Source organism: uncultured Cedecea sp. (genome assembly GCF_947498825.1).
In the GTDB taxonomy this organism is placed as follows: Bacteria; Pseudomonadota; Gammaproteobacteria; order Enterobacterales; family Enterobacteriaceae; genus JGM124.
Genome location: NZ_CANMLV010000007.1, coordinates 115,344 through 221,450, shown reverse-complemented (window position 1 = coordinate 221,450; position 106,107 = coordinate 115,344). Strand labels below are relative to the sequence as shown.

The following is a 106,107-nucleotide window of genomic DNA, read 5'->3' as shown; positions in this document are numbered from 1 at the left end:
GCTGGCTCGCTAACCGCGGGTTCAGGTTCAGCCTGCTGCTGTTTACGCGCCTTGGCGCGGGCGATAGCCGCCTCAACCGCGGCCTTACGCGGGTCAATGGCTTCCTCAGCGGCTGGCTCGCTAACCGTGGGCTCAGGTTCAGCCTGCTGCTGTTTACGCGCCTTGGCGCGGGCGATAGCCGCCTCAACTGCGGCCTTACGCGGGTCGATGGCTTCAGCGGCTGGCTCGTTAACCGCGGGTTCAGATCCAGTCTGCTGCTGTTTACGCGCTTTGGCGCGAGCGATAGCGGCCTCAACCGCGGTCTTACGCGGATCGGAACCTTCTGCAGCAAGATTTGCGTCACTGGCGGTCGTTTCGGCAAGACGATTTTTCTCTGCCTGACGGGCTCGTGCCTGTGCCTTACGGGCTTCGCGACTGGCAATAACGTCACTGTTATCGGGAACTGCGCCTGGTTTGATAACAATGGCTGCGCTGTCCGAAGTTGACTTCGTGCTCTGTACCCGAGCCAGAGCGGCTTTAATCGCTGAGTTATCCTGACGGGTTGGCTGCACTGCGGCAGATTTATGTTTCTCTTGACGGGCGATTTTCTCACGTTCAAGACGAGCCTGACGCGCTTCAAAACGTGCTTTGGCCTCTGCTGTGCGTTTGGCTTCCAGCTCTATTTCGCGTATTTCTGCTTTTTCCTGGCGAAAGTATTGAATCAATGGAATATTGCTTGGACAAACCCAGGCGCAGGCGCCACATTCAATACAGTCAGACAGGTTATAGCTGGTTGCTTTATCATGCTGCTGACCTTTACTGAACCAGTATAACTGCTGTGGCAATAAGTCTGCCGGGCAGACATCGGCGCACGCACTGCACCGGATACAACCTTGTTCTTCTTGTGCAGGGGCCATTTCCTCAACGGAAGGCGCCAGTAAGCAGTTGGTAATCTTCACAACCGGAACGTCTAAAGCCGGTAGCGTGAAGCCCATCAAGGGCCCCCCCATAATGACTTTTTGTTCGCTGGTTGGCTGGAACTCAGCAAAGGCCATTAAATGTGCGACAGGTGTACCTAAACGCGCCCAGACGTTACCCGGTTTTTGAACCGACTGTCCGGTCAATGTCACGACACGTTCCGTTAAGGGTTCACCATCAACAATGGCCCGTTTAATGGCATAAGCTGTACCGACGTTTTGCATCAGGATACCGATATCCGAAGAGCGGCCGCCGTGGGGCACCTGCTTACCGGTCAGGATCTGTGTAAGCTGTTTTGCTCCACCAGAAGGGTACTTGGTCGGGATCACGCGCAGTTGTATATCCTCACTGCCCGCCAATACCGCACGTAGCATTGAAATTGCCTGCGGTTTATTATCCTCAATACCTATCAGCGTCTTTTGTGGCTGGAGAATGCAGGCCAGAATACGAATGCCTTCGACAATTTGTGCGGCACAATCCTGCATTAACCGGTCATCGGCAGTGATGTAGGGTTCGCATTCAGCGGCGTTAATGATCAGCGTATTAATATTATCGCCGCCGCCGTGGAGTTTGGTGGCAGTCGGAAAGCCTGCTCCACCAAGACCTGCCACACCAAACTGGTGAATACGCTCAATAAGCTCAGCGCGAGGGCGTTCTGCATAGTCACGCCAGCCATCTCGTTCAAACCAGCGATCTTCCCCGTCGGCTGTCAGTATGACGCTGGGTTCAGTCAGGCCTGATGGGTGGGCCGTAATATGCGACTTAATTGCGCTGATGGTGCCTGAAGTGGGTGCGTGCACGGGCAGCATACGTCCCCAGCCACGGGTCAGAGGCTGTCCGCGAAGAACATAATCGCCTGCTTTTACACACAGCTCGCCTTCATCACCGATATGCTGTTTCAACGGGATGATGAGCTGCGGAGGTAATGGAACCTGACGCAGTGGTGTACCGCTGGATTGTGTTTTCATCTCCGGGGGATGAATACCGCCGTCAAAATCCCAGATGCGGTTTTGAGTAAAACGTTTTAAAAAACTAAACATGAGGATCCACCGGAATATTTCGCACCGGAATACTGTTTAAATCCCATTTCCACGTGTCAGTAGTGGTAGCGACAGGGCGTAAATCGATACAGCGAGTCGGGCAGGGGTCAACACAAAGATTACAACCAGTACATAAATCGCTGATAACAGTATGCACAGCACGGGTCGAACCAATAATGGCATCAACCGGACAAGCCTGAATACATTTGGTACAACCGATACAGTTGGCCTCATCAATGATGGCCAGCATTCGCACCGGTTCGGCCTGGTTATCACCGTCTATCGGCTGAGGTTCAACATTGAGTAAGGTGGCAATTTTAAGCATCACGGCTTCGCCCCCCGGTGCACACAGATTAATCTTTGCCCCTTGATTACCGACCGCTTCAGCATAAGGGCGGCAGCCAGGATAGCCGCATTGCGCGCACTGGCTTTGCGGTAGGATCTCTTCAATGCGCTCAACGATAGGATCTTCGGTAACGGCAAATTTACGCGAGGCATAGCCCAGAATAAGGCCAAAGATTAACGCCAGGAAGGTAAGGGCGATAATCGCAATCCACAGGGTACTCATCAGAACTTCACCAACCCGCTGAAGCCAAGGAATGCCAGGGACATCAGACCTGCGGTAATCAATGCAATAGCATTACCTTTGAAAGGCGCAGGGATATCAGCCACCACCAGACGTTCACGAATAGCGGCAAACAGGACCATCACAAACGAAAAACCGACCGCTGCGGAGAATCCGTACAGCGCTGACTGCAGGAAGTTATGGTTCAGGTTAACATTCAGTAACGCTACGCCCAGCACCGCACAGTTAGTAGTAATTAAGGGTAAGAAGATCCCCAGCAGGCGATAAAGTGCCGGACTGGTTTTACGAACCACCATCTCAGTAAATTGCACAACAACGGCAATGACCAGAATAAATGACAGCGTACGTAAATAACCTACGTCCAGTGGGATAAGGATCAGCTCATTGATTATCCATGAAAAAATAGAAGCGATCGTCATCACAAAGGTGGTAGCAAGTCCCATTCCGATGGCACTTTCCAGCTTTTTGGATACACCCATGAAAGGACACAGACCAAGAAACTTCACCAGAACGAAGTTATTGACCAAAATTGTCCCCACAAAAAGCAGTAAGTAATCTGACATGATTCGACCTAAAACGAAAAAAAGCTGCCCATTATTGATTAATCAACTCGTGTCAGCAACAGAATGACTGTAGGGTTATTACGGATTGATAAAGGTTTCTTTAACCCGTTTTGACCGTTTTAAATAGGGCACTGCCAGTGCAGCGGCCAGTAACGGAAACATTAGCTGGCGCAAGGCAACGCTATCCGTTACCGGGGATAAGGCAAAAGCCTTAATTGCCAGAATCAGGGAAAACATTAACCACAGAATATAGTGACGAACGACATGATGGCGACGTTTAAAAAAAGCAATGGTTAACCACAAGGTATAACACCACATGACCAGCGCACATATAACGGAAAAATACCACATAAACAGCATATTAGAGCCTTGATTCGCCATCATTTGATGGGTATTTGGCGCGAGTAACATCATCACGTAAATCGCTACGGCGAGAGAGCTGCTGAGCAGTGACATCAAGAGCCAGGCTAGCGGAACAAGAAGCCAGCCTGCGATACGTGGAGGTTTTACTGTCATGAAAATTCCTGTGCCACCTGATATTATTCAAGCGGGTGATTATAAGTATTTTTGCTCTTAATGCTACTGTGCTGCCTGTCTGAAAGCTACCCTGACCGGACTACATGGATTTTAACGCACAAAAAAGCACAATCTGATCAATTCCTGTCGCCCTTTTACACTCTGTTCAGGGTAAGTAGCTGGTAAGTCGGTTGACCGCTACAACGTACATCAGACAATGTTGCGTAGCTTCTCTTTCATACAGTGGCCTTGTCGGATTAAAGAAACGGGGCGTCAGCGGGTTATCTATATGCTTACTAATGATATTAGTCTGGAACATTATCAGCTTGATGTAAAAAAATTGCAGGCCTATGGTTTTGAAAAAAAAGAACATAGTTATATCTGCCATCACATGCTTGCGGTACCCTCGTTCAGGTTACGACTCGAGATAACGCCGGAAAAGAGATTAAAAACTCAGATAATCGATCTCGATGTGAATGAAACCTACATGCTGCATTTGAATGCAGCGACCCAGGGGGAGTTTGTTGGAAAAATTCGCCGTGAATATGATGAAGTTATAAATGATATTCTGATGCACTGTTTCACCCGCGTTATCTTCACTTCACCACAGTCCATGAAGGTTATCCAATTTATTCAACAGCAATACGCTATTCAACTTGAGTATCTGTGGGCTAAATTTCCCCGCAATGCTATCGCCCGGCGTCAGGATAATAATAAATGGTTTGCAGCATTGCTCACGGTAGAAAAAGGTAAGCTGGGCCTGCAGGGAGAGGGAATAATAGAAGTGCTGGACTTAAAAATGCGTCCGGAAAATAAAGAACGTCTGATTGATAATAACCGTTATTTTCCGGGCTACCATATGAATAAAAATCACTGGTTCACTGTTTGTCTCGACGGACGCCTGAAAGATGAAGAGATAATGGAAAAAATAGCCGACAGCTATCTGCTGGCAAAATAGGATGTCAACGCAGAGATAGTCCGCGACGTTCTGGTAACAGGGTATCTTTATCCGGGATACCCTGTTCAGAGCAATTAACTGGCGCGAACGTTAGCGGCGATAGCCTGTTTCTCTGCCGGTGTTAAAAACGCAATTTCCAGACCATTTTGCTGCGCGGTACGAATCTGTTCCGAGCTAAGTCCGGCAGCAGGTGCAGCAAACTGATACTCATGCTGAATATCAATACCTTGAACGGCCGGATCATCGGTATTAATGGTGGCAAGAATACCGTGGTTTAAAAATGTCGCCAGCGGGTGCTTATCCAATGAAGCAACAGTGCTGGTTTGAATGTTCGAAGTCAGACAAGACTCAATACCAATGCGGTGCTTAGCCAGATAATCCATCAGCGCTAGGTCTTCGACGGCTTTCACTCCGTGTCCTATTCTCTCAGCCCCCAGTTCACGAATAGCCTGCCAGATACTCTCAGGTCCTGCAGCTTCGCCTGCATGAACAGTAATACGCCAACCCGCATCGCGAGCACGCGTGAAGTGTTCACGGAATAAATGCCCCGGAAAACCGAGCTCATCACCGGCCAGATCGAGGGCGGTAATACTATCCCGATGTGCCAGTAGGGCATTCAGTTCAGCCTCACAAGCGGCTTCACCAAATGTACGACTCATAATGCCGATAAGACGAGCCTGGATCCCAAAATCACGACATCCCTGACTCACTCCCTCAATAATCGCTTCTACGACACCGGCGACAGGCAACTGATGACTCATGGCCATATAGCCTGGGGAGAAGCGTAATTCGACATAATGAAGGCCATTACGCGCTGCATCTTCAATATTCTCCCACGCCACGCGGCGGCAGGCCTCCAGTGAACCAAGAACTTTCACTCCCCAATCGAGTTTTTGCAGGAAGCTGACCAAATCTGGCGCGGTTTCCACGACTTGTACGTGCGGACGCAAGTTTTCCAGAGTGCTGGCAGGTAAGGCAAGGTTAAATTCGCGACCGAGTTCAAGGATGGTTTGTGCCCGGATATTGCCATCAAGATGGCGATGAAGGTCGGTTAACGGCAGGCTGGTATCAAGCATAGTGCACTCATTTATTGAAGGAAGTGCGGCATAGTATAAAAACAAATGCGTATAAATAGCTATGAAACAAATGCTGTTGCGCAACAAAAAGGTGGGGGGCAAGAAATCAGCTTGAATTATGGGCTGTTTTTGCGCAAAAAAGCCATGAACTTAAGGCTCCACAGATACAAAACACCCCGGAAGCATGGCGCTTACAGGGTGTTTGATAAGCTCAGTAAACTAAAAATACTTGATTCTTAGTATCACTTATTGCTGTGGAGCATCTTCTGGTTCAGCCGGAACCATAATAGCTGGGGCAGTTGCTTCAGGATCTTGTTCTACTTGCATTTCTGCTTCTGCTTCTGTTTCCGCACTAGGCTCAGTCATGTCCGGTACGTCTTCCTCTTCTTCGCTGCTTAATCCGAGAGGCAGGGCACCAAGCAGGTCACCAAGAGGAACGGTCTCGCCGTTCAGTGCGGCTTTTTCATCTGTGAAAGTCAGCGTTGCAGTGATACTGTTATCTTCAACTTTAGTGATATGGAACATTTGTCCCATCGCAGCCAGACCTTTCACTTGCTCAGTAGCGGCTTTCTCTGCCTCTTCAGGCGTAGCGCCTTCCAGTTGTCCAACCTGGCTGACCAGCTGAATAGCCATATCCATAGGAATCACCAGACGAGTATCCAGTGAGGTTAAATATTGGCCTAACATCGCTTCGGCGGTCTCTGGAATGGCATCGGTCGGTTGTGGCTCTTTCAGCGCCAGCGCCAGATTAAAGGTCGCTTCGCCTTTGGTATTTTTCCAGCTTAACGGTGCAATACTCAGGGTTGGATTGCCCTTTAACAGTTGTGGGAAAGTGGCGACCAACGCGTCGACCATTTTCTGGCTATAGAGTTCAGGGTCTTGCATGGTTTCTGGATCTGCAAGCAGTCTCTGGGATTCTTGTGTGTAGACTTTGCTCACGGTGGCCAAGGCTTCTGCATCCAGATTATTGACTTTCATGGTCAGCTTGCCGCTACCGAAATCCTGTCCCTGTGCTTTCACTGAGTCAAGGGTATAATCGGCTTGCAGAGAAATGTTCTTTTTATCTGCCTGTAATTCGGTTAAGCCCGTCAGCATCAGCCCGTTTAATGCAGCCATCTCTTTACCGTCAACATTCAGTGTCAGATTCTGTATGCCTACTTTTTGTGTACCAACACGCAGATCCCCGATGGTGAGCTGTGAGTCACTTGCAAGGCTGATACCGTTAAAGGTGGCTTTAACAGGTTGTCCGATGTTACTGACAGTGTCGATGCTACCGTTGGCGGAATTCAGCTCGAATTTAACCTTATCGCCTTTCGCATCAACGTCAGCCGTTATGGTGCTACCGCTAAAGACAACGTGGTCCTTATCTTTGGTGTAGTCGACAGGGATCAGGTTGATAACAGAAGAGGTTGCCCCGTCAAAGGCTATCTGGGTAACGGCATTAATCGGTGACTGGTCTTTTGTGACATTAAACAGGGGTTGAGTGATGTTGTTTTTTGCTAACTCAGACTGAACAGAAGCCATGGCTGGCATCAAACTAATATGTCTCAGACCCGGCAGTGGACCATGAGTAATGGTCTCATTAAATACGATTGCTTCGCCTGCGGGTAGCAGTGAATTTTGGGTATCAGAGGCATTTTTTAAAACTAACTGCATCTGACTCTCAAAGACACCACGCTGGTAATTTTCGTAGCTAAGAACAATCCCTGCCTCCGGGAGAGATTTGGTTAACTCGCTATTGGCCTGTTGCACCAACTCGGCCATACGGCCTTCAAGTTGCTTACCGATATACCAGGATGACCCCGTCCATACCACGCCCAATGCGACAATAACACCTACCGCAACCAGAGATTTTTTCATTGTATTAAGTTCCATATTGAGAATACCGGTAATCACCTCTACCGGATGAGTAAATACGCCTGCTGACAGACGTTCAGACAACTTGTCAGGTAAGGAAAACCACGGTTTTCCTTACCTGACGACTAAAATTACTTCAGTTTCAGCACCGTGCTGTCCCCGATTTTCGGCCTTGCAGGTTGGCTTAAATAATAAGCCTGCGCTCAGTTTAGCAAACAAGCACGGAGCTGGCGGCTAAATTTTATTGTATACCCGTGCCAGACGACCATACCCGCTGGCACTGACGGTGGTGTCGTTAGCCGCAATAAACGCTGACTCGCCCGCTTTCAGAACTAACGTCTCTTGCGCGTCAGTCAGTATCGCTTCACCTTCAATACAAAAGACAATCGCAGCACTGTTTTGGTTTAACGGTGTTGCTTGCTCTTTTAAGGTATGAATAGAGAAGGCAAAATCGTCAACCGGAATCGGGAAGTCGAGTCTGTTATCTACCTGTTCAGGCTGCATAAGCAGCTGGTTTTCTGGTTTAGCGACAAACTTTACATTAGCAATAAGTTCAGGAATATCAATATATTTTGGCGTCAACCCTGCACGTAATACATTATCTGAGTTTGCCATAACCTCCAGCGCCACGCCATCCAGGTAAGCATGCGGTGTTTCTGCAAACAAGAACATGGCTTCACCGGGGGCCAGTTTGACGACGTTTAACAATAGCGGCGAGAACAGACCACTGTCATTAGGATAAAACCCACTAATAGCACGCAGAGTATCCCAAGGCTCACCGCGCTGGTGGTTGAGCGCTGATTTGAGGACCGCTAAAGCGCGAGATTTTTGGTCACCCTCCAATGCAAGCAGACTGGCGAACAGTTGCGAAAGCTGGGTTTCATCAGGCTGTTGTAAGAAACGATTAATCGAACTATGTGCCGCAGAAACAGGTTGTAACAACGCGACAATTTCCGAAAATTCACGGAAACCATTCATTGCCAGAAAGGGAGTCAGAGCATAGACCAGCTCAGGTTTATGATTCGGATCTTTATAGTTACGTTCAGCCGCATCCAGTGGAATACCAGCGGCATTCTCCTTGGCGAAACCATCCACAGCGGATTGTTTATTCGGGTGAACTTGAATAGAAAGAGGTTGTGCCGCACACAGTACTTTAAACAGGAAGGGCAACTCGCCAAAGCGTTCTGCCACTGATTTACCTAAAAGCGTTGTTTTGTTCTCATCAATGACATCACGCAGAGGTTTTGCGCCTCCCTGTGGATCGATCAAGGATGAACTACTCTTGGGATGCGCGCCCATCCACAGCTCTGCCATGGGCTTATTGTCAGGATTAGGGTAACTATACAGCGATGTTAAGGCAGTATGGCTTCCCCAGGCATAATATTGAATAGAATTACGCAGCTTTTGCATGATCGCTCCATGAATAATGTGTTGATATACCTGCCATACTTCAAAGACCTCGGAGGTGGAACTCTGTTTCTGGAAGCAAATTGAAATATTTAGATAAGATATCGCTATTAAAGCAATAAATCGCTGAGAAGTAACCCAGGCAATAAAAAGTCGTATTAGTCTCAGTTTTTGTTAAAAAAATGTGTAGCATATTACGACTTGTTTTGAACGCAGCGCTCTAGACTGTGCTGAACAATAATATTAACGTTACTGTTGTCGTAAGTGAGAGAACAATGTCGAATAAAGCCTTTCATTACCAAGAACCATTCCCGCTTCAGAAAGAGAAAACCGAGTACTATTTACTCACCAGTGATTATGTTTCGGTCGCTGATTTTGATGGCAACGAAGTCTTGAAAGTTGACCCTCAAGCCCTGACACTGCTGGCTAAGCATGCCTTCCATGATGCCTCTTTTATGTTACGCCCCGCACATCAGCAGCAAGTCGCCGATATTCTCAATGATCCACAAGCCAGCGAAAACGATAAGTATGTCGCTCTGCAATTCCTGCGTAACTCAGAAATTGCAGCCAAAGGTATTCTGCCCACCTGTCAGGATACCGGTACCGCCATCATTATGGGTAAAAAAGGGCAACATGTCTGGACCGGTGGGGGTGATGAAGCGGCTTTATCATTAGGGGTATATAACACCTTTGTCGAAGATAACCTGCGCTACTCCCAGAATGCGGCGCTGGATATGTACAGAGAAGTTAACACTGGCACGAACTTACCCGCACAAATAGACCTCTACAGTGTTGATGGTGACGAATATAAATTCCTCTGTATTGCCAAAGGGGGCGGTTCTGCCAATAAAACCTATTTGTATCAAGAAACTAAAGCTCTGCTTTCACCTGGCAAACTGAAGAACTACCTGGTGGATAAAATGCGTAGCCTGGGGACTGCGGCTTGCCCGCCATATCACGTGGCATTTGTGATTGGCGGCACGTCAGCAGAAGCAACGCTGAAGACCGTTAAGCTGGCTTCGACCAAGTATTACGACGAACTACCAACTTCCGGTAATGAGCACGGACAGGCATTCCGCGATATCGAACTTGAGCAAGAGCTGCTGGAGGAAGCGCAGAATCTGGGGTTAGGCGCGCAGTTTGGCGGGAAGTATTTTGCGCATGATATTCGAGTTATCCGCCTGCCGCGCCATGGGGCGTCTTGTCCGGTAGGAATGGGGGTTTCTTGTTCCGCAGACCGTAATATTAAAGCCAAAATCAACAAGCAGGGCGTATGGCTGGAAAAACTGGAAAATAATCCGGGGAAATATATTCCTGAGTCATTGCGCCAGAGTGGCGAAGGCGAAGCGATCAAAGTCGATTTAAACCGCCCGATGTCAGAGATCCTCGCTCAGCTCTCTTCTTATCCTGTTTCAACCCGTCTTTCATTGAGCGGTACGATTATCGTGGCGCGCGACATCGCTCATGCCAAGCTGAAAGAGCGCATCGATAACGGTGAAGGCTTGCCGCAGTATGTTAAAGATCATCCTATCTACTATGCCGGGCCTGCCAAAACCCCTGAAGGTTATGCCTCAGGCTCACTTGGCCCGACAACAGCCGGGCGCATGGACTCTTATGTAGATGCCTTACAGGCCGAGGGCGGAAGCAAAATTATGTTAGCCAAAGGCAATCGCAGCCAGCAAGTGACCGATGCCTGCCACAAGCATGGCGGTTTCTACCTCGGAAGCATTGGTGGTCCGGCAGCTGTACTGGCACAGAACAGCATTAAAAGTCTCGAATGTATTGAATATCCTGAATTAGGAATGGAAGCTATCTGGAAAATTGAAGTTGAGGATTTCCCGGCATTTATCCTTGTGGATGATAAAGGGAATGATTTCTTCCAGCAGATCCAGTCCTCTCAGTGTGCTAAATGCGTTAAGTAATCAACTAACCGCCCGGTTAATTTTTGGGCGGTTTTTTTTATCGCGTGAGGAGAAGACATGACATCCAGTCGCAGTGAAAAAGACTCAATGGGCCCTATCGATGTACCGGCGGATAAACTATGGGGGGCACAGACTCAACGCTCCCTTGAACATTTCCGTATTTCAACCGAAAAAATGCCGACTGCACTCATTCAGGCCCTTGCTCTGACAAAACGGGCAGCGGCTAAAGTGAATGCCGATTTAGGCTTGTTGCCGACAGATAAAGCCAGTGTGATTATTCAGGCGGCAGATGAAGTGCTGGCAGGACAGCATCCGGATGAGTTTCCATTGGCCGTCTGGCAGACCGGATCGGGCACACAAAGTAACATGAATATGAATGAAGTGCTGGCGAACCGGGCCAGCGAATTATTGGGAGGCGAGCGCGGCATGGCGCGTCTGATTCATCCCAATGATGATGTGAATAAAAGCCAGAGCTCGAATGATGTCTTTCCTACTGCGATGCATGTCGCCGCTGTGATTGCCATCAGAGAACAATTGCTGCCGCAACTGGGTGAGTTAACGGCAACTCTGGCCGGGAAAGCGCAGCAGTTCCAGGATATTGTCAAAATTGGCCGAACGCATCTCCAGGATGCGACGCCCCTGACGTTAGGGCAGGAAATTTCTGGCTGGGTGGCCATGCTGGAACATAATTTCCGTCATATCGAACACAGTTTACCGCATCTCAGTGAACTGGCACTCGGTGGAACGGCAGTGGGAACCGGGCTTAATACCCATCCTGAATACGCGGTGCGTGTTGCCCGCGAACTTGCTGATATTACTGAACAGTCTTTTATTACCGCACCGAATAAGTTTGAAGCGCTGGGGACCTGTGATGCGTTGGTGCATAGCCATGGTGCCCTGAAAGGGCTGGCTGCCTCCTTGATGAAAATAGCCAATGACGTGCGCTGGCTTGCCTCTGGCCCGCGTTGTGGGATCGGTGAAATCTCTATTCCTGAGAATGAGCCGGGCAGCTCAATCATGCCTGGAAAGGTGAATCCAACGCAATGTGAAGCCTTGACGATGCTCTGCTGCCAAGTGATGGGGAATGATGTCGCTGTCAATATGGGAGGGGCGTCCGGTAACTTTGAACTGAATGTGTACCGGCCAATGGTTATCCATAATGTTTTACAGTCGGTACGCTTGCTGGCTGACGGTATGGACAGCTTTAATCACCATTGCGCTATCGGTATTGAACCAAATCGGGAGCGTATTAGTCAGTTACTCAATGAGTCATTAATGCTGGTGACTGCCCTCAACACCCATATTGGTTACGATAAAGCGGCAGAAATTGCCAAGAAAGCCCATAAAGAAGGGCTGACTCTGAAAGAGGCTGCCCTGAAATTGGGTTATCTGACCGACAGTGAATTCGATGCCTGGGTCCGTCCGGAGCAAATGGTGGGTAGCCTGTCTTCGTAATGGATAAGAGTCCTCCTAAACCCCGTCATGCAAGACGGGGAAGACATTAAGGCTGATAGTACAGGTGCAGTCGCGGAATAATGAGCTCCAGCGGCTGCGCATCAGGTTTATAGCGATATTGAATATTGTCTGCATCATAATTTGTCAGTTCACCGGTTTGTGGGATGCTTTCCCCCAGTTCCCGCTGACAGAGAATTAACAGGGGGGAAGGGCAGGCATACTGCACTTGTTTCTGCGTTTTCTGATACCAGACTCGTGCGACGGGCTGCACTTTTACCGGCCGTTTAATTTTTAATACGGTTTTTTCTGGTAGTCGCGCAATATCGTTAATCTCTTGGGCTAAACGCTCGGCCCACTGCTCTTTGCTCCAGGGCGGTACGGCCCGACAGTTTTTTAAACTCTTATGCAAGTTCTCCAGCACCTGTTCTCGGGTCAGGTTTTTAATCACTTGTTTATTTGCCCAGCCAAAGCGCACTGTTTCAGGTGGGGCGAGCAGAGTAATGGTGCGGTAAGCGTTAAGCGTAATCAAACCCGGAATATAACGATGCACCCATTCAAAACGCTGGGCGGGGCCAAGCCCTGAATCAACGGTAATGATCTCTTCCAAGGTTTTTTTCAGAGTATTGATATTCGTAATTTGCTGGCTTAGCTGTTGATGTTGTTTTTTAGTGACATTGTAACAAATAACGCCGGGCAGACGAACCGCAACTTTACTACTGATATTCTCTGACTGTTGCTGGATAAACAAATGCGTAAAATGAGCCTGACTCATCTTGTGTGCCGCCTGACCAACATGCTGATTTACTGCAATCTGTGAAACAGGATCATGTTCCTTACCCTTGACTGTCTGAGGCAGTGAAAAAACCCGACCAGCCAGCAGCGGTAACTGCTCAAGTTCGTCGCGAAACTGCACCAGGGCATGCTCAAGCGTGCGGAAAGTGGAGGTCATTCGTTCAACCAAGTCATAGCTTGCCATTATTGCCTCTAAATAGTTACAACATCCTGTTAGATTTAACATAATGTGAGAATATTGGCAACAGCGTCTGATTGTTAATAGTTCAGGCAGGCGGGGCGGCGTCAGTACAGCGAATGCCTTAGCGATTCAGAATGCGTACATGTTTCACCACCGTTGCCAGGGCCTTTAAAAATGTTTCTGAATGCTCGTGGTTTTCATAGGCTTCGATGTTTGCCCATCCTCTGACAGATAAAATTCATCAGGATTATTGAGAACCTGAGAAAAGGCATAATGTAGATGGCGGATTAGCGCAAATTTAATGTACTGTCTGGCCGCTAAATTTTGAACGTTGTTGCTGGAAATATGAACACCTGCTTCTTCAGCAATAACGGTTCTTAATACGAGGATTTTTGAACTGACGTCAAGGCAGCCAACGCCTCTTCTGACGGTATAGTGTGACAAACGGGCCAGCAAAAGCGCAAACTTGCTCCACCCAAGGGACTACTGGTAATGATGACTTCCCCCTGCATGGCGACCGCCACAGAGTGAACAATCGCCAGCCCCAGGCCACAGCCTCCGGTAGCTCTGTCCCGGCTGGGATCCAGGCGAACAAAAGGTTCCAGTACTCGGGTACGATCTTTTTCAGGAATGCCAGGGCCGTCATCCTCCACCTGTAAGAAGGCCTTTTCTTCGTCACGCCATAAGCTGATGCGCAGCCGTTGCTGGCTATAACGCAGTGCATTATTCAGCAAATTATCAGTGACGCGCTCCATTAGCCGTAAATCCACCACGCCATAGTCGACCTCAGTCGTCGTATCGGTTTCCAGGCTGATGTCCTGCTGGGGGAAGAGCTTCCGAACATCCTCAATATGACTCACCAGCCACTGACTGAAATTTACAGCAGCAAGATTTAATTCGGTCTGTGGCCTGTCAAGGCGGGCATAAGTGAGCAGTTCATCGATTAATGACTCCAGCTGACTAATATCCCGGTTCAACGCTAACGACTCTTCTTCACTGAGATTATCACTCACCGCGAGACGGTAGCGTAGGCGAACCAGAGGAGTACGGAGTTCATGGGCAATACCGTCAATCAGGCGCTTTTTACTCGCGATTAAAGTATTAATGTTATCCGCCATCAGGTTAAAGGTGACGCCCAGACGAGTAAATCCCGATGTATTATCAAAATAGACGCGTTCTTCCAGGTGGCCTTCACCCAGGCGTTGAGCGGCATTTTCAAGTTTTAACATATCTTTCCAGTGTGGACGTATCCAGATAAACACCGGTAAGGCCAGAGAAAAGGCGATAAATGCAATAAGGGCAATATCCAATAGACGAATTTGATGCAGAAACAGCAGATAAGGCACCGGGCCTACCACAAGAACATAGTGGCTGCGCGGTATTCGTTGCATAAACGTATACTCTTCATCCAGGGCGATAATCTCGCCATTATGTAGCCGTTTCATGCTTTCGGCATCGAGAGTAAATTTATTCAGTGGCTGGATATTGAGCTTAAACGACAAATTAAGATCAAGTTCATGAATGGTTTTATTCCAGTCACGGGGTGGGATCTCCCGAAGCTCACTGCGCATCAGATAAAGCGAGCTTTTCATTAAATCATCCAGCGACTCTTTACCCGCCCGTTCTGCAGTAAATTTATAGACCAGGCCGACTAACAGCGTCATTACCAGGAAGCAAACAAACAGCAGTAGATAGAACTGGATAAAGAGTTTCTTCATCAGAGAGCCGTTTCCCAGGCATGGGGGGCAAATAAATAGCCTTTATTACGCACGGTTTTAATACGAAAAGGTTCAGTTGCGCTGTCGTTTAATTTCTTGCGTAATCTGGAAATTGCGACATCAACACTGCGATCCAGTCCGTCATAGCTTACGCCACGTAGATTTTTCAACAGGATATCACGGCCCATAACCAGGCCTGCATGAGTGGCGAGTGCCCAAAGTAAATCAAAATCGGCAGTAGATAAGATGATATTCTCATTAACAAGCGTCACCTGGCGGTTTACTGGGTCAATAAAGAGACTGCCAAAACGGAGTGCTTTGTGCGGGATCAAGGAGGCCGATTTGTCGTTATTCGCGGTGATAGCACTTGGGCTGTGCTGACGTAAATGTGAGCGCAAACGTGCCAGTAAAACGGCGGGTGGGGTGGTTTTTAGCAGATAATCATTGGCGCCCATTTCCAGCGCCAGAATATGATTCATATCGCTATCCAGCGCGGTTAATAGCACTATCGGACCTTCCCAGCGCGGACGCAGATCCCGGCATAGGGTCATCCCGTCTTTACCCGGTAACATGATATCCAGTAATACCAAGTCAGGTTGCTGTTGCTCAATAACTGCCTCAGCGAGATCCCCACGACTTTCAACAATAACGTCAATATCATGCTTTGCCAGGTAAGTCGTAATTAAGCTACCTATTTCCGGATCGTCTTCGACAAATACTATTTTATTCATTATGCATCATGCCGGTGTGTGTAAGAACTCTCACAGAGTAGCTGAGAGGAGTACAACCTTGAGTTAACGAAGTGGTCGTCCTCCATCAACGCCGTGCGTTCGTCCTGTGACATAGCGACTGGCAAGCAGGTATTCTACCAGATGGACAATTTCTTCGGCGCCAGGCTCTATCTTCATTAACGACTTATCCAGAGACTGCTGGCGATAGGCTGCATCATCATGCTCGTTAAACATTATCATGGCGGGGGCAATGGCATTGACTTTTATTTCGGGCGCCAGCTTGCGGGCAAAAGAGCGGGTCATATTATCAAGAGCGGCTTTACTGGCGGCATAAGCAATGTGTTTATCACTTCCACGTTCAGCAACATAATCCGTCAGGTGAATGATATCGCCGCTGGCTGGCGCTGAACCGCGCAGCAGAGGAGCAAACTCATGATTGAGCAAATAGGGCACTTTGACATGGATTTGCATCATTCTGTCCAGCGTACTGCTCAGCGGAATGGCTGGGTCCTCTGCCTGCCAGTCACTGGCATTGTGAATAATGGCACGTAGCGAAGGTGTGATAGTGCGAACCTGTTTAGCAAAGTCCAGGATCCCCTGATCGTTTGAGAAGTCAGCTTCAAGACAGATAACACCTGCCCGTTTTAGCTGCTCAATGACTGGGTAATGGGTACGATAACTGATAATCAGCGGTTGTTTTTGCGCGACAAAGTGTTGTGCCAGCGCTAGCCCAATGCGTTTTCCGCCACCGGTCAGGACGATCGGTTGATGTGTCATTATGTTCCCTAACCCTCGTTTGTAAAAATAGCGGAAGATAACCGGAAAATGACTTCCCGTATCTGTCCTGTAGAACGACAGTATATTATATAAATATCCCGCTCTGGAGAGGTAAGCGTCTCTTATCTGTCAGAAATACTTAAAAAATATAATGAAAGACAGAGACAGACTTTGCCGGCAGTTACCTTGGCATGATGGGAATAAAAAAGACAGCCGAAGCTGCCTTTGTCATCAATAATTGAGCGTTTATTTATATAAGTCAGCGCTTATGGTGATGTTTCCACCATTTTCCTGCCACTGACGCGTCAGGTGATAGTATTTAGCACCTTTCTTCGCTGCGCGTTTTGCAACCTGATAAGAGATTTCAGTGCTGCTACCGTAGTTACCGGTGAATTTAACGCTGTCAAATGGAACCATTTGAGCCGCGGTGACTTTATTCAGTTCTTCTATTTTTGTGCCATCAGGAAGTGTTACGGTGTAACGTCCGCCTTTAGACGACTGGGTTTCAAAGAAACGACCAACATCACTGCTTGGCGATTCAGAAGAGGCAACACCTGGAATTTCCACACGTTTAGCGGCTTCGCCACCCTCGGCCAGAGCCGCTTTGCCCGCTTCAGAGTCCGCAGGGATTGCGTCCGGGCTCTGCACTACGCGCTCTTTAGCATCAGCTTTATAGATAAAAGCGGTAATACGCTGATTCCCGCCTTGGTTAACGTCTACCTGACGAACGATAAAGAATGATGCAGCACCTTTCGCTTTTGCCGCTTTTGCAATGGCTTCATTAATATCAGGCTGGTTGCGGTAGAAACCTTGTACCGTAACGGTATCGAACGGCTGAAGTCTGTTGGCTTTATCTTTAGATAACTCAGTCAGACCATTGATAACACGGCCTTCTGGCTCGGGTGCAGCTGGGGCATCAGCTTTATAGACCGCGGCTACTACACGCCAGTTACCGCCGTTTCCGGTGTCGTTGGTATCCTGAACATAAAACGAAGCAGCGCCAATTTTATCAGCGCGGCGAGAAACGGCCGCAACCGCATCACTGATAGCGCTAAAGCGTCCGGTTATCACAATCGTGTCGTAAGGTTGTAGGGCGGCCGCTTGTGCCGGCGTCAGTTCCGTCGCTGCCTGCACTGACAGTGAGGTAAGTGAAATAACAGCTGACGCCAGAACGGTATTCTTGAGCTTCATAAAAATTCCTTCGCCTTGCGCAAAATGGGTACGGGGACTGCGTTTAATGACCTGTATCTGTTAGGCCCCGATTATGGCATTGAAACAATACTATTGTCTGCGCCATTTTTGCGCCAGATATTATCTGCTTATAAATATAGCGACATAATTCAAGTTACTTATCTGCTGTTTGCATTTCGCTCACTACGTTATATCTTCCGGTTATGCAGGTTGCGGCCACGCGTACCAAGCTTGGTCGCTATGCAGATAAAGAGATGTTGAACGTTTAACGGAGAGAATAATTGTAAAAAATACCCTGTTCACCACTAAAATAGATAAAGGTTATGACTATTTTAGTTAATGCGTTGTTAAATTGCATCGTAGTATGGCGAAGAATCATGTTTTTACTTAGCTGATGAGTTGATTATCAGGCCTCTATAACAGATGTCGGATGAAAATAACTAGCTGAATGCATTATGTGTGAAATTTTACTGTTTCTGAAATAAATACTGATAACCTGATGTAGATCACAGGCGTTATTTTCAGTAGGTTATAAAAGACTAAGACAGAAACTTTTTGTAACGGGTGATGTATCAGTGGTCTGCTTTGTAGCTTAAAAGCAGATAGCTAACGTTATTGTGGCAAGGTCTGACAAACCATCATAAAAACCGATGGAAGGGAATAGTATGCGTATTGGTGTACCAAAAGAGCGGCTGGCCAATGAATCCCGCGTAGCAGCAACACCGAAAACGGTGGAGCAACTGCTCAAACTGGGATTCACCGTAGCCATTGAAAGTGGTGCGGGTAAAGAGGCGAGTTTTGACGATGAAGCCTATCTGCGCGCGGGTGCTAGCGTGGCAGATACTGCAGATATCTGGCAATCAGATATCATCTTAAAGGTAAATGCCCCGCTGGATGGTGAAATTGAGCTGGCGCGGGAAGGGGCTACTCTGGTCAGCTTTATCTGGCCGGCACAGAACCCTGAATTACTTGAAAAACTGGCAGCGCGCAATATCACCGTGATGGCGATGGATTCTGTACCGCGTATTTCACGCGCACAGTCGCTTGATGCCTTGAGTTCAATGGCGAATATTGCCGGTTATCGTGCCATTGTTGAAGCAGCGCATGAATTTGGCCGTTTTTTCACCGGGCAAATTACTGCAGCAGGTAAAGTACCACCGGCAAAAGTCATGGTCATCGGTGCCGGTGTTGCCGGTCTGGCAGCGATTGGCGCAGCCAACAGTCTGGGGGCCATCGTACGCGCCTTCGATACCCGTCCGGAAGTGAAAGAGCAAGTCCAGAGTATGGGCGCTGAGTTTCTTGAACTGGACTTTAAAGAAGAAGCAGGTAGCGGTGACGGTTACGCAAAAGTCATGTCTGAGGCGTTTATTAAAGCCGAAATGGAACTGTTTGCTGCTCAGGCCAAAGAGGTCGACATTATTGTCACGACGGCTTTGATCCCGGGTAAACCAGCACCGACACTGATCACTCGCGAAATGGTTGATTCCATGCAGCCGGGGAGCGTGATTGTTGACCTTGCTGCACAGAACGGTGGCAACTGTGAATACACGGTTGCGGATACTATCACCGTGACGCCTAATGGTGTGAAGGTGATCGGTTATACCGATTTACCGGGTCGCTTACCTACCCAGTCCTCTCAGTTATACGGTACTAACCTGGTTAACTTACTGAAACTGCTATGTAAAGAAAAAGACGGTAATATCGTCGTTGATTTCGAAGACGTAGTCGTTCGTGGTGTAACGGTGATTCGTGAAGGTGAAGTTACCTGGCCTGCGCCACCGATTCAGGTTTCCGCTCAATCAAAACCGGCTGCGGCTAAAGTAGCCGCTCCGGTAGAAGAAAAGGCTCCGGCATCCCCTTGGCGTAAATATGCGCTGATGGCCTTGGCCATTATTCTGTTCGGCTGGTTGGCTAATGTCGCACCGAAAGAGTTCCTTGGTCACTTTACCGTATTTGCGCTGTCCTGTGTGGTCGGTTATTACGTGGTCTGGAACGTATCTCATGCATTGCATACCCCGTTGATGTCGGTCACTAACGCTATTTCGGGAATTATCGTGGTGGGTGCCTTATTGCAAATTGGCAGTGGTGGCTGGGTCAGCTTCCTGAGCTTTATTGCGGTATTAATTGCCAGCATCAATATCTTCGGCGGCTTCACCGTCACTCAGCGCATGCTGAAAATGTTCCGCAAGAATTAAGGGGTAGCACATGTCAGGCGGATTAGTTACAGCGGCATATATTGTTGCCGCGATCCTGTTTATTTGTAGTCTGGCTGGTTTATCTCGCCATGAAACCTCACAACGGGGCAACCTGTTTGGTATCATCGGGATGACTATTGCCTTAGTTGCCACCGTTTTTGGCCCAGAGTCCGGTAATATCGGCTGGGTACTTGTGGCGATGGTACTGGGTGGTGCGATCGGTATCAAACTGGCGAAGAAAGTCGAAATGACCGAAATGCCGGAGCTGGTTGCTGTTCTCCATAGCTTTGTTGGTCTGGCCGCGGTTCTGGTTGGTTTTAACAGCTATCTGGAACACCATCCGGGTCTGGACGCGGTAATGGAAAATATCCATTTAACCGAAGTCTTCCTGGGGATCTTTATTGGTGCGGTAACCTTCACCGGTTCGATTGTCGCCTTTGGAAAATTATGCGGTAAGCTCTCATCCCGGCCGCTAATGCTGCCTCATCGCCATAAGCTGAATCTGGCAGCGATCGTGGTTTCATTCCTGCTGCTAGTGGCGTTTGTTCGTGCTGAAAGCACAGCAGTACAAGTGCTGGCGCTGCTGGCGATGACGGTGATTGCTCTGGCCTTTGGCTGGCATTTGGTAGCATCAATCGGTGGTGCAGATATGCCGGTTGTTGTTTCTATGCTGAACTCCTACTCAGGCTGGGCAGCGGCGGCGGCTGGTTTTATGCTGAGCAACGACTTGCTGATCGTGACTGGTGCGTTGGTAGGTTCTTCAGGCGCAATTCTGTCCTACATTATGTGTAAGGCGATGAACCGTTCGTTTGTCAGCGTGATTGCCGGTGGATTTGGTACCGACGGCTCCTCTACGGGTGAAGAAGAAGAGCAGGGCGAGCACCGTGAAATCAATGCAGAAGAAACCGCTGAACTGCTGAAAAACTCAACCTCAGTTATCATTACCCCAGGGTATGGTATGGCGGTGGCTCAGGCTCAGTATCCGGTCGCAGAAATTACTGAAAAACTGCGTGCGCGTGGCATCAAAGTCCGTTTTGGTATCCACCCTGTTGCCGGACGTCTGCCGGGGCATATGAACGTATTGTTGGCTGAAGCTCGCGTACCTTACGACGTGGTACTGGAGATGGATGAAATCAACGACGATTTCTCTGATACCGATACAGTATTGGTTATCGGCGCGAATGATACCGTTAACCCGGCGGCCCTGGATGATCCTAAAAGTCCTATCGCCGGTATGCCTGTTCTGGAAGTCTGGAAAGCGCAGAACGTTATCGTTTTCAAACGTTCAATGAATACCGGTTATGCTGGTGTACAGAACCCGCTGTTCTTTAAAGATAACACCCAGATGCTGTTTGGTGATGCGAAATCAAGCGTAGAAGCGATTCTGAAAGCACTGTAAGTCGTGAAATAAGCCCGGATTATCCTGATGGGGTTATCCGGTCACAACAAACAGGGAAAACAGTGTTTTCCCTCGTATTGATGGTAAGGTCCAGTCCACGGCCTGGGCCTTTACCTCTACCATAAAACCAGCCGTTATTTACCTACCAACCTTTCCGTTGCTCATATATATCCCGGGCGTGCTTCCAGTCATATTTTTAAAGAATGTAATGAAAGCACTATCACTGGAAAACGCTAAAATGCTCGCTATATCAGAGACAGCATGTTCTTCTGTTAGTAATTCAATTGCCTTTAACAACCGCCATTGTTGCCGCCATTGTTGGTAATTGAGTCCGGTTTCTCTCACCATGATACGACCGATTGTTTTTTCTGTAGCGCCAGTGTTCGCTGCAAGCGTCCATAACGGTGGTGGCATGTCGTTCTCATTCAAAGTGCTTAAACGGCGGTCTTTAGGAAATGAAAGCAGTGTTGACTCGCGTTGAGCACTATGAATTTCATTTTTACACACTGCCCAAATATGTGCGGCCGGACCATGCTGCCAGTTCATTGAAAAATCTGTCAATGCGATACGCTCTAAAACTTCCCGTAATAATCCCGTCACCCTTAACACTTCTACATGTTGACTGAAGTCAGAATGACATCGGTTATCGACATAAATAGAACGATAACCCGTTACGCCACTGATTTGAACCCGATGTACGACCTCCGAAGGGATCCAGGCCATACGGGCGGGGGGAAGTAAGCAAAGGCTGTCATTAAGCGTAATGCGCATACATCCTTGGTGACTGAACAGTAATTGTCCCTTTTTATGCCTGTGAAACCCGGAGTCATGCTGAGTGAGTTCAGAAGCAATACCTATGACATCATTATCGTATTCATCAGGATTAAATACAGTGTCTGAGGAGATCCATGTCATAAAATGTCCGATTTTATAAATATTATGTCTTCAACGTTGTAATAGATAAAAAATCATTATGGTACTTTTTCAAAATAATATCCTATCAATATAGATGATTATGCAACGAAAACTTACTTTAACGCTGGCAACATCAATGATGATGTTTCCTCAGGTGGTGGAGACTATATACAGCCCCGCTTTAACACATATCGCTGATGGATTTCATGTTAGTGCAGAAATAGCAGCGCAAACTTTATCCAGTTATTTTTTTGCTTTTGCACTGGGTGTGGTGGTGTGGGGGCGAGCATGTGATGTTATTGGGCGAAGACCTGTTATTTTGCTCGGTCTTGGCATATATCTACTGGCATCCATTATTGCGGTGGTAAGCGATACTTTTGCTCTCTTACTCGCTGTTCGTGTTATTGCTGCCTTTGGTGCTGCAGTCGGATCCGTAGGAACACAAACCGCGATTCGGGATTGTTTTAACGGGCAAGAACTGACACAAGTATTTTCGTTAATGGGGATAGCAATGGCATTGAGTCCGGCCTTGGGAGTTCTCAGTGGCACAGTGTTAACATATTACTGGGGATTTCAAGGTGTATTCACCGGTCTGGCGATATTAGCTTTTGTTCTCCTTGGTTATGTGGCTTGGCAAATGCCTGAAACACGTCCGCTACAAATAATACAGGCTCCTTTTTTCAGTACCTTTAAACGGATGTTAAAAGATGGTGATATTTGGCGTAGCGCGATGTCAGTTGCATTATTTAATACCTGCATGTTTAGTTATTATCAGCTTGCTCCTTTTCATTTTGAAACGCTGACTATTCCACATACCTGGTTCGGTTATACAGGCCTGATCCTGGCTATTGGCGTAAGCCTTGGTGCTGTGGTAAATAAAGTTTTAGTGGCAAGGAATTGGATATTTATATCGCTGTTAAAACTGGCTTTTGGCTTAGGTTTTTTAGGGGCAATCTCAATGCTGGTGACAGAAAACAAAGTGTGGTTTGTATTGGCGATGATACCCGTTGTTATGGCTTATGGTATTGCAATACCCAATATTCTGGCCCGTGCTCTGCGTCGCTATAATGATTGTATTGGGACGGCGGGAGCTATCCTTGGATTAATGTATTACATGATGTTGGGAGGGGGATTAGTATTAGCAGGTTTAATACAACGCTTAAGTTTAGTGTTAATCCTCTGCAGTTTACTCATTGGACTGCTGATATTAAGTCACGTTCAGGATGAACCCAAGACTGACGGGCTGAGCGTTAAAGAGACTTAAGTGACTATCGTCGTTTTTTCCGCCTGACAGAATAAACGCGATATCCATTTGCAGGATGGGGCGAGTAAACCTCATCCTGCTTGATGCCCGCACATAATGACCTACAGATTAGTCATCATCATCTTCTTCTTCGTCATCTAAATCAACCGGGCTTTCAAAATCGTCAGGCTTGATAACCAGCAGGTCACAACGCAGGCTATCAATAACCTGTTCCGCGGTATTACCCAGAAAAGCGGCCGATAACCCGGTACGACCAATGGTACCCAGCACCACGATCCCCGCATCAAGATGCGTCGCAAGGTTAGGAATAACTTCCTCCGCCAGCCCTTTTTCAACATGGGTCATATTTTCATCGATAGAAAATTTTTGCCGCAAAGTTTTCATGGCAATTAAATGTTGCCCGCGAATCGCATTGTTATAGGTACTGGAGTCAAAGTCCGGTAATTCTATGGCGATACTGATTGGCGTAATGGGATAGGCGCCGACTAAATGGACTTCGGTCTTATCAACCTTGCTTGCCAGCAGAAGGGTATCCCGCAGAAGCTTTTCATTTAAAGCATCATGATGGGGTTCTTCGCTGGTCAGGTTAACGGCAACCAAGGCTTTACCCCCTTCAGGCCAGGGCTGGTCTTTGACTATCCAGACCGGGCAAGGACATTTGCGCAGTAAATGCCAGTCAGTGGGAGTAAACAGCACCGCACTCAGGCGGTCGTACTGGTGCGCCATTTTTAATACCAGGTCATGCTTGGCCGTGATGACCTCCTGGATAATGGCCTCAAAAGGACGATTATGCCAGACCACCTTAATCTCAATCGGAACGCCTGCATCAATATAAGCCTGGGCTTGCTCTTTAACCCAGGCGGTACGCTGGCTAATGACACCTTTACGCATCGCGACACGTTCGTCAGGTGACAGTAGGGTAGTCATTTCGTAGGAAAATTCATAGATAGGTAAAAAGGCTTTAATTTTACAGCCAATACGGTGATGTAAATAAACTGCACGACGTAAAGCGGGCTGATCGTCCTGGGTGGCATCAATCGCCACAAGTATATCTTGGTAGTTTGCCATACCTTTCTCCTTACCACAGAGCAATGGATATATACCCGTCATACATCAAGTTGTCTGGGTCCAGCCCGCTGAATCACATAGTTTGTCTATGCTCACGACAGGCCAAACTGAGTGCCTACTGGCAACTCGAATTATTCAGGATACAGCATCAGAGTACATCAAAGTGGCCTGGGAAACAGCAGAGGGATGATTGCCGGGTCAAAAAAATAAAAATCACCGGCAATAAGCGTCATGAGATTAGCGTACTGTTGCGAGTTGCGGCTGGCCTGCCAGCTCACCCAGCATTTGACTGTTTTCGATAGTAATATACTTGCCTTTAACCGCTAACATTCCGCTTTTCTGGAAGCGACCTAGCAGACGGCTGATGGTTTCTACGGTCAACCCGAGATAATTACCAATATCGCCACGCGTCATGGTCAGACGAAACTCACGTGGTGAGAATCCACGCTGAGCGAAACGGCGAGAAAGGTTATAGATAAAAGCGGCCAGACGCTCTTCTGCGTTCTTTTTCGACAGCAGCAGGATCATCTCTTGGTCGTTTTTAATTTCACCGCTCATTAAACGCATCATTTGCTGACGCAGGCTGGTGACTTTACCCGACAGGTCATCAAGCGTCTCATACGGGATTTCGCAAACCATGGACGTTTCCAGGGCCTGAGCAAAACTAGGATGGCTTCCGGCGCCAATAGCATCGAAACCCACCAGATCGCCAGCAAGATGGAAGCCCGTGATCTGTTCATCACCCTGTTCAGTGATGGTGTAACTCTTAATGGTGCCGGAGCGAATAGCGTATAATGCTTTTAACTCATCACCCGCTTTAAAAATGGTCTGACCCTTCTGAATCGGTTTTTTACGCTCAATAATGTTGTCGAGCTGATCCAGTTCATGCTCGTTCAATGTAAACGGAATACATAACTGGCTTATACTGCAATCCTGGCAATGGATCGCACAACCGCCAGACTGAATGCGTCGAATAATGCGTTTTTCTGGGATCATAAATAAGCCCTCGGCATAATTGATATTTGTCAATTTTAACATCTTTTCTGATAGCAAGTAAGCGCAACGAAGATGCAATAAAACAATAAATCATTAACTGTAAGGGCTATCTTTTATATCAACTTGAATTTAAAGGTATTAGTGGGTTTTCTAATCAGAAGTTTTGCAATAAAAAATTGTATTATTCAGCGGGTAAATAGCCTTCATGACGCAATAACCACTCTTTTCTTGCCACACCGCCAGCATAACCCGTCATTGAACCATCTCGACCAATAACCCGATGACAAGGCACAACAATGCTGATGGGGTTGGCCCCATTAGCGGCCCCCACAGCACGAGCTGCTGTTGGTCGTCCCAGCAGTGCCGCCAGTTGCCCATAATAGAGTACTTGGCCACAAGGTATAGTACGCAGTGCCTGCCAGACTTCGCGCTGGAATGGCGTGCCCATGGTTGCGGTGGGGAGGTGGGTAATGATATCCAGATCGCCTGCAAACCAGGCATGGAATTTATCACTGAGGCCGCCAGGGTTAATGCTGTTTACTCGTCTGATCCCCTGTTTTCCGTAATGAATATTCAGCAATTGTTCCATACGCTGCTGATGTTCTTCCCATTCCACCGCCCGCAAATTGAACTGGCTGTCACACAAAATACATAATACGCCCAGCGGAGTATCAATTCTGTCTTCTAAAAGCGTTATCACAAGTCATTTCCTTTAACGATCGTTACATGTCTGAGAACAGACAGGGATGTATCATCTGACTGGGGCATTATCATAAAGAGCCAACGGGCTAAATAGAATGATTTTCTGGTAAAGTCACACAGACGTTACGCGGCAATATCGCGATGACCTGCGTTGAGCATAAACGGTCGTAAGGTTATAGTGCCGGAGGTTATAGCTGGAGGAATGATAATGAACTTGGGTGATAAATCGTTGTTTCTGGAAGCTATGGGTGATGTCACACCGCTAAAACATGACGAAACTCAACACTGGCTTAAACCGCAGAAAAAAGCGCTACAGCAGAAACAGGATCTCTCGCAACTGGATAACTTCCTGACCACCGATTTTCTGGAGATAGTTTCTCTCGACACGCCGTTGGAATTTAAACGTGAAGGGCTTCAGCAGGGGGTGTTGAATAAGTTGCGGCTGGGTAAATATCCTCAGCAAGCCAGTTTAAATCTGATACGTCAACCTGTAGAACAGTGCCGGCAAATGCTGTTTAGCTATATTCAGCAGGCGCGAACCGAAGGTCTGCGTAATATATTGATCATTCACGGAAAAGGACGAGAAAATAAATCACATCCTAATATTGTGCGCAGCTTTCTCGCTCGCTGGTTAGTTGAATTTGAGGATGTGCAGGCCTTCTGTTGTGCGCTGCCACACCATGGTGGGAGTGGAGCCTGTTATGTTGCGTTGAGAAAGTCGGCAGAAGCAAAACAGGAAACCTGGGAACAACATGCTAAACGCAGTCGTTAGCGGTGAATAAACCCCTGCGCCAACAAAAATGTTTACGTCGGGGTTATCGGTTATACCGCAGGCATAGATTTACGAATTGAAGAGATAAGAATTTGGGCTCCTGCTGACAATACTGTATCAACGCGAGTCAGAATACCAATAGGTTCCGCCGTGCATTGTGATTCCACAGGCAGCGCTGTCAGTACCCCCTGGCGCAAGTCGTCTTTTACTGCTCCTGAAGGCACGAACCAGACATAATTAAAGTCTATAGTGAGCTGACGGGACAGTGATGCTGAGAGAGTTTCAATACAACTTGCCGGGAGTTTATACCCCTGACTTGCAAGCAGAGCTTCCGCATTTTGACGAGGCACAGTCCCTTCTGGCGAGACCACTGCCGGCCACTCCATGACCCGACTCAAGGTAATATTTTCATTCAGTAAAGGGTGATTCGGACGCACGACCAGTTTTAATGATTCCAGAAAAAGTAATTCATAGTTAAGCCCGACCATCAGTTCCGGATCGGACATTCGGCCAATGCCGATATCGAGTTCACCTGATTTTAACCCGGATAAAATCATGGTGTTGTTCATGGAGGCAACCTGAAGCTTAACGTGGCTTTGCTGTTTGTGAAACGGACCGATTACGGCGGGTAAAATTCCCAGGGCAGCAGTGGGTAAGGCACCAATACGTATGACTTCTGAAGGTTGATCTTCTTTCTGGTTAAATGAAAGACCTGCGTGATTTAAGGCGTCGAGGATTTTCACCGCATGAGTCAAAAACTGCTCACCGGTCAAGGTTAGTTGAGCACCCAAACGTCCACGCTCGAATAAACGTGTTCCGGTCAGTTGTTCCAGTTCATTTAATGTCTTGGAAAGTGCGGGTTGACTAAGGTTAAGAGTTTCAGCCGCTCGCCCCAATGTTCCTTGCTGTGCGACGGCTACGAAAGTGTGTAAATGGCGCAAGCGAATGCGCTGACTGAAGAGACCATTTTTTTCCATACTGAATGTTAAAAAAGCCCCCTCCCGCTGACAAGATAAGTTGTTTAAATTTGATAACTTGATAGCAAAATAAAATCAACATCTCTCGATGGGTCACAACATTAGTGTCGTGGACACGGCAAAATACAGCCACAGACTATGTTGGGCGGGGAGCTGAAACGGGCAGGCTAAAATCTGTTTACCCGCATACTGCCGGTTTAGTAAGCAAAACGGGCTGACTTCCCGTTTTTTACCTGACCGGGTTTTGGCTGCGACAGGCTTAGATTAAAGTGAACCCAAATAGCCAAAAGAAATTAAAGTGATAGGAAGTATTTCGTTCAGTTATATTTCCGAGCAGATCACAAAATGAATATTCTTATTCACTAAGTGCTCGCCAGGCTCTACGCTTTCAGCAGTATCCACTGGAGAATGCAGCTTATGCCAAACACTATATCAGCCGATGAGATCAGAGAGAGATTTTCACAGGCGATGTCAGGGATGTACCAGAGTGAGGTTCCACAGTATGGCGAGTTATTAGAGTTGGTGGCTGATGTGAATCTGGCGGTACTTGAGAGTCATCCTGATCTGTATCAGCAACTGGAAAATGCGGATGAACTCGCCAGACTTAATGTCGAGCGCCATGGGGCGATTCGGGTGGGAAAACCGGAGGAACTGGCAACACTGAAACGCATTTTTCAGATAATGGGTATGTATCCTGTTGGCTATTACGATCTATCCTTGGCGGGAGTACCAGTGCACTCCACGGCATTCCGGCCTGTTGATGACTGTGCGCTGGCGCGTAATCCGTTTCGTGTTTTTACCTCATTGCTACGTCTGGAATTAATTGAAAACCCGCAATTGCGCTTACGTGCTGCCAGCATCTTGGCCGGGCGTGATATTTTTACGCCCCGTTGTCGGGAATTGCTCGATATTTATGACCAGCAGGGGAGTTTTACCGCACAGCAGGTTAATGAGTTTATTCCTGAAGTGCTGGAAACCTTTCGCTGGCATCAACAGGCAACGGTCCCTCTCGAGACTTATCAGGATTTACACCATGAGCATCGGCTGATCGCCGATGTCGTCTGTTTCCGTGGTTGCCATATTAATCATCTGACTCCCAGAACACTGGATATCGACAGAGTTCAGTCTCTGATGGTGGAGTATGGGATGATGCCGAAGACCATCATTGAAGGCCCGCCTCGTCGTGAAATCCCGATTTTACTGCGTCAGACCAGTTTTAAAGCCCTGGAAGAATCTGTACTGTTCTCTGACAATCAGCAAAGTACCCATACCGCGCGGTTTGGCGAGGTAGAGCAGCGCGGGATTGCGTTAACGCCGAAGGGGCGGGCACTTTATGATGCCTTATTATTGGCAGCGGGCCAGGGAGTGGATAATTTTCATCATCAACAGCACCTTTGCCAGATTTTTAGTCGTTTTCCAGACAATGACATGGCGCTACGCAAGCAGGAGTTGGCCTACTTCAGGTATCGTTTGACCCCTGTTGGCGAAAGTCACCGGGCGGAAATTACCCCGGCAGACGATGTAGAACTGCTGATTGAACGAGGGTGGCTACTGGCGCATCCGATTATTTATGAGGATTTTTTACCTGTCAGCGCAGCCGGCATTTTTCAGTCAAATTTGGGGGGCGCGGAGACGCATCGTCAGCACAGTGAAGGCAGTCGCCTTGTTTTTGAGCAGGCGTTAGGGACATCTGTGATTGATGAGTTCTCGCTCTATCAGCAGGCAGAAGCAAGAAGCAAACGTCGCTGTGGTCTGGTGTAGCCTCATTCTGAGTAGAGGGATAACGACATTGTCTTTTATGGGAAAAGTCCGGTTAATTTTCTCTAGAGTGTTCGACAGAAACAAGGCAATATCTTGTTAAAGCGCTGCTCTGTTCGGGCAGCATATATCGAGAGATAAGGACCCGTTTCCTGGAATGAATCGTAGACGTTTTCTTAAAGCTTCCATGGCACTTGCTGCGGCTTGTGGCACACCGGCACTGGCCACATTTTTTTCTAAGGCCGCTTTTGCCAGTGGTATAGATATTGCCGACGGGCAGTCGAACAAATTTGATTTCAAAGTGCTGCAAAGCATGGCGCATGATTTGTCAACGCAAGCCTGGGGCGGTATGCCTCGCCCACTGCCGGACACTCTGGCGAAAATGACGCCTCAGGCGTACAACAGCATTCAGTATGATGCCGAACATTCACTATGGAATAATCAGAACGATCGTCAGCTAGACGTTCAGTTTTTCCATTCTGGTATGGGCTTCCGCCGCCGTATCCGTATGTTCTCCGTCGATCCACAATCTCATCTGGCGCGTGAAGTACACTTTCGTCCGGAACTGTTTAACTACCATGATGCCGGGATCGATACTAAACAACTGGAAGGGCAATCTGATCTTGGTTTCGCTGGTTTCAGGGCGTTTAAAGCGCCTGAACTGGCGCGGCGCGATATTGTCTCCTTCCTGGGTGCCAGCTATTTCCGTGCGGTTGATGATACTTACCAGTATGGCCTTTCTGCGCGCGGCTTGGCGGTTGACACTTACGCGGGTACCCCTGAAGAGTTCCCGGACTTTACCGCATTCTGGTTTGAAACACCGAAACCTTCAGATACCACCTTTGTGGTGTATGCCCTGCTTGACAGCCCAAGCGTGACGGGAGCTTATAAATTTGTTATTCATTGCGAACAGAAACAGGTCGTGATGGATGTCGATAATCATCTGTATCTGCGCAAAGATGTAAAACAACTCGGCATCGCACCGATAACGAGCATGTTTGCCTGTGGTACCAATGAACGTCGGATGTGCGATACCATTCATCCACAAATTCATGACTCCGATCGTCTGGCAATGTGGCGCGGTAACGGAGAGTGGATTACCAGACCACTCAATAACCCGCAAAAATTGCAGTTTAATGCCTTTATGGATGATAACCCGAAAGGCTTTGGCTTATTGCAGCTTGATCGTGATTTCAACAGCTATCAGGATGTTATTGGTTGGTATAACAAACGGCCAAGTCTGTGGGTTGAACCGCGTAACAAGTGGGGCAAAGGCAGTATCGGATTGATGGAAATCCCAACCACAGGTGAAACGCTGGACAATATTGTTTGCTTCTGGCAGCCAGAAAAACCGGCGAAAGCAGGCGATAAGTTCGATTTTAAATATCGCCTCTACTGGAGCGCATTCCCGCCAGTAGAAAGCTCTCTGGCACGTGTCCTCGCGACCCGTACCGGTATGGGTGGATTCCCGGAAGGCTGGGCTCCGGGTGAGTTTTATCCGGAGAAATGGGCACGCCGTATCGCCGTTGATTTTGTCGGCGGCAATTTGAAAGAGGCCGCGGCGAAAGGTATCGAGCCGGTCATTAATTTATCGAATGGTGAAGCGAGACAAATAGAAATTTTGTATGTCGAACCTTTTGATGGTTATCGTATTTTGTTTGACTGGTATCCAACCAATGACTCAACCGATCCGGTGGAAATGCGTATGTTCTTGCGCACCAAAGACGAGACATTAAGCGAAACTTGGTTATACCAGTACTTCCCGCCGCCGCCGGAAAAACGTCAGCACCACGATGATCGTATTATGTATTAATCTGCCCGCCCCATACTGAAGAAGATGGGGCGGATACCGACACAACAACGTTTTATCATACCAACATTATAATTATTAAAAGCATATAAAAATGACAGAAACCAAAAATGAATCATCTCTCACTCAAAGCCAGTGGTCTGATGAAATAATCGAGGTTAATGACGATATTTATCTGCACTCGGTGAATGAGAAATTTAGTGAATCACTGTTTACGCTAGTGAAACGTAACCAAGCTTGGTTACAAGCAGCAATGGACTGGCCCCGGTATGTCACAACCTCTGAAGATACGCGCAAGACGCTGATGGCGAACTACCTGTTGCATCATCGTCATTACACCAAGATGTACCTGATTTTTTATCATAATGAAATGGTCGGGGTCTTCTCTTTTAACCTTATTGAGCCGGCCAACAAAACAGCCTATATCGGTTACTGGCTTGATGAAAAGATGCAGGGACTTGGCATCATTTCGGCAACCATTGAAGCCGTGATTGCAAAGTTTGTTAGCGAAGGGCGGGTTCGTCGTTTTGTCATTAAGTCTATTGTGACGAATAAGGCCAGCAATCAGGTCGCTTTACGGAATGGTTTTACCCTCGAAGGCTGCCTGAAACAGGCGGAATTCCTTAATGGGCAGTACCACGATCAAAATATTTACGGTCGTATTGAATCCTAATGGCTGCGCATGACAGATTCTGTTGATATAAACAATGAGGGTATCACAGAGACCGATGCGCCCTCTGCTAATGCGGTAATTGACCTCTATGAAGCGCAGGTTGAACTGTGGTCTGACTTGCGAGCCTTGCATATTACGGTAGAAAAAACGTGGCTTGATGCCTTGATTGCCGCTGTCAGACCGGGAGACCGTATTCTGGATATTGGCTGTGGAAACGGGCTGCCGATAGCTGCATATCTGATTCAGCATGGGTTACAGATAACTGGGGTTGACTCATCCCCAGGTATGATAACTCGCTGCCGGGCAGCGTTTTCTGGCCATCAATGGTATTGTGCGGATATGCGCACCTTGGCGCTGGGGCAACAGTTTGCCGCTCTGATAGCCTGGGACAGTTTTTTCCATCTTACCCGTGATGCCCAGCGTCAGATGTTTCCCCGCTTTGCCAGACATGCGGCTCCGGGTGCATATCTGCTCTTTAATACCGGACCTGAAAATGGTGAAGCGATCGGCCGTTTTGCGGATCAAGATTTATATCATTCCAGTCTGGCTGCCGATGAGTATCGTTATTTACTGCACCAGGCCGGTTTTAAGGTGATACGCCATCAAGTCGAAGATATGGCGTCCGGAGGGCGTACGGTTTGGTTTGTCTGTAAACGAGCATAAAATTTAATTCCTTATTTATAAATTATGTGTCTGCAAAGGAAATACTCCTCCTGACTATATTGCAGTCAATAGATATATTGACTTGCTTTGTGATCAACTTCATTTTTTTTATTTCTGATAGTGACTAGTCTAAATCAGATTTAAAATGTCACTCCTGCTTTGGTAGTATATTAATTATATCCTGAAGATGATTTTTTAATATTATTTGGCATTGAATGATAAGTTAATAAATTTCTCGTCGTTTAAATGAAACTAAAATTATTAATTGGGGTAATTTCTACTGCGCTATTGATTTTTATCTGTGATCAATTTAAGTAATTAGCATGCTGGATTCGCAAGGTGACATTTTACACAGAGAATTGTAATTTTTGGAAGCGTAACACGTTGTTAATTTTCCCTGAAATTGATAATTAAACAGAATCGATGTTTTCCAGAAAACATCGTAAATCCATCAGAAATGGTTTTTTTATTTTTGATAGTCTACTTTTATAAACAAACAACAGAAGAGGTTTTTATGACAGTAATCGTCGACAGTATTATTCAGAAAAATATCCCGGTAGCTAAAGTTAACCAACCGGTAAAAATAAATTTTGATTTTAACACTAATGGTCTGCCAGAAACAAAAAATGCAAGAATTGAAGTCAGGGTTATATCTGATGGCATTATTACTGATATGTCCCATGCTATACCAGGTGGTTCTGTATTTGAACAGTCGGCAGATAAAAAAACAGCCAGTGTTATTAGCATATCAGATAACAGTGCTGGCTGGGGAAAAAGGAGACATGTAACTTTACTGTTTGATGCCTTGCCAGAAGGTAGAGAGAACTATATTGTCGGAACTATATATTATTTTGATGCTAATAATATTATTGGTTTGGGCATTCCTCTGGTTGTGGGGATAGATAATGAACAAACTGATATGGTTGGAAAAATAACCGAAATGATGTGATCAAACCAATTTATCCGATACATCTAAGGCTAAACTGAACTAAATAGCCCTATATGCTTCAGTTAATCTCTATTTTCTTATTGAAAATAGTTTATCGAATTCTATGTGGCTATTTATCCGCTACTTAAATAACGTTGTACCTTGATGTGATACTATGTCGATTAATATTGTTGGAAAATATGTCAGTGAAGATGAGCGATATACTCTTGATATCACAGAATCTTATCCGCAACAGAGTAGGTTTGAGGGGACGTTTACGGTAAAAAACACACCAAAAGGTGAGGTGGTATATAAAATCAATAATGACGGAAGCGCTGGCTGGTTTTACACATCAGATCAACGTCATGCAGGTATTGGTTTTATGGTGTCTTATTGCGCTGAACAAACCACACATAGAGATTTTGTGCTTTTTGATTGCTGGGCCGGTTATATCTCATCGGAAAATGTATTATTCATGAGTGGTTCTCGCTCTCATACAAAAAATTATGGTGGATATGATTTATTCACTTTTGGAAATGTCAGGTTTAATAAGAAAAAATGTTAATTTATAAGCTTCAGCTAGCGTAGTTGAAATGAGTGATGTTATGCTCAACAGGCACTTGTTATTGATACAAGTGCCTGTCAGATTAATCTTGCAACAGACTGCTGCTTAAGCGACGAGGTATTTTAAAAACTACCCTTGTCGGAAATAATAATGGATTGTTATGAATGCAATGGATAAGATTATTATACCCGTCATGCTTCAAGTTGCCTGGGTATTGCAGGCGTTCATTCCGCCGAATCACAGAGTTTATCTATGCTCATCGACGGTCTGAATTTGGTATCTACAAGCAATCCGAATTATTTTGGATATATGCTGCGCCGAAAGGGTAAACGTACCGGACCGGCAAACATCACCAGATTTCCTGCAAGGATCATTACCAGACCTATTACGGCATTAAGATGCCAGACATAACCTTCATAAACTGTCGACAGGCTTAAGGCGACCAGTGGAAATAACAGCGTGCTGTAGGCGGCCTTACTGGCTCCCAGTCGAGCTATCAGTGAGAAATAGACCCCAAAGGCAATAACCGAACCAAAAATAGCCAGATAAAACAGGGCACCCAGATAATGTAAGCTGAGTTCCGGCATAAATGAGTCACCGCGAATCAGGGCCAGAACACCCATTATTACGGTACCGTAAAGCATGGCATAACTGTTCGTTGACAGCATATCCAGGCCACGTTGTTGATGGCGCACACTTATCATATTACCCAGAGAAAAACCAAAGGTACCTAACAGACTTAATCCGATACCATAAAACAGGGTAACGGAAAGGGCACTGCTGACCAGTTCGTGCCAGAACAGCGCGGTAACCCCCAGCATGCCCAGCAAGGCTGCCGGAATAATACGCGGAGACGGTTTTTTTCTGAAAAACAAGAAGCTGTTCATGGTATTGAAGAGTACTGCCATTGAAAAAATCACCGATTCCAGCCCGGTATTAATAAAGGCAGAGGCGTGATAGAAGCAGAAGAAGTTAAAACCGAATACACATGCGCCTTGCATGATACAAAACAGATGATCTTTCAAAGCAATAGGACGTAGTCGTCCCAACAGACTCATAATAATAAGCATCACGCCGGAGGCGATAGCAAAACGCCAGAATATAGATACCGGGACGGAAACCTGTCCCTGTTGCATACCAATCGCAATCCAGGTGGTTCCCCAAATCACAACGACCAAGCTGTAAAGAAAAGCATTCATTATAATGGCACCCTAAATAATTAGACTTACATTATGTATCGTGTCAGTTATCAGGACTTTCATTGACTTGCGTCACTTGCTTATTCTTGCGCTTTTTTTCCCGGTAACTGGTTATCTGCAGCGTCATTCTTTACACTGTTTATGTGTTTTTGATATCAGAAATCGCTTATGACATCGCCTTACTACATCTTTCAAAACTTGCTTAAACATAAAGCCCGCTTACTCGACAGCGTTCAACCTGGCGCCGGTTTACAACTGGCGGCCTGGTCGAATGAAAACGATAGGGTGACGCAACAAGGCGATCACCATACTCTCAGTCTTTATGTGAGCGGAGGATATGAAACCTATCGGGAAACAGCGCATGGCTGGCGCAACGGCGGCGGGCCGGATCGTTTTTGTCTGATGCCGGCTAACAGTGAATCAAAATGGAATATAGGCAGCCATTTCTCATTTGTGCACCTGTATTGCACCGATAAGCACCTGCGTACGATTGCTGAGCAAATATGGGATCGCAGCCCGGCGGGAATACAGCTGGATGAAAAAACATTTGCCAGTGATGAACGTATTACCCAGTTATACCGTCATTTTTTGCTCAACAATGACTGGCAACAGCGTGCTAACCATCTGACATTAACCACGGCATCGATGCTATTGCTGACACACCTGGTTCAGCATTACAGCACGGTTGACTGGCAGCTCCCGACCACCAAAGGGGGATTATCTCCGGCCATTCTACGGCGGACTCAGGACTATATTGAACAACATCTTGATAGTGCATTAACCCTTGAGGAGCTGGCATTACAGGCTGAACTGAGCGAGTTTCATTTTGCCCGAATGTTCAAACAGTCAACCCAGCAGGCGCCCCATCAGTATGTAATGCAGCGACGGATGATAAAAGCCAAAACTCTGGTCTGCGAGACTTCTCAGACCCTGACTGAAATAGCCCTGGCCTGCGGTTTTAGCTCAGCGAGTCACTTTAGCAACCGCTTTAAAACAGTCTGGGGTGTGACACCTTCAGGGTTACGTACTTCCCTTACGTGAAAACAGACAATAACTGATCCCGCCAGCAACGAGTCCCCAGAATGCGGCACCGATACCGAGTAAACTGATACCCGATGCCGTGACCAGAAAAGTAATAATGGCCGCATCTCGTTCCTGTGCATGATTCAGTGCCTGAAACAAGCTACCTGAAAGGGTGCTCAGCAAAGCGAGCCCGGCAAGTGTCTGAATAAACGCCAGTGGCAGGGCGGTTAACAGGCTTGAAATCGATCCGCCAAACAGGCCCGCCAGCAAATAAAATCCTCCAGCGGCTGCGGCGGCAAGCCAGCGTTGTTGTTTATCCGGGTGAGCTTCAGCGCTCTGGCAAATTGCTGCTGTAATTGCGGCAATACAGACAGAAAATACGCCAAAGGGGGCGAGAATCAGCGCAATTAATCCTGTCACCGTTATTAACGGTGAAACGGGTACCTTGTATCCGGAAGCCTGGAGTGTCGCAACGCCGGGAGCATTCTGAGATGCCATCGTCACCAGAAAGAAGGGAATACCGATCCCGAGTAAATCAGCCCAGTTAAATTCTGGCGTCGTCCAGGTCGGCAGAACAATACTTACCACTGTGCTGTCGGGTGTAAACTCACCCTTAAGCAAGCATATCGCAGCTCCTGCCAGAAGTGCTGCAACTACCGCATAGCGAGGTGCAAAGCGTTTCAGGACCAACCAGCTTATCAGCATGCTACCGGATAATACAAAGTTACCCTGTAACGAAGTGAAGGTATCCAGCCCAAAGCGTAATAAGATCCCTGCCAGCATCGCGGCAGCAAGGGAATGTGGAATGATGCGCATCAGACGAGCAAACAGACCGCTGGCTCCACAGATGAGAATAAGGCATGAAGAAAAAATAAAAATGCCCACGGCCTGATTGATATTGCTGCCCGCTAAACTGGTGGCAAGTAATGCCGCCCCGGGTGTAGACCAGGCGGTCAGGATCGGAGCGCGATACCAGACTGTCAGTATCAGGGTGCTTATTCCCATGGCTATCCCCAGCATAGTCAGCCAGCCAGCAATTTGCTCTGGAGTGGCCCCCGCTGCAGCCGCGGCCTGCCAGATGATTGCCGCGCTACTGGCGTAACCTACCAGAACGGCGATAAATCCTGCCAGTAGAGCCGGCAATGGAAGCGCTGGGATACGCATAAAAACCCCGTGTGCGTTATAACGTTCGATAAACTCTATCATTGTGCGTTATAACGTACAAGTTGCTATAATGAGTAAAAAGGAGACCATTATGGATGTCGCTCAATATCTGGCCTGCACGTTAAAAAAATTACGCCACGACCGGGGATTAAGTCTCTCTCAGGCGTCTGAACAGACAGGGGTTTCCAAGGCGATGCTCGGGCAAATAGAACGCAATGAGTCCAGCCCAACGGTGGCAACATTATGGAAGATTGCCACCGGGTTTAATGTCCCATTTTCACTGTTTCTTGTGCCGGCCTCGCCACCGACACAGGCACTTTACAGTCCTCCGCTACAGGATATGCAAGTTGAACCGCTATTTCCTTTTGACCCACACCTGGGGTTTGATTACTTTTCGCTAAAACTCACCCCTGGTGGGCTCAGTGAATCTTCAGCACACGATGTGGGTGTGATTGAACATGTCGTGGTGATAAGCGGAATACTTGATCTGCAAATTGAGGGGAGGTGGTATCAATTGCAGGAAGGAGACCGACGACAGTTTGCCGGTGACAGGGCGCATAGCTACCGTAATAGTCAGGCAAGAGAAGTGCATTTTCACTCGCTGATCCATTACCCCGTTTCTGGACGTTAAACCTCTCTTCGCTCACCGCGAAGAGAAGAGAAATCAGGTTTTCTCTTTCTTTTCTGTTATGTATCAAAAATAAAAAAATGGATTTTTCTTACTATTTAATCATTCCGGGGAAAAATATAAGGTTTGTCTTTAGCCCCGGAGGTATGAATCCCCCTGTTTTTGTGGAGGGGATACGACTACAATAGCCGCCTTTCGCCTAAAACAGAACTCGATAACTATGCGCCTGCACGCAAATCAACTTGAATTACTCAGCCCTGCCCGTGATACCTCTATAGCCCGTGAAGCGATTCTTCATGGCGCTGACGCCGTCTATATCGGAGGGCCGGGTTTTGGTGCTCGTCATAACGCGGGCAACAGCTTACGTGATTTGGCCGAACTGGTACCCTTTGCTCACCGTTACGGAGTAAAAATCTTCATTGCTCTGAATACGATATTGCATGACGATGAGTTAGAGCCAGCCAGACTGATGATCCATGATTTGTATCAGGCGGGTGTTGATGCCCTGATTGTGCAGGATATGGGGGTTCTGGAAATGGACCTGCCGCCGATTGAGCTTCATGCCAGTACTCAGTGTGATATTCGTAGTGTCGAAAAAGCGAAATTTCTTTCGGACGTTGGCTTCTCGCAAATCGTACTGGCGCGAGAGCTGAATCTGCAACAGATTGCGGCTATCCATCAGAATGTCGATGCCACCATTGAGTTTTTCATCCATGGTGCCTTGTGCGTTGCCTATTCCGGGCAATGTAATATCTCCCATGCTCAAACCGGACGCAGTGCTAACCGGGGTGATTGCTCCCAGGCTTGCCGTCTGCCTTATACCCTGAAAGACGATCAAGGGCGAGTCGTGGCGTATGAAAAACATCTCTTATCGATGAAAGATAACGATCAGAGTGCCAACTTAGGGGCACTGATCGATGCAGGTGTCGGCTCCTTTAAGATTGAAGGACGCTATAAAGATGTCAGTTATGTGAAAAATATCACCGCTTACTATCGTCAATTATTGGATGAGCAGATGGAAGCGCGTGGCGATTTGCGCCGGGCTTCAACAGGCGTCTCTTCGCACTTTTTCATTCCTTCACCGGATAAAACCTTCCATCGGGGGAGTACTGATTATTTTGTCAACGAGCGCAAAATAGATATCGGTGCCTTTGATTCGCCTAAGTTTATCGGGCTTCCGGTCGGAGAAATTTTACGTGTCAGTAAAAACCACCTTGATGCCGAAGTCACCGACACCTTAAATAATGGCGATGGCCTGAATGTGCTGATCAAACGTGAAATTGTTGGCTTTCGCGCTAATACAGTGGAAAAAATCGGTAAAAATCAGTATCGGATTTGGCCAAATGAGATGCCAGACACGCTGAAAAATATCCGCCCGCATCATCCGCTGAATCGCAACCTTGATCATAACTGGCAGCAAGCCTTGCTAAAAACATCCAGTGAACGTCGTATCGCCGTGGATATGGCGTTGAGTGGCTCTGCTCAGGAACTGACGTTGACCCTGACAAGTGAAGACGGAGTCAGTGTCAGCCAGCAATTAGTGGGCAGTTTTGAACCCGCGAATAATCCTCAGCAGGCCTATAACAACCTGCGTGACGGACTCAGTAAGCTGGGGCAGACCCTCTATACAGCACGTCAGGTCGATATTACTTTGCCAACGGCGTTATTTGTGCCAAGTAGCGCACTCAACCAGCTACGCCGTGATGCTATTGATGTTTTGACAGAAGCTCGTCTACAGAACTACCAGCGAGGGCACCGTAAAGCGGTAAGTGTTCCTGCACCGATCTATCCGCATACTCACTTAAGTTTTCTGGCAAACGTCTATAATCACAAGGCGCGGGAGTTTTATCATCGCTATGGCGTTCAGTTAATTGATGCGGCTTATGAGGCTCATGAAGAGAAAGGTGAAGTTCCGGTCATGATAACCAAACATTGCCTGCGTTTTGCTTTTAACCTCTGCCCTAAACAAGCGAAAGGTAATATTAAAAGCTGGAAGGCGACTCCGATGCAGTTGGTGCAGGGCGACGAAACGCTGACATTAAAATTCGATTGCCGTCCTTGTGAAATGCATATCATCGGTAAAATAAAAAATCATATTTTGAAAATGCCATTGCCTGGCAGTGTGGTTGCGACAATTAGTCCGGATGAGCTAATGAAAACATTGCCGCGAAAAGCGCAACCTTAAGCGATAAATGTAGTCAGAGAGTTGATTATCCGATGTTACGTACAAGGGTAATTGACTCATTTGGTTATATAACAAGCAAAAGCAAGTAGTTACTTATTGTATTGGGTGATTTTATTGCTTTCGCAACTATATTCTTAAGGCTGATTTAAGCATTTTCTGTTAAATTTCACCACAGAAGAGATATTTTTAGTGGTATCTGCACATATTTTTTTAAGCGTTGTCATTCTATTTAGTCTGTCTGAACCATTATCCTGTCTGTTTGTCGATATACGTCGATTATATTAAGGAATCCATGTAATGAGTGATTTTCTGCCGTTTTCACGTCCTGCATTTGGCGCTGAGGAAATTGCAGCAGTAACGGAAGTTATGCAATCAGGATGGATCACGACCGGTCCTAAAAATCAGGCTCTTGAGCAGGCTTTTTGTCAATTAACCGGTAATCAACATGCGATAGCTGTCAGTTCCGCCACCGGGGGCATGCATGTCACATTAATGGCTTTAGGTATTCAGGCAGGCGATGAGGTGATTACCCCCTCAATGACGTGGGTTTCAACGCTGAATATGATTTGCTTGTTGGGTGCTGAGCCAGTGATGATCGACGTTGATCGCGACACCTTGATGGTGACGCCTGAAGCGATTGAAGCGGCGATCACCCCTCGAACCAAAGCGATTATACCCGTTCATTATGCCGGTGCTCCGGCTGATATGGACGCTATTCACGATATTGGCAAGCGTTATGGTATTCCGGTTATTGAAGACGCAGCCCACGCTGCGGGAACGGAATATAAAGGTCAGCATGTGGGACGTAGCGGAACGGCTATTTTCTCGTTCCATGCGATTAAAAATATGAGCTGTGCAGAAGGCGGGCTGATCGTCACTGATGACAGTGAGTTAGCCGCGCGTATCCGCAGCCTTAAATTCCACGGTCTGGGGGTTGATGCCTTTGACAGACAAACTCACGGTCGTGCCCCGCAGGCCGAAGTTATCTTACCCGGATTTAAATATAACCTTGCTGATATTAACGCCGCGATTGCTTTGACGCAGTTAGATAAGCTGCCCAAGCTTAATGCTCAGCGCCACGAAATAGCCCAGCGTTATCTGCGTGAACTGGCTGATACGCCATTTTCACCGTTGGCCATTCCTGGCTGGGAGCATCGTCATGCCTGGCATTTGTTCATTATCCGGGTTGATGAAGAACGCTGTGGCATTTCTCGTAACGGACTGATGGAAGCGCTAAAAGCACGCAATATTGGCAGCGGATTGCATTTCCGGGCTGCGCATACACAAAAATATTATCGTGAGCGTTTTCCACAGCTACATTTACCTAATACTGAGTGGAACAGCGAGCGTATTTGCTCTATTCCACTGTTTCCAACCATGACTGACGACGACACCACTCGCGTTATTCATGCTTTACGCGAAATTGCAGGACAATAAGATGATAACTACGGACACAATCAAAAAAGTATCTGTTGTGATACCGGTTTATAACGAACAGGAAAGTTTACCTGAACTTATTCGCCGAACGACGGAAGCTTGCCAGCAATTAAACCGCGATTATGAAATTCTCTTGGTTGACGATGGCAGTAGTGATGATTCAGCGGCTATGCTCACCAAAGCCGCTGAAGCTCCGGGAAGTCATGTGGTTGCTGTACTGCTTAACCGTAACTATGGCCAGCATTCTGCCATTATGGCTGGGTTTAGCCATGTCACAGGTGACTTAATCGTCACTCTTGATGCTGATTTACAGAATCCGCCGGAAGAGATCCCTCGCCTGGTGGAAAAAGCAGATGAAGGCTATGACGTCGTAGGGACGGTTCGTCAAAACCGTCAGGACAGTTGGTTCCGTAAACGTGCCTCTAAAATGATCAATCATTTGATTCAGCGTACGACCGGTAAAGCGATGGGTGACTACGGTTGTATGTTACGCGCCTACCGTCGTCACATCATCGATGCGATGCTGAATTGTCACGAGCGCAGTACTTTTATTCCTATTCTGGCTAATACCTTCGCCCGCCGCGCGATAGAGATCCCTGTACATCACTCGGAGCGCCAGTTTGGTGACTCTAAGTACAATATTATGAGCCTGATTAATTTGATGTATGACCTGATAACCTGCCTGACAACCACGCCACTGCGCCTGCTTAGCGTGGTAGGTAGTGTGATCGCGTTATCCGGTTTTGCTTTAGCTGTCTTACTGGTGATATTGCGCCTTGCTTTAGGCCCGCAGTGGGCTGCTGATGGCGTATTCATGCTATTCGCCGTGCTATTTACATTTATTGGTGCGCAGTTTGTCGGTATGGGATTACTCGGAGAATATATCGGACGTATTTATAACGACGTACGCGCTCGTCCGCGTTATTTCATTCAACGAATTGTTAGCAGCAAACAAGCTTCATCTTCAGAGGATCATTTATAATGAAAGCAGTTGTTTTTGCCTATCACGATATGGGCTGTGTAGGGGTTCGTGCCCTGGTTGAAGCCGGTTATGACATTGCGGCCATTTATACTCACCCTGATAATGCAGCAGAGAATAACTTCTTTGGGTCTGTTGCCCGTACTGCGGCAGAGTTTGGTATTCCTGTCTTTGCTCCGGAAGATGTCAATCATCCACTGTGGGTCTCCCGTATTCAAGAGAGCGAACCTGAAATCATCTTCTCCTTTTACTACCGTAATCTGCTGAGTGAAGAGATCCTCAATACTGCGAAAGTCGGGGCCTTTAACTTACACGGCTCACTGTTGCCAAAATTCCGTGGTCGCGCACCGCTAAACTGGGTACTGGTAAAAGGCGAAACTGAAACGGGTGTGACTTTGCATCGTATGGTGAAACGTGCCGATGCAGGGGATATTGTTGCCCAGGAACGTGTTGCTATTACCGCAGATGAGACCGCCCTGACTCTGCATCACAAACTGTGTGCGACCGCTAAGTCACTGCTGGCCAGTGCTTTACCCGCGATCAAGAGTGGTCAGTTTAGCGAAACTGTACAAGATGAAAGCCAGGCGAGCTGTTTTGGTCGTCGTTCACCCGAAGATGGCGCGATCTCCTGGACCGGTTCTGCACGTGATGCCCATAACCTGGTGCGTGCTGTGTCTGAACCTTGGCCGGGCGCTTACAGCTATGTCGGTGGTGGCAAGTTTATTATCTGGAAAAGCCGTATTGTCGAAAATAGTACCGGGGCCAGAGCCGGGACGGTAATTTCTGTTAGTCCACTGGTTATCGCTTGTGGTGAAGGTGCTCTGGAAGTTGTCACCGGTCAGGCTGACAATGGCGTCTACATGCAAGGCTCTCAGCTGGCTCAGTCTCTGGGTTTGGTGAGCGGCGCTATTCTTAGCAATAAACCTGTATCTGCTGTTAAACGCCGTACTCGTGTCCTTATCCTCGGCGTGAATGGTTTTATCGGTAACCATTTGACCGAACGCTTGCTGCAAGATGATAACTTTGAAGTTTTCGGTCTGGATATTGGTTCCGATGCGATAAGTCGCTTCTTGGGCAACGATCGTTTCCACTTTGTGGAAGGCGATATCAGTATTCATTCCGAGTGGATCGAGTATCACATTAAGAAATGTGATGTCATTCTGCCTTTAGTGGCGATAGCAACGCCAATCGAGTATACCCGTAACCCACTGCGCGTATTTGAACTTGATTTCGAAGAAAACCTAAAAATTATCCGCGATTGTGTGAAATACAAAAAACGGATTATTTTCCCGTCCACTTCTGAAGTGTATGGCATGTGTTCTGATGCTGAATTTGATGAAGATAACTCACCGTTGACGGTAGGCCCTATCAACAAACAACGTTGGATTTACTCTGTGTCCAAACAGTTGCTGGATCGTGTTATCTGGGCTTACGGTGAAAAAGAGGGCTTACGCTTTACTCTGTTCCGTCCATTTAACTGGATGGGACCGCGTCTGGATAACCTGAATGCGGCGCGTATCGGAAGTTCACGTGCAATCACTCAGCTGATCCTGAACCTGGTTGAAGGTTCACCGATTAAACTGATTGATGGTGGACGCCAGAAACGTTGCTTCACGGATATCAGCGAAGGTATTGAAGCGTTATTCCGTATTATTGAGAACAAAAATCACAACTGTGACGGGCAAATCATTAACATTGGTAATCCGGAAAATGAGGCCAGCATTAAACAACTGGCTGAGATGCTACTGGAAAGCTTTGAACGTCATCCACTGCGTAGCAAGTTCCCGCCGTTTGCTGGTTTCCGTGAAATAGAAAGCAGCGCCTATTACGGTAAAGGTTACCAGGATGTAGAACATCGTAAGCCAAGTATCCGTAATGCACAGCGTTTACTGGACTGGACACCTGTCGTTGAGATGGACAGAACTATCGATGAAACCCTGGACTTCTTCCTGAAAACTGTTGATTTAACGGACAGCAATTCATGAAAAAAGTCGGCCTGCGCATAGATGTCGACACCTGGCGAGGCACCCGTGAAGGGGTGCCAAACCTTCTGGAAACGCTAGGTTTACACAAAACACAGGCAACGTTTTTCTTCAGTGTTGGGCCGGATAACATGGGACGCCATTTATGGCGTCTTATCAAACCTCAGTTTCTGTGGAAAATGTTACGTTCTAACGCCGCATCGCTCTACGGCTGGGATATCTTACTGGCGGGCACAGCCTGGCCCGGCAAGATTATTGGCAAAGGGAATGCGGATATTATTCGGGCTTCATGTGAACAGCATGAAGTCGGGCTACATGCCTGGGATCACCATGCCTGGCAAGCTTTTGCCGGGGTGTGGGATAAACCGGCAATGGAAAAGCAAATTGCGCTTGGGCGTGATGCCCTTGAACAGATTATCGGCCAGCCGGTTAACTGTTCGGCGGTGGCTGGCTGGCGTGCTGATGAACGCGTGGTTGAAGCGAAAGCTGCCTTTCCTTTCTACTACAACAGCGATTGTCGCGGAACAACGCCTTTTATTCCTCAACTGGCGGACGGTTCTTCAGCGGCACCACAAATTCCCGTTACCCTACCAACCTGGGATGAAGTGATAGGTTCCACAGTCAGTAAAGAAAATTTCAACCGTTTTATACTCGATAAAATCCATCAGGATCAGGGAACCCCTGTGTATACCATCCATGCTGAAGTGGAAGGGATGGTGATGCGAGAATCATTCAATGAACTACTGACGATGGCAAGTGCCGAAGGAATTGAGTTTTGTCCTTTGCGGTCACTGCTACCGGATGACTTAACCACTTTACCGAAAGGAAAAGTCATTCGCGGCACGCTTGCCGGCCGCGAAGGATGGCTGGGTTGTCAACAACTTATCGAGAATTGAGTAGATGAATTCAGTAAAATATGGCGGTGCTTTGCTGGTCTGTTTTATCTTGCTTTATTTGGCGCCACTGGAGTTTCGTGACCTGTGGCAACCTGACGAGACGCGTTATGCGGAAATCAGTCGTGAAATGCTGGCATCCGGTAACTGGATTGTTCCGCATTTTCTTGATCTGCGTTATTTTGAAAAACCCGTTGCAGGTTACTGGATCAATAACATCAGTCAGCTCCTGTTCGGTCAGAATAATTTTTCTGTTCGTTTTGGCTCAGTCCTTTCTGTCACCCTCAGCGCGTTAATGACCGGCTGGCTGGCTTTCCGCCTGTGGCGTGATAAGACCATTGCTATCTTGTCTGGGGTTATATTCCTCACTTGCTTACTGGTCTACGCAATCGGAACCTACTCGCTTCTCGACCCGATGATAACCCTGTGGCTGACCGCCGCAATGTGTTGTTTCTGGATGGCATCAACGGCGAAGACGACCGCAGGTAAAATCGGCGGATATATTCTGCTGGGCCTTGCCTGTGGAATGGGGGTGATGACCAAAGGATTTCTGGCGCTGGCGGTTCCGGTTCTTGGCGTACTGCCTTGGGTATTTGCTCAAAAACGCTGGAAAGAAGTGCTGCTATTTGGACCTGTTGCGATCATCAGTGCCACCCTGATTACTTTGCCCTGGGCACTGGCGGTAGCAAAAGCGGAGCCTGATTACTGGCACTATTTCTTCTGGGTCGAGCATATTCAGCGCTTTGCCGAAAAAGATGCCCAACATAAAGCACCTTTCTGGTATTACATTCCTTTCCTGATTGCCGGAAGTCTGCCGTGGCTGGCTTTATTGCCAGGCGCGATTAAACGCGGTTTCCAGGAACGTCGTGAGCAAAACGGGGCGTTTTATTTACTGGGCTGGGTTGTCATGCCAATCCTGTTCTTCAGTATTGCAAAAGGTAAACTGCCAACCTATATCCTGCCTTGTTTTGCTCCGCTGGCCATTTTAATGGCGCGTCATGCGGTGTTGCTGGCAAAAGCGGGATCGCGAACGTTGCGGGTCAATGGCTGGATTAACCTGGGTTTTGGTACCCTGTGCGTCCTGGCCGTACTGTTTGTCCTGGCCCCGTTTGGCCTGGCAAAAAATCCGGTTTACGAGGCGGGTGAAACAGGGAAAGTGTTCCTTGCGGCCATTGCCTTTGCCGTATGGGGGCTGTTTGGTGCACTGACACTCTGTCGCAGTACCCAGCGCTGGTTCTGGGCTGCAGCTTGTCCGTTAGGTCTTGCGTTACTGGTCGGCGCGGTTATTCCGGAGAAGATTATTCACTCAAAACAGCCTCAAGAGTTTATTGAGATTGTTCGTCCTAAGCTTGAAGAGAGCCGGTATATCCTGACCAATAATGTGGGTGTCGGCGCGGGTATTGCCTGGGAACTGAAACGCAGTGATATTACGTTGTATGATAATAAGGGCGAGGTTAACTATGGACTCAGCTATCCGGATGCCGAGCATCGTTTTGTCGCCGGTGATGACTTTAATACCTGGCTTGCCGAGCATCGCAAAGAAGGTAACGTTTCGCTGGTTATCTTGTTATCCAGAAAAAATAAACTGAGCGATCGTGGTTTACCCGCTGCGGATTATGAGTACAACGATGGCCGACTGGCGTTGCTGCAGTACAATAAATTACCATGAATAGCCTGATGATAATCCTGGCCAGCCTGCTTAGCTGCGCGGGCCAGTTATGTCAGAAACAGGCCGCTCAAGGTAACGGGCGACGTCATTTGGTGGTTTGGCTGGGGCTTAGTGTTTTGATGCTGGGCCTGGGCATGCTGGTATGGTTGTGGGTATTGCAGCATGTTGAGGTTAGCATTGCTTACCCTATGCTGAGCCTGAACTTTATCTTTATCACTCTGGCGGCCCACTGGATCTGGAAAGAACGCATTTCCCTGCATCATTGGCTGGGGTTAGCGTTAGTCATGTCAGGTATTGTGCTGCTGGGAGTGTCCGTATGACAGGATATCTGTGGGCATTATGCAGTGTACTGCTGGTAAGCGGGGCGCAACTGGCGATGAAATGGGCGGTAATGCAATTTCCGCAGGCGAGCTTTGAGCTGGCATTTTTATCGGCGGTATTGTTTGAAAATCTGCCCGGATTACTGGCGCTATTCTGTGGTTTGCTGGCCTATGCCTTATCGATGGTATGCTGGTATTTAGCCCTACGCCGGATCCCGTTAAGTAAAGCCTATCCCTTACTCAGCCTAAGTTATGTCCTGGTCTGGGCTGCGGCTATTGCACTCCCCTGGCTTAATGAGCCATTCAGTGCGATAAAACTGCTCGGGGTTGGGGCTATTTTTGTTGGTCTGCTGCTGATCTTTATGCCTGGACGTGCAGTAACGGCCAACAAACACTGATATGCCGCCAACACCTTCCGTTTATCTCTGGTCTTCCGGCGTGATGAGCGCCAGAAGACTATTACAGTAAGGTTCTTTAATGGCAAAAAAAATCACGCTACCCGCAGAGCAATACCAGCAACTGAGTGCGTTTATTATCAAGTGGTTTGATGATAATCACGAATTGACCTTAGGGCAGTTTGAAGCCGATTTTTTCCTTGATGAACTGGTCAAAAAGATGGCACCAATTTTATACAATCAGGGGCTGGACGATGCGATTACCGTCGCTCAGCAGAACATGCTGACGTTAGAAGAGCTACTGGATCTGGAAAAAATTATTCCATAGTATTAAGCGCATAATGCGTACCCGCACGATGAAATCCACCATGACTGGCAAAGTTGACTAAAATTAAACGTAATCGCTGTCACCTGTGGCATTTACCAGCGTTACGCTACAATGTGTTCATACACACTCATTACCGTTAATCACGCCTGTATCACTCTTGCGGGCAATCATAGTGGTATGCTGGTTAACAGACAGTTATTCCTGTTTAATCATCGAGGCGACAATGAAAACACCCATAGTTATCACTCTTTTGGCCTGTCTGGCCCTCAGTGGATGCGTGTCTATTCCGCAGGATATTCAGGGAAGTCATCGTTCACTGGATAAAATAAGCTACCAGGATATTAAACAGGATATCGCCCGGTTTAATGGCCAGGAAGTTCGTCTTGGCGGCAAGGTTTTAGATGTTGTTAATCATCAGAATGAAACTTCATTTGAGGTCGCTGTACTTCCGCTTGATTACGCAGCCAGACCCGAGCTGGGAACGGCTTTTCAGGGGCGGATTATCGTCAAGGCGAACAAATTTATCGATCCTCTGACACTGAAAGGTCATCTGGTTACCGTTCTGGGAACGGTCACCGGGATCACTAAGGGCAAAGTGGGGGAGGCCGACTACCCGTATCTGACACTGAGCTTGCAAGGTTATCAAGTCTGGCAAATTCGCGAGAATATCGTACCTGTTAATTATCCCGGTTTTGGCGGTTTTGGCCCGAATCCCTATTGGAGATATGGCTGGGGGCCGGACAGTGTCTATTTCATGCCTGGCTGGGGATGGTATCCGGCAGGAGCCATGTTCCAGGTTGAACAGCAAGTGGTGAAATAGTCCAAGGATAATGATAGCTGAAATCAGCGCCAATATCGGGTCATGTAGCTAAAACAGTATCTTATATACCCGCTATGCTTGACATTGCCTGTGCAGATCTGTAAACAACGCGAATTATCCGGGTATAGTGGCGCTTGGGAGAGCCTGCTGAATGAAAAAACTGATTATCTTATTACACGGTGTGGGCAGTTCGGGGGCCGATCTTGAAGGGCTTGGCTACTTCTTTCAGCAAGTCATGCCTGAGATAGAATTTGCTTCGCCAGACGGGAGCGCGCCTTTCGACGGGGGGGGAGAAGGCTATCAATGGTTTAGCCTGGCGGGTATTACTGAAACCCTGCGTACTGAACGCCTTGTTGCTGCCAGAGCAGATTTTTCTGCCATCATCAATAATATTCTGAAAGAGCACGGTATTGTCGCTGGCAGGGATAAAGTGATCCTGCTCGGCTTCTCTCAAGGTTCGATAATGGCACTGGACGCCCTGGTGACAGGCAGTATCCCATTAGCAGGTGTCGTGGCATTCTCCGGTCGCCTGGCGTCCCCCAAACCTTATCAGCCGGCGGTGAATACCCCGGTGTTACTGGTGCACGGTATGGCTGATCCGGTTATCCCATGGTCGGAAAGTGAAGCTGCCGCCGCGGCGTTGATTGAAGCTGGCGTCACTGAGGTTGAAACTTTGTTTGAACCGGATGTGGTTCATACTATCAGTGGCGACGGTATTGCCAGAGCAATGGCTTTTGTGACTGAACAGTTTGGACTCAGCGAGTTTTCTGACTAGAATGATCTGGCCCTGTGCGTGTATTCTCTGTTTCAGAAAATATTCGCGCAGGGTTATTTTTTGTTCATAAGTAAAGAATTGAAAATTTTACATAATAAAAACTAATCTATGGTAAAAATCACGGGTGTTTAACTACTGAGGACAATTTTCTATCCGCAATCGATGAGAAGCAATACCGCGGATAAGTTGGAAAATCATATGGACAATATGTTCAAAAAAAACCATTCAAACGATCGTTTCTGCATTTCTTTATCCGCTGTTTCTCTCTCTGGTGAACAACACTGGCGTAACGCACTATAGTCCTTTTCTTCTGGCAATAACGCACAATCTTAATTAGCTCGTCGCTTTTTTGCGTCTGGCCAATTTTTATAACTTTATTTTCTCTGTCAGGAGAGGAAAATGATTTACTGGATTTTTCTAGGGATGGCTATCGTCGCTGAGATTACTGGCACGCTTTCAATGAAGTGGTCAAGTATTAGCGATGATAATACGGGCTATATTTTTATGCTGGTGATGATCACGCTTTCATATATTTTATTATCATTTTCGGTGAAAAAAATTGCCCTTGGTGTGGCTTATGCCATGTGGGAAGGGATCGGTATTCTGATTATTACTGTTGGCAGTGTTTTATTATTTGATGAATCAATTTCATTACTTAAAATTTTAGGTCTCACAACACTGGTGGCCGGTATTGCATTATTAAAGTCAGGCACGCGCAGTAAAAAAGAGCGCAAGGAAGACGTTGTGCCAGAGAAGAGAGGGCAGCATGCCGTCGTTTGAATGGGTACACGGACTGTGGCTGTTTGCGGCCATTGTATTAGAAATTCTGGCTAATATTTTTCTTAAACACTCTGACGGTTTTCGCCGTCCTGTTTACGGTATTTTTTCTTTACTTGCTGTATTAGCCGCATTTAGCGCTTTATCACAGGCAGTAAAAGGTATTGAACTCTCCGTTGCTTATGCTTTATGGGGAGGATTCGGTATCATTGCGACGGTTGCCGCAGGTTGGATACTCTTCGGTCAGCGTTTAAATCGCAAAGGCTGGCTGGGCCTCGGGTTATTATTAACCGGAATGATTATTATTAAAATGGCCTGATGAAATCCCCTGTATCAGATGATGAACAGGGGATATTTTCTATTTAAGATAAATTAAATGTTTTGTATTGTTAAAATCTTATGTGCAGAAGCTGACTATTTTATCATTTCGTTTTTAAAGTGTGGGAAAGCCTCATCGATATCATGATATTTGCTTTCAGTAGTGTAGGCTCCACGGTATTCCCAGAAGTAGGGAGGTACTCCCGGGGCTTCCTGATAGCTGTTGATATCATAGCGGGTAAATTTTACCGGCAGGTCATCGGATACATCCTCACCGTATACCCCACCGGTGACTTTGTGCGCACTGACAATAAAATAGCCGTCCGGTTTTTTAAATAAGGCATAGTCAGCAATTTTTATTGTCGAGGCCGATAAGATAAAGTCAGACCAAGTGAAACCAATATCATTGGCTACCGGAAGAATATGATATTTTCCCTGCGGGTCGATCATAAAGATAGTCATGGTATTATTAGGGTGTGATGTATTATTCTCAAACCGAGAATAAACCACTAAATCGTCCACCCCATCACCATTGATATCCAGCAGATTGCTGCCTTCTTTCAGTATGACTTTACTGGTTTCGCTCGCCGGAGCATTCAGCGATACCAGTAGCAAAGCTAACATCAGTCCCTGTTTTATGTTCACCCGGAGAAATCCTCTGATCTGATGCCGGAGGCTTAAATCTCGACAGAGACGGCCCTGGCTGGCTTATGCCCTATATTTATATCTCAAATTGCATGTGGGTTGGTTGCGTTCGTTCTCCCGAATCACTTACCTTTATGAAGCTCATCGGGAAGCTCTCACTTGCCGCTGTCATGCAGCCCGAAGTATTTAGGTTATAATAATTTTAAAATAGCACATTGATTCACGAACTGAAGTTTAAGTTAAGTGTTTCAGGTCGCAGAATTTAACGATAACTTGGCGAAAACATCCTGGCATATGCGAGTGCAGCTCCAGCCGCTCGTTTTGCCATATTTTCCTCCTCTTTTTTGCTGACAATAAAATAGCCTTTCCGCTTTTATTCTTATTTTTCAAGTGCAGAATTCCGGACTAATCGAAACCCAATATCTGGCATTGCCATTCCTGTGCTATGGCTATCGCAGTTGGCTAAGGTAGTTGCATGATAAAGATAACTTCCTCCACAGAAATAGTACATTATCGTGTTACCTGGCTTATAGCTGTCAAAAACCCATTCGGAAACATTTCCGCTCATATCAAAAATGCCCAGCGCGTTAGGAGATAACTGACCAACAATCTGTGTGCCATAATGCGGGGTATCATATTTCGGATACCAGGCAACTTTTTGTGCATCAACACTCCCGGAATGGATGTCACCATAGGTATTCAATTTTAGTGCTGGCTTGCCTCCTCTGGCAGCGACTTGCCATTCATGTAAATCGGGTAGACGATAACCAGTGGCTTTGGAATTGACATAAATAGTACTATTTACCTCACCAGCCCGCAGAGGCTCACCATTTTCCATTCGGTAGACGGGTTCTAGCTTCAGCATTTCGCTGAGCGCATTGGCAAATATAATGGTATCTAGCCATCTGATATGAGTAACAGGATGCAGCCCGTAATCCATTTCTGAGGGAAGGCAGTCTTTATCTTTTGCGCCATTACAACTATGACTAATGAGATAGCCATTATGATCTCCCCAGTCAGAAACGTGTTGATAAAGTGAATAAGTGACCTCTTTTTGCATAATAAAAAACGATTCTAAATGGACATTGGCATGTTTTTGATAATTCCGCTTACCAAAAGCATTGCCTACATAATAATCACCTTGTTCAACAAAACTCTCAAAAAATAAGGTGTGAGCGTTTAAGTTGAATGGAAGAATGATAGCAATAATTATTAACTTCATGGACTTAATGTAAGTGTGCATTGAATACTCACGTTGCTTATAATATGTGTTATTTCATTTTTGGCACGGCGATGCTCGCACTCTTGCCAATAACAAAAGCGTTATTTTTATTAGCGTGCCGGCTTGTATTAACCGTTCATATAATAGAATTAACCCAGTGGATAATCACCGCGCAGAAAAAGAGTTACTTTATTAATTGGCATGATATCGTAACAACCCTGAATAAAACTAAGTTTATCGCTCATCAAAAACCTCACAAAACCCTATGGAAATACTGATTGTGCTTTTAAAATGAATGGAGCAGGCGCTAAAGTCAGGTGCGAAACTCTATGTCTGAAATATTACAATATTAAATTTTAGTATTAATCGTCAATCAGTAAACGACACGCGAGTTTTTATGATTTAAATAACCCTCTTATCTTTTGAACGTAAAAAATGCATTTATTATTTGTCATTAATACAGGTTGTTATTTGCTGAGGATAATTACAGAATGCATGACTATAATTAATTATAGCGACACAGGCTTTCCTCAAATGGCCTGTTCCAACCAGAGACTACCCGAAATATCCACAAGAGAAGTCGCAGAATCTAACGATACCTCAACAAAAAGCTGTACAATGCGCGCAGACAGCCCTTTTTAGAGAAACATACTGTGAGCGCTTTTTCCGAACTGAATGCTTTACCTGATGCCCAGCTGAACAATCTTAATGAGCTGGGATACCTTAATATGACCCCCGTGCAAGCGGCAACGCTGCCCGCAATTCTGGCGGGAAAAGATGTACGGGCTCAGGCTAAAACAGGCAGTGGTAAAACGGCTGCATTTGGTCTGGGATTACTGCAACGCATTGAGGCAGGACAGTTCAGCACTCAGTCGCTGGTACTGTGCCCGACACGTGAGCTGGCCGCTCAGGTCGCAGAAGAGTTACGTCGCCTGGCACGCTTTATGCCCAATATTAAAATACTGACCCTGTGCGGCGGGCAGCCTTTTGGCGTGCAGAAAGAATCTTTGCAGCATGCGCCGCATATTATTGTCGCAACCCCAGGACGTTTACTGGATCATCTGAAAAAAGAGACCGTAAATCTTGAAGCTGTGCGGGTGGTGGTGCTGGATGAAGCCGATCGTATGCTGGACATGGGATTTGCCGACGCGATTGACGAAGTGATGGCATATGCGCCGCCAAAACGTCAAACCTTGTTGTTCTCTGCTACCTGGCCGCCTGCTATTGCGGCTATCAGCGGCCGTATTCAGCAGAACCCGGAAACCATTGAGATCGATACGGTTGATGAGCTCCCGGCGGTTGAACAGCATTTCTATGAGGTGTCGCGTCATAATAAAATCAAGCAGCTACAGCAGTTGTTAAGCCAGTACCAGCCAGCGTCCTGTGTGGTGTTCTGTAATACCAAAAAAGACTGTCAGGAAGTCTGTGACGAGCTGAATGCTGGCGGGCAAAGTGCCCTGGCGCTGCACGGTGATATGGAGCAGCGCGACCGCGATCAGACACTGATTCGTTTCGCTAACGGCAGTAGCCGGGTTCTGGTGGCTACCGATGTCGCGGCGCGTGGTCTGGATATCAAAGCGCTGGAAATGGTAGTTAACTACGAACTCTCCTGGGATCCTGAGGTACATGTTCATAGGATTGGTCGTACCGCTCGAGCCGGGCAGGATGGATTGGCTGTCAGTTTCTGTGCCCCTGAGGAAGCCCAGCGTGCAGCTGTTCTCGCCGATATGCTGAATATCTCCCTGAACTGGAAAGAAGCGCCGACAGGCGGAACTCTTAAACCACTGGCAGCCGAAATGGTGACCTTATGCGTTGATGGTGGCAAGAAAGCCAAAATGCGTCGCGGTGATGTGCTGGGAGCCTTAACGGGTGAAATGGGACTGGATGGGGCGGATATCGGGAAAATAGACGTACATCCAATGCATGTCTATATTGCCGTACGCCAGCCCGTTGCGCGTCATGCGGCGTCGCAACTGCAGAAAGGCAAGATCAAAGGTAAGTCGGTTAAAGTCCGAGTACTACGTTGATAAAAAAGCCCGCATCCTTAAAAGATGCGGGCTCCGTCAGTTAAGGCGCGTCTGCCAGAATAAACATCCCGTAGGGGTGGATTTCCAGGTAGTAATCTTCGCCCGCATTGGGTTGTAAACGGGTAGCATTGACCTGCAGTAACAGGGTCTGTCCATGCCATTCAACCGTCACTTCATATTGTGGTCCCATATAGGCAACATGGCGCACAATACAACGCTGGCATTCTTCGCCACGGTCACTCAATGTAATCGCTTCCGGTCGCACACCGACAGTTCCCTGAGACTCGCTAATCGTTAACTGTGGCGGGCGCGGCAGGGCGTAGCCATAGATCTCGACTACATCTTGCGTAAAGCGGGCCGGGAAAATATTGGCATCACCCATAAAGTTCGCCATAAACCGTGAAGCAGGGTGACGATACAGGGTCTGCGGGCTACCCATTTGCATAATCACACCTTTATTCATCACCAGCACCGTATCAGATACCGCAAAGGCTTCGCTCTGATCGTGGGTCACATACAGTGAAGTAATATTAAATTGCTTCTGCAAATCGCGAATTTTATCGCGCATACTGCGACGCAAGTTAGCATCCAGGTTACTCAATGGCTCATCAAATAACAGAACTTTAGGTTTCAGGATCAGGGCGCGCGCCAGGGCAACACGCTGCTGCTGTCCGCCGGAAATCTGATCAACATAGCGATTTTCAAAGCCGTCGAGATCGACCATCGCCAGCGCCTCTTTTACCCGGGATTTTATTTCTGCTTTAGCCACACCGAGCATTTTCAGACCATAGCCGACGTTTTCTCCGAGCGACATATGCGGGAACAGAGCATAAGACTGAAACACCATGCAAATATCACGCTGCTGGATAGACCGTTCGGTAACATCTTCACCATCAATAAAAATCTGCCCGCTGGACGGTTTTTCCAGGCCGGCAACCAGACGAAGGATCGTCGTTTTACCGCAGCCGCTCGGTCCGAGCAGGCTGACCATCTCGCCTTTAGGTATCGCTAAGTTAAGGGTATCAATCACGGTATTGGTGCCAAACCGTTTTGTGATATTGCGTAATTCAACAAAATGCGCTTGTGTCATAGTTATATTCCGTAATCAGGCGTTGTTTTTGGCTTTTGAACGGGAAGTTCGGGACTCACCAATCAGCCAGTCAAAGATGAAAATAATGGCCAGCATCACGACAATCAGAATCGATCCATAGGCGATAGCGATACCGTACTCACCATCCTCCACGCGATTCAGAATATAAGCCGTGGCGACGCGGGTATCCGGGGTGACAAGGAAAACAATGGCACTGACGGTGGTAATGGCACGTACAAAACTGTAGATCAGAGCAGAAAGGATCGCCGGACGTAACAACGGCAGCAGAATATTGATAATGGTCCGCATCGAGCCGGCTCGCAGACTCAAGGATGCTTCGTCCAGTGATTTATCGATTTGCCCAAGTCCGGCAATACCGGCACGAATACCGACAGGTACGTTACGCATCACCATAGAGATAATGACAATAGCTGCGGTACCGGTCAGATATACCGGGGCGTCGTTAAAGGCGAGAATATAAGAAACACCTGCAACAGTACCCGGCACGGCGAAACATAACATGGTGCTGAACTCGATCACTTTTTTACCACGGAATTGCTGGCGCACGACAATCCAGGCAATCAGCAGACCAAAGAATGCGGTGATCGGGGCTGCAATACCGGCATACAACAGGGTATCGAGTAATGATGGCCAGGCGCCGTCACTCATGCCTTGCCCGAACAGCTTAATAAAGTTATCTAACGTCAGGGTGTAATCCACGCCCCAGTTGACCGTAAAGCTACCGTAGAAAATGCTGCCGTACAGTAAGGCGTTAAATACGACCCAAATGCCCAGTATGGTGACAACTGACCACACCAGTAAGACTGGCAGGGGCTGAACGTCACCACGAGAGGATTTACCGGACACCGTAACGTAGGAACGTTTACCAATCCACAGATACTGTACGCAGAATACCAGTAACGAGAATATCAGCAGGAAGGCACCCAGCGTACTGGCGGCCTGATAATCCAGTTGTGAACCGGTGATATAGAAGTAAATCTGGGTAGCCAGAACGTCAAAGTTCCCTCCCAGTACCAGTGGGTTACTGAAGTCGGCCAGTGACTGTACGATAACGATTAAGAATGCGTTAGCCAGGGCTGGTTTCAGCAATGGCAGGAATACGCCCATAAAGGTTTGCCAGCGGTTGGCACGTAAGGTATAGGAGGCTTCTTCCAGTGATGGATGGATAGTTTTGATCGCGCCATCGAGGATCATAAATGCCATCGGGGTAAAGGCCAGAACCTGTGCCAGCCAGATACCGGTAAAGCCATATAGCCAGTTGGTGTTAACCAGACCGAACCAGTCAACCATTAACTCGGTAATATAACCCGAGCGGCCCATCATCAGGGTGACACCCAGGCCGACCACAAAGGGCGGGGTAACGATAGGCAGAATAGAAAAGATACGTCCCAGTAGCGCACTACGCTTCGCGATACGCGTGGTATAAATTGCCAGTACCAGACCAAAGAAAGTACAGCCAATCCCCACGGCAACCGAAAGCACTATAGAGTTAATGATAACCTGGATAATGTGTGACTTACCCAGCACAGCCATAAAGGCCAGGGGAGCAAATTCACCGCTACTGTTGGTAAACATCGGGATAAAAATCGCGATGCTCGGCCAGATAATAAATACGCTAATCAGTGCGATGATGGTAACCAGCGCACCGATAACAAAGCGATCGCCGCCCAGCCATTCAAGGCGGGTCAGGGCCAGGGTTAACACAATCCCTAAAGCGATAAACAGCACAATAGTGGCATAGCCCATACCCCGCTCAGCGAGAGTAGAACTGATGACAATAAATGCCATACATCCTAAGGCCCAGAGCGCGTCAAAGCGATGACGTCCCCGGTTTTCGCCAGCAGAGAGATGGAAAGGGCGTAACAGTAATACAGTCGGTAGCAGATACCAGAGTAAGCTGATATTGAGTCCCGACCAACTGTAAGCTTCCAGCCACTCTTCCTGAGTGGATTCCAGCAGGCCATAGTCAAGGCTCCAGCTAGGCAGAAGCGCGAAAGCCAGCCAGCTGGCGATGACACACCAGACAATAGCGTCCCGCTTTCGCGGCGTACGCAAAAGTAATGATTCAGACATAAAGAGCCTTATCGGGCAGAGAAAAGAGAATCGGGTGACCGGAGAGGGCCACCCATAGCAGGTTATTTGCCCATCTTCACTTCGTTAACCCATTTATCGATCAGGGCTTTACGAGTATCAGAGGCACCATATTTATCCATGTCGTAATTAATAAGCTTCAAGTCATCCAGTTTCAGTGACAGTGGCGAACTTTCGGCCGTGGTATTGGTCAGGATCTGGTAGGATTTTCCTTTCTTCCAGGAAAGTTCCTGAGCTTCTTTTGACAAGGCCCAGTCGACGAAGAGTTTGGCGTTTTCGACGTTACGAGCGCCTTTCAGAATACTGACGCCGCCCACTTCGTACCCGGTGCCTTCGCAGGGAGAAATCAGCTCAATTGGCGCGCCTTGTTCTTTCTCCAGTGAATAGTCGTGCAGGAAGCCGATACCAATGGCTGTTTCGCCGCGCGCAGTGTTACGGGCCGGTGCAACGCCTGACTTGGTATACTGGGAGATATTTTTATTCAGTTGTTTCAGGTAATCGAAGGACTGATCGTCACCCCATAATTGTGCAAAGGTTGCCAGAGCGGTATAGGCCGTTCCTGAACTTTGCGGGTCCGCTATCTGAATCTCACCTTTGTACATCGGGTCAGTCAAATCTTTCCAGCATTTCGGTACTGGCAGATTTTTTTCTTTCAGGCGTTCGGTGTTAACGCCGAAGCCTAAAATACCGACATAAACCGCAGAGGAGTAGTTTCCTTTACGTTTAGCCGGGTCCTGGAATTGCGGCATGATTTCAACCAGATTAGCGGACTTATAGGGCATTAATAAGTCCATCTCGCCTGCCTGGGACTGTGGGTCGAGCGTGCCGCCATACCAGACATCGGCCTGCGGGTTTTTCTTCTCAGCATCGACTTTCGCGAGAGTACTGCCTGAGCCATTGCGAATAAATGAGGTTTTAACATCATATTTTTCGCCGAAAGCTTTGGTTTCGGTCTCACACATTTCGTTGGTAGCGCTACAGTAAACCACCAGGCGACCTTTCGCTTGTGCGGCACCAGACAACGTTGCCAGGGCGACACCCGCGGCGATAAGGGTAGAGAGAGCAGTCAGTTTCATCGTTATTATCCTGAGTTATCCTGAGGTAGTGTGTGCGCCGTTTCCGTGGCATTGTGACTCCGGTCTTGCCAGCTGAGCCCTGCTATTAACAGAGGCATCAGCAAGAATCCTATCAAGGCTGCGGCAATAGTTAACAAGACAAACATGCCGGACCAACCATAATCAGTAATCACTTGCGAGAGTGGCCAGCCTGCCAGCGCGGCGCCCAAATAGGCGAACAGGCCTAAGAATCCGGTCACCGTCCCCGCCGCCTGTTTATGGCTGCACTCTACCGCTGCCAGCCCAATCAACATTTGTGGGCCAAAAACAAAAAATCCCGTGGTAAAGAAACACATTGCCAGTAACGCGTAATGATGGACTGGCGATAACCACAGCGCGGCGACAGAAACAAACAGGCCGAGTGCAAATAATAAAATCATCGGTGCTCGCTGACCACGGAACAGTAAGTCAGAACCCCAGCCAGCAAATAACGCCCCGCATAAGCCCCCGAGTTCAAACAGCATCACCGTGGCATTGGCACTGAGCAGGTTGACGCCATGACTCTCTGCTAACCAGATATTGCCCCAGTCGTTGAGGGCAATACGAATCAGGTAAACCAGGACATAACTCACAGCCAGCAACCAAATCATGCGATTTTTCAGAATGGTTCTGGCAAACATTTCCCAGAGCGGCATCACAGGGCTTTGCTGTAACTGGCGGATTTCCAGCGGATCCTGACGCCAGTAACCGACAGCCGGTAAACCTTGTTCTTCCGGCGTGCCGCGTAATTTCCGGCACAGCCATAATCCAATCACAATACCGATAAATCCCGGTACCAGGAGCGCCGCCTGCCAGCCAAACCACAGTGCCATTAAGGCTGACAGTAATGGCACTGCTGCTCCCCCGAGATTGATGGAGGTATTCCAGCATCCCCACCAAAATCCGCGTTCATTTCTGGAGTACCAGTGCGTTAAAATACGCGCGCAAGGCGGCCAGCCAAATCCCTGAAAAAAACCATTTAAGGTCCAGATAATCAACAGCGCGGATAAGCTGCCACCAAACGCGAATAAAATATTCAGTACGCCGGTCGCCAGCAGGCCCACGCCCATAAACCAGTTATCCCCCCGGCGATCATGCCAGATCCCCGCGGCGAACTTTGATACCCCGTACGAAAGATAAAACAAGGTACCGAGCAACCCAATATCACCTTTGTCCAACGCAAGATCAGTCTGCATGGCTGGCAGGACAAAGTTAACGCTCTTACGCGTCAGATAGAATGCGGCGTATCCGACAATCATCGAGAGCAATAAACGAGGTCGCCAGTACTGATATTCGCGGCTAATATTATTGTTAGCGAGCATGGCGCCTCCGGTATAAAACGACTATAGAAACAAATATCGGAAAGAGGATGAGACCAGGTTGTAGTTCACTAAGACTTATTCCTGGATTAGCCCGACTTTGTTAAAAAAGTGCGGGCAAGTTAACAATTACGCGTGTTCCATTTCGACTTTCGAGTTGAAAAGTTCCACCCAGTGCCTGAATACGTTCACTCATGCCTTGTAAACCAAAACCCGGACGATGTTCAGCAGGCAAACCCACACCATCGTCATTAACCTCGAGACAAACCGCGTTATTCTGGTGAGAAAGGGTTATCTCAATCTGTCGGGCATTAGCGTGTTTACTGATGTTATTCAGTAATTCCTGCAGTAAACGATAGAGCGTAAAGACCACTGTCTCACTGGTTGGCTGGCCGGGCAGGGCATAGTGAAACCGACAATCAATGCCCTGTTCTTCGAAGGCAAACTCTTGAATCAGATGATAGAGTGCTTTTTCTAACGACATTTCGTCGAGAACCGGAGGACGCAGTTGACGCAGTAATTGACGTGTTGAGTGATGAATACGCTGAGCAAGTTGGTCTATCTGCTCAGCAGCCAGCTGGGTCGGAGGGGAGTCCTGTGTGCGTTTAATTAACATCGACTGGATTTGGATGGCGGTAATATTCTGGCCGATTTCATCATGCAGCTCCCGGGCCAGGCTTTTACGCGCTCCTTCTTCAGCATGCACCAACTGTTCCATCAGGCTGCGGCGGGCATGTAACTCCTGTTCCAGCCGTTGCCGGTAGCGTTGCATATTCGCCGCCAGAAGTTGCTGGCGACTAATGGCGATACCTAAGCCTATCCCGAGCAAGGCCTGAGTGGAAAGAAAAAGCTCCATTTCCAGCAGATTATTAAAACCACCGCCAATCTGACGGGCGATGGTTATCAACATACTGCCGAGCAACGCCGCCAGTACGCCACCCTGCCAGCCAAATTTATACGCCATCACGACATTGGGCAGGAACACCACAATCAGCAGCAGGCGGGCTATTTCCGGGGAAAAAACCAGCTGGGTACCGATGCCAATAATAAAAAACAGACTGCACCAAATGAGCAGAGAAGTCCGTAGTGGTGGATTAGGGGTTTCAAGAACAAGCAAGTCTTCCAGCCGCTGCTGGCGCAGGTATTCATAAATTAAATAGACAAAAGGCGTCAGCAGGATGCCGCCAGTAAAGGCTGCCAGCAGAATAAGTGTGGCGGGGCTTTGCAGAAAAGGCGCCAGAATTAACGTGTGGAGCAGGGCGTTTGCAGTAACAGCCGCCATTAACAACGACAGTCGCTGCCAGTAGAGGGTAAACCGATGCCAGAAATGCCGCACGGCGATGACCGTCAGCAGACTGATAAATGGCGAGGTCAGTATCAGTGGCTCACTCATCAGTTGCTGTTGCAGCAACCAGCCTGTCAGCAGTAACTCAGGCAGAATTAATGCTGGCCAGAAACGACGGCTAAGCAGGATTAACATCGCCAGGTGCATGCCCTGGGGCAGCAATAATGCAGCCTGCTGGCCGTTATGCGTCAGATAAAAGCTGATAGTCCAGAGAGCAAACCAGCCCAGCCCCCATGCCATAAAAATAAACAGCGACATCAGAATATGTCGCAACTCCCGGCGCATTACTGGCCTGCCAGTAATTTATGTTCCAGGGCAAAATGCACTAAATCGACAGTGGTTTCACATTGCAGTTTCCCGAGAATATTGGCCCGATGAACATGGACGGTCTTATGGCTTAACTGCAACAGTTCAGCGATATGTCTGACGCTTTCCCCTTTGATTAGCAGATTAAAGATTTCGCATTCGCGCGGGGTCAGACTCACCAGAGCCTGAGAGGGCTGCCCGGCATGGCGCAGTGCCCGCAGCGCATCGGTGCATAAATAATGGCCTCCCATACCGATAGTACGCACAGCCTGGACCAGTTCTTCAGGGCCGCAGCGTTTAGTGAGGTAGCCACAGGCGCCGGCATCAAGCGCACTTTGCACAAAGGCGGTGGTGTCATAGATACTGAGAATAATGGCGCGAAACTTGGGGTTATGCTGGCGCAGACGTTTCAGCAGGCTCAGTCCGCTTTCATCGGGCATGGCGACATCCAGCACTGTCACATCCGGCGCGGATTTGGTCAGCGCAGACCAGGCCGCCGCCGCCGCACTGTACTGACCCACGACTTCAATATCAGGCTCCAGGCTTAAAAGTTGAGCAAAACCCGAACGCACCACAACGTGGTCATCAACCAAGGCAACAGCAATCATAAGATGTCATTTTACAGAACAAGGTAACCCTATGATGCGGAGGAAAGAATTTAAGGCAATGGTATTATGACAAATATGTTACGAGGGTAACAAAATGTTATCCGGCAGCGATATCGGCACATCAGTACCGACGATAGCGCTTTTACCCTGCCAGCTGTGCCTGTTCTTCTTTCAACCACTTCATGTTCAGAACTTTTCTGCCTGCCGTAAACGCTTTTTAGACGGGGCGGTTTTGGGCTGACTACTGGAATAAATGAAAAACAGCGCGATCCCCAGACAGATGATAGCGGCGAGACGGTTTATCGAAAATGGAATCGACGTATTGCCCAGCCAGCCGAAGTTGTCGATTAACATGCTCATTGTCAATTGCCCAAAGATAACGGCGACAGTTGCGAGCGCCGCACCGATACGCTGTACCGCCAGTACCATGATAACGATGTATGGTACGCCAAACATTGCACCAAGCAGCTGCCATTTAGGTACATCCATCAAGGTCAGAGCATGTTTAGGCTCAAAGAAGAAAATCAGCAGTGCTGTCACCAGGGCACCAATCGAAAATGTCAGAAACGCACTTTTAAATACCCCGACTTGACTGCCCAGTTGCCCGTTAATTGCCGCCTGGATACTCAACATGGCGCCGCCAATAACGGCGAGAATAATCATGATAATTGTCATAATGTTACCTTACCCTTGTGCAACCATTACCAGCGCTGCAATGATGAACATCAGTGCGATAATACGTTTTTTATCGATGGGTCTGTACGGTGTACCGAGCAGGCCGAAATGATCAATAATCAGGCTTTTGAAGACCTGGCCTGCCAGAATACCGATCATCGTCATGGCGATGCCGATGGTGGGTGTTGTGACAGTCAGGATGATGACATAAATCGGACCCAGCAGGCCCCCCAGGAGTTGCCAGGGGGGCTGAGCAAAGAAAGACGGGCTATTACGAGGGCTGAAAAATAGCATCAGCAGGAAAGTCAGTGCGGCGCCTACACCAAATACACTGAAAGTGGCCCATAAGTCACCGACTTCACCACCTAATGGTCCGAGCAATCCTGCTTCTATGGACAGTCCCATCCCTCCGGCAATTACGATTAAAATCAGTATCAGTTGCATATCAATCAGTCTCCCGTTATTCAGACGGGAAAGGTTAATTGTTACGGTGAAGAAGAAAAATGCCATAATCAGATAAACACTTGTGCAGGATTTGCATCAATGAGTGAGCCCGGAAACATCAGCATTCGTGCTCTGCTGATTTTTATCGCTGTTTATGAAACGCAAAATTTCTCTGTCGTAGCGCGTAGGGAAGGGATTTCCGCCTCCCAAGTCTCTCGCGTCGTCCAGCAGATTGACGATGCGCTGGGGCAGCAGCTTTTTTATCGTAATACGCGATCCATCATCCCGACGGAAAGCGGTCATCTCTTTATCCGTTATGCGAAGACGATGACAGCAAGTCTGGATGAGGCGCGACGTGAGCTTAATGAGAGGACGCTTGAGCCCACTGGTATGGTGCGCATTAATGCGCCTGTGTTTTTCGGACAGAGGCATGTGGCGCCTGGACTGCCAGGTTTGTCGGAGAAATACCCGAAACTGAGGATTGAACTTACGCTGACCGATGATTACATCGATCCACATCGGGATCCGACTGACGTGATTTTTCGTATCGGTACGCTGACAGACTCCTCTTTTCACGCCCGGATTTTTGGCCAGCAGTTCTACCATCTTGCTGCGTCACCAGCCTATATAAGCCGGTGTGGTGCCCCTCAATCGCCTGAAGATCTGGCACGGCATAAATGTCTGGTTTACCGCGGTTCTTCCGGTACCAACCGTTGGTTGCTGCGACAGCCTGGAGAAGAATGGATGCACTATCAAGTTTCCCCCCTGATGGCTTCTAATAATGCAGAAACGCTGCTTATTGCCGCGCTTGGTGATATGGGGATCGTATTATTCCCTGACTGGTTAATTGGAGACAGGCTTAAAAGTGGGGAGCTCGTTGGACTACTGCCTGAGTGGAATATGTCGATTAAAACGGAGCCACAGCATATTGCGGCCATCTATCCAGACGCTCGCCATCCTCCACTGAATGTCAGAGCCATTATTGATTACTATCTTGATGCGTTCGGTTCACCACTTTACTGGCAGTCATAAGCAAATACTTATCCACAGGACAGTTAAACAAACGCCTGGCGTGAGACTGATGACAAAGCTAAAGTGATATCTGATTATCAGCGCTTATTTACGAAAATAAACAGGAAAATCAATTCATTGATTTTCGGCTGATAACACAAAGAAGGAAAAAACACGTTTTTTCCTTCTTTGTCAGCAATCTGACGCCTGGCTTTAGCCAGGCGTCACTGAACAGAAGAAGACTACTCCGTTGTTTTTTCTGATTTTCCTGCCATATTCGCCAGAAAGTCGTAGCGTTTTTGCAAGTCCGTCGCTGCTTCTTTCCACAGCTGTTGCGCGACGTCAGGCTGCTGGCTGTTCAGGCGACGGAAACGTTGCTCGTTCATGAGTGTTTCACTTAACGCGTCTGAAGGTGGACGGGAGTCAAGCGTCAGCGGCAGTTTGCCTTCATCGGCCCGGCGCGGGTCGAAGCGATACAGCGGCCAGAATCCCGTGGCGGTAAGCTGACGCATCTGGTCATGACTGAGGGCTAAATCGTAACCATGCTCTTCGCAAGGACTGTAGGCAATAATCAGTGACGGGCCAGGGTAGGCTTCTGCTTCCTGAATCGCCTTCATTGTCTGGTTGAGTTGCGCCCCCAGCGAAATTTGCGCGACATAAACATGACCGTACATCATCATACTGACGCCCAAATCTTTACGGGCTTTGCGTTTTCCGTGTTCGCCAAACTTCGTAACGGCTCCCAGAGGCGTAGCTTTTGAAGCCTGCCCACCGGTATTGGAGTAACACTGAGTATCGAGCACCAGAATATTGACGTTTTCAGTCAGACTCAGCACATGATCCAACCCGCCAAAGCCAATATCATAGGCCCAGCCATCACCGCCAATCAACCAGACAGACTTATCTACAAGAGCATCGGCATCGGTCACCAACTGACGGGCATCAGCCTCATCAATCGTTGAGAGTTGCTGGCGTAAGGCAGTCACCTGGAGGCGGCGTTGCTCAGGCGTTGCTTTGGCATGCAGCTGCTGGTAGAGATCAGGCGTCAGCTGGCAGGCAAATTTTTCCAGCAGACGCATCACGCGGGCGCGATGTTGATCGATCGTTAAACGGAAACCTAAACCAAACTCTGCGTTATCTTCGAAGAGTGAGTTGGCCCAGGCCGGACCCCGGCCATTGACATCCGTGGTATACGGCGTGGAGGGCAGGTTACCGCCATAGATAGAAGAGCAGCCAGTGGCATTGGCTATCAGCATCCTGTCACCATACAGCTGGGTCAGGATTTTGATATAAGGGGTTTCACCGCAACCCGAACAGGCGCCCGAGTATTCAAATAACGGTGTAATCAACTGCGAAGTACGGATATCAATACGTTCAATCTGACTGCGGTCTATCTCTGGCAGATTCAGAAAGAAGTCATAATGTTCTTTTTCCTCTTCCAGATGTTCAAGTCTGTCCAGCATATTAATGGCTTTAATATCCGGGTTCTGGCGGTCTTTTGCCGGGCAAACTTCAACGCATAAATTACAGCCAGTACAGTCTTCAGGTGCCACTTGCAGGACATATTTCTGACCGCGCATATCCCTCGCCTTAACGTCAAGGACTTGCAGGCTTTCGGGAGCATTTTCCATGGCATCAGGCTGTACGACTTTTGCCCGAATAGCGGCATGTGGGCAGGCTGCAACACAGTGGTTACACTGAGTACAGAGGTCGGCTTTCCAGACAGGGATTGCTTCGGCAATATTGCGTTTTTCCCAGCGGGTGGTGCCAACCGGCCAGGTGCCGTCTGGTGGCAGGGCGGAAACGGGCAGAGCATCACCGAGGCCCGAGAGCATTGCGGCGGTGACGGTTTTTACAAAGTCGGGTGCACTGTCAGAAACGACAGGCGGGCGCATGGCGCTATCAGGGGAAACAGGCTGTAATGCAACGGCAAACAGAGACTGTTGAGCAAGGGCTAAGGCCTGCCAGTTGCGGCTGACAACCTCTTCACCTTTACTGCTATAACTGCTGGTGATGGCGTTTTGTAGCTCAGTGAGCGCCGAGTCCCCGGGGAGGATCGCCGTCAGATGGAAAAAAGCCATTTGCATGACGGTATTGATGCGCGCCCCAAGCTGGCAGTCCCGGGCAATTTTAGCCGCATTGATAACATAGAAACGCGCCTGTTTCTGATTCAGTACTGATTGTACGTCCTGAGGTAAGCGGTGCCAGACTTCTTCGGCGCTATACGGGGTGTTTAGCAGGAAAATACCGCCGGGTTTCAGGCGTTCGGCCATCAGGTATTTATCAACAAATTGTAGCTGGTGGCAGCCAACAAAATCCGCCTGTTCAATAAGATAGGTTGAGTGTATCGGCCGTTCACTGACCCGCAGATGGGACACAGTCAGCCCACCGGCTTTTTTCGAGTCATAGACAAAATAGCCCTGGGTATACCAGCGGGTGGCATTGCCAATTATCTTAATATTGTTCTTGGTGGCGGACACGCTCCCGTCACTGCCAAGACCATAGAACAGCGCTTCCAGCCTGGCATGGTTTGGCAGAGTATTCACCGGGAGCGGGAGCGACAGATGGGTGACATCATCATAAATACCGACGGTAAAGCGTGGGCGAGGTTTGGCTTCTCGCAGCTCATTAAACACCGCCAGGACACATTCAGGACCAAATTCTTTGGAGGATAAACCATAACGACCGCCAATCACCCGTGGCAGGCTGGCGCGTTCGCCGCGACTAAAGGCTTCAGCCAGCGAGGTCATCACATCAAGGTATAACGGTTCGGCATGGGCCCCGGGCTCTTTGGTGCGATCGAGAACCGCGATTTGGCTGACGCTGTCCGGTAACACTGCCAGTAGATGCCCGGCACTGAAAGGACGGAAAAGCCGTACTTTCAGGAGTCCGACTTTTTCCCCGCGCGTTAGCAATTCATCGATAACTTCTTCGCAAGTGCCAATCGCAGAACCCATGACGATAATCACCCGTTCTGCCTGGGGATGACCGTAATACTCAAATGGATGATACTGACGACCGGTAGTAGCGGCAAAATCATTCATTGCCTGCTCAACATGGGCACAGGTCGCGTTATACCAGGGATTGGTGGCCTCACGAGACTGGAAATAGGTATCCGGATTCGCCGAAGTGCCTCGAATCACCGGATGCTCAGGATTTAATGCCCGGCTACGATGCTCATCTATCTCTTTCTGTGGCATCAGGCTGAGCAGGGTATCATCTGCCAGTGGAACGATTTTGTTGATTTCATGTGAGGTGCGGAAACCATCAAAGAAATGAATAAAAGGAATGCGACTCTTGAGTGTCGCAATATGTGAGATCAGGGCGAAATCTTGCGCTTCCTGAACACTGCTGGCGCATAACATCGCGCAGCCCGTCTGGCGCACGGCCATGACATCAGAGTGATCGCCGAAGATGGATAAGGCATGCGTTGCGACAGTACGGGCAGCAACGTGCAGCACAAAGGGGGTCAGTTGTCCTGCCAGTTTGTATAGCGTCGGGATCATCAGCAGCAAACCCTGCGATGAGGTAAACGACGTCGACAGAGCACCAGTCTGTAATGCGCCGTGGACAGCGGCAATGGCCCCTGCTTCAGACTGCATCTCTACCACGCGCGGCACATCACCCCAGATATTCTTACGCCCGTCACCGGACCAGGCGTCAGCTTGCTCTGCCATGGCAGAACTCGGCGTGATGGGGTAGATTGCAATAACCTCACTGGTACGAAACGCCACGGAGGCGGCTGCACTATTACCGTCGATAGTTAGCATAAAAAAGCCCTTACATTGCAAAAAAGTAAAGTGGCCGCGACGGCCATTATTTCTCTAATAGTCTTGTTATTTTAGCCGGATATAAAAAAGGCATTTTCGCTTTTGTGTCTTAGGCACAAATTCTATCAGGGTATCGGGGGGCTGTTTTTGATTCAGAATGAGTGCTAAAACAGAAAATCGATAAGATTTATCTTTTTTTCATCTCGACGTTGCGCAACCGATAGTTCATGATGGCAAGGTTTTGCACTTCACGGGAGAAAATCATGCGTTCGTTATTTTTGGTCGGTCTTGCCGCACTCTTTTTATCTGCATGCAGTAGTGAACCCCCTCAGCAGGCAACAGCGGCACACGTGCAGCCGGGTCTGCGTGCGGCGATGTCAAATCAAGGGCAAGCGAATTGTGCGATGGTGGGAGGGGCACTTAGCGTGGCTCATCAACTGGATGGCAGTGCTGTCGGCATGTGTGCGATGCCAAACGGCAAGCGCTGTAGTGAAGATGCGCTTGCCGCCGGAACCTGCGGAAGTTACTGAGGTTTTGCCAGCGTATAAGTCAGAGTGTGTTGATCGTTTTTCAACGTTAACTGTTGCCCGTTAAGACTCACTTGTACGCCATCACCCAGCATTTGCCCGAACTGATTATCCAGCTCGTTCAGCTGCGGTTCACTGCACATCATTCTGGTCATGGCTAAGCCTTCAGCTTTGAGCTGGTCACCACTCAGGGTTGCCTGGCCAAAGAAGCGGTTACACATGGATCCTGATATCTGGAGCTTGTCACCAAAACTCAGCTCTGGCGCATTTGCATTGTCTTTAGCGACAAATGGCGTGCCGTTGACGCTTTGCAACACAAAGTGATGATTTTCCAAATCTTGTGCTGAAAGTGATTTCTGCTCTGATGTCTGGGCACAACCCGCTAAGGTCAGTGCCGTCAGTACCAATAAGGCCGTTCTTTTCATGACTTCTCCCTCATTTTCAGGTCATCAATGGGGGCGACAGTGCATCCTGCCCATTGATGATGTACTACTCCAGATACCTGCTGGAGCCTGTGACTAGCTTAGTTGATTCAGGCAGGGTTCGCCGTTATCAAGCATACGTAAATTTTCCAGTGTGGTCTGGGCAATGCTGGTGAGTGCTTCAGCCGTTAAAAATGCCTGATGACCGGTAAAGAGGACGTTATGACAAGCCGACAGGCGACGGAATACATCATCCTGAATCACGTCATTTGACTTATCTTCAAAGAATAAATCACGTTCGTTTTCGTAGACATCCATACCCAGAGCACCAATTTTTTGATGTTTCAGGGCATCAATTGCCGCCCGGGAGTCAACGAGTCCACCACGACTGGTGTTAATAATCATCACGCCGTTTTTCATTTGCGCAAATGCCGCACTATTAATCAGATGATAATTCTCAGGCGTTAAAGGACAGTGCAGGGAAATAATATCGGATTGTTCAAACAGCGTACTCAAAGGAACATATTCGACACCGAGATCCAGCGCCGTCTGGCTTGGATAAGGATCAAATGCCAGCAGACGTAAACCGAATCCTTTGAGGATACGCAGAGTAGCGATACCAATTTTACCAGTGCCAATCACCCCGGCGGTTTTACCGTACATAGTAAAACCAGTAAGCCCTTCAAGCGAGAAATTGGCGTCACGGGTGCGCTGATAAGCACGATGAATACGACGGTTAAGACACATCATCATACCGATAGCGTGTTCTGCAACTGCTTCCGGGGAATAGGCTGGAACGCGAACCACTGGCATATCCAGCTCTTTTGCCGCTTCAAGATCGATGTTATTGAACCCGGCACAGCGCAGGGCAATAAATTTAACCCCGTCATTTTTGAGCTCTTCAAGCACGGCACGATTACCGATATCATTTACAAACAGGCAGACACCATCATAACCTTTAGCTGTCTTTGCGGTTTTTTCAGTCAGCAGGAAGTCAAAAAATTCAATATCAAAGCCGTATTCAAGATTAACTTGCTCAAAATACTTCCTGTCATACTGTTTTGTGCTGTAAATAGCGAGTTTCATAACTGAGCTCTCCGGGAAGGTATCGCTTAAAATTATCATGCTTAAATTGATCATACAAATGCGAATAGAGAATCATTCCCTGACAAAACGTGTTCTTATGTCAGAGATGACCGCAAGCCCTGACAGCTAAAATTTATCCTGGATGCGAAAGCCTTTATTGTAGCGCAAAAGCTAACTTTTATTGATTACTCCATAGTTTCCAGGCTACGGTTTATACAGAAGAGAAATGATGCAGTATTGCCTGTACGGTCGGTGTTCAGTATTTTGTCTTTGTCAGTTGTTGCGTCAGGCATCGATTATTTAGCGTTAACGGAACGGAAAAATTATGCTTCATCAGGAAGATAAACCGCCCATGAAGGGTAAGTATAAGATGCTTGTTGCGCTATTACTGGTACTGGTTTTACTCCCCTTATCACTGTTTTTTAGCCTGACCTCCTGGCTGCCTGTGGTGGTCGGTTTGTGGCTGCCCGCGGGAAGTCATATCACCCTTAATGCCACTCCCGAGTTTCATCGTGGTGCGATTACCCTTGGCGACGTTCGTTACTGGGCGGGAACCTGTGAAATAGCCGGGATAAAAGATGCCCGGATTAGCCATTCCGGGCGCTGGCAATTGACGATGGCCGAACTGCGCATTAACCCGGATTGCTTGTCTGAACTTCCAGCCAACACGCAGAATTCAGACGAGCCGATATTACTCAGCAGCTTACAAAACCTGCTGCCCGATAGTCGGGTCAGTATCGACAATCTGGTGGTAACGCCTTGGCCACAATACCATGGGGCGTTACGACTGGCGCTGGACTCAAACAGGCAAGAACTGTGGTATCAGGGCCCTCTGGTATCCACCCATCTCACCCTTAGCCAGCAAGCGCTGGATATTTATCAACTTCAGGTTCATCTGGACGAAGACCAACCGCCGATTGAACTGGTCGGAAAACTGACGCTGGCACTGCACCCGGAAGGCATTCCTCCTCAGGGCTATTTAACGACTCAACTCATTGCGCCTGATGTCGTCGGAAAACTCGATGTTGCCCTGCGCTGGAAGGAAAACGAAGGGATATTAACCGTTGCCGAGGAAGCCAGCGGCACTGCGTTGCTCACACTTCCCTGGTCTGTTGAAGGCGCGTTGTTAGAGGTCAATGGAGGACAGTGGCACTGGCCTTATGCCGGATTGCCGCTGCAAGGAGGGGTGGCATTGCGTATTGATGACTGGTCGCAGGGACTGGAAAAAATGACCCTCAGTGGGCGCATGAATATGGTAACAGAAGGGCAAGCCGGGAAGGGAAATGTGGTGCTGAATATTGGTCCCGGAAAGCTGAGCCTGCTCGACAGTGAGCTACCGTTGCAGCTCACCGGTGAAATTAAACGTGAACAGCTGATTTTTTATGCGCGGTTACGAGGTCTGTTAACTGGTTCTGTGATTGATCCCACGCTGGCCTTTCAGCCTGGATCGTTGCTTGCCTCTCGTGGCAAAGTGAATGAAGCACTGAATATTGACGATGTTCGCTGGCCACTGGCGGGGGTGCGTATTTCCAGCAAGGGCATTGAAGGTCGACTCCAGGCAATTTTACGGGCCAGACAAAATGCTTTGGGCGAGATGACCCTGCATCTTGATGGTAAAGCACAACATTTTATTCCCGGCCAGAGCGGAGCATGGCAGTGGAATTACTGGGGTAACGGATTGTTTGTGCCGGTACAGGCAAAATGGGATGTTCAGGGGGACGGTGAGTGGCAGGGCTGCCGTCTGCAATTTACGCGTTTATCCACGGGTTTTGATAAACTTGAATACGGAAAAATGTATGTCAGCAATCCCCGGTTACAGCTTACCCGACCGCTGATTTGGGACAGTACTGAAGATAAGCCGCAGTTATCCGGCAGTTTTGTGCTGGAAACCGGGGTGACTACATTTGGCGCAGGCGGTAGCCGCCTGTCGCCTGCGGCACTCTCATTCGATGTTGATGGCAGAACACCCGCTGATTTTCGCTTCAAAGGGGCACTTCAGGCCGGGATCATTGGTCCGGTACGTCTGTCCGGACGCTGGGATGGAGAACGTTTACGTGGTGATGCCTGGTGGCCGAAACAGTCATTAACCGTCTTCCAAACGCTGTTACCCGCTGACTGGAAAATGGAACTGAAAGGCGGCGATCTCTATGCTCAGGTAGCTTTTTCTGCGGCAGCGGGGCAAGGTTTTGAAGCCGGAGGCCACGGCGTCGTTAAACAGGGCAGTGCCTGGCTGCCGGATAACCAGATTAATGGCGTCGATTTTATCCTGCCGTTTCGTTATCAAGACTCTCGCTGGCATTTAGGTACCCGCGGCCCGGTCAGCCTGCGTATCGCTGAAATACGTAACCAGTTTACAGTGGAGAATATTACTGCTGACTTGCAAGGATGGTATCCCTGGGATGAGCAAACCCCCCTTAATTTAAGTGATGTCAGCGCCTCTCTGCTGGGAGGGAAAGTGATAATGCAGCAGTTACGGATGCCGCAGAAAGATGTGGCATTAATTCGTCTGCAAAACCTTTCCTCCAGCGAACTGGTTAACGCTATTAATCCCAAACAGTTCACTTTTTCGGGTCGTTTTGACGGTGGTTTGCCGTTATGGCTGAACCATCCCCGCTGGATAGTCAAAGATGGCTGGCTCAGAAGTTCGGGAGCGATGACTTTCAGGATGGACAAAGATATGGCTGATGCTGTTGTGGCGAATAATATGGTTGCCGGTATGGCAATAGACTGGATACGTTATCTGGAAATTACCCGTTCCTGGGCAACGGTCAGTCTGGATAATCTGGGAGAGATGGAAATGTCTGCGAGTGTCATCGGGGTCAGCCATAATAATGGAAAAACAGGGACGGTTAATTTGAACTACCATCATCAAGAAAATTTATTTTCTCTGTGGCGTAGTCTGCGTTTTGGTGAGAACTTACAAACTTGGCTTCAGGAAAATGCCTCATTACCGTTGGAAACTTGCCGTAACCCCGGTAATGCCTGTGAGGAGAAACAATGAAAGTAGTGCTGGTTGTACTGATGGCCGTCAGCGCATTGAGTGGCTGTGTTCCGCGTATCGAAGTGGCTGCGCCGAAAGAACCGATAACCATTAATATGAATGTCAGGATTGAGCATGAAATAATGATTAAAGCCGATAAAGATGTTGAAGCATTGCTCAGAAGTCGTAGCGACGTATTCTGATAGTGGGACAAAACGCCATGAAAATGTTAATCAAAGGGGTGCTATTACTGACCCTGATATTAAGTCAGTCAGCCTTGGCACTGACGCTGAATGAAGCGCGTGAACAAGGGCGTGTCGGCGAGACATTAAACGGTTATCTGGGAGCCGTTAAACAAGACGCTGAAACGCTGGAACTGGTAACGAAAATTAATGCCACCAGGGCACAAGTGTATCAGCAGCTGGCAGACAAAAATCAGTTAACCCGTGATGACGTCGCCAGAATGGCAGGACAAAAACTGGTGAATAAGGCCGGACGCGGAGAGTATGTGCGCGGACTGAATGGTCAGTGGTTGAAAAAAGAGTAACGGCGGGAAAGCATCAAACCGGGGTGAGAAAACACCCCGGATCATCACTAATCAGGCAGCTACGATGCTGTCGATAGCGACTTTAGCGTCAGTCTGTGCTTTGCCAGCGACTTCCGGACCGTAAGCAATACCTTCTGCAAAGACATAGTTCACATCAGTGATACCAATGAAGCCCAGGAACAGGTTCAGATAAGGAACCAACAAATCACTTGGGGTATCTTTATGAATGCCGCCGCGGCTGGTCAGAACGATAACGCGTTTGCCTTTCACTAAACCTTCAGGACCTTGCTCGGTATAACGGAAAGTCACACCAGCACGGGCTATCAGGTCAAAATAGTTTTTCAGCTGCGTCGGGATGTTGAAGTTATACATCGGAGCATTGATCACGATAACATCGTTAGCCTGAAGTTCGGCAATGAGCTCATCAGATAATGCCAGTGCTTCTTGCTGACGAGGAGTCAGAGGCGCGTCAGAAGGACGCAGACCGCCTACCAGCTCACCATCCAGAACCGGAACCGGACGGGTTGCAAGGTCGCGAACAGTAATCACATCATCGCTGTGCTGTGCTTGCCACTGTTTTACGAAATAGTCGGAAAGCTGACCTGATTGGGAGTAGTCGGCGAGGATGCTGGACTTAAGCACTAAAACGTTGCTCATGGGTGGATCCTTATATCTTGGTAACTGGATGAATTGTCTTGGTATGCTGATACTGTATTAACAATATCGCCACATAGATAGCGTAATTAATCGAATCCTCTGTTCAAATTTATTGAACAACACAGGGTGACAACAGATGTGATAAAATAGCGACTATCAAAATAAACAGATAAATACCTGCGTGTCCTGGAGCGTTTTAACGACAGCAATGATGGAAATAACTACACACTCTCTGTCTTCTCTTTTTGCCCGTCTTGACGGCTTAATGTTACGCGACAAACAACATTTTTCCCGCCGCCTGCACGGGGTGAAGAAAGTCAAAAACCCGCAATCACAGCAAAATTTACTGAATACCTTAGCCGGTGAAATCGGTCAGGCTGAAGATCGCATGCAGCGCCGTAAGCTTTCTTGCCCGGCAATCAGCTATCCGGAAAACTTGCCAGTCAGTCAAAAGAAAGACGATATTCTGACGGCCATCCGTGATAACCAGGTGGTGATTGTCGCCGGGGAGACCGGTTCCGGTAAAACCACTCAGTTACCAAAAATTTGTATGGAACTGGGACGGGGGGTTAAGGGCCTGATTGGCCATACTCAGCCCCGGAGACTGGCAGCCCGTACTGTCGCAAACCGTATTGCCGAAGAGCTGAACAGTGAACCCGGGAGTACCGTTGGCTATAAAGTGCGTTTTACCGACAGTGTCAGTGACAACACGCTGGTGAAGTTAATGACCGACGGGATCTTGCTGGCTGAAATTCAGCAAGACCGACTGCTGCTGCAGTACGACACGATTATTATCGATGAAGCTCACGAACGCAGTTTAAATATCGATTTCTTACTCGGCTATTTGCGGGAATTACTACCGAAACGCCCTGATTTAAAAGTTATTATTACGTCTGCGACTATCGATCCACAGCGTTTTTCGCGTCATTTTAATAATGCACCCATTATTGAAGTTTCCGGCCGAACCTACCCTGTAGAGGTACGTTATCGTCCGCTGGTGGAAGATAACGAGGATACCGACCGGGATCAGCTCCAGGCGATTTTTGACGCGGTGGATGAACTCGGTCGGGAAAGCCGCGGCGATATTCTGATTTTTATGAGCGGAGAACGTGAAATTCGTGATACCGCTGATGCACTGAATAAACTGGCCTTGCCTCATACTGAAATTTTACCGTTATATGCCCGCCTGTCGAACAGTGAGCAGAACCGCGTATTTCAGAGTCATGTCGGGCGGCGCATTGTGCTGGCAACAAACGTCGCGGAAACCTCACTGACAGTACCGGGTATTAAGTATGTGATTGATCCCGGAACAGCGCGTATCAGTCGCTACAGCTATCGAACTAAAGTTCAGCGCTTACCGATTGAGCCGGTTTCTCAGGCTTCAGCTAACCAGCGTAAAGGTCGTTGTGGACGTGTTTCGGAAGGGATCTGTATTCGTCTCTACAGTGAAGCAGATTTCCTCTCGCGTCCGGAATTTACCGATCCGGAAATATTACGTACCAACCTGGCCTCGGTTATCTTACAGATGACGGCGTTAGGACTCGGAGATATTCAGGCTTTCCCGTTTGTGGAAGCCCCTGATAAACGTAATATTCAAGACGGCGTCCGCCTGTTGGAGGAGCTGGGTGCTATCAGTATTGCAGAACAGCAAACGGCCTATAAACTGACCGCATCTGGCAAATTATTAGCCCAGTTACCGGTTGATCCTCGCCTTGCAAAAATGGTGCTGGAAGCGCAGAGATTTGGCTGTGTCCGGGAAGTGATGATTATCGTTTCAGCCTTGTCTATCCAGGACCCTCGCGAACGGCCGATGGACAAACAGCAAGCTTCGGCAGAAAAGCATCAGCGGTTTCAGGATAAAGAGTCTGACTTTTTAGCCTATGTGAATCTGTGGAATTATCTTGGTGAGCAGCAAAAAGTGTTGTCCGCTAATCAGTTTCGCCGTCAGTGTAAACAGGACTACCTCAACTATCTGCGGGTGCGTGAATGGCAGGATATTTATACCCAGCTGCGCCAGGTAGTCAAAGAACAGCGTTTGCCGATTAATAGCGAACCGGCGGATTTCCGCGGACTTCACTGTGCCTTACTGACCGGATTACTCTCTCATATTGGCCAGAAAGATACTGATAAACAAGAGTATACCGGGGCACGTAACGCCCGTTTCTCTATTTTTCCCGGCTCCGGATTGTTTAAGAAACCGCCCAAGTGGACTATTGTCGCTGAACTAGTAGAAACCAGTCGTTTGTGGGGACGTATTGCTGCCCGTATCGATCCCGAATGGATAGAACCCCTTGCACAGCATTTGATTAAGCGCAGCTACAGTGAGCCTCACTGGGAAAAAGCCCAGGGCGCGGTCATGGCGACTGAAAAGGTCACGCTTTATGGTCTGGCGATTGTTACCGCACGTAAAGTAAATTACAGCCAGATCGATCCGACGCTGAGCCGTGAACTGTTTATTCGCCACGCGCTAGTGGAGGGCGACTGGCAGACCCGCCATGCCTTTTTACGGGATAACTTAAAACTGCGTGCTGAAGTCGAAGCGCTGGAACATAAATCACGCCGCCGCGATATTTTGGTGGATGATGAAACCTTGTTTGAGTTTTACGATAAGCGTATTGCCCAGGAAGTAGTGTCAGCGGCGCACTTTGACAGCTGGTGGAAAAAGGCCCGTCACACTGCACCGGACTTGCTCAATTTTGAAAAGAGCATGCTGATTAAGCAGGGAGCTGAACAGGTCAGTAAACTGGACTATCCGAACGTCTGGGTTCAGGAACCGCTAAAACTTCGCCTCAGCTATCAATTTGAACCCGGTGCCGATGCCGATGGCGTGACCGTTCATATCCCGTTGCCTGTCCTGAACCAAGTTGAGGAAAGTGCGTTTGAATGGCAAATCCCGGGCGTGAGGCGTGAGCTGATTATTGCGTTAATAAAATCACTGCCAAAACCGATACGTCGTGGTCTGGTGCCAGCGCCAAACTATGCTGAGGCTTTCTTAAGTCGGGCAACCCCCTTTGCCTTACCTCTGCTCGAAAGCCTGGAGCGTGAATTCCGCCGCATGACCGGCACCACCATTGACCGGGAATCCTGGCGCTGGGATATGGTACCCGATCATCTTAAAATCACTTTCCGGGTGGTGGATGAACACCATAAGAAACTCGCGGAAGGCAAAAATCTTGCTGAGTTGAAAGCCTCCCTGAAAGATAAGATTCAGCATACCTTATCGGCAGTCGCTGATGATGGCATTGAGCAGTCCGGGCTGCATATCTGGAGTTTCGGCCAGTTGCCAGAGAGCTACGAGCAAAAACGGGGCGGCTATCGCATGAAAGCCTTCCCGGCGCTGGTGGATGAAAAAGACAGCGTGGCGATTAAACTCTTTGATAATCCGCTCGAACAACAACAGGCGATGTGGCAGGGGCTGCGGCGTTTACTGTTACTGAATATCCCTTCGCCGGTGAAATATCTGCATGAAAAATTGCCGAATAAAGCCAAGCTGGGGCTCTATTTTAACCCTTATGGCAAAGTGCTGGATCTGATTGATGACTGTATTGCCTGTGGCGTCGATAAGCTGATAGCCGAAGCTGGTGGTCCGGTCTGGAGTGAAGAGGGCTTTGCGCAACTTCATGAAAAAGTCAGGGCTGAATTAAATGACACTGTCGTGGAGATTGCGAAGCAAGTTGAGCAAGTGCTGACCTGCGTATTCAATATCAATAAACGCCTGAAAGGACGCGTTGATATGACCATGGCTCTGGGGCTGTCGGATGTAAAAGCGCAAATGGCCGGGCTGGTGTACCGCGGTTTTGTGACCCGTAATGGTTTCCGTCATCTTGGTGATACTTTGCGTTACTTACAGGCTATCGAAAAACGGCTGGAAAAAATGGCTATCGATCCGCATCGTGACAGGGCGCAGATGCTGAAAGTGGAAAATGTGCAGAAAGCCTGGCAGCAGTGGCTGAATAAAGTGCCGGCTTCGCGCCGGGAGCAGGATGATGTCACCGAGATCCGCTGGATGATTGAGGAACTGAGGGTCAGTTATTTCGCTCAGCAACTGGGTACGCCTTATCCGATATCCGATAAGCGTATTTTACAGGCGATGGAACAGGCAGGCTGTGAATAACGGTTAACCGCATCCCGCCAGGTTATCCTGGCGGGATGGCCAGTCAGGCGATCCGTTGCTTATCGACCGCCTCACTGAGTGTCAGTATCACCGGAACGGATTTTGAGGCCGGTGTTCCGGTCTCTTTTCCAATATTATTCAGAGGAACTAAGGGATTGGCTTCCGGATAATAGGCGGCCAGATTCCCGCGCGGAATATTGTAAGCAACCAGCTTAAATCGATTCACTTTACGACGAATATTGTCGTTCCATACCGTCTCAATATCCACATAATCCCCGTCACTGAATCCCAGCTGTTGAATATCATCCGGATGAATAAATAATACTTCTCGTTGTCCGTAGACCCCGCGATAGCGGTCATCAAGACCATAAATGGTGGTGTTATACTGATCGTGCGAGCGCAGGGTTTGCAAAGTGAATATCTCGCGATCGTGACCTTGATGTAAATCGGGCAGGGCAGCGCTACTGAATTCAGCTTTACCGCTGGGGGTGTTAAAACGTCGCTCTGCTGCCGCATTACCCAGGTAAAATCCGCCCGGAATTTCACAGCGCTGATTAAAGTCAGCGAATCCCGGGATAGTGGCCGCTATGTGATCGCGGATGAGATTATAGTCATCGGCGAGAGCTAACCAGTTAAGGTATTTATCACCTAAAACGGCATTCGCGATACCTGCGACGATCGCCGTTTCGGAGCGTTGCGTCTTGGCTAGAGGTTTGCCCACGCCTTCAGAGGCATGCACCATACTGAAGGAGTCCTCCACGGTGATAAACTGCCGACCGCTAGCCTGAATGTCTTCTTCTGTGCGACCCAGGGTTGGCAGAATCAGCGACGCTTTACCCGGAACTAAGTGGCTCCGATTAAGCTTGGTACTGATATGTACCGTCAGGCCACAGTGTTGTAGTGCCTGTTCACTTCGCGGGCTGTCTGGTGCCGCGGCGGCCAGATTTCCGCCCAAGGCAATAAAGACCTTCACCTTGTCAGCGAGCATGGCTTCCAGAGCGGCGACAGCATGATAGCCGGGCGTTCTGGAAGGGGTAAAGTTAAAGTGTCGGGCCAGACTATCAAGCAGGGCCGCGGGGGCTTTTTCATCAATCCCCATAGTGCGGTTACCTTGCACATTACTGTGACCTCTCACCGGGCAAATCCCGGCACCCGGGCGACCAAGATGCCCACCCAATAGCTGTAGATTAGTGATTTCACGCACGGTATGCAGCGCATGCTGGTGCTGAGTGATCCCCATAGCCCATGTGACAATCACCGCTTTGGCGTGTTGCCAGATTTTTGCGGCATCCCGTAGATGTTGTTCACTCAGACCCGACTGTTGAGTAATGACTGACCATGGCGTGTCGTCTATCACGGCAAACCATGCCTCCATTCCCTGGGTATGCTGTTCAATAAACGCGAGATCAAAGATACCCGGTTGACCTTCGGCAAGCAGTCCACGTTGGGTTTCCAGTAACGCTTTTGCCATGCCGCGTACTGCGGCCATATCCCCCCCGAGATTGGGCTGATAGTAGTTGGTACTGATGGTGCCAGATAGCGGGGTAATCACTTCCAGAGGTTTTTGCGGGTCAGCAAAACGCTCCAGACCACGTTCATGTAAGGTATTAAAGGTAACTACTTTTGCGCCATTTTCAGCGGCATGACGCAAACTATGGAGCATACGAGGGTGATTGGTTCCTGGATTCTGTCCAAAAACAAACACCGCATCGGTTTTCTCAAAATCACTGAGGCTGATTGTGCCTTTTCCGACCCCAAGACTGAGTTTTAATCCACTTCCACTGGCTTCATGACACAAATTTGAACAGTCGGGAAAATGACTGGTTCCGACCATACGTCCAAATAGCTGGTAAAGGTAGGAAGCCTCATTACTGGCGCGGCCGGAAGTGTAGAGTGCCAGATCTTCAGGCGTATCCATCTCGGCAATATGTTGCGCAATTAACTTGTATGCATCATCCCAGTCAATCGCTTCATAGCGATCGGTCTGAGGGTTATAGGACAGTGGTTCAGTCAGACGGCCCTGATATTCTAAAAAATAGTCACTTTGCTGATAGAGTGTGCTGACAGTATGGTGGGCAAAGAAATCAGCGCCAATCGAACGGCGGGTGGCTTCCCAGGAGACAGCCTTAGCACCGTTTTCACAGAAGCTAAAGGTGCTTTTATTGTCATCGCCCCAGGCACATCCCGGACAGTCAAAGCCTTTGGCTTTGTTCATACGCATAAGGTTGCGCATATTTTTCAGTGCATGCTTGCTGTCAAAAACAAAACGCGTGGTCGATTCTAAGGACCCCCAGCCACCTGCAGCCGCTTCATAAGGTTTTATTTCTGGTTTGAATTTCATACTGAAGCTTCCTGTCTTATTATCAGCCATATACAATCACGTAACATCTGTAAATCCAGTTTACTGCAAATCAATAACAAAAGAGGAGTAAAGCGTGCTTAATTTGCGCAACAGCATGCGGGCTGATATACCCGCACTTCAGGCGCTGGAGGCAGCGGCCGCGCAACGCTTTCTTGCTATTCCTGAACTGGCTATGCTCGCAAGTGACGGTGTCACAGATACGCAAGCTCACATCATCAGTATGACGCAGAATCTCGCCTGGCTGGTTGAAGATGCAGACGGAGTCATCCTGGGTTTTTGTTACGCTCAACGTCTTTCTGCCAGTCTGTATCTGGCAGAAATATCCTCGCATCCAACCGCACGGGGTCTGGGAGTGGGCCGCATGCTGGTAACGCATGTTCGTAAGATGGCGGCTGAGTATGGGATGCCTGGTGTAACGCTAACGACTTACACCGATATTCCCTGGAATGGGCCCTGGTATCAACAGCAAGGATTTACAGTCCTGAACCCTTTATCACTGAGTGATGAATTAATGAGTATCGTGCGTCAGCAGGAAGCATTAGCGTTATTGCCACGTTGTGTGATGGAAGCCGCTTCGCTGGTAGAGGATAATTTTCCGGGAAACAAAAGATAATTACCCGTAAAAACTCGTCATAGCGAGCAGGCGTAAAATACGTTAAATTACTTTCCTTGCTATTATTTTTGACACCCTATGTAGGTCTGATGAGCACTGAAAATTTAACAGATATTGCCTATCGCCATTTTATCGAAAGCGTTAAAGATTACGCTATTTATATGCTGAATGTTGATGGTTGTGTGGCGACGTGGAACGAAGGTGCACGTCGGGCAAAAGGTTATATACGTGATGAAGTGGTCGGGAAATATTACGGCCTTTTTTATAGCGAATCGGAACAGATTAGCGAACTTCCTGCTCGTAACTTGGAAATTGCTGCAAAAAATGGCAAGTTTGAAGGTGAAGGCTGGCGTTTCCGTAAGGATGGCAGGCGTTTCTGGGCCCATGTGGTCATTGATGCTATCTATGATGACAATAATAAACTATTAGGTTTTGCAAAAATTACCCGGGATATTAGTGAGCAAAAAGAAGTTATCGATAAAATTTCCTGGATGGCGCGTTTTGATACCTTGACCGGGCTGCCAAATCGGGTTGAGTTTTTTACCTTTGTAGAAAAAATTTTTCTCGAGTCGGATTACAGCCGGGTCGCTATCTGTACTGTTGATCTCGATAAATTTAAAGAAATTAACGACAGTGAAGGGCATCTGGTTGGCGATCAGCTTCTGCAGCGTGTTTCTACCTCAGTACAAAAAATACTGGTTGCAGATGAAATTGTTGCTCGCTTTGGTGGCGATGAGTTTGTTGCAGCTAAGCCTTATAACCATGAAAGTGAGCTGATTGATTTCACCGACAGACTCTACAGCTGTTTTAGTGGTAAACAGTCCTTTGCCCATACGGAAATCAATGTTAACGCCAGTATTGGGGTGGCCATTTATCCTGATGATGCGACTGAAATTAATAAACTGATCAGTAATTCTGATCTTGCGATGTACCGTGCCAAAGAGAATCTGGAAACCAAGGTTTGCTGGTATGAGAAAGATATGGATGAAAAAACGCGTCAGCGTAATATGCTGGCTGCGGATATTCGCCGGGGAATTAAAGAAGGCGAGTTTTTTATTCATTACCAGGCAAAACGTGCGATGAAAGATAAGTCCATTACCGGATACGAGGCATTATTGCGCTGGAATCATCCGACGAAAGGAATTATCCCGCCAGATGAATTTATTCCTATTGCCGAGGAGAGCGGGGCAATTGTTCCTCTGGGGTACTGGATTATCGAAGCGGTCTGTAAAGAGTCGCTGGCCAATAAACTTGATAAAAAAATCTCTATTAATATTTCACCGGTTCAGCTGCGTAACAGAAACTTTATTGATAAAGTTCGTGATATTTTAATGCGTACTGACTGGCCGATGACCTTGCTGGAATTTGAAGTCACGGAAACGGCGTTTATTATTAATAAAAAACTGACCTTTAATATTCTTCATCAGTTTCAGAAAATGGGGATCAGTATCGCGCTGGACGATTTTGGCACCGGATATTCATCCCTGAGCACTTTGCGTGAATTTCAGTTCGACGTAATTAAACTTGACCGCAGTTTTTTGACCAATGTCGAACATAATCAGCAGGCACGATCTTTTGTGCGGGCGATTATTTCCCTGGGTAACTCGATTAATACCCCGCTGATTGCTGAAGGGGTTGAAACCAGTGAACAGCTACGCATCCTGGAAGAAGAAGGCTGTACTGAAATTCAGGGTTTTCTGTTTGGGCAGCCGGTTGATATAGAAAATATTCATCGCTGAATATGCTACATGGCAGGCTCCAGAACGGGAACCTGCCATTTCAGCTTACACGACGCTCCTCATCCACCTGTTCTTCGCTTCATCCTGTTCGGGCAAATCATCCCCAATGTTAACAACACGAGTTGCATAATGTTTTTAGCCTCAGTAATGTGTGAAAAATTTATCACAAAATCCAGGGTTAAAGATGTCAACTGAGCATGCCAGAGATCCCTTACACGGGGTAACGCTTGAGGCTTTACTCAATCAGCTTGTCGACAATTATGGCTGGGAGCGGCTGGCGAAAGAAGTGAAAATTAACTGCTTTAAAAGCGATCCTAGTATTAAGTCGAGCCTGAAATTCTTACGGCGGACGCCTTGGGCACGTACTGAAGTGGAGACACTTTATCTCAATATGCTGGAGGAGAAACAAGAACGCACCTCTGGTGGAGATGACAGCCCCTGGGCTAACTGGCAGAAAAAAGGACGTTAATGATGCTGACAGGTCTGAATCATCTGACACTCGCGGTCAGCTCGCTGGAGCGCAGTCTGGCATTTTATCAGCAATATCTGGGAATGCAGTGTCATGCGTCCTGGGAAACGGGGGCGTATCTCTCTTGCGGCGGGCTCTGGCTATGCCTCTCTTATGATAACCAGGCGGGATCCAGGCGGCATGACTATACCCACTATGCGTTTAGCATTAATGAGGCGAATTTTAGCCATATGGTCAGTCGGCTAAAAGCGGCAGGTGTGGTGTGCTGGAAAGATAATCGCAGCGAAGGCAAGTCATTCTATTTTCTTGATCCGGATAACCATCAGTTAGAGCTGCATGTCGGAACTCTGGAATCCAGGCTGGCAGCCTGTCGTGAAAAACCGTATTACCAGATGGTTTTTTACTCTGATAGTGATGCGGCTAATGACGATAATCTGGTCGTAACAGGTTTTTGATTGACTCTGTAGTACGATAAAAATAAAAACACCCCGAAAGTCGAGATGCTTGTTGCCGGTACGACAAATGACCACATGTGACGGTACTGCAAAATAATACAGATCTGTTTGAGCGCCGATATTCGTCGGTATGAGCAATGTTGATATTTATCCCAAAGGCTGATTATGCGTAGTAAATACACCACATTACAAATCTCACTGCACTGGCTGGTATTCATTCTGGTGGTTATCGCTTATTGCGCGATGGAATTACGGGGCTTTGCGCCGCGCAGTTATCGCCCACTGATCAATAGCCTGCATTTTTTCTGCGGTATCTCCGTTCTGGTATTAATGGTTACCCGTTTACTGGTCAGAGTGGTTTATCGTGCGCCGGCGATAGTGCCGAAACCCCATCCCGCAATGATTGGTTTATCCCATTTGGCCCATACGTTAATTTATTTGCTCTTTATCTGCCTTCCCGTTCTTGGATTTCTGGCGCTTTATAATCGCGGAAGTGAATGGCAAATTTTTGGTATAGCCATGCCCTTTAGTGCTGTACCTGACGAGGATTTTGAATATAGCCTGAAATCGTGGCATGAATTACTGGCAAATACCGGGTATTTTTTAGTCGCGATCCATGCAGCGGGCGCTTTATTCCACCACTACTTTATCAAAGACAATACGCTGATCAGGATGATGCCCGGTAAAGGTAAACGTCAATAATGGCGAACCACCGTTCTATGAACGGTGGTTCGCAGGTACCGGGCCACGAAACCTTCGCCGCCATTCGCTGGGGCTGACATGATATTTTGCCTTAAAACTCTGACGAAAAGAGACCGGCGACTGAAACCCGGCCATACCAGAGATGACCTCAATGCTGTGATCCGCGGTTTCCAGTAGTTCCTGACTACGCTGAAGGCGTTCAGCATTGAGCCAGCCACCCAGTGAAATACCGGTTGCATTGAGAAAATGACGGGTTAGCGTACGACGGCTCATGCTCACGAACTTGGCCAGCGAATCGAGATCGTGCTGTTTTTCCAGGTTACGACGCAGATACTCCATCAGTTCATTCATTTTCCCATCCCGTGTTGAGACGGGGACCGGACGTGCAATAAACTGTGCCTGATCGCCTTCCCGATAAGGAGAAACCACCATTCTTCTGGCTACCCGATTTGCCACCGCCGAACCGCAGCGTTCACGAATAATATTCAGGCAACAATCAATCCCGGCCGCGGTGCCAGCAGAAGTGATCAGGCGTTCATCGCTGATATACAGTGCATTATTGTTCAGATGCACCAGGGGAAAGCGTTCAGTGAAATCCTGTTCGAATTCCCAGTGGGTAGTGGCATGATGCCCTTGCAGTAACCCCGCATAAGCCAGAACATATGTCCCCAGACAAAGACCGACCACCGTGGCTCCTCGCTGCCAGCAACTGACCAGCTTATCCAGCAGAATCTGCGAGGGTTTTTCGGCTGGATTATGCCAGTAGGGCACAATGACAATATCTGCGGTATCAAGTTGCTCCAGACCCAGCTCGACATTCACCGACAGGCCAAGGCTGGTATCCACAACACCCGGTTGCTCAGCACAAATCTTCAGGAAGAATAAATCTTGCTGCGGCATTGCCGTTCCGAACAGAATACAGGGTACGGATAAATGAAACGGACTGAATCCGTCTGTCGCGATTACGGCAACGGTCAGTGCAGACATAGAATTCACCTTACATGTTTAGGTTGTCAGAGAATATCAGCTGGTTTGCCTGAAAGGCACCTCTCCGGACAGTCAAAGTGCAAATGCTTTCACAAAAACAGGCTTTCACCATCAGCCGGGATCAGGACTCTGTCCTCAATCCCCTTTTCCAGCGTGAACTCACGTAATTCTGCCCGTGTCAGCAGGCAGTGATTAATGGCTTCCATATGTGAGGTGACGATAGTCGCTGCTGGCAATATCTGAAGAGTCCGCAATGTGTCCTCTTTACCCATAATAATCGGGCCATAGAGGTCGTTGACCGCATTGCCGGTATTCAGCACCACAATTTCCGGCTGAAAACGTTGCAGACTCCTGACATAAGGTTTAACCCAAACAGTATCGCCGGCGATATAAAGCGTTTTTTCATCAGGATGGACAAATACCAGCCCGCAGGCATCCCCCAGTAAATTACCCAACACAGGATCAGCGTAAAGGTCGTTACTGCCATGCTGGCCGTCGGTTTTATAAATTGTCAGGCCATCAATAAAGCGATTCTTATCCTCCAGTACCCGGACGTTCACAAAGCCCTGAGCCTTTACCAGCGCGGCATCCTGCTCGTTTTGCGTATAAATCATCATCTCTTTGGGGATCAACTGTTGAGCTGCTTCATCCCAGTGGTCGGTGTGAGTATGGGTCAGAATAACGGCATCCACAGTGAGTAACTCTGCAACGGTAACCGGCAAGTCCACCATGGGATTACGCAGATGGGGGCGTGCATTTCCCACAAAGCCTGGCCAGGCTTCTTTTTCTGCCAGCATAGGGTCTATCAGAAATCGTTTACCTGCGTATTCCAGCGTCAGTGTTGCATTGCGAATTTGTGTTAATTTCATTGAAAGCTCCAGTGATAAACCTGTATCTCGTCACCGCCACCCGGCTATCAGATCCGGGTGACGATGCATGATCACTGTAACGGTAGAAAGAGGGAGAGAGTGACAGGCTCGCAGGACAATTGTCGATGAAATCAGGCCAACCATCAGAGGCCTGATTTTACCGAATGCTTCAGAGCAGGATATGGCCTCAGGATTTGGCCGTGGCCTCTTCTGGTCGTAATTTACTTAACACAATACTGGCTACAATGGCGATACAACCCCCAATGAAGGTTTCATAAACCCGCGAAAACGGCAGTAAATAGGTGGGGTCATGCAGAAATTCGGTCTGTTCCAGCAACAACAGCACAAATACGGTAATCGCAAAGGTTTTGGCGGTATAGTTCATCTTTAAAAAACTCGGTAGCAAAAAAACCACCACGCCGAGGATAAAGAAATACAGATAAATATGGGTAAAACTGATCAGATTAAAAAGCGCAATAATAAATAAGGCACCCAGCAGACTACCGGCAAATCTGAAGCAGGTGGTCTTTAAGATATTCAGCTCCTTTGGTCTTAATAACACAATAAAGGTGAGCGGTGCCCAGTAAGCACGATACAGGCCGAGATAGTCAGGCAGTGCCAGACTTGAGAACAGGAATGCACTATAGATTAAAGCACGTAGCAGAATGTTTTTTTCACCGGTATAGGTTTGTCTGGCAAAAAGCCCATTTCTGAAGGCATTATTATCAAAGTGTTTGTGCTTAAGTAAGGCCAGACAGAAGAGGCTGATGGTGATACCGGTGATATAGGCCAGCGGTAGTTCAATCTTCACTGCGGGTAGCGTAGTGCCAAGGCTTGAGAAAATAATCAAAAAAGGGATCGTACGGTCGATATACAGGTCTTTGTTATAGGCAACATAGTAGAAACATGAGACACAGAACAGGTAAACGTAAAATCCAACCGACAGCTTCAGCAGAAAACCTGTTCCCGCCCCCGCCAGTACCAGCAAAAGCAAAAACCAGATATAGACTACATTGCCTTCTTCTGGCTTGGCTTCATAGATGATATGCGTAAAGAGTACGGTAATAACCCCAAATACTGCGCCAATGACACCAAAAGCACTAAAGCAAACAAGGCTGTTCAGTAAAGCGATGAAAAAAAACACACCATTATTTCGAAAGCTAACCTGCATTATCCCTCCCGTAACCTAACGTTTATTATCGTGTTATTACCTTAGTATAAGACTGACAGCAATAGTGGGTTTATTTTTTAGCTTAATGTCACCATGTGACAGCAAGAGCGGGGAAGGATAATACAGAAGAGATAATGTTTATCGCGGCGCGGCTGACCGCGATAAAAATAGTCTTCCTAGTATGAAAAATTACTGCCGGGAAGTGGTTTCACTTTCCACAGGGATATCATCAAGGTGGGTATAAATAGCCAGACCCAGTGCTTTACCAACACGGACATCATTATCTGCTCCCTGTGAAGCCCCCGGAATACGCAATATTGCCTGACAGCTGTGAATCAGTCGATGCGCAACCGGATAGAGATAGTTTTCACTGATGGCATCGCCAATTTCTTGCGATCCGGCGGCGCGGGCAATGGGTAATGCCAGCCATTCTCCGACTACAGGGATATGGCCTTTGTGGTAGATTGCCAACGCAATACGTTCAAACTCTTGCAGATTTGCGTGGATTAACGCCTGGTTTCCGTTGGTGCCGCTGCGTACCGGGCCGGCAATAAGAATTAACATACTGTCTTTCCCTCAGAAGATAATTTTAATGTCAGATATTGAAGTAACATGATGGTTTTGCCATCCATGATTTCTCCGCTGGCAATGGCCGACATCGCACGTTCCAGCGGCCACTCTAAGACTTCGATATCTTCACCTTCCTCAGTCAGTCCACCTCCTGCATTGTGGCGATCCCTTTCGCCGTATTCGGCGATAAAAAAGTACAGTTTTTCGGTGACTGAACCGGGGCTCATATAGGCTTCCATGACTTTTTCCACCCGGTTTACCCGATAGCCGGTTTCTTCTTCAGCTTCTGCAACGATGCGTGCTTCGGGAGAGGCGTTATCAAGCAAGCCTGCTGCGGCCTCAATCAGAAAACCGTTATGACCATTGATAAATGCCGGTAAGCGGAACTGTCGTGTCAGAACCACCGTACGTTTCTGGCGGTTATAAAGCAGGATCACCGCGCCATTACCTCTGTCATAGGCCTCACGCTGTTGCTCCTGCCACTGGCCATCGCTACGCTGAAGCTCAAAGGTATATTTTTTCAGGATGTACCAATTATCGGATAACAATTGTTCACGAATATTGCGGATTTTCGGCTGCATAACATTCCCTCGGAGGATGACACGGCAGACCTTATCATGCATAATCGTGCATTATCAAGAGCAATCAAGAATGAGGTTTTATGCTTTCCAGTCAACGAAAACAGCAGATTCTGGCGCTGCTTGCCCGTGATAATCAGGTGATGTCCAGTGAATTAAGTGTGCAGTTTGCTGTCTCTGAAGACTCGATACGACGTGATTTACGTGAGTTGGCGGCTGAGGGGTTATTACAGCGGGTATATGGCGGTGCTTTACCGGTTTCTGCCGCTATTGCACCTTTCGAAACACGTAAGAACGTGCAAATAAGTTCCAAGCAACGCATTGCCCGAACAGCAGTGCAGCTTATTCAGCCGGGTCAGGTGGTGATTATTGATGGCGGCACGACCACGACTGAAATGGTGAAATTACTTCCCCAGAATCTGCCTTTTACTGCCATTACTCATAGTCCAAGTATTGCTCTTGCACTGGTGGATTTTCCCTTGGTAGAGGTAATTATGCTGGGTGGACAACTGTACCGTCATTCACTGGTCTCTGTTGGCTCGGCGGTACTGGAGTCGATTGCACGCATCAATGCGGACCTGTTCTTTATGGGGGTGACCGGTGTGCATAAAACAGCAGGCCTGACGACAGGCAACTATGAAGAAGCGGGTGTAAAACGGGCGCTGGCGGCCCGCGCTGCTGAAACGATTGTGATGGTTTCACAGGAGAAATTAAATTCTGCCTCTGCTTTTGTGATTGGCGAGCTGACGCTCGCCAGTTCGTTTATCTTTGATGGTGAGCCGGATAAGACCATGCGCCAGGTTTTAGAACAAAAGCAGATAACCCTGATAACCAGTTAAAGAACCGGTTATTTCAGACCGAATCCACGTGCTTGCACCGTTTCACGTAACTGTCATCTTTCAGGCGTCAGTCAACAATAAAGAGTCTGGCGCCGGTTTTTGTGCTGGACTGGTGGGGTTCGGCATTATCTCCAACCTGATAACTCATCCCTGGCGTTAAAAGGAATTTTCGGCCATCTTCGAGCGCTGTTTCCAGCTCACCTTCCAGACAGAAAAGAACATGTCCTTTCTGGCACCAGTGATCGGCAAGGTAGCCTGGCGTATATTCAACCATCCGCACCCGAACCTGATTTGGTTTCTCACCAAAAAACTGGGTTCGCCAGTAAGCCATGCCCGTTTCACCTGCATGCTCCGTTTTTTCTATTTCATTCCAGTTAGTGGTACCAAACGCAAATGCATCAAGTTTCATTTTGCCGTTCCCGAATTAGTCATCTCGTTCACGCTCAGATTGGCGCGTTATCACGTTATACATAAATGATTAATTCCACAACATAGCGTTAACCTGTTTATTGCAGTATTATGCTGCTTATTGCGGTATTTTGCGGTTAAGAGGTTCTGATGCATAAAACAGCCCGGCAGAAATTTCTGATGGAACTGCTCATGAAAGAGGGCCAGGCAAGCATCAATGCTCTGGTCGAAAAATTACAGGTTTCAGCAGACACCGTGCGTCGGGATTTGGCTGAACTTGAAAAAAAAGGTCTTGCTCAGAAAAACCATGGCGGTGCCGTTGCGCTTAACCTCTCGGCAATGAGTCGTACCGAGCGAAGTGTACTTATTCCGAATATCAAACTCAGGATTGCACGGTTAGTGGTAGAGAAACTTCCCAGGGGGGCAACGCTTTTCCTCGATGCCGGTAGTACATTGTCAGGTATTGCTACACTGTTAAAAGGGCCAATGACAGTGATCACATCTTCACTGGATATTGCACACCACCTCAGTGATAAACCCGAAATAGAGCTGATTCTGCTCGGGGGGAAATGGGATGCGCAGCAGCGTCTTTTTTCTGGAAGTGCAACCTTAATGCTGCTGGAGAAGTACCGAGCGGATATTGCCATACTTGGTGCCTGTGCTCTGCATGCCCGTTTGGGGCTGACCGCAGGGCAAGAGAGTGACGCCGAGGTTAAACGGGCCATGCTGGCAGCGAGTAACGAACACTGGCTGGTGGCCGATCATATGAAATTGAATCGCTGTGAACCTTATCAGGTTGCATCTTTATCAGAAATACATCAGTTATTCCTGAACACGCCCTGGAGTGAGTTTGACGGTAGTGACTCGACAAAAGTACATATAACCGATCCCCTATAGTCCGGAGAGAATGATGAGTATAACGAAAGATATTAACGTCGCCTTAATTGGTTACGGATTTGTTGGCAAGACATTCCACGCCCCGTTAATCCGTTCTGTACCCGGATTAAAACTCAGCGTCATTTCATCCAGCAGCCAAGATAAAGTGCACCAGGATCTGCCGGATGTCAGAGTGGTGGCTACGCCTGAAATGGCGATAAACGATCCTGATATTGAATTAATTGTTATTGCTTCTCCCAACGAGACCCATGCGCCGTTAGCAAAAATGGCGCTGAATGCGGGTAAACATGTTGTTGTCGATAAACCTTTTACACTGAATCTTCACGAGGCGAGAGAATTGGCAGCTCTGGCTGAAGAGAAAAAATTACTGTTATCTGTATTTCAAAACCGGCGCTGGGACTCCGATTATTTAGGTGTTAAACAGGTGATTGAGTCGGGTGTCCTCGGTGAAATTAAACATTTTGAATCCCATATTGACCGCTTCCGCCCAGAGGTTCGTGACCGCTGGAGAGAGCATAATATACCGGGAAGTGGATTATGGTTTGATATCGGGCCCCATATCATTGATCAGGCCTTACAGCTTTTTGGGCTGCCAGATAACGTTTACGGTAATATCGCCGTTCTGCGTAAAGGGGCTCAGATCAATGACTGGGCGCATGTCATTCTTAATTATCCGCAGCATAAGGTTATCCTGCATACCAGTATGCTGGCTGCAGGAGGCGTGATGCGTTTTACTGTTCATGGCGATAAAGGCAGTGTGATTAAGAGAAATGCGGATCAGCAGGAAAGTCAGCTACTCGCGGGTATTGTACCCGGCTCTGAAACTTGGGGAACTGATAACGATGACTTAGTGTTATTTGATGGTCAGCAGCAGTCCACCACGATAACGTCTCCTGAGGGCGATCAGCGTCAGTACTATATTCAAACGCGGGATGCTATCAACGGCAAGGGCGCTAACCCCGTTTCACCGGTTCAGGCGATTGCCGTCATGGCTGTGCTTGAAGCTGCCGCTCGCTCATCGGGATCCGGACAGCTTCAGTCAGTTGAACTCAGTCAGTCAGAGACTGAGAGCTATTATCAGTCCCGTTAGTCCGTGTGAATTGAATATTAAAACGGTGGCACAGAGCTGCATTTTTGCTCTGTGCCACCCATCCGGATGGCAAAAGCGTTATCGCCTTGGGCGTTTGGCTGCGAGATTTTATACAAGATTGCCGAAGACGAACGACTTAAGGCGGCAATCCAGACTCTTAGTGAGAAAGGATGGGACAGTTTGATACTTGCTATAGTCAAATCGCTAAGCATAAAAATGACAGGGTTAATCTCTCGTACTGACTGTTAACCTATTTTTCGACACAGATACTTATTTTTAATCACACCGTCAAAAAAGCGACCTTTAGAAACGACGCTCAAGAAGGTTTCATAGGTCTGTGAGGGAACGTTGACATACTGATAGATGCCAAGTTCAAAAAATTCTATTTCAAGAACCTTCGTTTCTTTGTTGTAACCAATTGATTTTATTCTTGATGATTTAACTTCATTACGTCGCATATTTAACTTGAATCCCCACTCGGCGTTTAACTTGATGGATAACCTTATCCGTCACAATAACCCACATATCGCAGCATGCCTAATATCATACCGTCTTGTTTACTAAGTGTATTTAACATATAGCGTCAATAAAATCTTCATCACTTGAGAATACATCATCAAAGCCCCTCGCTGTCATAGTTCATTCTTACCTTATGACTTATTGAAGAAAACCGACGTTGCCGCTATCGCTCAGTCCGCTCTGTGGTCAGAGGTCAGGCACGATAATCAATCTCACACTGATATTTATGGTTGTTTTTTGATCAGTAATGTATCTTATATCCAGAAACATTGTGTTACTTACAGGGAGGGGGGCGTGAAAAAAAGATTACTGATTGCTGCCGGACTGATGGTACTGGTTGGATTCGATGGTAAATCTCAGGTATTAAAACCTCTGCCATCTCAAGACTCTCCGTCAATTGCAGAAATGATGGAGACAGGTAAAAAAACAACAGCCTCTGAGTGTAAAAAAGGTGAGGGGACGTTTTACTGTGAATTTCTTACGGATTCTCTGAGAGAACCCGGGAAGTGGCACCATACGACATTAACGCTGTACAAGGGAGGAGAGGCTGAGATGGTGATTGATGGAAACTGCTACAACTTGGACAGGGTTGAGAATCATACTTCTGCAAAACAGGAAACCATCACATTCTTTATGAAGAGGGATAACTCAAACAGAGGAGAAATAAAAACAATTCACTCTGATGAAGGTAAGGTGTTGAGTTTTATCGCTTATTATGATTGCGATAAACCTTATACCCAGGGGGCTGTTAAACTCAATTAACCTTGTTTGAGGGGCTAACAATCATACAGAGAGACAGAAATACAAGATAACAGGGGTCTCCCTTAATCACCGCCTGGACCCGGTCGGATAGTCAGAGTGCCGCGTCAGTTGCTGGTCATCGTACTGCCTATCAGCAGTACGGTGATGAACTTTTATATCTCAAAACCAGATATTGATATGACATTATGTTAAATAACTTAAGTTAAATTTCACGTTTTTTTGTAACAATCCCCTGTTAGCATGGAAATATAATGTTACATGTAAGGGTGGAATGTGAAAAAAATACTACTGATTGTCGCGGGCACGATGTTGCTTACAGGCTGTAATGAGAGATCTCAAGTGACGACTATCCCGTCTAAAAACTTATTCACTATTGCTGAAATGATTTCCGAAGGTAAGGAAAATATAACCTCTGAATGTAATAAGAGAGAGTTCGCGCTTAACTGCGAATTCCTTACGCCAGATCTCACTAACCAAGGGCGATGGCATCACACAAAGCTGGTTCTGTATAAGGGCAGGGAAGCTGAGATGGTTATCGATGGCAAAGCATTTAACTTAGCCAATGCGGATACCAGTGCATCAGCAGAGCAAGAAGCCACTATCTTTTCTATGAATAATGTAGATGGTGGTAGAGGTGTGATAAAAATAGTCCGCTCTGATGAAGGTAAATTGCTGAGTTTCAATGTCTATAACTATGATAATAAAAAGTTTGCTGCAAGTAGTATCAAACTGAAATAGCGCTTAAAAGGCATCTGAGGTGCAGCTCAATATCTTTTCACTTACCCAGTCTTCAGATGCCATTTTGTTTGCCGTTGTTCGGGAAGGCATCATTGCTGAAGCGATCATCGCTCTGGAAAGTGAGCGATCATTGACCGTTTTTTGTTCTGGGATGAAAATCAGTAAATCCGGGTTGTAGTGGAATATTCAATACCACCCAATCTGCAAATGAACATGGCAACCATATGGTGTCCTGCCAGTGACCCTGATACTGTCACAGAAACACTATGTATATCTTCAGATGCATATGATTCGCCTTGATTAAAACGGATATCCGGCTTATCGGTGCCAAGCCTGCCTGCCTGCCTGCCTGCCTGCCTGCCTGGAATTCTTGCCATTGAGGAATGCTATAGCTAATCAGATAGTTTCTTACTGCCTCAGCCGCTTTTTCGTAGGTGATTTCATCATCTTTCAATGAACGTTAAGACGGCGATGATCTGATATTCAGTGAATTGTTAACTTAATGATTTTAAATATATCTTATATTTTACATTAAGATATGATTTTTGTTACTATACCCCCCTATAGTATGCAGAGGCGGCTATGCCACATTCGGAAAAAGATAAAAAACGTATTCTGACGCGGGTCAGGCGCATTCGTGGTCAGGCTGAGGCGTTAGAACGTGCTCTTGAAAAAGGAGACTCCTGCATTGAGATTTTGCAGCAAATAGCCGCGGTTCGCGGGGCTGCAAATGGTTTGATGGGGGAGATGATGGCAATTCATCTGAAAGACGAGCTTGTTACCGGGGAAACCACGGAGCAGCAGCGGGCTTTACGGATGGCCGAAGTCGATAATCTTATTCGTTCTTACCTTAAATAGAACCACACTAACAAACGGACAATATTAATGAAATCACGTGCTGCTGTGGCCTTTGGGCCAGGAAAACCCCTGGAAATTGTTGAGCTTGATGTCGCACCTCCGCAGGCGGGAGAGGTGTTAGTTAAAATTACCCATACTGGCGTTTGTCATACCGATGCCTTCACTTTGTCTGGCGATGACCCTGAAGGGGTGTTTCCTGCGGTCTTAGGTCATGAAGGCGGCGGTATTGTGGTGGAAGTGGGTGAGGGCGTGACCAGTCTGAAACCGGGTGACCATGTTATCCCTCTTTATACGGCTGAATGTCGCGAGTGTAAATTCTGTAAGTCGGGCAAAACTAACCTCTGTCAGGCGGTTCGCGCGACCCAAGGGAAAGGATTAATGCCGGACGGTACCACGCGTTTTTCCTATAACGGAGAGCCTATTTACCACTATATGGGAACCAGTACGTTCAGTGAATATACCGTAGTGGCAGAGATTTCACTGGCAAAAGTAAACCCTGAGGCGCCATTAGATAAAGTATGTTTGTTAGGCTGTGGTGTCACGACCGGGATCGGTGCGGTTCATAACACGGCTAAAGTAAAACCCGGCGATACCGTTGCCGTCTTTGGGCTCGGAGGCATTGGCCTGGCGGTTATTCAAGGGGCGGTTCAGGCGAAAGCCGGACGCATTATTGCCGTTGATACGAATCCGGAAAAATTCACCCTGGCGCGTGAAATGGGTGCAACGGATTGTATTAATCCGCTCGACAGTAGCAAACCTGTCCAGGATGTTATTGTTGAATTAACCGATGGTGGCGTTGACTTTAGCTTTGAATGTATCGGTAATGTCAATGTGATGCGTGCGGCGTTGGAATGTTGTCATAAAGGCTGGGGCGAAAGCGTGATTATCGGTGTTGCTGGTGCCGGGCAAGAGATTAAAACACGTCCATTCCAGTTGGTTACAGGCCGCGTCTGGCGTGGTTCTGCTTTCGGTGGGGTTAAGGGGCGTACTCAGTTACCCGGAATGGTTGAAGATGCGATGGCAGGGAAAATTAATCTTGACCCGTTTATTACTCATCGTTTACCGCTGGAACAGATTAATGACGCGTTTGATCTGATGCATAAAGGTAAATCAATTCGTACTGTTATTCACTTCGGCGATAAGTAAGCTATATTGTCCCCCCAATCGTTGGGGGGATTTCTTGTCGGAAGCCGAATTTCAGGGAAGGAAATTTCTTTCAAAGCCATGTAAATACTTACGGTGACGCTCACGATATTCTTCTGCGGCATTGAGCGTGGAGACGCGTAGTTCCTCGCTATCACCATTATGGCGTAACAGCGAGTCGGCATTCTGCACATAGAAAAATTTATGTCCCGGTGTACCCGCCATCGTCTGGCCAGAAAAAAGTACGCACAAAATAACCAGTAATGCAGTGATATAGCGAATTTTTATCATACTGACAGGCTTGCTGGAAAATGGTGTTGCCAATTTAACGAGTCTCTCCCCCGCACACTAGCAAGTGCGTCAAAAGTGCTGAAAAGTTTCGTCAACATTGTGAAAAAATACCGCTGAAAGTATTGCTATATAAACGGTGTTATTTCCTCAACAGTCCTTATGGCACGCCGAGAAAACGCAACATTGCTGTTACTGTGGCTGCGGCTAAAATCACGATAATCAAGGGCACTTTGCGCCAGGCAAGAAAAACAGCAATGGCGACACCCGCGACGCGAGCCATACCTGCAAAATGCTCAGCTTCAAAAAAAGTGGTCGCGAGCGCAACGGAAAAGAGTAGTGTTGTCGCTGCGTCATTAAGCATATTTCCGGCACGTTCAGAAAGCACCAGACGGCTGCCCAGTTTTGCGCCAGTAAAACGCATCAAATACGTTCCTGCAGCCAGCAGGGCAAGTGCGGCAAGAATAGTAAAGGTTCCAGACATTATTTCTTCCTCGCCAGTAAACCCAGCATAGAGAGCAGAACTGGCAAACCAACAGGGGCAAATGGCGTGGCAATCAGAGAGATAATCGCGCCAGCAGAGGCACGAATTCGGGTGGTGCGATGCTTAAATGCCGGGATCACTAAGGCCAGTAAAATAGCAGGAAAAACAGCATCTAATCCGAGCAGTTCAGGTGAAGGCACCAAACTGCCCAGGGTGGCACCGACTAACGTTCCGGCAGGCCAGATAATTGCCACACCGAGTCCGCATAACCAGTAAGCAGCCTGTCGCTTTTCTGGCGAGCTTTGAGCCAGGCCAAACACAACACTTTCATCATTCATAATATGGCAACCCAGTAAGCGGGTTGCCCGGTTACCCACCAGTTCGCGAACGGCTACGCCAAACGGAATATGACGTGCATTGACCAGCAACCCGGCCATGGCCGCCGCAAAAGGATTACCGCCGCTGGCAATAATACCGATAAACATAAATTCAGAAGCCCCCGCTAGCACGATAAAAGAGGCCAGAACCGGTAACCAAAGAGGGAAACCATAAACCATAGCGAGAGAGCCATAAGAAACACCGACAATACCAACGGCAACACACACCAGGAAAATGGCTTTTTTAGTCTCACCGTCAAGAGCGGATAGGTGGGTACGTAGCACGATTATTTTCCATAACGAACAAATGTATCGTTATAATGAACAGAATCGGAGATTAGATCAAGCGAACGAATCGTTCGTTTTAATGAACGACAGGTGAAACGTATGACACAGCCAATAGAAATTATCGCCAGGGGTCTGATACGTGAACGAAACCGGGCAGGATTATCACTGGGAGAACTCGCCCGGCGTGCAAATATAGCCAAATCAACCTTGTCTCAGCTTGAAACAGGAAAAGGGAATCCAGGACTGGAAACACTTTGGGCCTTATGTGTGGCCCTGAATATCCCTTTTGCTACCTTACTGGAACCTCAGCCGGTACAGATGCAGGTGATCCGCCGGGGAGACGGGATAAAAGTGACAGCAGGCCAGGCAAATTATGATGCGATTTTACTGGCGACCTGTCCTCCTGGAGCCCGGCGTGATATTTATTCACTTCAGTCTGAACCGGGTGCTGCCCGGTGCTCAGAACCTCATCCTCCTGGCTCGGTGGAACATATTATTATCACCCGTGGGCGCGCGTTAGTCGGGCTTACTGAAATGCCGGAAGAGCTCAATATGGGAGACTATATTTGTTATCCTGCCGACAGACCGCATATTTTTAAGGCGTTAGAGCCGGGAACGCTGGCGGTGATGATCGTGGAGCAGAACTGACTTATGGCAGACGCCACACAGCATGTGTGGCGTGAGACTGATGACAAAGCTAAAGTGATATCTAATTCTTATCCTCGTGTTAGCTGGTCAGCCCTGCGGTATTCATCAGCAGACGAAACAGACTACTGATAGCGGTCAGCGTTAGAACACTGGCAACCCATATGCCTGACATCCATAACACTCTTTTGACTGTCTTATTCATCAGTGATACCCCTCTCCATGACGGACTTTTCCACGGAAAACGTAGTAGCTCCAGAAGCTATACATCAGAATAAATGGCAGAATAAACAGCGCGCCGACCAGCATAAATCCTTGACTCTGTAAAGGCGCTGCCGCGTTCCACAGGCTGATATCAGGCGGAATAATATTAGGCCAGATACTGATACCCAGGCCACTGAATCCAAGAAACACCAGTCCCAGAGTGCAGATAAAAGGCAAGGCATGGGATGATTCAGGCCGGGTAACGGTACGCCAGAGCAATCCGCTGAATAACAGCACACAAATGGGTACTGGCAGTAAATAGTAGAGATTAGGCGTACTAAACCAACGTTCGGCTATCTGTGGATGTTCCAGCGGTGTCCGGATACTGATGATGGCGAAAATAACCAGCAGCGCCAGCAGTAGTCTTGATGTCAGCACTCGCATCTGCTGTTGCAGCGGGTCTTCACTTTTCATTACAAGCCATGTAGCGCCTAACAAGGCATAGGTGATAACCAGTCCCAACCCGCAGAACAGGTTAAAAGAAGTTAACCAGTCCAGTTGTCCGCCACTGAACTGACGTCCGGTCACCTTAAATCCCGAAACAACCGCACCAACGACGACACCCTGACAAAAGGTGGCCAGGATTGAGCCAGCCTGAAAAGCAATATCCCAGAAAGGACGGTGGGAGGGGGTTGCCTGAAAACGAAACTCAAAGGCAACTCCACGGAAAATCAGCCCTGCCAGCATTAAGCTGAGAGGCAGTGTCAGGGCATCAATAATAATGGCATAAGCTAAGGGAAAAGCACCAAAGAGGGCCGCGCCTCCCAGCACTAGCCAGGTTTCATTGCCGTCCCAGACGGGGGCAACACTGTTCACCATCACATCGCGGCTGGTTTTGTCACGAATAAATGGAAACAAGATCCCTATTCCTAAGTCAAATCCATCCATCACGATGTACATCAGGGTGGCAAAAACGATAATCACAAACCAAATAACCGATAAATCGATACCCATTAACGTAACTCCTCTTTCACCGGTGTGATGGTCTGGGACTGTGAAGACTCAGGCTCAGGCGAAAAATGATTGGAAGGGAGTGGACCCTTTTTAATTAACCGCACCATATAGCTGTAGCCGACACCAAATACCGATGTATAAACGATAAAAAACACCGTCAGACTGAGGGTCATTTGCAAATCGCTATGGGCAGAAACGGCATCTTTGGTGCGCATTAGATGATAAATTACCCAGGGTTGACGACCCACTTCCGTCGTCACCCAACCGGCGAGAATGGCTATCAGCCCGGAAGGCCCCATCCACAGGGTAAAACGCAGAAAGCGACGACTGGTATACATTCGACCCTGATACCGTAACCATAAACTGATAATGCCTAATAGCATCATCAACATGCCCAGTCCTGCCATAATACGGAATGACCAAAAAACAATCGCTGCCGGAGGGCGGTCTTCTTTGGCGAAAGATTTTAGTGCCGGAACTTGCTTATCAAGGCTGTGTGTCAGAATCAAACTCCCGAGGGCGGGAATGCCTACAGCATAACGGGTTCGTTCTTGCTCCATATCAGGCCAGCCAAACAGCAGGAGCGGGGTGGCTTCACCTGGTTTATTTTCCCAGTGTCCTTCAATAGCGGCAATTTTTGCTGGCTGGTATTTTAAGGTGTTTAAACCATGCAAGTCGCCAATCAAGGCTTGAATGGGGGTGACAATCACAGCCATCCAGAGCGCCATGGAGAACATGGTACGGATAGCCGGCGTATCCTGTCCCTTTAGTAAATGCCAGGCCGCGGAGGCGCCGACAAAAAAGGCGCTACTCAGAAAGGCGGCGACGGTCATATGCAGCAGGCGCCACGGGAAAGAAGGGTTAAAGATAACGGCCAGCCAGTCCTCAGGCACCACCTGACCATTCTGAATACTGAAACCTTGTGGTGTCTGCATCCAACTGTTAGAAGCGAGGATCCAGAAAGTGGACATTAAGGTGCCGAGAGCCACCATACAGGTCGCGAAAAAGTGTAGTCCCGGACCGACACGATTCCAGCCGAATAACATGACACCCAGAAAGCCTGCTTCTAGAAAAAACGCCGTCAGTACTTCGTAGGTCAGTAAAGGTCCGGTAATACTGCCAGCAAATTGCGAGAAGCCGCTCCAGTTTGTACCAAACTGATAAGCCATGACTAAACCAGAGACGACGCCCATACCAAAATTGACTGCAAAAATTTTCGACCAGAATTGATAGAGGGTGCGATAAATCGGGTTGTTAGTCTTGAGCCAGAGACCTTCAAGTACTGCAAGGTAACTGGCAAGCCCGATAGTGATCGCCGGGAAAATAATATGGAAGGAAACAGTGAAAGCGAACTGGATCCTTGCCAGATGAAACGCGTCTAAAGCAAACATACACACCTCTGGACCAAAAAAGACAGGGTCATAGTAATGTGATGCTTCAAGGTTTATCAGAAACAGAAATGTGATATTTATCTATAACAGTTTTTAAAAAAAAGGTTTTTTTGGTAGCCTGATATAGGTGACGAGTAGCGGGAGGATAAGTGAAAAAATATCAGCAACTGGCAGAGCAAATACTTGAACAGATAGCCTTGGATATCTGGAAACCGGGCGATCGCTTACCTTCCTTGCGTGAGCAGGTTCAGCACAGTGGTATGAGTTTTATGACGGTCAGCCATGCTTATCAGTTACTTGAAAGTCGTGGTGCTATCGTGGCAAGGCCGCAGTCCGGTTACTATGTTGCCCCCCGGCCTGTAGCGAGTAACAGAGTCACTGCCCAACAAGTAACCCGGGATGAGTCCGTTGATATTAATACCTATATCTTTGATGTGTTACAGGCCAGTTGTAATGCAGGGGTCGTGCCTTTTGGCTCAGCTTTTCCTGACCCAAGGCTTTTTCCTTTACAGCAGCTTAATCGGTCTTTGGTGGCAGTAAGTAAAACAGTCACCGCAATGAGTGTCATTGAAAATCTACCGCCGGGGAATGTCGCTCTGCGAAATGCGATAGCCCGACGCTATGCTCAGCAAGGTGTTCCGGTTTCACCGGATGAAATTGTTATCACGGCTGGTGCGCTTGAAGCATTAAATCTCAGCTTGCAAGTCGTCACAGAACCTGGCGACTGGGTCATTGTCGAGAATCCCTGTTTTTATGGAGCACTTCAGGCACTGGAGCGTTTGGGTCTGAAGGCATTGGCTATCGCGACCGATCCGCTAACCGGTATTGATCTTGACGCTCTGGAACTTGCGCTGGAGCAGAATGCGGTCAAAGCCTGCTGGCTGATGACGAATAGCCAGAATCCGCTTGGCGTGACTCTCAGCGCCAGTAAAAAACAAGCACTGGTCAGTTTGCTGGCACAGTATCATGTGACATTGATTGAAGATGATGTCTATTCAGAGCTGTATTACGGTCGCGAGCGCCCATTGCCGTTACGCGCTTTTGACGAGCAGGGTATCACCTTACATTGCTCTTCGTATTCAAAGTGCCTGGTTGCGGGTTTCCGTATTGGCTGGGTGGCCGCCGGTAAACATGCCCGGCGTATCCAACAGCTTCAACTAATGAGTACGCTATCAACCAGTTCTCCCATGCAGCTGGCCGTGGTTGATTTTCTGGCAACTCGCCGGTTTGATACCCATTTGCGTCGTTTACGCCGAATACTGGCTGAGCGTAAACAGCAAGCCTTGCTGGAACTTAGCAAACACTTTCCTGCTGAAGCCAAGGTTCATCATAGTGAAAGTGGTTATTTCCTGTGGATTGAACTGCCAAGAACGGTTGATACCCGATTACTGTATCAGCAGGCACTGGCACACAATATCAGTATTGCTCCGGGTAAAATGTTCAGTACGGGGAGTAACTGGGATCACTGTTTTCGACTGAATGCATCCTGGGAGTGGGGAGAGCGTGAACAACAGGCCGTGGTGACACTGTCACGTTTAATTGTACAGCAAATGACTCAACAGAGGCTGATGTGACAGCGTAGAAACAGGTACCGTCAGAGGCAAAGGCAAGCAATCAGAGACATCTCACTGTCAGACGATACACGTAACACTCAGAACGATGGTTAAAAATTGTATATTTACAGGTTATTTTTTATAACGACAAAATAATGTCATATTTAAGCCGAACGATTTTTCGGATAATTTATTTTAGCCTTGATATTTATATGTGGTTTCTTTATTCCGCGACTTATCTGTCCGCTGATCGCTGCTGTATTTTATCCCTATCTTATATGTATATCTTTTGCAAGACATTCAGATATCGAATAATTAACTTTTTTTGACGCTGTACACCTGCCTGACCCTTTGCCCCGAGCGCCTGCTCAGGGGCGGCATACTGAGCGATTCAGGCTTCGTCCTGACTCTTTTGATAACAGTGACGCAGCAAAAACGACATGCATAGCAGGCTATCTATTAAAAAATAACCTGAAACAGGTTGATTTATCTGAAACAAAATCAGGCAGCGCAAAGATTGCGCGCTTTTTAGGACTAATACTATTGCTGTGATTTTGGGGATGTTGTTTTTAAGTCGAATTTCCACGAATTGTCAATTTTTGTTGTTTTTTGATATATATAGATCTATATTCTTTGAAAAATTTATTTACCTTTCTTCTCGAGACACGCCCGATTTTCGGTTAATCTCATTAGTCAGGGAATATTCTGAGATTTGTGTACAAGTATCGCTAAAAGAGCCAAAAGTGTGTTCAGTCCGATGTCTGTTACAGGCCTACATTTTTTGTTTATGTATATGATGGACACAAATTAATTGGGGTGTAACCCAATGTTCTGACCTGAACCTCAGGTTCTCTTTGTTTAAATCACTGAATAAGGAATGTATATGAAAAAAGCAATTTATGCTGTTCTGACTGCAGCTGCTCTGGCAACCTCTCCAGTCGCTATGTCTGCTACCTCAGCTGGTGGTGCTGCTGGCGCTGCTGGTGCCGGTGCTGCTGCTGGTACTACAGCAGCGATCGCAGTAGGTGTTGCAGCCGCTGTAGCGGTAGGCGTTGCTGTTGCAGTAAGCAACGATGACAACACCACCATCAATACCACAACAGCGACCAATTAATCTGAACGGCCTCACGAATTTCGTTGGGTCGAAGGAATTAGCTGTTCTGACCCGGAGGTCTGTTACTCCGGGTATATTGTCTTAATAAGGGAATATCCGGTGCGTCTATTTGCCTTACCTTTCTTCGCGTTACTTGCAGGATGTACCCCCAGTCAGCAAGGGGTAGTGGATACGTTCAGTGCAATCTGGGAAGCGAAAGACGTCACAATGACTGACGAGGCAATACAGTCACTGCCGTACGCCAGCACATATTTCAGTATTGATAATGAACCACGTGTCTTTCTTGTTCTGGGCTATATAGAGCAAGGCAGTCTCAAGTGGTTATCCCGGGATGGTTCCATTATCGTGACCCGCAATGGACGACTGGTCAAAACCGCTAACCTCCATAGCCGTAACCTGCTAGAAGTAATATCCGTCACGCCCGATCCTTTGCTTGAGGCCCAGAGCCTCGCGAATGGTCAGACATGGTCGCGTACTATCCGCTGGAAAGAAGGGGAACAGCTGCGTTCCGCCGCCTTAACCTCTCGCTTCACCCGCGCTGAAAAAGATGAAGTATTGACCATTGCCGGGGAAGCCGTACCTTGCCAGGTCTGGTATGAAGAGGTGCAATCAAATGTGCCTGACAGCCGGTGGCAAAATATTTTTTGGGTAGATACCCGTAATGGTCAGGTGCGTCAGAGTCATCAGATGCTCGGTGCCGGAACCTATCCTGTTGCAATGACTATATTGAAACCCACGCTATGAATAAATTCACCCGACTTATTCTGGGTAGTACGCTCACGATGCTAAGTGCTTGTACCTTGGCAGCCGGTACAGTGGTTCTGGATAATCAACATTCGACCCAGCAATGGCGACTTGAAAATATGTCGACGTTGTTACAAGTCGTCACCGACCCGGGATTGCCGCAAGATATTTGGTGGCCGGGGGCGGTTATTACTCTTGAGCCAGCTGGGCACAAAGTAGAGCAGGACAAAAAAAATATTCTCGCTCGTCTGGCCGCATGCCAGACGGATGCCTCACCGAAACAGGCTGCGATGCTGCAGTCTGTTATCGACCAGATTCAGAAGATCAACGCTGTTGACAGACTGTTCACCCCTCTTGATCCTGAGACTATTCGCACGACCCTGACAGGAGGAGATGTTTCCTTGCAGGGTGAATATAAACTCTATACGGGTAAGCGTCCTACTACTTTAATGATTATGGGGGCTGTCAGCCATCCCGGTCCGGTGATGTGGCAACCCGCAACCCCGATCAGTGATTATCTGGATAAACAACAACGTTTGTCCGGAGCGGACAGAAGCACCGTTACATTGATTCACCCTGACGGACAGACGACGACGGTCCCTGTTGCTTACTGGAATAACCTGAACCAGGAAGCCAGCCCGGGCAGTATTGTGTGGGTCGGTTTCACGCCTTGTGCAACAGATGCTGCAGGCAAGTCATTACAAGATGATATTATTTCATTGCTAACTCGTCGGGTTCCTGAATAATGAAAAAAGTCCATGTACTCAGTTTCCTGGCGCTGGCAGTATCAAGCGCATGTTATGCCGAGGGAAAAACCTATCCTGAACCGATGTTATATTCCCAGAGTGATTTTGGTGGTACAGGATTGATGCAGCTCCCGACTGCGCGTATCGCGCCGCAAGGAGAATTCAGCGTCAACTATCGGGATAAC

At 47.9% G+C, this 106,107-nt stretch carries 101 protein-coding genes (1 of these 101 cut by a window edge); 54 read left to right on the top strand and 47 right to left on the bottom strand.

Annotation, left to right across the window (positions count from 1 at the left end; translation table 11 throughout):
- The 4 genes from rsxC to Q1A40_RS10695 form a co-directional block, all read right to left on the bottom strand.
- Window positions 1-1,997, bottom strand: a 1,997-nt coding sequence (gene rsxC, locus Q1A40_RS10710) for an electron transport complex subunit RsxC (protein ID WP_299999970.1), incomplete at its 3' end; no start/stop codon positions are given.
- The gene (gene rsxB / locus Q1A40_RS10705; protein WP_299999968.1) at window positions 1,990-2,565 is read right to left on the bottom strand and encodes an electron transport complex subunit RsxB; all 576 of its coding nucleotides are present in this window, start codon (window positions 2,563-2,565) and stop codon (window positions 1,990-1,992) included. The genes rsxB and rsxC, both read right to left, overlap by 8 nt.
- On the bottom strand, window positions 2,565-3,146 hold the full coding sequence (gene rsxA, locus Q1A40_RS10700; RefSeq protein ID WP_299999966.1) for an electron transport complex subunit RsxA: 582 nt from the start codon (window positions 3,144-3,146) through the stop codon (window positions 2,565-2,567). The genes rsxB and rsxA overlap by 1 nt, the downstream gene beginning before the upstream one ends.
- A 78-nt stretch (window positions 3,147-3,224) precedes the next feature.
- Window positions 3,225-3,662 carry a DUF2569 domain-containing protein gene (locus Q1A40_RS10695; RefSeq protein ID WP_299999964.1) on the bottom strand — a complete coding sequence of 146 codons (438 nt, stop codon included), beginning with the start codon at window positions 3,660-3,662 and terminating at the stop codon, window positions 3,225-3,227.
- A 289-nt stretch (window positions 3,663-3,951) separates the two neighbouring features.
- Between Q1A40_RS10695 and Q1A40_RS10690 the strand changes: the two genes are divergently transcribed.
- Window positions 3,952-4,620: an MmcQ/YjbR family DNA-binding protein gene (locus Q1A40_RS10690; protein ID WP_299999962.1), complete on the top strand. Its 669-nt coding sequence runs from the start codon at window positions 3,952-3,954 to the stop codon at window positions 4,618-4,620.
- 74 nt (window positions 4,621-4,694) lie between these two features.
- Here Q1A40_RS10690 and add read toward each other — a convergent pair whose 3' ends face one another.
- The 3 genes from add to manA form a co-directional block, all read right to left on the bottom strand.
- Window positions 4,695-5,696, bottom strand: a complete 1,002-nt coding sequence (gene add / locus Q1A40_RS10685) for an adenosine deaminase (RefSeq protein ID WP_299999960.1) — start codon at window positions 5,694-5,696, stop codon at window positions 4,695-4,697.
- Window positions 5,697-5,942: 246 nt separating this feature from the next.
- Window positions 5,943-7,637, bottom strand: a complete 1,695-nt coding sequence (locus tag Q1A40_RS10680) for a YdgA family protein (protein WP_299999958.1) — start codon at window positions 7,635-7,637, stop codon at window positions 5,943-5,945.
- Between the two features lie 150 nt (window positions 7,638-7,787).
- Complete coding sequence (gene manA / locus Q1A40_RS10675) at window positions 7,788-8,963, bottom strand: mannose-6-phosphate isomerase (protein ID WP_299999956.1); 1,176 nt, start codon at window positions 8,961-8,963, stop codon at window positions 7,788-7,790.
- Between the two features lie 272 nt (window positions 8,964-9,235).
- On the opposite strand from manA, the gene fumA reads away from it, so the two are divergent.
- Window positions 9,236-10,882 carry a class I fumarate hydratase FumA gene (fumA, locus tag Q1A40_RS10670; RefSeq protein ID WP_299999954.1) on the top strand — a complete coding sequence of 549 codons (1,647 nt, stop codon included), beginning with the start codon at window positions 9,236-9,238 and terminating at the stop codon, window positions 10,880-10,882.
- Window positions 10,883-10,939: 57 nt separating this feature from the next.
- Window positions 10,940-12,337, top strand: a complete 1,398-nt coding sequence (gene fumC / locus Q1A40_RS10665; protein ID WP_299999952.1) for a class II fumarate hydratase — start codon at window positions 10,940-10,942, stop codon at window positions 12,335-12,337.
- Window positions 12,338-12,383: 46 nt separating this feature from the next.
- Here the strand turns inward: fumC and tus are convergent, their stop codons facing one another.
- From tus to ydgH, 5 genes are all read right to left on the bottom strand, one after another.
- Window positions 12,384-13,313 (bottom strand): DNA replication terminus site-binding protein, encoded by a 930-nt coding sequence (tus, locus tag Q1A40_RS10660; RefSeq protein WP_299999950.1) that lies wholly within the window; start codon window positions 13,311-13,313, stop codon window positions 12,384-12,386.
- A 374-nt stretch (window positions 13,314-13,687) separates the two neighbouring features.
- Window positions 13,688-15,028 carry a two-component system sensor histidine kinase RstB gene (rstB, locus tag Q1A40_RS10655; protein WP_299999947.1) on the bottom strand — a complete coding sequence of 447 codons (1,341 nt, stop codon included), beginning with the start codon at window positions 15,026-15,028 and terminating at the stop codon, window positions 13,688-13,690.
- The gene (gene rstA / locus Q1A40_RS10650; RefSeq protein WP_299999945.1) at window positions 15,028-15,759 is read right to left on the bottom strand and encodes a two-component system response regulator RstA; all 732 of its coding nucleotides are present in this window, start codon (window positions 15,757-15,759) and stop codon (window positions 15,028-15,030) included. The genes rstB and rstA overlap by 1 nt, the downstream gene beginning before the upstream one ends.
- Window positions 15,760-15,822: 63 nt before the next feature.
- The gene (gene folM, locus Q1A40_RS10645) at window positions 15,823-16,536 is read right to left on the bottom strand and encodes a dihydromonapterin reductase (protein ID WP_299999943.1); all 714 of its coding nucleotides are present in this window, start codon (window positions 16,534-16,536) and stop codon (window positions 15,823-15,825) included.
- Between the two features lie 246 nt (window positions 16,537-16,782).
- Window positions 16,783-17,727 carry a DUF1471 family protein YdgH gene (gene ydgH / locus Q1A40_RS10640; protein ID WP_299999941.1) on the bottom strand — a complete coding sequence of 315 codons (945 nt, stop codon included), beginning with the start codon at window positions 17,725-17,727 and terminating at the stop codon, window positions 16,783-16,785.
- A gap of 665 nt (window positions 17,728-18,392) precedes the next feature.
- Between ydgH and pntA the strand changes: the two genes are divergently transcribed.
- On the top strand, window positions 18,393-19,922 hold the full coding sequence (gene pntA / locus Q1A40_RS10635) for a Re/Si-specific NAD(P)(+) transhydrogenase subunit alpha (RefSeq protein ID WP_299999940.1): 1,530 nt from the start codon (window positions 18,393-18,395) through the stop codon (window positions 19,920-19,922).
- 10 nt (window positions 19,923-19,932) lie between these two features.
- Window positions 19,933-21,321, top strand: a complete 1,389-nt coding sequence (pntB, locus tag Q1A40_RS10630; RefSeq protein ID WP_299999938.1) for a Re/Si-specific NAD(P)(+) transhydrogenase subunit beta — start codon at window positions 19,933-19,935, stop codon at window positions 21,319-21,321.
- Window positions 21,322-21,459: 138 nt separating this feature from the next.
- On the opposite strand, the gene Q1A40_RS10625 is transcribed toward pntB, so the two are convergent.
- Window positions 21,460-22,236 carry a helix-turn-helix transcriptional regulator gene (locus tag Q1A40_RS10625; protein WP_299999936.1) on the bottom strand — a complete coding sequence of 259 codons (777 nt, stop codon included), beginning with the start codon at window positions 22,234-22,236 and terminating at the stop codon, window positions 21,460-21,462.
- Between the two features lie 100 nt (window positions 22,237-22,336).
- Between Q1A40_RS10625 and Q1A40_RS10620 the strand changes: the two genes are divergently transcribed.
- The gene (locus Q1A40_RS10620) at window positions 22,337-23,500 is read left to right on the top strand and encodes an MFS transporter (protein ID WP_299999935.1); all 1,164 of its coding nucleotides are present in this window, start codon (window positions 22,337-22,339) and stop codon (window positions 23,498-23,500) included.
- A gap of 108 nt (window positions 23,501-23,608) precedes the next feature.
- Here Q1A40_RS10620 and uspE read toward each other — a convergent pair whose 3' ends face one another.
- The 3 genes from uspE to ogt all read right to left on the bottom strand — a co-directional run bounded on the left by uspE (window position 23,609) and on the right by ogt (window position 26,264).
- Window positions 23,609-24,568, bottom strand: coding sequence for a universal stress protein UspE (gene uspE, locus Q1A40_RS10615; RefSeq protein ID WP_299999934.1), 960 nt, complete (start codon window positions 24,566-24,568; stop codon window positions 23,609-23,611).
- 237 nt (window positions 24,569-24,805) lie between these two features.
- Window positions 24,806-25,564 carry an FNR family transcription factor gene (locus Q1A40_RS10610; RefSeq protein ID WP_299999933.1) on the bottom strand — a complete coding sequence of 253 codons (759 nt, stop codon included), beginning with the start codon at window positions 25,562-25,564 and terminating at the stop codon, window positions 24,806-24,808.
- A 181-nt stretch (window positions 25,565-25,745) separates the two neighbouring features.
- Window positions 25,746-26,264, bottom strand: a complete 519-nt coding sequence (gene ogt / locus Q1A40_RS10605; protein WP_299999931.1) for a methylated-DNA--[protein]-cysteine S-methyltransferase — start codon at window positions 26,262-26,264, stop codon at window positions 25,746-25,748.
- A 210-nt stretch (window positions 26,265-26,474) separates the two neighbouring features.
- On the opposite strand from ogt, the gene smrA reads away from it, so the two are divergent.
- Window positions 26,475-27,038 (top strand): DNA endonuclease SmrA, encoded by a 564-nt coding sequence (smrA, locus tag Q1A40_RS10600; protein WP_299999929.1) that lies wholly within the window; start codon window positions 26,475-26,477, stop codon window positions 27,036-27,038.
- A gap of 50 nt (window positions 27,039-27,088) precedes the next feature.
- Here the strand turns inward: smrA and Q1A40_RS10595 are convergent, their stop codons facing one another.
- The gene (locus Q1A40_RS10595; protein ID WP_299999927.1) at window positions 27,089-28,015 is read right to left on the bottom strand and encodes a LysR substrate-binding domain-containing protein; all 927 of its coding nucleotides are present in this window, start codon (window positions 28,013-28,015) and stop codon (window positions 27,089-27,091) included.
- A 417-nt stretch (window positions 28,016-28,432) separates the two neighbouring features.
- On the opposite strand from Q1A40_RS10595, the gene Q1A40_RS10590 reads away from it, so the two are divergent.
- From Q1A40_RS10590 to Q1A40_RS10565, 6 genes are all read left to right on the top strand, one after another.
- The gene (locus Q1A40_RS10590) at window positions 28,433-29,776 is read left to right on the top strand and encodes a VOC family protein (RefSeq protein ID WP_299999925.1); all 1,344 of its coding nucleotides are present in this window, start codon (window positions 28,433-28,435) and stop codon (window positions 29,774-29,776) included.
- 154 nt (window positions 29,777-29,930) lie between these two features.
- A complete protein-coding gene (locus Q1A40_RS10585) occupies window positions 29,931-31,586 on the top strand; it encodes a glucan biosynthesis protein D (protein WP_299999923.1) in 1,656 nt (551 codons plus the stop codon).
- A gap of 91 nt (window positions 31,587-31,677) precedes the next feature.
- A complete protein-coding gene (gene rimL, locus Q1A40_RS10580) occupies window positions 31,678-32,256 on the top strand; it encodes a 50S ribosomal protein L7/L12-serine acetyltransferase (protein ID WP_299999921.1) in 579 nt (192 codons plus the stop codon).
- A 9-nt stretch (window positions 32,257-32,265) separates the two neighbouring features.
- Window positions 32,266-32,919 (top strand): class I SAM-dependent methyltransferase, encoded by a 654-nt coding sequence (locus tag Q1A40_RS10575; RefSeq protein WP_299999919.1) that lies wholly within the window; start codon window positions 32,266-32,268, stop codon window positions 32,917-32,919.
- 514 nt (window positions 32,920-33,433) lie between these two features.
- Window positions 33,434-33,868, top strand: coding sequence for a hypothetical protein (locus Q1A40_RS10570; protein ID WP_299999917.1), 435 nt, complete (start codon window positions 33,434-33,436; stop codon window positions 33,866-33,868).
- Window positions 33,869-34,022: 154 nt separating this feature from the next.
- Complete coding sequence (locus tag Q1A40_RS10565) at window positions 34,023-34,412, top strand: hypothetical protein (RefSeq protein WP_299999915.1); 390 nt, start codon at window positions 34,023-34,025, stop codon at window positions 34,410-34,412.
- A 296-nt stretch (window positions 34,413-34,708) separates the two neighbouring features.
- On the opposite strand, the gene Q1A40_RS10560 is transcribed toward Q1A40_RS10565, so the two are convergent.
- A complete protein-coding gene (locus tag Q1A40_RS10560) occupies window positions 34,709-35,611 on the bottom strand; it encodes a DMT family transporter (protein WP_299999913.1) in 903 nt (300 codons plus the stop codon).
- A gap of 168 nt (window positions 35,612-35,779) precedes the next feature.
- On the opposite strand from Q1A40_RS10560, the gene Q1A40_RS10555 reads away from it, so the two are divergent.
- Window positions 35,780-36,652 (top strand): helix-turn-helix domain-containing protein, encoded by an 873-nt coding sequence (locus Q1A40_RS10555; protein ID WP_299999911.1) that lies wholly within the window; start codon window positions 35,780-35,782, stop codon window positions 36,650-36,652.
- Here Q1A40_RS10555 and Q1A40_RS10550 read toward each other — a convergent pair.
- The gene (locus Q1A40_RS10550; protein WP_299999909.1) at window positions 36,632-37,798 is read right to left on the bottom strand and encodes a benzoate/H(+) symporter BenE family transporter; all 1,167 of its coding nucleotides are present in this window, start codon (window positions 37,796-37,798) and stop codon (window positions 36,632-36,634) included. The genes Q1A40_RS10555 and Q1A40_RS10550 overlap by 21 nt on opposite strands.
- 91 nt (window positions 37,799-37,889) lie before the next feature.
- On the opposite strand from Q1A40_RS10550, the gene Q1A40_RS10545 reads away from it, so the two are divergent.
- The 14 genes from Q1A40_RS10545 to mdtI all read left to right on the top strand — a co-directional run bounded on the left by Q1A40_RS10545 (window position 37,890) and on the right by mdtI (window position 51,305).
- A complete protein-coding gene (locus Q1A40_RS10545) occupies window positions 37,890-38,429 on the top strand; it encodes a helix-turn-helix domain-containing protein (RefSeq protein ID WP_299999907.1) in 540 nt (179 codons plus the stop codon).
- A 217-nt stretch (window positions 38,430-38,646) separates the two neighbouring features.
- Window positions 38,647-40,611 (top strand): U32 family peptidase, encoded by a 1,965-nt coding sequence (locus Q1A40_RS10540; protein WP_299999905.1) that lies wholly within the window; start codon window positions 38,647-38,649, stop codon window positions 40,609-40,611.
- Between the two features lie 297 nt (window positions 40,612-40,908).
- On the top strand, window positions 40,909-42,048 hold the full coding sequence (gene arnB, locus Q1A40_RS10535) for a UDP-4-amino-4-deoxy-L-arabinose aminotransferase (protein ID WP_299999903.1): 1,140 nt from the start codon (window positions 40,909-40,911) through the stop codon (window positions 42,046-42,048).
- A 1-nt stretch (window position 42,049) separates the two neighbouring features.
- Entirely contained in the window at window positions 42,050-43,030 is a 981-nt protein-coding gene (arnC, locus tag Q1A40_RS10530) for an undecaprenyl-phosphate 4-deoxy-4-formamido-L-arabinose transferase (RefSeq protein WP_299999901.1), read from the top strand.
- Window positions 43,030-45,012, top strand: coding sequence for a bifunctional UDP-4-amino-4-deoxy-L-arabinose formyltransferase/UDP-glucuronic acid oxidase ArnA (gene arnA, locus Q1A40_RS10525; protein WP_299999900.1), 1,983 nt, complete (start codon window positions 43,030-43,032; stop codon window positions 45,010-45,012). Before arnC ends, arnA begins: the two co-directional genes overlap by 1 nt.
- Window positions 45,009-45,905 carry a 4-deoxy-4-formamido-L-arabinose-phosphoundecaprenol deformylase gene (arnD, locus tag Q1A40_RS10520; RefSeq protein WP_299999898.1) on the top strand — a complete coding sequence of 299 codons (897 nt, stop codon included), beginning with the start codon at window positions 45,009-45,011 and terminating at the stop codon, window positions 45,903-45,905. Before arnA ends, arnD begins: the two co-directional genes overlap by 4 nt.
- A 4-nt stretch (window positions 45,906-45,909) precedes the next feature.
- Window positions 45,910-47,571, top strand: coding sequence for a lipid IV(A) 4-amino-4-deoxy-L-arabinosyltransferase (gene arnT, locus Q1A40_RS10515; RefSeq protein WP_299999896.1), 1,662 nt, complete (start codon window positions 45,910-45,912; stop codon window positions 47,569-47,571).
- On the top strand, window positions 47,568-47,891 hold the full coding sequence (gene arnE, locus Q1A40_RS10510) for a 4-amino-4-deoxy-L-arabinose-phosphoundecaprenol flippase subunit ArnE (protein ID WP_299999894.1): 324 nt from the start codon (window positions 47,568-47,570) through the stop codon (window positions 47,889-47,891). The genes arnT and arnE overlap by 4 nt, the downstream gene beginning before the upstream one ends.
- The gene (arnF, locus tag Q1A40_RS10505) at window positions 47,888-48,289 is read left to right on the top strand and encodes a 4-amino-4-deoxy-L-arabinose-phosphoundecaprenol flippase subunit ArnF (RefSeq protein ID WP_299999891.1); all 402 of its coding nucleotides are present in this window, start codon (window positions 47,888-47,890) and stop codon (window positions 48,287-48,289) included. Before arnE ends, arnF begins: the two co-directional genes overlap by 4 nt.
- Before the next feature lie 79 nt (window positions 48,290-48,368).
- The gene (locus tag Q1A40_RS10500) at window positions 48,369-48,614 is read left to right on the top strand and encodes a DUF2164 domain-containing protein (RefSeq protein ID WP_299999889.1); all 246 of its coding nucleotides are present in this window, start codon (window positions 48,369-48,371) and stop codon (window positions 48,612-48,614) included.
- A 223-nt stretch (window positions 48,615-48,837) separates the two neighbouring features.
- On the top strand, window positions 48,838-49,434 hold the full coding sequence (locus tag Q1A40_RS10495) for a Slp family lipoprotein (RefSeq protein ID WP_299999887.1): 597 nt from the start codon (window positions 48,838-48,840) through the stop codon (window positions 49,432-49,434).
- A 151-nt stretch (window positions 49,435-49,585) separates the two neighbouring features.
- Window positions 49,586-50,209, top strand: coding sequence for a prolyl oligopeptidase family serine peptidase (locus Q1A40_RS10490; protein WP_299999885.1), 624 nt, complete (start codon window positions 49,586-49,588; stop codon window positions 50,207-50,209).
- Between the two features lie 399 nt (window positions 50,210-50,608).
- Window positions 50,609-50,989, top strand: a complete 381-nt coding sequence (gene mdtJ / locus Q1A40_RS10485) for a multidrug/spermidine efflux SMR transporter subunit MdtJ (RefSeq protein WP_299999883.1) — start codon at window positions 50,609-50,611, stop codon at window positions 50,987-50,989.
- Window positions 50,976-51,305 (top strand): multidrug/spermidine efflux SMR transporter subunit MdtI, encoded by a 330-nt coding sequence (mdtI, locus tag Q1A40_RS10480; protein ID WP_299999881.1) that lies wholly within the window; start codon window positions 50,976-50,978, stop codon window positions 51,303-51,305. The genes mdtJ and mdtI overlap by 14 nt, the downstream gene beginning before the upstream one ends.
- A 95-nt stretch (window positions 51,306-51,400) precedes the next feature.
- Here mdtI and Q1A40_RS10475 read toward each other — a convergent pair whose 3' ends face one another.
- Both Q1A40_RS10475 and Q1A40_RS10470 read right to left on the bottom strand, forming a co-directional pair.
- On the bottom strand, window positions 51,401-51,949 hold the full coding sequence (locus Q1A40_RS10475; RefSeq protein WP_299999879.1) for a spore coat protein CotH: 549 nt from the start codon (window positions 51,947-51,949) through the stop codon (window positions 51,401-51,403).
- A 379-nt stretch (window positions 51,950-52,328) separates the two neighbouring features.
- Window positions 52,329-53,192: an SUMF1/EgtB/PvdO family nonheme iron enzyme gene (locus Q1A40_RS10470; protein ID WP_299999877.1), complete on the bottom strand. Its 864-nt coding sequence runs from the start codon at window positions 53,190-53,192 to the stop codon at window positions 52,329-52,331.
- A 632-nt stretch (window positions 53,193-53,824) separates the two neighbouring features.
- On the opposite strand from Q1A40_RS10470, the gene dbpA reads away from it, so the two are divergent.
- Window positions 53,825-55,198 (top strand): ATP-dependent RNA helicase DbpA, encoded by a 1,374-nt coding sequence (gene dbpA / locus Q1A40_RS10465; protein ID WP_299999875.1) that lies wholly within the window; start codon window positions 53,825-53,827, stop codon window positions 55,196-55,198.
- A gap of 40 nt (window positions 55,199-55,238) precedes the next feature.
- Here dbpA and fbpC read toward each other — a convergent pair whose 3' ends face one another.
- The 8 genes from fbpC to Q1A40_RS10425 all read right to left on the bottom strand — a co-directional run bounded on the left by fbpC (window position 55,239) and on the right by Q1A40_RS10425 (window position 64,191).
- Window positions 55,239-56,288, bottom strand: coding sequence for a ferric ABC transporter ATP-binding protein (gene fbpC, locus Q1A40_RS10460; protein WP_299999873.1), 1,050 nt, complete (start codon window positions 56,286-56,288; stop codon window positions 55,239-55,241).
- A gap of 15 nt (window positions 56,289-56,303) precedes the next feature.
- Entirely contained in the window at window positions 56,304-58,382 is a 2,079-nt protein-coding gene (locus Q1A40_RS10455) for an iron ABC transporter permease (RefSeq protein WP_299999871.1), read from the bottom strand.
- Between the two features lie 62 nt (window positions 58,383-58,444).
- Window positions 58,445-59,476, bottom strand: coding sequence for an ABC transporter substrate-binding protein (locus Q1A40_RS10450; RefSeq protein WP_299999869.1), 1,032 nt, complete (start codon window positions 59,474-59,476; stop codon window positions 58,445-58,447).
- 5 nt (window positions 59,477-59,481) lie between these two features.
- Window positions 59,482-60,816 (bottom strand): MFS transporter family glucose-6-phosphate receptor UhpC, encoded by a 1,335-nt coding sequence (gene uhpC, locus Q1A40_RS10445; protein WP_299999866.1) that lies wholly within the window; start codon window positions 60,814-60,816, stop codon window positions 59,482-59,484.
- A 100-nt stretch (window positions 60,817-60,916) separates the two neighbouring features.
- On the bottom strand, window positions 60,917-62,443 hold the full coding sequence (locus Q1A40_RS10440) for an MASE1 domain-containing protein (protein WP_299999865.1): 1,527 nt from the start codon (window positions 62,441-62,443) through the stop codon (window positions 60,917-60,919).
- Window positions 62,443-63,072, bottom strand: coding sequence for a response regulator transcription factor (locus tag Q1A40_RS10435; RefSeq protein ID WP_299999864.1), 630 nt, complete (start codon window positions 63,070-63,072; stop codon window positions 62,443-62,445). The genes Q1A40_RS10440 and Q1A40_RS10435 overlap by 1 nt, the downstream gene beginning before the upstream one ends.
- Before the next feature lie 186 nt (window positions 63,073-63,258).
- On the bottom strand, window positions 63,259-63,747 hold the full coding sequence (locus Q1A40_RS10430) for a DMT family transporter (protein ID WP_299999863.1): 489 nt from the start codon (window positions 63,745-63,747) through the stop codon (window positions 63,259-63,261).
- Window positions 63,748-63,756: 9 nt separating this feature from the next.
- The gene (locus Q1A40_RS10425) at window positions 63,757-64,191 is read right to left on the bottom strand and encodes a DMT family transporter (RefSeq protein ID WP_299999861.1); all 435 of its coding nucleotides are present in this window, start codon (window positions 64,189-64,191) and stop codon (window positions 63,757-63,759) included.
- A 99-nt stretch (window positions 64,192-64,290) separates the two neighbouring features.
- Between Q1A40_RS10425 and Q1A40_RS10420 the strand changes: the two genes are divergently transcribed.
- Window positions 64,291-65,223 (top strand): LysR family transcriptional regulator, encoded by a 933-nt coding sequence (locus Q1A40_RS10420; protein WP_299999860.1) that lies wholly within the window; start codon window positions 64,291-64,293, stop codon window positions 65,221-65,223.
- 221 nt (window positions 65,224-65,444) lie between these two features.
- Here the strand turns inward: Q1A40_RS10420 and nifJ are convergent, their stop codons facing one another.
- Window positions 65,445-68,972 (bottom strand): pyruvate:ferredoxin (flavodoxin) oxidoreductase, encoded by a 3,528-nt coding sequence (gene nifJ, locus Q1A40_RS10415; RefSeq protein WP_299999859.1) that lies wholly within the window; start codon window positions 68,970-68,972, stop codon window positions 65,445-65,447.
- A 263-nt stretch (window positions 68,973-69,235) separates the two neighbouring features.
- On the opposite strand from nifJ, the gene Q1A40_RS10410 reads away from it, so the two are divergent.
- A complete protein-coding gene (locus Q1A40_RS10410) occupies window positions 69,236-69,502 on the top strand; it encodes a DUF333 domain-containing protein (protein WP_299999857.1) in 267 nt (88 codons plus the stop codon).
- Here Q1A40_RS10410 and hslJ read toward each other — a convergent pair.
- Together hslJ and Q1A40_RS10400 are read right to left on the bottom strand one after the other, a co-directional pair.
- Entirely contained in the window at window positions 69,496-69,924 is a 429-nt protein-coding gene (gene hslJ, locus Q1A40_RS10405) for a heat shock protein HslJ (protein ID WP_299999855.1), read from the bottom strand. The genes Q1A40_RS10410 and hslJ overlap by 7 nt on opposite strands.
- A gap of 93 nt (window positions 69,925-70,017) precedes the next feature.
- The gene (locus Q1A40_RS10400) at window positions 70,018-71,007 is read right to left on the bottom strand and encodes a 2-hydroxyacid dehydrogenase (protein WP_299999853.1); all 990 of its coding nucleotides are present in this window, start codon (window positions 71,005-71,007) and stop codon (window positions 70,018-70,020) included.
- Between the two features lie 352 nt (window positions 71,008-71,359).
- Between Q1A40_RS10400 and Q1A40_RS10395 the strand changes: the two genes are divergently transcribed.
- From Q1A40_RS10395 to Q1A40_RS10385, 3 genes are read left to right on the top strand one after another with little or no spacing between them, the layout of a single operon-like run.
- Window positions 71,360-74,008 (top strand): YdbH family protein, encoded by a 2,649-nt coding sequence (locus Q1A40_RS10395; RefSeq protein ID WP_299999851.1) that lies wholly within the window; start codon window positions 71,360-71,362, stop codon window positions 74,006-74,008.
- Window positions 74,005-74,190 (top strand): YnbE family lipoprotein, encoded by a 186-nt coding sequence (locus Q1A40_RS10390; RefSeq protein WP_299999849.1) that lies wholly within the window; start codon window positions 74,005-74,007, stop codon window positions 74,188-74,190. Before Q1A40_RS10395 ends, Q1A40_RS10390 begins: the two co-directional genes overlap by 4 nt.
- 17 nt (window positions 74,191-74,207) lie before the next feature.
- Window positions 74,208-74,534: a YdbL family protein gene (locus Q1A40_RS10385; RefSeq protein ID WP_299999847.1), complete on the top strand. Its 327-nt coding sequence runs from the start codon at window positions 74,208-74,210 to the stop codon at window positions 74,532-74,534.
- Window positions 74,535-74,585: 51 nt separating this feature from the next.
- On the opposite strand, the gene azoR is transcribed toward Q1A40_RS10385, so the two are convergent.
- Window positions 74,586-75,191, bottom strand: coding sequence for an FMN-dependent NADH-azoreductase (gene azoR / locus Q1A40_RS10380; RefSeq protein ID WP_299999845.1), 606 nt, complete (start codon window positions 75,189-75,191; stop codon window positions 74,586-74,588).
- A 208-nt stretch (window positions 75,192-75,399) separates the two neighbouring features.
- Here azoR and hrpA point away from each other — a divergent pair, with 208 nt between their 5' ends.
- Window positions 75,400-79,305 (top strand): ATP-dependent RNA helicase HrpA, encoded by a 3,906-nt coding sequence (gene hrpA, locus Q1A40_RS10375; protein ID WP_299999844.1) that lies wholly within the window; start codon window positions 75,400-75,402, stop codon window positions 79,303-79,305.
- Window positions 79,306-79,348: 43 nt separating this feature from the next.
- On the opposite strand, the gene Q1A40_RS10370 is transcribed toward hrpA, so the two are convergent.
- Window positions 79,349-81,646, bottom strand: a complete 2,298-nt coding sequence (locus Q1A40_RS10370; RefSeq protein ID WP_299999843.1) for an FdhF/YdeP family oxidoreductase — start codon at window positions 81,644-81,646, stop codon at window positions 79,349-79,351.
- Between the two features lie 94 nt (window positions 81,647-81,740).
- On the opposite strand from Q1A40_RS10370, the gene Q1A40_RS10365 reads away from it, so the two are divergent.
- The 5 genes from Q1A40_RS10365 to cybB all read left to right on the top strand — a co-directional run bounded on the left by Q1A40_RS10365 (window position 81,741) and on the right by cybB (window position 85,645).
- Window positions 81,741-82,280, top strand: coding sequence for a GNAT family N-acetyltransferase (locus Q1A40_RS10365; protein WP_299999841.1), 540 nt, complete (start codon window positions 81,741-81,743; stop codon window positions 82,278-82,280).
- Window positions 82,281-82,369: 89 nt separating this feature from the next.
- Window positions 82,370-84,019: an EAL domain-containing protein gene (locus tag Q1A40_RS10360; RefSeq protein WP_299999839.1), complete on the top strand. Its 1,650-nt coding sequence runs from the start codon at window positions 82,370-82,372 to the stop codon at window positions 84,017-84,019.
- 184 nt (window positions 84,020-84,203) lie between these two features.
- A complete protein-coding gene (locus Q1A40_RS10355; protein WP_299999837.1) occupies window positions 84,204-84,488 on the top strand; it encodes a VF530 family protein in 285 nt (94 codons plus the stop codon).
- Between the two features lie 2 nt (window positions 84,489-84,490).
- Window positions 84,491-84,943: a fosfomycin resistance glutathione transferase gene (gene fos / locus Q1A40_RS10350; RefSeq protein ID WP_299999987.1), complete on the top strand. Its 453-nt coding sequence runs from the start codon at window positions 84,491-84,493 to the stop codon at window positions 84,941-84,943.
- A 165-nt stretch (window positions 84,944-85,108) separates the two neighbouring features.
- Complete coding sequence (gene cybB / locus Q1A40_RS10345; protein ID WP_299999834.1) at window positions 85,109-85,645, top strand: cytochrome b561; 537 nt, start codon at window positions 85,109-85,111, stop codon at window positions 85,643-85,645.
- 15 nt (window positions 85,646-85,660) lie between these two features.
- Here cybB and Q1A40_RS10340 read toward each other — a convergent pair whose 3' ends face one another.
- The 5 genes from Q1A40_RS10340 to Q1A40_RS10320 all read right to left on the bottom strand — a co-directional run bounded on the left by Q1A40_RS10340 (window position 85,661) and on the right by Q1A40_RS10320 (window position 89,823).
- The gene (locus Q1A40_RS10340) at window positions 85,661-86,632 is read right to left on the bottom strand and encodes a GlxA family transcriptional regulator (protein ID WP_299999833.1); all 972 of its coding nucleotides are present in this window, start codon (window positions 86,630-86,632) and stop codon (window positions 85,661-85,663) included.
- A gap of 89 nt (window positions 86,633-86,721) precedes the next feature.
- Window positions 86,722-87,501, bottom strand: coding sequence for an MBL fold metallo-hydrolase (locus Q1A40_RS10335; RefSeq protein WP_299999831.1), 780 nt, complete (start codon window positions 87,499-87,501; stop codon window positions 86,722-86,724).
- 187 nt (window positions 87,502-87,688) lie between these two features.
- A complete protein-coding gene (locus Q1A40_RS10330) occupies window positions 87,689-88,672 on the bottom strand; it encodes an FUSC family protein (RefSeq protein WP_299999829.1) in 984 nt (327 codons plus the stop codon).
- Window positions 88,673-88,861: 189 nt separating this feature from the next.
- Window positions 88,862-89,236 (bottom strand): NUDIX hydrolase, encoded by a 375-nt coding sequence (locus Q1A40_RS10325; RefSeq protein ID WP_299999827.1) that lies wholly within the window; start codon window positions 89,234-89,236, stop codon window positions 88,862-88,864.
- Window positions 89,230-89,823: an NUDIX domain-containing protein gene (locus Q1A40_RS10320; protein WP_299999825.1), complete on the bottom strand. Its 594-nt coding sequence runs from the start codon at window positions 89,821-89,823 to the stop codon at window positions 89,230-89,232. The genes Q1A40_RS10325 and Q1A40_RS10320 overlap by 7 nt, the downstream gene beginning before the upstream one ends.
- Window positions 89,824-89,903: 80 nt before the next feature.
- On the opposite strand from Q1A40_RS10320, the gene Q1A40_RS10315 reads away from it, so the two are divergent.
- Complete coding sequence (locus tag Q1A40_RS10315) at window positions 89,904-90,659, top strand: DeoR/GlpR family DNA-binding transcription regulator (RefSeq protein WP_299999823.1); 756 nt, start codon at window positions 89,904-89,906, stop codon at window positions 90,657-90,659.
- A 67-nt stretch (window positions 90,660-90,726) separates the two neighbouring features.
- Here Q1A40_RS10315 and Q1A40_RS10310 read toward each other — a convergent pair whose 3' ends face one another.
- Window positions 90,727-91,068: a DHCW motif cupin fold protein gene (locus Q1A40_RS10310; protein ID WP_299999821.1), complete on the bottom strand. Its 342-nt coding sequence runs from the start codon at window positions 91,066-91,068 to the stop codon at window positions 90,727-90,729.
- A gap of 149 nt (window positions 91,069-91,217) precedes the next feature.
- Between Q1A40_RS10310 and Q1A40_RS10305 the strand changes: the two genes are divergently transcribed.
- Together Q1A40_RS10305 and Q1A40_RS10300 are read left to right on the top strand one after the other, a co-directional pair.
- Window positions 91,218-91,964: a DeoR/GlpR family DNA-binding transcription regulator gene (locus Q1A40_RS10305; protein ID WP_299999819.1), complete on the top strand. Its 747-nt coding sequence runs from the start codon at window positions 91,218-91,220 to the stop codon at window positions 91,962-91,964.
- A gap of 13 nt (window positions 91,965-91,977) precedes the next feature.
- Window positions 91,978-93,054 (top strand): oxidoreductase, encoded by a 1,077-nt coding sequence (locus Q1A40_RS10300; RefSeq protein WP_299999985.1) that lies wholly within the window; start codon window positions 91,978-91,980, stop codon window positions 93,052-93,054.
- 245 nt (window positions 93,055-93,299) lie between these two features.
- Here the strand turns inward: Q1A40_RS10300 and Q1A40_RS10295 are convergent, their stop codons facing one another.
- Entirely contained in the window at window positions 93,300-93,512 is a 213-nt protein-coding gene (locus Q1A40_RS10295) for a KTSC domain-containing protein (RefSeq protein WP_299999817.1), read from the bottom strand.
- 355 nt (window positions 93,513-93,867) lie between these two features.
- Here Q1A40_RS10295 and Q1A40_RS10290 point away from each other — a divergent pair, with 355 nt between their 5' ends.
- The 5 genes from Q1A40_RS10290 (at window position 93,868) to Q1A40_RS10270 (ending at window position 97,077) form a co-directional block, all read left to right on the top strand.
- Window positions 93,868-94,335, top strand: coding sequence for a hypothetical protein (locus Q1A40_RS10290; RefSeq protein WP_299999816.1), 468 nt, complete (start codon window positions 93,868-93,870; stop codon window positions 94,333-94,335).
- 273 nt (window positions 94,336-94,608) lie between these two features.
- A complete protein-coding gene (locus Q1A40_RS10285; protein WP_299999815.1) occupies window positions 94,609-95,073 on the top strand; it encodes a hypothetical protein in 465 nt (154 codons plus the stop codon).
- Between the two features lie 19 nt (window positions 95,074-95,092).
- The gene (locus Q1A40_RS10280) at window positions 95,093-95,251 is read left to right on the top strand and encodes a hypothetical protein (RefSeq protein ID WP_299999814.1); all 159 of its coding nucleotides are present in this window, start codon (window positions 95,093-95,095) and stop codon (window positions 95,249-95,251) included.
- 404 nt (window positions 95,252-95,655) lie between these two features.
- Entirely contained in the window at window positions 95,656-95,931 is a 276-nt protein-coding gene (locus Q1A40_RS10275; protein WP_259046715.1) for a metal/formaldehyde-sensitive transcriptional repressor, read from the top strand.
- A gap of 27 nt (window positions 95,932-95,958) precedes the next feature.
- On the top strand, window positions 95,959-97,077 hold the full coding sequence (locus Q1A40_RS10270; protein ID WP_299999812.1) for an S-(hydroxymethyl)glutathione dehydrogenase/class III alcohol dehydrogenase: 1,119 nt from the start codon (window positions 95,959-95,961) through the stop codon (window positions 97,075-97,077).
- A 51-nt stretch (window positions 97,078-97,128) separates the two neighbouring features.
- Here the strand turns inward: Q1A40_RS10270 and Q1A40_RS10265 are convergent, their stop codons facing one another.
- The 3 genes from Q1A40_RS10265 to Q1A40_RS10255 all read right to left on the bottom strand — a co-directional run bounded on the left by Q1A40_RS10265 (window position 97,129) and on the right by Q1A40_RS10255 (window position 98,508).
- Window positions 97,129-97,398, bottom strand: a complete 270-nt coding sequence (locus tag Q1A40_RS10265) for a DUF2554 family protein (protein WP_299999811.1) — start codon at window positions 97,396-97,398, stop codon at window positions 97,129-97,131.
- A 124-nt stretch (window positions 97,399-97,522) separates the two neighbouring features.
- Window positions 97,523-97,846: an AzlD domain-containing protein gene (locus Q1A40_RS10260; RefSeq protein WP_299999810.1), complete on the bottom strand. Its 324-nt coding sequence runs from the start codon at window positions 97,844-97,846 to the stop codon at window positions 97,523-97,525.
- Entirely contained in the window at window positions 97,846-98,508 is a 663-nt protein-coding gene (locus Q1A40_RS10255) for an AzlC family ABC transporter permease (RefSeq protein WP_299999809.1), read from the bottom strand. The genes Q1A40_RS10260 and Q1A40_RS10255 overlap by 1 nt, the downstream gene beginning before the upstream one ends.
- A gap of 102 nt (window positions 98,509-98,610) precedes the next feature.
- On the opposite strand from Q1A40_RS10255, the gene Q1A40_RS10250 reads away from it, so the two are divergent.
- Complete coding sequence (locus Q1A40_RS10250) at window positions 98,611-99,159, top strand: helix-turn-helix domain-containing protein (protein WP_299999807.1); 549 nt, start codon at window positions 98,611-98,613, stop codon at window positions 99,157-99,159.
- 79 nt (window positions 99,160-99,238) lie between these two features.
- On the opposite strand, the gene Q1A40_RS10245 is transcribed toward Q1A40_RS10250, so the two are convergent.
- From Q1A40_RS10245 to Q1A40_RS10235, 3 genes are read right to left on the bottom strand one after another with little or no spacing between them, the layout of a single operon-like run.
- The gene (locus Q1A40_RS10245) at window positions 99,239-99,361 is read right to left on the bottom strand and encodes a DUF2474 domain-containing protein (RefSeq protein ID WP_299999806.1); all 123 of its coding nucleotides are present in this window, start codon (window positions 99,359-99,361) and stop codon (window positions 99,239-99,241) included.
- Window positions 99,361-100,374 carry a cytochrome d ubiquinol oxidase subunit II gene (gene cydB, locus Q1A40_RS10240; RefSeq protein ID WP_299999805.1) on the bottom strand — a complete coding sequence of 338 codons (1,014 nt, stop codon included), beginning with the start codon at window positions 100,372-100,374 and terminating at the stop codon, window positions 99,361-99,363. The genes Q1A40_RS10245 and cydB overlap by 1 nt, the downstream gene beginning before the upstream one ends.
- Window positions 100,374-101,765, bottom strand: a complete 1,392-nt coding sequence (locus tag Q1A40_RS10235; RefSeq protein ID WP_299999804.1) for a cytochrome ubiquinol oxidase subunit I — start codon at window positions 101,763-101,765, stop codon at window positions 100,374-100,376. Before Q1A40_RS10235 ends, cydB begins: the two co-directional genes overlap by 1 nt.
- A gap of 149 nt (window positions 101,766-101,914) precedes the next feature.
- On the opposite strand from Q1A40_RS10235, the gene Q1A40_RS10230 reads away from it, so the two are divergent.
- The 5 genes from Q1A40_RS10230 to Q1A40_RS10210 form a co-directional block, all read left to right on the top strand.
- The gene (locus Q1A40_RS10230) at window positions 101,915-103,339 is read left to right on the top strand and encodes a PLP-dependent aminotransferase family protein (protein WP_299999803.1); all 1,425 of its coding nucleotides are present in this window, start codon (window positions 101,915-101,917) and stop codon (window positions 103,337-103,339) included.
- Window positions 103,340-104,201: 862 nt separating this feature from the next.
- On the top strand, window positions 104,202-104,432 hold the full coding sequence (locus tag Q1A40_RS10225; protein ID WP_299999801.1) for a hypothetical protein: 231 nt from the start codon (window positions 104,202-104,204) through the stop codon (window positions 104,430-104,432).
- A 99-nt stretch (window positions 104,433-104,531) separates the two neighbouring features.
- Window positions 104,532-105,176 (top strand): YjbF family lipoprotein, encoded by a 645-nt coding sequence (locus tag Q1A40_RS10220; RefSeq protein ID WP_299999799.1) that lies wholly within the window; start codon window positions 104,532-104,534, stop codon window positions 105,174-105,176.
- Window positions 105,173-105,922: a capsule biosynthesis GfcC family protein gene (locus Q1A40_RS10215; protein ID WP_299999797.1), complete on the top strand. Its 750-nt coding sequence runs from the start codon at window positions 105,173-105,175 to the stop codon at window positions 105,920-105,922. The genes Q1A40_RS10220 and Q1A40_RS10215 overlap by 4 nt, the downstream gene beginning before the upstream one ends.
- Window positions 105,919-106,107: the beginning of a YjbH domain-containing protein gene (locus tag Q1A40_RS10210; RefSeq protein WP_299999983.1), read on the top strand. Its footprint extends 1,908 nt past the window's final position; 189 of the gene's 2,097 nt are visible here — the first part of the coding sequence; its start codon is at window positions 105,919-105,921; the stop codon falls past the right edge of the window. Before Q1A40_RS10215 ends, Q1A40_RS10210 begins: the two co-directional genes overlap by 4 nt.

Coding starts and splice junctions, on each gene's coding strand:
- Q1A40_RS10245 (WP_299999806.1), bottom strand. CDS start 99,361: ATGAATAAGACAGTCAAAAGAGTGTTATGGATGTCAGGCATATGGGTT.
- Q1A40_RS10455 (WP_299999871.1), bottom strand. CDS start 58,382: ATGTCTGAATCATTACTTTTGCGTACGCCGCGAAAGCGGGACGCTATT.
- Q1A40_RS10385 (WP_299999847.1), top strand. CDS start 74,208: ATGAAAATGTTAATCAAAGGGGTGCTATTACTGACCCTGATATTAAGT.
- Q1A40_RS10550 (WP_299999909.1), bottom strand. CDS start 37,798: ATGCGTATCCCAGCGCTTCCATTGCCGGCTCTACTGGCAGGATTTATC.
- Q1A40_RS10440 (WP_299999865.1), bottom strand. CDS start 62,443: ATGCGCCGGGAGTTGCGACATATTCTGATGTCGCTGTTTATTTTTATG.
- mdtI (WP_299999881.1), top strand. CDS start 50,976: ATGCCGTCGTTTGAATGGGTACACGGACTGTGGCTGTTTGCGGCCATT.
- ydgH (WP_299999941.1), bottom strand. CDS start 17,727: ATGAAGCTCAAGAATACCGTTCTGGCGTCAGCTGTTATTTCACTTACC.
- Q1A40_RS10430 (WP_299999863.1), bottom strand. CDS start 63,747: ATGACAATTATCATGATTATTCTCGCCGTTATTGGCGGCGCCATGTTG.
- uspE (WP_299999934.1), bottom strand. CDS start 24,568: ATGGCAAACTACCAAGATATACTTGTGGCGATTGATGCCACCCAGGAC.
- folM (WP_299999943.1), bottom strand. CDS start 16,536: ATGACACATCAACCGATCGTCCTGACCGGTGGCGGAAAACGCATTGGG.
- Q1A40_RS10395 (WP_299999851.1), top strand. CDS start 71,360: ATGAAGGGTAAGTATAAGATGCTTGTTGCGCTATTACTGGTACTGGTT.
- hslJ (WP_299999855.1), bottom strand. CDS start 69,924: ATGAAAAGAACGGCCTTATTGGTACTGACGGCACTGACCTTAGCGGGT.
- Q1A40_RS10625 (WP_299999936.1), bottom strand. CDS start 22,236: ATGACATGGATCTCCTCAGACACTGTATTTAATCCTGATGAATACGAT.
- Q1A40_RS10295 (WP_299999817.1), bottom strand. CDS start 93,512: ATGCGACGTAATGAAGTTAAATCATCAAGAATAAAATCAATTGGTTAC.
- mdtJ (WP_299999883.1), top strand. CDS start 50,609: ATGATTTACTGGATTTTTCTAGGGATGGCTATCGTCGCTGAGATTACT.
- Q1A40_RS10275 (WP_259046715.1), top strand. CDS start 95,656: ATGCCACATTCGGAAAAAGATAAAAAACGTATTCTGACGCGGGTCAGG.
- Q1A40_RS10260 (WP_299999810.1), bottom strand. CDS start 97,846: ATGTCTGGAACCTTTACTATTCTTGCCGCACTTGCCCTGCTGGCTGCA.
- tus (WP_299999950.1), bottom strand. CDS start 13,313: ATGGCAAGCTATGACTTGGTTGAACGAATGACCTCCACTTTCCGCACG.
- pntB (WP_299999938.1), top strand. CDS start 19,933: ATGTCAGGCGGATTAGTTACAGCGGCATATATTGTTGCCGCGATCCTG.
- Q1A40_RS10340 (WP_299999833.1), bottom strand. CDS start 86,632: ATGTCTGCACTGACCGTTGCCGTAATCGCGACAGACGGATTCAGTCCG.
- Q1A40_RS10305 (WP_299999819.1), top strand. CDS start 91,218: ATGCATAAAACAGCCCGGCAGAAATTTCTGATGGAACTGCTCATGAAA.
- smrA (WP_299999929.1), top strand. CDS start 26,475: ATGAACTTGGGTGATAAATCGTTGTTTCTGGAAGCTATGGGTGATGTC.
- Q1A40_RS10425 (WP_299999861.1), bottom strand. CDS start 64,191: ATGCAACTGATACTGATTTTAATCGTAATTGCCGGAGGGATGGGACTG.
- Q1A40_RS10610 (WP_299999933.1), bottom strand. CDS start 25,564: ATGATCCCAGAAAAACGCATTATTCGACGCATTCAGTCTGGCGGTTGT.
- rstA (WP_299999945.1), bottom strand. CDS start 15,759: ATGAATAAAATAGTATTTGTCGAAGACGATCCGGAAATAGGTAGCTTA.
- Q1A40_RS10540 (WP_299999905.1), top strand. CDS start 38,647: ATGCGCCTGCACGCAAATCAACTTGAATTACTCAGCCCTGCCCGTGAT.
- Q1A40_RS10590 (WP_299999925.1), top strand. CDS start 28,433: ATGCCAAACACTATATCAGCCGATGAGATCAGAGAGAGATTTTCACAG.
- uhpC (WP_299999866.1), bottom strand. CDS start 60,816: ATGCTCGCTAACAATAATATTAGCCGCGAATATCAGTACTGGCGACCT.
- Q1A40_RS10555 (WP_299999911.1), top strand. CDS start 35,780: ATGACATCGCCTTACTACATCTTTCAAAACTTGCTTAAACATAAAGCC.
- Q1A40_RS10310 (WP_299999821.1), bottom strand. CDS start 91,068: ATGAAACTTGATGCATTTGCGTTTGGTACCACTAACTGGAATGAAATA.
- arnE (WP_299999894.1), top strand. CDS start 47,568: ATGAATAGCCTGATGATAATCCTGGCCAGCCTGCTTAGCTGCGCGGGC.
- arnT (WP_299999896.1), top strand. CDS start 45,910: ATGAATTCAGTAAAATATGGCGGTGCTTTGCTGGTCTGTTTTATCTTG.
- hrpA (WP_299999844.1), top strand. CDS start 75,400: ATGATGGAAATAACTACACACTCTCTGTCTTCTCTTTTTGCCCGTCTT.
- Q1A40_RS10325 (WP_299999827.1), bottom strand. CDS start 89,236: ATGTTAATTCTTATTGCCGGCCCGGTACGCAGCGGCACCAACGGAAAC.
- Q1A40_RS10225 (WP_299999801.1), top strand. CDS start 104,202: ATGAAAAAAGCAATTTATGCTGTTCTGACTGCAGCTGCTCTGGCAACC.
- Q1A40_RS10400 (WP_299999853.1), bottom strand. CDS start 71,007: ATGAAACTCGCTATTTACAGCACAAAACAGTATGACAGGAAGTATTTT.
- Q1A40_RS10360 (WP_299999839.1), top strand. CDS start 82,370: ATGAGCACTGAAAATTTAACAGATATTGCCTATCGCCATTTTATCGAA.
- arnD (WP_299999898.1), top strand. CDS start 45,009: ATGAAAAAAGTCGGCCTGCGCATAGATGTCGACACCTGGCGAGGCACC.
- cydB (WP_299999805.1), bottom strand. CDS start 100,374: ATGGGTATCGATTTATCGGTTATTTGGTTTGTGATTATCGTTTTTGCC.
- fumA (WP_299999954.1), top strand. CDS start 9,236: ATGTCGAATAAAGCCTTTCATTACCAAGAACCATTCCCGCTTCAGAAA.
- Q1A40_RS10565 (WP_299999915.1), top strand. CDS start 34,023: ATGTCGATTAATATTGTTGGAAAATATGTCAGTGAAGATGAGCGATAT.
- Q1A40_RS10250 (WP_299999807.1), top strand. CDS start 98,611: ATGACACAGCCAATAGAAATTATCGCCAGGGGTCTGATACGTGAACGA.
- Q1A40_RS10570 (WP_299999917.1), top strand. CDS start 33,434: ATGACAGTAATCGTCGACAGTATTATTCAGAAAAATATCCCGGTAGCT.
- Q1A40_RS10575 (WP_299999919.1), top strand. CDS start 32,266: ATGACAGATTCTGTTGATATAAACAATGAGGGTATCACAGAGACCGAT.
- Q1A40_RS10435 (WP_299999864.1), bottom strand. CDS start 63,072: ATGATTGCTGTTGCCTTGGTTGATGACCACGTTGTGGTGCGTTCGGGT.
- Q1A40_RS10410 (WP_299999857.1), top strand. CDS start 69,236: ATGCGTTCGTTATTTTTGGTCGGTCTTGCCGCACTCTTTTTATCTGCA.
- Q1A40_RS10470 (WP_299999877.1), bottom strand. CDS start 53,192: ATGCACACTTACATTAAGTCCATGAAGTTAATAATTATTGCTATCATT.
- Q1A40_RS10270 (WP_299999812.1), top strand. CDS start 95,959: ATGAAATCACGTGCTGCTGTGGCCTTTGGGCCAGGAAAACCCCTGGAA.
- Q1A40_RS10560 (WP_299999913.1), bottom strand. CDS start 35,611: ATGAATGCTTTTCTTTACAGCTTGGTCGTTGTGATTTGGGGAACCACC.
- pntA (WP_299999940.1), top strand. CDS start 18,393: ATGCGTATTGGTGTACCAAAAGAGCGGCTGGCCAATGAATCCCGCGTA.
- Q1A40_RS10595 (WP_299999927.1), bottom strand. CDS start 28,015: ATGGAAAAAAATGGTCTCTTCAGTCAGCGCATTCGCTTGCGCCATTTA.
- Q1A40_RS10450 (WP_299999869.1), bottom strand. CDS start 59,476: ATGAAACTGACTGCTCTCTCTACCCTTATCGCCGCGGGTGTCGCCCTG.
- Q1A40_RS10620 (WP_299999935.1), top strand. CDS start 22,337: ATGCAACGAAAACTTACTTTAACGCTGGCAACATCAATGATGATGTTT.
- fos (WP_299999987.1), top strand. CDS start 84,491: ATGCTGACAGGTCTGAATCATCTGACACTCGCGGTCAGCTCGCTGGAG.
- azoR (WP_299999845.1), bottom strand. CDS start 75,191: ATGAGCAACGTTTTAGTGCTTAAGTCCAGCATCCTCGCCGACTACTCC.
- rimL (WP_299999921.1), top strand. CDS start 31,678: ATGACAGAAACCAAAAATGAATCATCTCTCACTCAAAGCCAGTGGTCT.
- fbpC (WP_299999873.1), bottom strand. CDS start 56,288: ATGACACAAGCGCATTTTGTTGAATTACGCAATATCACAAAACGGTTT.
- Q1A40_RS10370 (WP_299999843.1), bottom strand. CDS start 81,646: ATGAAATTCAAACCAGAAATAAAACCTTATGAAGCGGCTGCAGGTGGC.
- cybB (WP_299999834.1), top strand. CDS start 85,109: ATGCGTAGTAAATACACCACATTACAAATCTCACTGCACTGGCTGGTA.
- Q1A40_RS10390 (WP_299999849.1), top strand. CDS start 74,005: ATGAAAGTAGTGCTGGTTGTACTGATGGCCGTCAGCGCATTGAGTGGC.
- Q1A40_RS10330 (WP_299999829.1), bottom strand. CDS start 88,672: ATGCAGGTTAGCTTTCGAAATAATGGTGTGTTTTTTTTCATCGCTTTA.
- Q1A40_RS10695 (WP_299999964.1), bottom strand. CDS start 3,662: ATGACAGTAAAACCTCCACGTATCGCAGGCTGGCTTCTTGTTCCGCTA.
- arnF (WP_299999891.1), top strand. CDS start 47,888: ATGACAGGATATCTGTGGGCATTATGCAGTGTACTGCTGGTAAGCGGG.
- Q1A40_RS10585 (WP_299999923.1), top strand. CDS start 29,931: ATGAATCGTAGACGTTTTCTTAAAGCTTCCATGGCACTTGCTGCGGCT.
- Q1A40_RS10300 (WP_299999985.1), top strand. CDS start 91,978: ATGAGTATAACGAAAGATATTAACGTCGCCTTAATTGGTTACGGATTT.
- Q1A40_RS10495 (WP_299999887.1), top strand. CDS start 48,838: ATGAAAACACCCATAGTTATCACTCTTTTGGCCTGTCTGGCCCTCAGT.
- Q1A40_RS10420 (WP_299999860.1), top strand. CDS start 64,291: ATGAGTGAGCCCGGAAACATCAGCATTCGTGCTCTGCTGATTTTTATC.
- Q1A40_RS10500 (WP_299999889.1), top strand. CDS start 48,369: ATGGCAAAAAAAATCACGCTACCCGCAGAGCAATACCAGCAACTGAGT.
- Q1A40_RS10315 (WP_299999823.1), top strand. CDS start 89,904: ATGCTTTCCAGTCAACGAAAACAGCAGATTCTGGCGCTGCTTGCCCGT.
- rsxB (WP_299999968.1), bottom strand. CDS start 2,565: ATGAGTACCCTGTGGATTGCGATTATCGCCCTTACCTTCCTGGCGTTA.
- arnB (WP_299999903.1), top strand. CDS start 40,909: ATGAGTGATTTTCTGCCGTTTTCACGTCCTGCATTTGGCGCTGAGGAA.
- Q1A40_RS10235 (WP_299999804.1), bottom strand. CDS start 101,765: ATGTTTGCTTTAGACGCGTTTCATCTGGCAAGGATCCAGTTCGCTTTC.
- Q1A40_RS10355 (WP_299999837.1), top strand. CDS start 84,204: ATGTCAACTGAGCATGCCAGAGATCCCTTACACGGGGTAACGCTTGAG.
- manA (WP_299999956.1), bottom strand. CDS start 8,963: ATGCAAAAGCTGCGTAATTCTATTCAATATTATGCCTGGGGAAGCCAT.
- Q1A40_RS10320 (WP_299999825.1), bottom strand. CDS start 89,823: ATGCAGCCGAAAATCCGCAATATTCGTGAACAATTGTTATCCGATAAT.
- Q1A40_RS10690 (WP_299999962.1), top strand. CDS start 3,952: ATGCTTACTAATGATATTAGTCTGGAACATTATCAGCTTGATGTAAAA.
- Q1A40_RS10335 (WP_299999831.1), bottom strand. CDS start 87,501: ATGAAATTAACACAAATTCGCAATGCAACACTGACGCTGGAATACGCA.
- arnA (WP_299999900.1), top strand. CDS start 43,030: ATGAAAGCAGTTGTTTTTGCCTATCACGATATGGGCTGTGTAGGGGTT.
- rstB (WP_299999947.1), bottom strand. CDS start 15,028: ATGAAGAAACTCTTTATCCAGTTCTATCTACTGCTGTTTGTTTGCTTC.
- nifJ (WP_299999859.1), bottom strand. CDS start 68,972: ATGCTAACTATCGACGGTAATAGTGCAGCCGCCTCCGTGGCGTTTCGT.
- Q1A40_RS10490 (WP_299999885.1), top strand. CDS start 49,586: ATGAAAAAACTGATTATCTTATTACACGGTGTGGGCAGTTCGGGGGCC.
- rsxA (WP_299999966.1), bottom strand. CDS start 3,146: ATGTCAGATTACTTACTGCTTTTTGTGGGGACAATTTTGGTCAATAAC.
- fumC (WP_299999952.1), top strand. CDS start 10,940: ATGACATCCAGTCGCAGTGAAAAAGACTCAATGGGCCCTATCGATGTA.
- arnC (WP_299999901.1), top strand. CDS start 42,050: ATGATAACTACGGACACAATCAAAAAAGTATCTGTTGTGATACCGGTT.
- Q1A40_RS10215 (WP_299999797.1), top strand. CDS start 105,173: ATGAATAAATTCACCCGACTTATTCTGGGTAGTACGCTCACGATGCTA.
- Q1A40_RS10545 (WP_299999907.1), top strand. CDS start 37,890: ATGGATGTCGCTCAATATCTGGCCTGCACGTTAAAAAAATTACGCCAC.
- add (WP_299999960.1), bottom strand. CDS start 5,696: ATGCTTGATACCAGCCTGCCGTTAACCGACCTTCATCGCCATCTTGAT.